Source organism: Falsiroseomonas sp. (genome assembly GCF_051859025.1).
Taxonomy (GTDB): Bacteria; Pseudomonadota; Alphaproteobacteria; order Acetobacterales; family Acetobacteraceae; genus Falsiroseomonas.
Window position 1 is genome coordinate 70576 of record NZ_JBHYGL010000040.1, and the last position, 110287, is coordinate 180862.

A 110287-nucleotide genomic window follows, 5' to 3' on the forward strand; every position below is an offset into this window, starting at 1 on the left:
TGATGTCTGTCGGCTTCATGGGGCTCACCGCTCCACCAGCGCGATGCGCGCGTTGCGCCGCAAGGCGCACGGGGAAAAGCACAACGCGCGGCAGCCCTTGATGTCTGTCGGCTTCATGGGGCTCACCGCTCCACCAGCGCGATGCGCGCGTTGTACCAGTTCATGAACAGGCTGATCGACAGGCTGATGGTCAGGTACACCAGCATGATGATGGCGATGCCCTCGATCGCCTGGCCAGTCTGGTTCAGCGTCGTGTTCGCGATGCTGACGATGTCCTGGTAGCCGATGGCCACGGCGAGCGAGCTGTTCTTCGTCAGGTTCAGGTATTGCGACGTCATCGGCGGCACGATCACGCGCAGCGCCTGGGGCAGCACGATCCGCTTCAGGATCTCGCCGCGCCGCATGCCGAGCGCCTCCGCCGCTTCCCACTGCCCCTGGTTCACCGCCTGGATGCCGGCGCGGACGATTTCCGCGATGAAGCCGGCGGTGTAGGTCACAAGGCCGAGCAGGAGGGCGAAGTATTCCGGGCTGATGGAGATGCCGCCGCGGAAGTTGAAGCCGCGCAGCGCGGGGATGTCCGGCGTGAAGGGCGCGCCATGCGCCGCCCAGACCACCAGCGGCAGCCCGACCATCAGCGCCAGGCCCGCCGGCCAGATCTTGCGCGGCTGGCCATCCGCATACTGCTTCGCCCGCATGGCGCGCGCATAGGCCCAGGTGCCGACGGCGCCCACGACCATGGCCAGCAGCGCCCAGTTATGCGCGGGCAGCCATTCGATCCAGGGCAGCTTCATGCCGCGGTTGGACAGGAAGACGCCATCCACCGGGTTCAGCGCCTGGCGCGGCCCGGGAAGGCCCTGGAGGATGGTGTACCAGAACAGCAGCTGCAGCAGCAGCGGCAGGTCGCGGATGACCTCAATGTAGAAGCTGGCCAGCTTGGAGACGAGCCAGTTCTTCGACAGCTTGGCGATGCCGATCAGCGTGCCGAGGATGGTGGCGAGGATCACGCCCACCACCGCGACCTTCAGCGTGTTCAGCACGCCGACGGTCAGGGCGCGCAGGTAGCTGTTGGTCGGGTCGTAGTCGATCAGCGATTCGCCGATCGGCAGCCCCGCCTCCCGGCTCAGGAAGCCGAAGCCGGTCGCGATCCGCCGCACCTCCAGGTTGTGCACGGTGTTGGACCAGAGCCACCAGACGATGGCGCCGACGATGCCGACGACGATGACCTGCCAGACGATGGCGCGCAGCCGTTCATCCGACCAGGACAGGCGGATCGGGCGGCGCGGCGGACCGGCGGAGGCCAGGCGCGGATCGGCGGTGGATGAGGACATGAGGCTTCCCTGGTGAAGTGGCCCGGCGGGGTTGGCCCCGCTTCAGGCAGTCAGGCACGGCGTGAAGAAATTCCGAGGGTTCCGGCGGCGGGAAGCCCGCGGGCCGGCACCCTGAAAGTGGGGGGCCGCATCGGTGGCGGGCACCGCCGGGGGCCGGGCAGACAGTTGGGGCGCCGGCATGGTGCCGGCGCCCCCCTGTCACCTCACCGGAACGGCGGCGAGTACTGCAGCCCGCCCGTCGTCCACAGCGCGTTCGGGCCACGCTGCAGGCCGATCGGCACCAGGTTGCGTTCGAACACCTCGCCGTAATTGCCGACCGTGCGGATCACGTTGACCAGCCAGGCATTGTCCACCGTCAGCATCCGGCCGAGGTCGCCCGTGCGGCCCAGCATGCGCTGGACTTCCGGCCGCTGGTCGGACGCGGCGGCCTGCACCACGTTGGCGGCCGTGATGCCCATTTCCTCGGCACCGATCAGGCCGTAATGGATCCAGCGCAGCAGGTCGGCGAAGCGCTGGTCGCCATGGCGGACCAGCGGGCCGAGCGGCTCCTTGCTGATCACGTCGGGCAGGATCACGTGTTCCTGCGGCCGCGCCTGGGCGGAACGGGTGGAGGCAAGGCCGGACACGTCCGTCGTGTAGGCGTCGCAGCGGCCGGAGACATAGGCCTGCACCACGTCGTTCAGCTGTTCGATCACCACCGGGGTGAACTGGATGCGGTTGGCGCGCGCCCAATCCGTCAGGTTCTGTTCGGTGGTCGTGCCGGGCTGAACGCAGATGGTGGCGCCGTTCAGGTCGCGCGCCGTCCGCACGCCGGCGGAGGCCTTCACCATGAAGCCCTGGCCGTCATAGAAATTGATGCCGGTGAAATCGAAGCCCAGCGAGGTGTCGCGCGACAGCGTCCAGGTCGTGTTGCGGGACAGCATGTCCACTTCGCCGGATTGCAGCGCCGTGAAGCGGTTCTGCGCCGTGGTCGGCACGTAGCGGACCCGGTTCGCGTCGTTCCACAGCGCGACGGCGACGGCGCGGCAGTAATCCACGTCGAAGCCGCGCCACACGCCCTGGCTGTCCGGCTGCGCGAAGCCGGCCAGGCCGGTGTTCACGCCGCAGATCAGGCTGCCGCGGGCGCGGATCGCGTCCAGCGTCGTCGCGGCCGCGCTGCCCGCCGGCGCCTGCTGGGCTGCCAGCGGTGCCGCCAGGGATGCCGCCAGGGCCACGCCACCCAGGGCGCGCGTCACAGAAAGGCGAAGCGCCTTCATACCGTCATCTCCCTCATGCCCCGCCCCTTCAGGCCCGGGCTGTTTCAACCGCAGTGGTGCCGCCACGCCGCGCGCCGAACCCCGGGCACCGCCGGCCATCCCCGTTTCAGGGATGCTGCGCCAGCCGCCGCCCCGGATCAACGCGCATCTCGCGGCATGCCCCCCGGCCCACGCCCCTACGCAGGACGCAAGCCCCTGTCAAACGCCGCGTTCAAACGCCGCGTCCGCCTCCCTTGGCGCCCCCCCTTGGCGCCCCGCGGGCGGGATGCGACAGGTCCCTGCCCCCCAGCCCACCCGGCAGAAGGTTGTCCTCCATGCGCATCGTCACCGCGGAACAGCTTCGCGCCGCCCTGCCCTGGGCCGCGCTGGAACAGGCGCTGGAGGCGATGTTCCGCCAGGGCTGCGCCGCGCCGCTGCGCCACCGCCACCCCCTGCCCCAGCCGGGTGACGAAGCGGAGGGCATGCTCCTCCTCATGCCCGCCTGGACGGGCCCGGCATCAGCCGGGGGCTTCACGGGCGTCAAGATCGTCCACGTCCTGCCCGCCAATGGCGCGCGCGGCCTGCCCGCCGTCCAGGCCGTCTACCTGTTGTCGGACGGTGCCACCGGCGTGCCGCTGGCGATGCTGGATGGGGGGGAGCTGACGGACCGCCGCACCGCCGCCGCCAGCACCCTGGCCGGCCGCTACCTGGCGCGGCCCGACAGCCGCCGCCTCCTCGTGATGGGCGCCGGCCGCGTCGCCACCACCCTGGCGGAGGCCTGGTGCGGCCGCTTCCCGATCGAGGATGTGGCGATCTGGGCCCGCAAGCCCGACCAGGCCGAGGCCCTGGCCCGCCGCCTGGCCGCCCACGGCCTGCCCGCCCGCGTGGCGTCCAGCCCCGATCCCGGCGGCTTCGACATCGTCTCCTGCGCCACCCTCTCCGACGCGCCACTGGTGCGCGGCGCCGAAATCTCCCCCGGTACGCATGTGGATCTGGTCGGCGCCTTCCGCCCGACGATGCGGGAGAGCGACGGCGCCCTGCTGGCCCGCGCCACTGTGGTCGCGGATACGCGCGCCGGCGTGCTGGCGGAGGCCGGTGACGTCGTGCAGGCCATCGCGGAGGGCGCGATCACGGAAGCCGCCGTGGTCGCGGACCTCGAAGCCCTGACCCGCGGCGCCCATCCCGGCCGCACCCGCCCCGATGAAGTCACCCTGTTCAAATCCGTCGGCTGGGCCGGGGAGGATCTGGCCGCCGCCATCCTGGCCTACCAGGCCGGCTGACTCAGATCCGCGCCTTCTCCGCCTGGTATTTGCGAAAGAGCTGCTCGGGCAGCAGCAGCTCCTCCTCCAGCCGTTCCAGCGTCTCGTAGTCCATCAGCGTCTTGATGTCGTCGATGGAGAACAGCAGGTCCGGCCGGTCCACGACTTCCCCCGTCTCCAGCGTGTGGCGCAGCAGCGCCAGCGCGTTCTCCATCGCCTTCAGCGCGGCGGCCGGCAGCATCCGCGGCACACTGACGCGCTTCACGCCCAGTTCCTTCAGACGCTTCACCGGGATCAGCGGCGTGGTCGGGCGGCTGCGGATGCCGAAGCCGATATTGATGCTGATGGGAATGTCCACCGCATCGACCAGGCGCTTGATGTCATCCTCTCCCCTGACGGTGTCGGGGAAGATCATGTCGGCGCCGGCGGCGGCGTAGATCCTCGCGCGCTCGATCGCGCCCTCGATCCCCTCCACCGCGATGCCGTCGGTGCGGGCGTTGATGATGAAGTCGCGGTCGCGCCGCCCCTTCACCGCGGCCTCGATCTTCTTCGCCATCTCCCGCGGGTGGATCAGTTCCTTCCCCTTCATGTGGCCGCAGCGCTTGGGGAATTCCTGGTCCTCGATGTTGATGCCGACGACACCAGCATCCTCGAACATCCGCACCACGCCGAAGACCGTGACCGCATTGCCGTATCCCGTATCGGCATCGGCCATCAGCGGGATGTCGACCGATGCCGCCATGGCGCGGCAGGCATCGACATTCTCGTGCAGCGACATCATCCCGGTGTCCTGCACGCCGAGCCTGGCATTCGCGATGCCCGCGCCACTTGTGCTGGCGGTGTGGAACCCCGCGCGCTGCGCCAGCCGCAGGCTGTAGCCGTCATAGACACCCGGGGAGACGACTACGTCCTCCCCCGCCAGCAACTGGCGCATGCGGGTCGTCTTCTTCATCGCGCGATGTCCTGATTGCCGGGCCCGCGGCAGCGTAGCATCCTGCGTCCGCGGCGAAAGTCCCGCGGAGGAAACGATGATGATGCGCAGGCGCAGTGCACTGATTCTGGCAATGATGGCTGCTGCCACGCGCAACGCCGTGGCGCAGCCGATCGACGGCACGGCCACGGTGGTCGTGCCCTATGCCCCGGGAGTGACGGACCAGGAGGTGCGCGCCCTGGCGCCGCTGCTGCGCGGCGCGCTCGGCCATGCCGTCGTGGTGGACAACCGCGCGGGTGCCGGCGGCGCCATCGGCGCGCGTGCCGTGGCGGCGGCCCGGCCCGATGGCCGCACGCTGCTCTATGCCGCCGGCGCCGTCGCCACCGTGCTTCCCCTGCTGCCCAACCCGAATTATGCGTTCGAGGATCTGGTGCCCCTCTGCCGCGTGACGGCGAACACCCATATCCTCGCCGCGCGCCCCGATGCGCCCTATGCCAGCTTCGCGCAGATGCTGGCCCATGCCCGCGCCAATCCGGAACGCGTGGTCTTCGCGAGTTCCGGCGCCGGCACCGCCGTGCATTTGGCGGGGGAGGCGATGGCCCGCACCGCCGGCGTGAAGCTGCTGCACGCGCCCTTCCAGGGCCTGGCACCGGCGATGACGGCGGTGCTCGGCGGCCACGCCGATTTCGTCATCGGCCTGCCCGTCGCCATCCTGCCCGCCGTCGCCGATGGCCGGCTGCGCGCGCTGGTGCAGTTCGGGGAGACACGCAATCCGCTGGCCGCCGATGTGCCGACGCTGCGCGAAAGCGGCGTCGACCTGGTGCAGAGCGTCGATATCGGCCTCTTCGCCCCGCGCGGCCTGCCGGATGCCGTCGCCGCGGCCTGGGTGGAGGCGGTGCGCGTGGCCATCGCCAGCCCCGAATTCCGCGAATTCGCCACGCGCGCCCGCGTCAACCCCGCCTTCCTGCCGCCGGACCTCTTCGCCGCCGCGCTGCGGCGCGACCGGGAGATCTATCGCGCGCTGATCCCAACGCTCAGCCTGAGCTGATCTGAGGCTTCGCCGCGGCCGCGATCTCCGACAGCGTCGCGCACCAGGGCTTCACGGCCAGCACCGCATCCAGCGCCTGTTCCAGGTGCCCGATGCGGTGGGGCTGGCCGACCAGCCAGGGATGCAGGCCGAGCAGCAGGCACCGCCCCGCGCCGCCCGCCGCATCCGCCGTCAACCGCGCCGCCGCCTCGCCGACCAGCGGCGGCCATTCCCAGCCCGGGATCAGCTTCGCCCACATCATCTGCGCATCATCCAGTTCCGCCATCACGGGGATGGAGACGATGCCGGGCGTGGTGTTCAGCAGATAGGGCTGTTCGTCATTCGGCCAATCCGCCAGCCATTCCAGCCCGGCTTCCGCCACCAGCCGAGGCGTGTGAGTCGATTCCGAAAAATCCTGCGCGATCCAGCCGCGCGGCCGCGTGCCGGTGCTGCGTTCCACGCTGGCGATGGCGGCAGCGATGGCCGCGCGTTCCTCCTCCTCGCTCATGTGGCTGGCATGCAGGCGCGTGGCGTGGCTGGGATGCGCCGCCACCTCATGCCCTGCCGCCACGATCGCCTCCACCACCGCGGGGTGGCGTTCCGCCGCCGCGCTGCCGAGTGCCACCGTCGCGCGCAGCCCGCGCGCCGCCAGCGCCTCCAGCACCCGCCAGATGCCGATGCGGTTGCCGTAGTCCCGGTAGGTGAAGCTGCGCCAATCCGGGGAAAGGTTGCCCCAGGGCCCCTGCGCCCCCGCGACGCGCTTCGTCCCCGGCGTGTTCAGCAACTCCCAATGCTCGAGGTAGAGCACCGGCGCGAAGGCAAGCCCTGCATCGCCCGGCCAGCGCAGCGCGCCCCGTCCCGGCAGTGGCGCGTAGGGATAGAGGTCGTGGTCCATCCCCGGCTGGCGCAAACCGGCCATGTCAGCGACCCTCCAGCGCGGCCATGACGCGCGGATGGTGCTGGGCCAGGTACCAATCCGCGATCTCCGCGCCGGTGGCCTGCCACACGCCCTCATGCCCCATGATCCAGGCCAGCGTTTCCTCCAGGTGCCGCGCGCGATGCGGCTGGCCCATGTTGTAGGGATGCACCGCCAGGCACATCACGCGGCCCTGCGTCTCCCCATCGGCGTAGAGCCGCGTGAAGGCGTCGCGCACCATGCGGCAGTAATCCGGTGCCTCCCACCCCGCGCGGTTCGTCACGGCGTCGTTGAGGTCGACGGTGTAGGGCAGGGAGATCATGGTCTGTCCACCACGGGTGCGGATCGGCCAGGGCTGTTCGTCATGCACCACGTCGCAGAAGTAGCGGAACCCCGCTTCCGCCACGAGGTCCGGCGTGTTCAGCGTGTGCGACAGCGCCGGGCTCAGCCACCCCGCCATGCTGCCGCCGCCGGTGACGCGCGCATAGCTCTCGACGCAATCGCGGATATAGGCGCGCTCCTCCTCCTCCGGCACGTCCCACAAATAGCGCGTGTTGTAGATGCCGTGGCACATCACGTCCCAGCCGCGGTCGAGGCATCCCTTCATCACCTCCGGATAATGCTCGAAGGCCGCGACGCCGAGGCTGACGGTGCAGCGGATGCGCAGCCGGTCCATCATGTCCGCCAGTCGCCAGAAGCCCACGCGATTGCCGTAGTCCCGCGTGCCATAGCCCTGGATGTCGGGATGCGGCGTGCGCGGCCAGGGATCGCGCCGCGCGCCAACCGGCGGCAGGAATTCGTAGTGCTCCACATTCGGCACGACCCAGAGCGCGACGCGCTTGCCATCCGGCCATTGCAGCCGCGGCCGCATCGGCAGCGGCAAATTGGGGAAGCGGTCCTCGGGATTCATGCGCGGTCTCTTGGGGGCATGTCGGGAATCATGCGCCGCGTCGCGAGGGCGGGCAACGCACCTTGTCCAATACTGCGATACGCGCCTAGCCTCCGCGCATGACGAACACGCCGCGCCCACCGCTCGATCTCGACACCTACTTCCCCGAGGTCGCGCAGATCAGCGACGCATCGCTGGCGGAGAAGGTGCGCGCGGTGTGGCGCGACCTCTGGGCGCAATCCTCCTTTGACGATCTGGCATCGGTGCCGACATCAGGCGAGATCGCCTATCCCAACGTGCCCCATACCCGCAGCGTCACCGCCCTCGCCCTCGCCATCGCCGATGTGTTGCAGCGCTTCCACGGCACGCAGATCGACCGGGACGTGCTGATCGCCGCCTGCCTGCTGCAGGATGCGTCGAAGCTGGTGGAATACCAGCCGAAGCCCGGCGGCGGGGTGGAGAAGACACCGCTCGGCCGCGCCATGCCCCATGCGTTCGAGGCAGCGCGCCTGGCCGCCCAGCACGGCGTGCCGCTGCCCGTGCTGCACATCATCGCCACCCACAGCCCATCGGCGGCGAAGCTGCCGGAGACGCTGGAAGGCCGCATCGTCTACCTGGCGGATGAGATCGACGTCACCGCCATCCATGGCGACCAGTTCGTCAAGGAACAGATCATCCGCCGCCGCTGAAACCCGGAGAGAGAACCGCATGAAGATCACCCGCCGCGCGGCAATCGCCGCGGCCCTCGCCACACCAGGATTGGCAATGGCGCAAGGCGCCTATCCCAACCGCACCATCCGCCTCGTCGTGCCCTTCCCGCCGGGCGGCTCCACCGATGTCGTCGGGCGCCTCGCGGCGGAACGGCTGCAATCCGTGCTGGGCCAGTCCGTGGTGGTGGAGAACCGCGGCGGCGCCTCCGGCGGCGTCGGCTCCCAGGCCGTGGCGCGGATGGCGGCGGATGGCTATTCCCTCGTCGTCTCCGGCGTCGGATCGCACGGCATCGTCCCCGCCGTCGTCGCCAACCCCGGCTACGACGCACTGCGCGACTTCACCCATGTCGGCATGCTCGGCCTGTTCCATTCCGTGCTGGTCGTGCATCCCAGCTTCACGGCGCGCGACCTGGCAGGCTTCATCGCGGAAGCGAAGCGCCGCCCCGGCCAGGTGAACTACGCCACCTCCGGCAATGGGTCGTCGAACCACCTGATGGGCGAACTCATCAAGCTGGAAGCGGGTGTCGATATCGTCCACGTCCCCTATCGCGGCGCCGGGCCCGCGCTGCAGGCGGTACTGGCGAACGAAGTGCCGGCCATGTGCGACAGCCTGCCCAGCGCCGCACCCCATATCCGCGCCGGCACGCTGCGCGCGCTGGCCATCTCCGCCCGCACGCGCCTGCCGACCATGCCGGACATCCCCACCTTCGTGGAATCCGGCCTGCCGCGCGTGATCGTGGAGAACTGGTTCGGCATCGCCGGGCCCACGGGCATGCCGGCGGAAGCGACGGCACGGCTCAGCCGGGCGATGGCCGATGCGCTGTCTCAGCCGGAACTCGTCGCGCGATTCCGGGAGATCGGGTTCGAGCCGCAGATCATGGACCCGGCGGCGACAACCCGCTTCGTCGAGGAGAATATCGCCTTCTGGGCGGATGCCGTGAAGCGCGCGGGGGTCACCAACCTGTAGCTGGGGAAGGCGCTGCCTTCCCCAGACCCCTACCGCCAGGGCCGAACCGGCCCTGGACCGTCTTCAGCCGCGCGTGACCGCGTCGCGGCGGGCCACCATGCGATAGACGACCAGCACGATGATGGCGCCTACGACGGCGCCGATCAGGCCCGCGCCTTCGCCCGCACGATACCAGCCGATCGCCTGGCCGAGCCAGGTCGCCACCAGCGCACCAACGATGCCCAGCAGGATCGTCACGATAATGCCGCCGGGATCACGCCCCGGCATGACGAACTTGGCGATCGCACCCGCGATCAAGCCGATGATGATGGTCCAGATGAAACCCATGGCGGCGCTCCTGCCTCTGCCGCGACGTAAATCGCGGCAGGGGCCCGGGTTCCCGCCCTGTCGCGCTGTTCAGCGCCGCAAGGCGGGCGCCCGCGGATGGCGCGGCTGGGCATAGAGCGTCGCCTCCTCCGTCCCCTCCGGCCAGCCACCCGCGGGCAGGCCGACATTCCGGACGCTCGGGTGCAGCGCGACGAATTCCTCATCAATGTCGATGCCAAGCCCCGGCGCCTCCGGGATCATCAGATGCCCGTCGCGCAGTTCCGGCGTGGCCGTCACGCAGCGCGCGCGGCCTTCCCAATCCGGGTCCATCTTCTCCAGGATCAGCGCATTGGGGATCGAGGCCAGCACATGCAGCGCCGCATATTCCGCAACGGGGCCGAGCGAGCCCGCATGCGGCGCCACGGTGGCGAAGCGGCTCTCCGCATGCACCGCGATCTTGCGCAGCCCCGTGATGCCGCCGCAGCGCCCGGCATCCGGCTGCACGACATCCACCAGACCCTCATGCAGCAGCGTCGCGATGCCCTGAAAGCCGCCATGCCGCTCGCCGGACGCCAGCGGCACATCGGTGGAGCGGCGCAGCCGCCGGTAGCCCTCCATATCCTCCGGCGCCAGCGGTTCCTCGACGAACAGCGGCGAGAGCGGCGCCAGCGCGTGGCAGATGCCGATGGCGTCCGGCGCCGTCAGCCAGGGCGGGCCATGCGCGTCGATCATGATGTCGATGTCGTCGCCCACGGCCGCGCGGATCGCGGTCGCCTTCTCCACCGGATTCTTCACACCCCCGGTCTTCAGCGCGCGAAATCCCTTGGCGACGGCGGCGCGCGCCTGGTCCGGCGTGCTGGCATGGGCATAGGCGCGGATACGGTCCCGCAGCCTTCCGCCCAGCAGCTGCCAGACCGGCACGCCCAGCGCCTTCCCCTTGATGTCCCACAGCGCCATGTCGATGGCGCCGATCGCGCCCTGCCCGACCACGCCCGACATCCCATGCCCCATCATCGCGACCTGCATGCGCTGGGTCATGAGCTCGATGGCAAAGGCATCCTGCCCGATGACAACGGAGGAAAGGTCCCGCACCGCGGCCTCCACCACCCGCGGCCAGCCGCTGCCCTCCCCGATGCCGGTGATGCCGTCCTCCGTCTCCACCTTCACGAACAGCCAGTTGCGCGTGCCCGTGGTGATGGAATTCCGCACATCCGCCGCCCAGCCGGAGACGCCGAGCGGCCCCGCCTGCATCAGGAAGGTGCGGATGCCCGTGATGCGCGGACCCTTGATGGCGACACTCATTGCACCGTGATCCCCGCTTCTCGGATGAGGGTGGTCCAGCGCGTCAGTTCCTCCCGGTACAGCGCCTCGAAGACGGTGGGGGAGGGGCTTTCAACCGGCTCGATCGCGAGCGCCTTCAGCCTGGCCTGGAACTCCGGCAACCGGACGGCGGCGAGGGTCGCGGCATGGAGCGCGGCGAGGATGGCGGGCGGCGTGCCGGCCTTCACGCAGATGCCCTGCCAGGACCGCATCATCGCCGCCGGCGGCAGACCGGCCTCCCCGAAGGATCGCACCTCCGGCAGGCCCTGCGTGCGGTCCTGCTGCATCACGCCCAGCATGCGGACGCGGCCCTCCGCCACCGCCGGCGCCTGGTAGCTCGCGACCAGGTCGAACATCATCTCCGTATCGCCCGCCATCAGCGCCTGGAAGGCCGGCGCGCCGCCGCGATACTGCACGGCCTCGAACTTCCCGCCGATGGCGCGGAACAGAAGCTCCGCGCCGAGGTGGGAGGATGTGCCGACCCCCGCCGTGCCGATGGTCACGCCCGGGCCGCGCGCGCGGGCGACCGCTTCCTCGATGTTGGTGATGCCGGACCGGGCGCTGGCCATGACGACGACGGGCAGCGCCGTCAGCTGCCCGACCATCACCAGATCCCGCGCGGGATCGTAGCCGAGCTGCGGGATCAGCCCCGGATTGGTGACGAGTTGCAGCCCCGCGAAGCCGATCGTCAGCCCATCCGCCGGCGCCTGCACCAGGGCCTGCGTCGCGATGTTGCCGGAGGCGCCGGGCCGGTTCTCCACCACCACATTCTGCCGCAGCGCGCGCCCCATCTCCGCCGCGGCCAGGCGCGCGACGAGGTCCGCCGTGCCGCCGGGCGCGAAGCCCACCACCAGGCGCAGCGGCCGGTCCGGCCAGGCTTGCGCGCGGGCGATGCCCGGCATGGCCAGCGCCGCGGCCAGCGCAGTGCGGCGGGTGATCGTCGTCATCATTCTCGTCCTTCCTCCAGCCGCGCAATCAGGTCGCGCTTGGCCGCCATGGCATGGGCGAAGGCCGCGGCGGCGGCGGCCTCCGGTTCGCGGGCCGCGATGGCGGCCAGGATGGCGCGGTGCTGCGCGGCGGCTTCCGCCATCCGCGCCTGCCCGAAGCCCAGCCGCAGCCGCACCGTGTTCACGAAGGCACTCCGCGCCTTGTAGAGCGCGGTGGCCTGCGGATTGTCCGCCGCATCCTCCAGCGCATCGTGGAAGGCCTCATTCGCCGCCAGCGCCGCGGCGGCGTCGCCCTTCGCGGCCGCGTCGGCATAGGCGGCTTCATGCACCGCCATGGCGGCGATCTGGGCCGGGCTCGCCCGTTCCGCCGCGCGGCGGGCCAGCAGGGACTGAAGGGCGCCGCGAAGGTCGTAGAGGTCCGCGAACAGCTTCGCGTCCAGCACCGGCACCACGGCGCCGCGATGCTGGCGGATCTCGACCAGCCCCTCACCCTCCAGCGCCAGCAGCGCCTCCCGCACCGGGGACATGGAGACGCCGTGTTCCGCCGCCAACGCGCCCAGCGTCCGGTGCGTGCCGGGCTGCCAGGCGCCGCCCAGGATGTCGGCGCGGAGGCGGTCCCGCAGGCGGGCATAGGCAGGGGTGGAGAGGGCTTCGGCCATGGGTCTATTCTGTATAATCGATTTTCGAAAACAACAAGCAGCAAACATCATCCCGGCGCCATTGACCCCGCCCGGGGCGATGCTTCACTGGCATCATCATGGAAACGAGCCCCGATCCCGCCCTCTCCGGTAAGGCCCGCAAGGCGGGCGTGCTGGGCTGGCCCGTCGCGCATTCCCGGTCGCCCCGCCTGCATGGCTGGTGGCTGGCCAGGCACGGCATCGATGGCGCCTACCTGCCCCTGCCCGTGCGGCCGGAGCGGTTCGCCACGGCGGTGCGCGCCCTGGCCGATCTCGGCTTCGCCGGCGCCAACGTCACCATCCCCCACAAGGAAGCGGCCTATGCGCTGTGTGACGTGGTGGACCAGGTGGCGAAGCGGGCGGGGTCGGTGAACACGCTGGTCTTCGATGCCGATGGCCGCATCCATGGCACCAGCACCGATGGCTTCGGTTTTCTGGAGTCCATCCGCGAACAGGCGCCGGGTTGGGTGGCCAGCGATGGCCCGGCCGTGATCCTGGGTGCCGGCGGCGCGGTGCGGGCCGTCGCGGCCGCGCTGCTCGATGCCGGCTGCCCCCGCCTGATCCTCGTCAACCGCACGCCCGCGCGGGCGGAGGCGCTGGCCCGCGATCTCGGCGGGCCGGTCGAGGTCGCGGCCACGGCGCCGTTGGAGGAAGCGAGCCTCCTGGTGAACGGCACGTCGCTCGGCATGGCCGGCGAGCCGCCGCTGGAGATCGACCTCGCGCCGCTCCCCGCCACCGCTGTCGTGGCCGACATGGTCTATGTGCCGCTGGAGACCCGCTTGCTGGCCGCCGCCCGCGCGCGGGGCCTGCGTGGCGTGGATGGCCTGGGCATGCTGCTGCACCAGGCGCGGCCCGGATTCCGGGAATGGTTCGGCGTGGAGCCGCAGGTGGACCAGGCCTTGCGGGACTACGTGGCGCACGACATCCCGCGCCGATGAAGGTCCCCTGTCCATGAAGGTTCTGGGCCTCACGGGCAGCATCGGCATGGGCAAGTCCACCGCCGCCCGCACCTTCCGCCAGCTGCGCGTGCCCGTCTTCGATGCCGATGCCACCGTCCATCGCCTGCAAGGCCGGGGCGGCGCCGCCGTGCGCCCGATCGAGGCCGCCTTCCCCGGCACGGCGAAGGACGGAAGCGTGGACCGGGAGGCGTTGCGAAACCGCGTCCTCGGCGATCTCGCGGCGCTCAAGGTGCTGGAACGCATCGTCCACCCCCTGGTCCGCCAGGCGGAGCGTGCCTTCCTGGCCGCCTGCCGTCGCCGCGGCGAAGCCCTCGCCGTGCTCGACGTACCGCTGCTGTTCGAGACGAAGGGGGAGGGGCGGGTGGATCTGGTGCTGGTCGTCTCCGCCCCCGCTGCCGTGCAGCGCGCCCGCGTGCTGGCCCGCGGCGGCATGACGGAGGATCGGCTGCGCGCCATCCTCGCCCGCCAGATGCCCGATGCCGAGAAGCGCCGTCGCGCCGATCATGTGGTAAGGACGGGTCTGTCCCGTCACGCCGCCCAGCGCCAGATCAGGGCGATCGTCCGCCGTCTGCGCTGACCCGATTCGAAAAGCCGTCTCCCCCCCCTCGGGGGGGAGAGGGTTGGGAGAGGGGAGGGGCGCTTTTCTGGAGAGTTGAATGCGCCAGATCGTCCTCGACACCGAGACCACCGGCCTCGACCCCGCCACCGGCGACCGGGTGATCGAGGTTGCGGCCATCGAGATCTACAATTTCATGCCGACCGGCCAGGCCTTCCATGTCCTGGTCGATCCCGAGCGCGACATCCCCGAGGAAGCCACGAAGGTCCACGGCTTCACGGCGGAGATGCTGCGCGGCAAGCCTCTGTTCCGCGACATCGCCCAGCCCATGCTGGACTTCATCGGCGACAGCGAGGTGATCGCCCACAACGCCCGCTTCGACTACGGCTTCCTGGATGCCGAACTGGTCCGTGCCGGCCACAAGAAGCTGGACCGCACGCGGATGGTGGACAGCCTGGAGATCGCCAAGCGCCGCTATCCCGGCCTGCCGAACAGCCTGGATGCGCTGTGCCGGCGGCTTGGCGTCGATAATTCCATGCGCACCAGCCACAACGCGCTGTTGGACGTGAAGCTGCTGGCGGAAGTCTATCTGGAGTTGATGGGCGGCAAGCAGCCGGGGTTCGAGCTGGCGGCCGCCACCAGCAAGCCCGCCCTGCCGGGCGTGGTGATCGCCGCCCCCGTCGCCCGCAGCCCCGTCCTGGTCCAGGCGAATGAGGCCGAAGTCGCCGCCCATACGGAGTTCGTCACGAAGCGCCTGGGCAAGGGCGATCCCCTCTGGCTCAAGCCGCCCTTCGCCGAAGCACCGGCCACGGAAGCCCAGGCCAAAAGCTGACCCTCCCGCATCCCGGGGGGTTGTCCTACATTGGGGGCATGAACCCGCCCCGCCCCCGCGTCGCGCTCTTCGTCACCTGCCTGGTGGACCTGTACCGGCCTTCCGTCGGCTTCGCCGCGCTGAAGCTGCTGGAGGAAGCGGGCTGCGAGGTGGTGGTGCCGGACACCCAAACCTGCTGCGGCCAGCCCGCCTACAACAGCGGGGACCGCGCCACCGCCACCGACCTGGCCCGCGCCGTGGTCGATGCCTTTTTCCCCTATGACTACACGGTGGTGCCCTCCGGCTCCTGCGCCGGGCAGATCGCGCACCACTACCCCGCGCTTTTCGCCGATGACCCGTTCTACCGGGGGAAGGCGGAGGCGCTGGGCGCCAAGACGCATGAGCTGACATCGTTCCTGTTCGATGTGCTCGGCCTGAAATCCGTCACGGCCCGCTATGACGGCATCGCCACCTACCACGACAGCTGCTCGGGCCTCCGCGAACTCGGCGTGAAGGCCCAGCCCCGCGCGCTGCTGAATAGCGTCGAAGGCCTGGCACTGAAGGAAATGGCGGAACCCGAGATCTGCTGCGGCTTCGGCGGCACCTTCTGCGTGAAGTATCCCGACATCTCCAACCGCATGGTCGGCGACAAGACCAAGGATGTGGCGGCGACGGGCGCGGACACGCTGCTGGCCGGCGACCTCGGCTGCCTGCTGAACATGGCGGGCAAGCTGAAGCGCGAAGGCTCCAGCGTTAAAGTCCGGCATGTGGCGGAGGTGCTCGCCGGCGTCACCGGCGATGTCGCGCCGATCGGGGAGGCTCACTGATGGTCCAGGTCACCTCCCCCGCCTTCAAGCGCAACGCCGCCGCGGCGCTCGAAGATGCGGGCCTCCAGAAGGCCCTCGGCAAGGCCAAGGGCGCCTTCCTCCAGCGCCGCGCCGCCGCCGTCGCCGCCCTGCCGGAGTTCGAGACGCTGCGCGACACCGGCCGCGACATCAAGAACCACACCCTCGCCAACCTCGATTTCTACCTCGAGACCTATGCCTCGAACGTCGAGAAGGCCGGCGGCCAGGTCCATTGGTGCTCCACCGCGGCCGATGCCCGCGCCGCCGTGCTCGACATCTGCCGCAAGGCCGGCGCGAAGACCGTCACCAAGGGCAAGTCGATGATCTCCGAGGAGATCGGCGTGAACGACCACCTGGAAGCCCATGGCATCCAGCCGGTCGAGACCGACCTCGGCGAGTACATCATCCAGCTTCGCCACGAACACCCCAGCCACATCATCGCCCCGGCCTTCCACCTGAACCGGGAGGATTGGGAAGCGCAGTTCCGCCTGTCCCACACCGATCTTCCCAAGGACCGCGTCTTCAACGAACGCCGCGACATCCTGGCCGAGGCCCGTACGCGCCTCCGCCAGAAATTCCTCGCGGCGGATGTCGGCATCACCGGCGCCAATTTCCTGATCGCGGAGACCGGCAGCAGCGTCATCGTCACCAATGAAGGCAATGGCGACCTGACGCAGACGCTGCCGCGCGTGCACATCGTCCTCGCCAGCATCGAGAAGGTCGTACCGACGCTGGAGGACTGCACCTCCCTCCTCCGCCTGCTGGCGCGCTCCGCCACCGGCCAGGATTTCTCCGTCTACACCACCTTCTCCACCGGCATCCGGCGCGAAGGCGACCTGGATGGGCCGGAGGAATACCACGTGGTGCTCATCGACAATGGCCGGTCCAACATGATGGGGACCGACTTCCAGGAGATGCTGCGCTGCATCCGCTGCGCCGCCTGCATGAATCACTGCCCGGTCTATGGCGCGGTCGGCGGGCATGCCTATGGCTGGGTCTATCCGGGCCCCATGGGCAGCGTGCTGACGCCCACACTGGTCGGCGTGGACAAGGCCGGGCATCTGCCCAACGCCAGCACCTTCTGCGGGAAGTGCGAAAGCGTCTGCCCCGTGAAGATTCCCCTGCCCAAGCTGATGCGCCATTGGCGGGAGCGGGAATTCGAACGCCACCTCTCGCCCCAGGGCATCCGCAGCAACATCGCCCTCTGGGCCTGGTTCGCGCGGCGCCCCTCCGCCTATCGCCTGGCAACCCGCCTCGGCATCGGTGCGCTGTCCCTGCTGAGCCGCGGCAAGGGGGCCTTCCGCTGGCTGCCCTTCGCCGGCGGATGGACCGAGGGGCGTGACCTGCCCGCACCCGAACCGGGAGGCACCTTCATGGCCCGCTATAAGGCGCAACAAGGAGCCCGCCGATGAGCGACCACGAGGCCGAGCGCGTGCATGGCCACCGCTTCCCCCAGAACCAGCCCGCCCGCGTTCCCCAGCGCCCGACCGGCACGCTGGCGGAAATCTACGCCGGCATCGATGCCGATACCCCCGCCGCCCGCCTGAACCAGGATCTGGACCGGATCGAACGGTCGCTCGCGAAGCTGGAACAAGCGGTGCAGGAGGCGTTCGAGGCCGAGCAGGCCATCGCGCAGCAGGGCGCCGACCAGGACCGGGGCGAATGAGCAAGGACGCCATCCTCGGCGCCATCCGCCGCGGCCTGAAGCGCGGCCCCCTGCCGGCCGACCAGCGCGCCATGCTGGAAGGCCGCCTGGCGACCCATCCGCGCCATCTGATCCCGGCGCGGTCCCGCCTGCCGCGGCCGGAGCAGATCGCGCTCTTCATCCGCAACGTGGAGAAGGAATTCGGCACGGTCGAACGGGTGCCGGATGTCTCCGCCATCCCCGGCGCCGTGGCGGATTTCCTCGCCGCCCAGAACCTGCCCGCCCGCCTGGTCGTGGCCCCCCACCCCGAACTCGCTTCCCTCGACTGGTCCGCCCGCCCGATGATCGAGCGTGAGGCCCGCGCCGCGCGGGATGGCGACGTCGTCTCCCTCCAGCATGGCTGGGCGGGTGTGGCGGAGACGGGAACCATCCTCTTCCCCTCCGACCCCGTCCGCCCCGCCACGCTGAACCTGCTGCCGGAGACGGAGATCGTCGTGCTGCGCGCCTCCGCCGTGGTCGGCGCCTATGAGGAAGCCTGGGACCGGCTGCGCGCCGAACGGCAGGATGCGATGACCGGCGGCTTCATGCCGCGCAACCTGATGTTCGTGACAGGCCCGTCGCGCAGCGCGGATATCGAGCAGACGCTGGAACTCGGCGCCCACGGTCCCCGCCGCCTGCATGTGCTTCTGGTGGAGGACGAACCCGCCCCCCGCATGGCCAGCCCCGCCGAGGCGCGGGCCGAGGCCCCCGTCCAGCCCGGCCAGCCCGCCGCCCCCGGCGACTGACCACCGGCCGTGATCCGACGCGCGCGACCCAAGGGGCTGAGCGGCACCGACCTCGCGCTGTGGCACGCCTACACCGCGGAGATCACGCCGCTCTTCGGCCGCGTGCGCCCCACTGCGCCGGAACCGCCGCCCCCGCCCCCCGTGCCGCCGGCGGAGCCGATCCTGGTGAAACCCGCCCCCGCGAAGCCCGCCGGCCGGCCCGCCATCCCGGAAATCCGCGTGGGCGAGGCGCCGGGCGGCCTCGACCGCAAGCGCTGGACGGCGCTGCGGCGCGGCGACATGCGCGCCGAACGAACGCTCGATCTGCATGGGCGGCGCGTGCAGGAAGCCCATGCGGCACTCCGCGCCTTCATCCATGACGCGGCGGCGGACGGCATCCGCACCGTCACGGTCGTGACGGGGAAGGGGCCGCAGCCCGAGGGCGGGATCCTGAAGCGCGAATTGCCGCACTGGCTGAATGCGCCGGACCTCCGGCCGCTGGTGCTGGGGGCGGCGCATCCGCATCCCACCAATGCCGGGGCGGTGAACCTGCTGCTGCGGCGGGTGCATCGGGCGAAGGGGTGGTAACGGTGCTTTCCAGGCCAGGTGGGGGGAACGCCGTTCCCCCCACACCCCCCATGCCAAGGGCCAGCGGGCCCTTGGAACCCAGGCCATTGATGACGGTCCAGGGGCGGTTCGCCCCTGGCCGGGGGTGCAGGGGGGCGGTGCCCCCCTGCTACTCATGACCCCCTTCGGCGCCCGCCTCCGCGCGCTCCGCCGCGCCCGCCGCGTCACCCTCAAGGACATGGCCGCAGCCCTCCAGGTCTCCTCCGCCTATCTCTCCGCGCTGGAGCACGGCCATCGCGGCCGCCCCTCCGCCGGCCTGGTCCACCAGGTGAACGAGTTCTTCGGCCTGATCTGGGACGAGGCCGAGGAGCTGTCGGAACTGGCAAAGCTCTCCCACCCCAAGGTCACGCTGGAGACCGGCGGCCTGACGCCGGAGGCGACGGCACTCGCCAACCGCCTCGCCGACACCATCCACCGCCTCACCCCGCAGACGGTGGCCGCCATGCACGCTTTGCTGGACCGGGAAGCACCGTCCGAGAAACCCCGCCTCCGCCGCGCCGCAGGCCGGTAGACGCAGGCCAGCCCGCGGGCTTTCATGACAGTCCCGTGACACCGCGAAGGCGCGTTCTTGTCCACCTCGGTCATGCTGCTGGTCCTGCTCGGCGCCGCCCTGCATGCCGGATGGAACGCGCTGGTGAAGTCGGGCGGCGACAAGCTGCTGGACACCGCGCTGGTGGTGCTGGGCTCCGCCACCCTGGCCGCCATCGCCATCCCCTTCCTGCCGCTGCCGGACCCCGCTTCCTGGCCCTTCCTGATCGCCTCCGGCGTCATCCACCTGCTGTATTTCTGGCTGGTCGCCGCCGCCTATGGCAGCGGGGAGATGAGCCTGGCCTACCCGCTGATGCGCGGCACCGCGCCGCTGCTGGTGGCGCTTCTCAGCGGTTCCGTGCTGGGGGAGGCACTCGGCCTGGCAGGCTGGGCGGGCGTAGTGCTGATCTGCGGCGGCGTGCTGGCCATGGCGTGGAAGCGCGGCGCGAAGCCGGACCTCCCAACCATCGGCTTCGCGCTCGCCAATGCGCTGGTCATCGCGACCTACACGCTGGTGGATGGCACCGGCGCGCGGGCGTCGGGCCATGCAGTTTCATACACCTTCTGGGTCTTCCTGCTGACGGCGCTGCTGTTTGTGGGCCTGGTCGCCTGGCAGCGCCCGGCGGCGCTGGCGGGCCATGTCCGCCGGCGCTGGCGCATCGGGCTGGGGGCGGGGATGGCGACGCTCGGCTCCTACGCCCTGGCGCTCTGGGCGATGACGCAGGCGCCCATCGCGGCGGTGGCGGCGCTGCGGGAATCCTCCATCCTGTTCGGCGTCGCGCTGGCGGCGCTGCTATTGGGGGAACGCCCGGGCCCGACGCGCATTGCCGGCGCGCTGGCCATCACCCTCGGCGCCGCCTGCCTCCGCCTCGTCTGAAGGATGTTTTCGAGTGCACCTCGCTGTCCTGGGGGCCGGGGCCATCGGCCCGGCCTCCGCCATCCTCGCCATCTCCCGCGGCCACAGCGCCATCCTCTGGTCGCCGTCCGGCGGCGGGATCGCGGGGATCGACGGCACGCTGCACGCGGAGGGCCTGATCACCGGCGCCTTCCCGGTCCCCACCACCACGAGCCTCGACGAAGCCTTCGCCGGCGCCGATGCCGCCTTCCTCGCCGTCCCCGCCTATGCCTTCGCTGATGTCCTGCCCCGCATCGCGGCGAGCCTGCCCGCGAACCTCCCCCTGCTGATCGCCCCCGCCGCCAGCCTGGCGCCGCTCGCGCTCGACGCGATGCTCGCCGCCCGCGGCGCGGACCCTGGGCGCGCCCCCATCGGCGCCATGGCCACCACCCCCGGCGGCGCCCGCCGCCTGGGGCCGGACCGGGTGAAGGTTGCGATGCTGCGCAGCGCGGTGGAGGTCGCCGCCATCCCCGCCGCCGCCGGCCCCGCCATGGCGGCCCTGGCCCAGGACCTGTTCGGCCATGAATGCCCGCCCTCGCCCGATGCGCTGCATGCGAGCCTGCTGAACCTGAACCCCATCGCCCATGCCGTGATGGCGCTGACCAACGTCACGCGCATGGAGCGCGGGGAGGCCTGGTCCCAATACGCCATGATGACCCCTGCGGCCTGCCGCATCATGGAAGCGATGGGCGCGGAGCGCGATGCGCTTGCCGCCCGCTTCGGCCATCGCCTGGACAGCCTCGCGAGCTTCCTGCAGCGCGCCAACGGCGTCCCCCCCGCGCCGCTCGCGGAAACCGCCGCCGCCATCGCCGCGAAACGCCCGGACGTCCTCGGCCCGAAGACCCTGGAAACCCGCTACGTGACAGAAGACGTGCCCTTCGGCCTGTCCTTCTACCTGGCCCTGGCCGGCACCACGCCGATGCCCGTCACATCGGCCGTGGTCACGGCGCTGGAGGCGCTGTGGGGCCGCGACCTTCGCGCCAACCCGGTCCTGGACGCGATCGACCTGGCCAGCCTGCCGCGCGGCCTGTGGGAAGGCATCGGCCGCGCCTGAACAAACCCGCCGCCCGGGGCGGCGGTGGGGGTCATGATCTTGCGCGGAACCCGCGCGCGGCTATGGTCCCGGCCATTCGTCCCAGGCCGCCAGGCCCCAATCGCAAGGATCGTCCATGGCCGACTACGTCGTTCCCCAGCCCGCCCAGGCGGCGCTGCCCGTCAAGGGCGGCGGCCTGTTCCCGGTGCGCCGCATCTTCTGCGTCGGCCGCAACTACGCCGAGCACGCGATCGAGATGGGTTCCGACCCGACGCGGGAGCCGCCCTTCTACTTCACCAAGCCCTCCGACGCCGTCGTCATCAACGACGCCGACATGCCCTACCCCTCCGTCACCAAGTCCCTGCACCATGAGATGGAGCTGGTCGTCGCCATCGGCACCGGCGGCGTGGACATCAAGATCGAGGACGCGCTGAAGCATGTCTGGGGCTACTGCTCCGGCCTCGACATGACGCGCCGCGACATCCAGAACGAGGCGAAGAAGACCGGCCGCCCCTGGGACATGGGCAAGGGCTTCGACCAGTCCGCCCCGATGGGCATGCTCGTCCCGGCGGCCGGCATCGATCCCTCCAAGGGCAAGATCGAGCTGCGCGTGAACGGCAAGGTCACGCAGACCTCAGACCTCTCCAAGCTCATCTGGTCCGTGCCGGAAGTGATCGCGAACCTCTCCGGCCTGGTGCGGCTGGAACCGGGCGACCTGATCATGACGGGCACGCCGGAAGGTGTCGCGGCCGTGGTCCGCGGCGATGTCCTCGAAGGCTTCGTCGAGGGTGTCGGCACGGTCAAGACCAAGATCGTTTGAGGTCGCATGGCGGTTCGGAAGAAGGGGGCGGAAGCCCCCGCGGTGATCCAGGCGGCCAGGCCGCTGCGCATCGTCACCTGGAACATCAATTCCGTCCGCCTCCGCCTGCCCCTGCTGGCGGATCTCGTCGCGGCGCTGAGCCCCGACGTGATCTGCCTGCAGGAGACGAAGTGCCCCGACGAACATTTCCCGCATGAGGGCGTCGAGGCCCTCGGCTTCGCCCATCGCGCCATCCGCGGGATGAAGGGCTACAACGGCGTCGCCATCCTCTCGAAGCTGCCCTTCGCGACGCGCGACGGCGCCGATCCCGATTGGTGCGGCAAGGGCGATTGCCGGCACCTGGCCGTGGAGATCGACGCCCCCGGCGGCGCGGTGGAGCTGCACGATTTCTATATCCCGGCCGGCGGCGACATCCCCGACCGCGAGAAGAACATCAAGTTCGCGCACAAGCTGGATTTCGTGGCGGAGGCCACCGCCTGGTCCGCGCAACGCAAGGCGGCTGGCGGCTTCAGGCGCGCGGTGCTGGTTGGCGACCTCAACATCGCGCCGCTGGAACATGATGTCTGGTCGCACAAGCAGTTGCTCGACGTCGTCAGCCATACGCCGATCGAGACCGCGGCCCTGACCGCGATGATGGCGGCCGGCGAGTGGCATGACGCGCTCCGCCACTTCGTCCCCGCCGATCAGAAGCTCTACACGTGGTGGTCCTACCGCGCCGCCGATTGGCGCGCCTCCGACCGCGGAAGGCGGCTGGACCACATGTGGGTCTCCCCCGACCTCGCCGGCGGCCTTCGCAGCCACACCGTGCTGAAGGACGCCCGCGGCTGGGAGAAGGCGTCAGACCACGTCCCCGTGCTGATCGAGGTCGCGACCTGATCCGCCGCTTTCTCCGTCGCTTCGGGCCGCTGCTCGGAGCCGTCCTGCTGCTGCAGACGGTGCTGGCGCCCTCGCTTTGCCTGGCGCGTGGCGCCGGGCATGCGGCGCTGGTGATGGAGATCTGCGGGCCGGACGGCCTGAAGCGCGTCGCCATCGGCGCCGATGGCCAGGTCCTGCCCCTGCCGGCGCATGACCCGGCGGAACACGGCCCCGGCTTCTGCCCCGCCTGCCACGCCGTGCCCGCGGTCGCGGCGCTCGACCCGCCGCTGCTGCCCACGCCCCATTGGGTGCGCGTGGCGCAGGCGGACGCCCTCCCCCAATCCACCGCGCCGCGCCCGCCCATCCGCGGGCCGCCGCTCGGCGCCCAGGCTCCCCCCCTCTCCTGACGGTCCGCGCGGCACCGCGCCGCGCCTTCGCGCACCTATCAGGACAGGAACGGAACCATCATGCGTCTCATCACGCGTTGCCGGCTGCTGGCCGGCACGGCGCTGCTCGCGCCCACCCTCGCTTTCGCCCAGGAAGCCACCCCGGGCATCTCCATCACCGTCACCGCGCCGCCCATCCCGGCCGCCGCAGCGACACCTTCCAACGAACAGGCGACCGAGGAAGCCCGCCGCATCCCCGGCAACGTCTCCATCGTGCCGGCGGAGCGTTTCCTCGACCGCCCCGGCTCGACCACGCTGCGGGAGATGCTGGACCTCACCCCCGGTGTCTTCGCCCAGCCGAAATGGGGCGAGGATTCGCGCCTTTCGATCCGCGGCTCCGGCCTGGCCCGGAACTTCCACCTGCGCGGCGTGCGCCTGACGCTGGATGGCATGCCGCTCAACCAGGCCGATGGCAGCGGTGATTTCCAGGAACTGGATGCGCAGCTTCTGCAGCGGCTGGAGGTGTTCCGCGGCGGCAACGCCTTCGCCCTCGGCGCCAACACGCTGGGCGGCGCGCTCAACGGCGTGTCCCAGACCGCGCAGAGCAACCCCGGCGGCACGGTCCGCCTGGAAGCCGGCAGCCATGGCTTTGCCCGCGGCTTGCTGAGCTATGGCGCCACGGCCGGTCAGGCCGATGCCTTCATCGCCTATTCCACCCTCAGCCAGGAAGGGTTCCGCGACCACAGCGCCGGCCGCAGCCAGCGCGTCAACGGCAATGTCGGCTATCGCTGGTCGGACAATGCGGAGACACGCTTCTACGTCACCTACAACAACATCTGGCAGCAGATCCCCGGCGCCGTGACGCGCGCCCAGGCGCTGCGGTCGCCCCGCACCGCCGCTAGCGCCAACCTGACGGGCGACTACCAGCGCAACATCGAAAGCCTCCGCCTCGGCAGCCGCACCGCGGTCCGGCCGATGGAAGGTGTGCTGCTGGAAGCCGGCATCAGCATGGTGCGGCGTGAACTGGACCACCCGATCTTCCAGTACATCGACCAGCGCAACGACGATGTCGGCGCCTATGCCCGCGCCACGCTGGATGGCGTGGTGGGCGGCATGGACCACCGCCTGGTGGTCGGCGCCAATGCCGCGATCGGCGTCACCGACAGCAACCGGTACCTGAACATCGGCGGCCGCGCCGGCACGCGCACCGCCTCCTCCCTCGACCGCGCGCGCACCAACGACCTCTACGCCGAAAGCACGCTGCGGGTGCGCCCCGATGTCGCGATCATCACCGGCCTCCAGGCCGGGGAGGCCTATCGTGCCTCCCGCGACCGCTTCCTGACGGAAGCCGTCACATCCGCCGATCCCTTCCGCGACGACAGCGGCAGCGGCCACTGGCAGTGGCTGAACCCGCGCTTCGGTGCGCTGTGGGACGTGACGGACCAGGCGCAGCTCTTTGCCAACCTCACCTGGAGCACGGAGCCGCCGACGCTGTCGGATCTCACGCCGCTCGTGGCCGTGGGCGGCTTCTCCCGCCTCGACGCGCAGCGCGCCGTGACGGCGGAGGTGGGCACGCGCGGCCGGCAGGGCGACCTCAGCTACGAGGTCACGCTCTACCGATCCTGGATCAAGGATGAGATCCAGCTCCTCGCGGGCCCCACGGCGGGCACGTCGCTGGCGCAGAATGTCGACCGCACCATCCACCAGGGGATCGAGGCCGGGGCGGATTGGCTGGCGGCGCGGGATTCCATCGTGGTCGGCGACACGCTGCGGCTGCGCGGCGCCTACACCTTCAGCGATTTCCGCTTCGACGGGGACCGCAGCTTCGGCGACAACGAGTTGCCCGGCGCGCCCCGGCACCTGCTGCGCGCCGAACTCCGCTACGCCCATCCCGCCGGCTTCTGGGTGGCGCCGAACCTGGATTGGGTGCCGCAATCCTTCTACGCGGACAACGCCAACACGCTGAAGACCAGCAGCTACGCCCTGTTCGGGCTGCGCGGGGGCTGGGATGTCGGCCATGGCGTGACCGTCTTCGCGGAGGCGCGGAACCTCGGCGACACGCGCTACATTTCCAGCACCAGCGTGGCGACGGTGGCGAATGCGAACAGCGCGCTGTTCGAACCGGGCTTCGGCCGCAGCGCCTATGCGGGGGTGCAGTTCCGCTTCTGAAACCCGCCCGCCCCCTGGGCATGAAAAACGGCCGCCGGCTTCCACCGGCGGCCCCGCTCATTCAGCTACGGTTGCCGCCGCCGCTGCTCTGTCCGCCCTTGCGGCCGGCCTCGGACGCCTTCTCCCGGTCCTGCGCGAAATTGCCGGGGTTGTTCTGCGCGCCGCCGCCGCCCTGGCTCTGCTGGCCGCCGCTGCGGCCGGCCTCGGACGCCTTTTCCCGGTCATTGGCGAAGTTGCCGGGGTTGTTTTCCTTGCCCTGGCTCTGCCCGCCGACGCGGCCGGCCTCGGCTGCCTTCTCCCGGTCATTCGCGAAGTTACCGGGGTTGTTGTCCTTACCCAGGTGCGTGCCGCCGACATGGCCGGCGCGCGCGGCCTTCTCCGGGTCATTCGCGAAGTTGCCGGGGTTGTTCTCCCGCCCCTGGTGCTGGCCGCCGGTGCGGCCGGCCTCGGACGCCTTCTCGCGGTCATTCGCGAAATTGCCGGGATTCGAATTGCCCTGGTTGTTGCTGGCCATGATGTCGTTCTCCCATCTCTCACTCGGTTGGGGCCGCCGGTTTTCCCCCGCTGGCCCATCCTCCGCCGGCCTTGCGGGCCTGCTTCGGGGACGGGCGGAAGAACGCGACCGGCGCCGTCGCGGATGCGCGTGTTGAGGGGATTTCACGCGATGCGTTCGCGCAGCGGTGCCGAACCGTGCCGGTCGTGCGGCGCGCGCGTTCCCGCTGCCGCTGCTCACGAGTTAGGAATCCTGGCCGGAACCGCAGCGCAGCATGGCGCGTTCTGAGGGGCATCCAGGACGTCCGGATGGTCCGGGGCAGCGGCGGTCACGCCGCGCGGCACGATGCCGTTCGCCCGTCCATCCGCCCCCTGACCAAAGGAGATCAGGATGAACGAGGCCCCGCCTTGTGCCGCCCAGCCTTGCGCCACCGCGCCTCGTGACGCGGATGCACGCCCCGTGCTGCTCTGCCTCTCGCACCTCCGCTGGGATTTCGTCTTCCAGCGGCCGCAGCACCTGATGACGCGCGCGGCGGCGGACCATGAGGTGATCTTCCTGGAGGAACCGCTCCACCAGGATGTCGCCGCCCCGCACCTCGATTGCTCGCCCCGTCCCGGCGGCGTCACCGTCGCGCAGCCGATCCTGCCGCATGGCACCACGCCCGATGCCGCCGTCGCCGCGCAGCGCGCGCTGCTGGACGATTGGCTGGCGCAGCGCGCCGGCCGCAAGCTGGTCGCCTGGTTCTACACGCCGATGGCGCTCGCCTTCGCCGGGCATTTGCATCCCGACGTCACCGTCTATGACTGCATGGATGAACTCTCCGCCTTCCGCGGCGCGCCGCCGGCGATGCTGGAGATGGAGCGCCGCCTGATCGCCCGCGCCGACCTCGTCTTCACCGGCGGCCGCAGCCTGTACGAGGCGAAGCGCAACCGGCACGCCCGCGTCCATTGCTTCCCCTCCTCGATCGATACCGCGCATTTCGGCCAGGCGCGCCTCGGTCCGGCGGAGCCGGAGGCGATGCGCGGCCTGAAGCATCCGCGCCTCGGCTTCTTCGGCGTCATCGACGAACGCATGGACCTCGACCTCGTGGCCAAGCTCGCCGCGCTGCGGCCCAACTGGTCCTTCATCATGGTCGGCCCGGTCGTGAAGATCGAGGAAGCCGCCCTGCCGCGCGCCGCCAACATCCATTGGCTCGGCGGTCGCGGCTATGCGGACCTGCCCGCGCATCTCGCGCATTGGGACATCGGCTTCATGCCCTTCGCGCTGAACGACAGCACGCGCTTCATCAGCCCCACCAAGACGCCCGAATTCCTCGCCGCCGGCCTGCCTGTCGTCTCCACCCCCGTCCTGGACGTGGTGCGGGACTACGCCGATGCGGGGCTGGTGGAGATCGCGGAGGATGCGGCCGCCATGGCCGCGAAGGCGGAAATGATGCTGGCGCGGGATCGCGGGCCCTGGCTCGCCCGCGTCGATGCGCAGCTCGCCCGCAATTCCTGGGACATCACCTGGGCGCGCATGGCCGGGCTGATCGGCGATGTCACAGTGCCGCAGGTATCGGCGGCGCGCGCGGGTGCCGGCCGTGCCTTCCACACCATTCGCGCAGCGGGGGCGGCCCATGTTTGATTGGCTCATCGTGGGGGCCGGCTTCGCCGGTTCCGTCCTGGCCGAGCGCCTGGCGACGCAGCGCGGCGACAAGGTGCTGGTCATCGACAAGCGCGACCACATCGCGGGCAATGCCTATGACCATCTCGACGAAGCCGGCCTGCTGATCCACCGCTACGGCCCGCACATCTTCCACACGAACAGCGAAGCGGTGTTCGGCCACCTCTCGAAGTTCACAACGTGGCGCGACTATGAGCACCGCGTGCTGGCGGAGGTGGTAAGCCCCACCACCGGGCAGAAGGTGCAGGTGCCGATGCCCATCAACCTCGACACCATCAACACCCTCTATGGCCTGTCGCTGACGGAGGAGGAGGTCGAGGGCTGGATGGCGGCACGGGCGGAAAAGCCCGGGCAGATCCGCACGAGCGAGGATGTGGTCGTCTCCAAGGTCGGGCGGGAGCTCTACGAACTCTTCTTCCGCGGCTATACGCGCAAGCAATGGGCACTCGACCCCAGCGAGCTCGACAAGTCGGTCACCGCCCGCGTGCCCACGCGCACCAACACCGATGACCGCTACTTCACCGACCGCTTCCAGGCGATGCCGCAGGATGGCTACACCGCGATGTTCGCCCGCATGCTGGACCAGCCCGGCATTACGGTCCGCACCGGCCTCGACTTCGCGGAAGCCCGCAAGCGCTTCAGCTTCCGCCGCGTCATCTGGACGGGGCCGGTCGATGAGTATTTCGGCTTCCGCTACGGCAAGCTGCCCTATCGCAGCCTGAAGTTCCGGCATGAGACGCTGGACCGCGAATGGGCGCTGCCGACCGGCACGGTGAACCACCCGGCGGAGGAGACGCCCTTCACCCGCGTCTCCGAATACAAGTGGATCACGGGCCAGCAGCACCCCAGGACCAGCGTGACCTATGAATTCCCGTCGGCGGAGGGCGACCCCTACTACCCCATCCCGCGCCCGGAGAACGCCGCGCTCTACAAGCGGTACGAGGCGCTGGCCGATGCGGAGCAGGACACCTGGTTCGTCGGGCGGCTCGCCACCTACCGCTACTACAACATGGACCAGGTGGTGGGTCAGGCGCTGGCGACCTTCGAGCGCATCCAGAAGGTGGTGCCGCCGGCCGCCGCGAATGACGAGACCGCCGCCCGCGTCGCCGCTGGCGACTGACAGGCCGGCCCGCATACCGCGCGAAGACGGCGCGCGGGATCCGGTAACCGGCCGCCTGCTGGCGGCGCCGGAGGGGCGGAGGCGAGGCTGCTGCGCGGGTGAGCCCGGGGGGAACGCTGTTCCCCCCGTACCCCCCATGCCAAGGGGCAGCGGCCCCTTGGAACCCATGAGATACAACGACGAAGGGGGGAGGGGGCTTCGGCCCCCTCCCCCCTTCGTCGTTATGCCCCCGGTCCAGGGTCCGGTTGGACCCTGGCGAGGGGGTGCAGGGGGAGCAGCGCTCACCCTGCGGCAACCCGCGCTACTCCGCCGCCTGCTTCGCCGGCTCCGTCCCCGGCATCCGCACCCGCAGCCTGCGTATCCGCCTTGGATCCGCGTCCAGCACCCGGAATTCCAGGCCGGAAGGGTGGGAGATCAGTTCCCCCCGCGCCGGCACGCGCCCCGCCAGGGTGAAGACCAGCCCGCCGACGGTATCGATGTCGGAGTTGCGCTCCTCCTCCGTCAGCACGCTGCCGAACTTGGCCTCGAAGGCTTCGACGGTGGTGCGGGCGTCGAGTTCCACCGTCCCGTCGGGCCGGTCCTGCATGGTCACGGGCGTGACCTCGTCGTGCTCGTCGGCGATGTCGCCGACGATGGTCTCGACCAGATCCTCGATCGTCACCAGCCCGTCGATGCCGCCATATTCGTCCACCACCAGCGCCATGTGGATCCGCGCCGCGCGCATCTGCAGCAGCAGGTCCAGCACCGGCATGGTTGGCACCACGAACAACGGCCGCCGCATGATCGCCTTCAGGGAGAAGGTCGCGGGGTCCCGCCCCACGGCGGCGAAGACGTCCTTGATGTGCACCATCCCCGCGATGTCATCGAGGTTCTGGCGATAAACCGGGAAGCGGCTGTGGCCTTCGCGCTGGATCAGCCGGATCGCCTGGTCGAGCGTCAAATCCTCCGGCATCGCCAGGATGTCGGCGCGCGGCACCATGACGTCATAGGCCGTCTTGTCCCGCAGCAGCAGCACGTTGGACAGCAGCAGCCTTTCGTTCAGGTCGAGCCCGCTGCCGTCATGCTCCGCCGCGCGGTTGGCGCGCTCCTCCTCCCGGCTTTCCAGCAATTCCTCGACCCGGTCGCGGACGCTTTCATTCTCACGCCGCCCGAGCAGGGTCTGCAGGCGCCCGAAGAAGCTGTTGCGGCGGTCATGGGCGGATTGGCCGTTGCCCCCGCTCATGGCACCAGCCGCGCGCGCGTCGCGGCGGCACCCTCTTTCCAAGGGTTGGGCCGGCCGAGGCGCCGCATCACGCGCGCTTCCGCCTGTTCCATCCGCCTGGCCTCGCCGGCCTCCAGATGGTCATGCCCCGCCAGATGCAGCGCGCCATGCGCCACAAGATGCGCCAAATGGTCCGCGGGCCGGCGGCCATTCTGCCGCGCCTCCCGCCGCACCACGCCGAGTGCCAGGGCGATGTCACCGAGGTGCCCCGGCATGCCGCCGGGGAAGGACAGCACATTGGTGGGCTTGGCTTTCGCGCGGTGATCGCTGTTGAGGCGCCGCACCGTGGCGTCATCCGCCAGCAGCACCGTGACGGCGCCTTCGACCCCGGCTTCGCGCAGCGCAGCCTCGGCGGCCTGCCTGGCGAGTGCCTCAGGCCGCTTCACGGCGGCGCGCCATCCGGGCGCCGCGAGGACGACGGTGATCTCCGCCGCCCCATTCCCGATCCCAGCGCCACCAGGGAGATTCCCTGCCGCGCCGGGCGGTCTACTTAACGGTTCCATCCTTCTCCTTCTGCCCCCGGCCCCGCTGGGCGGCCTCATCCAGGCGCCCATAGGCCGCGACGATGCGTGCCACGAGGGGATGCCTTACCACATCCCGTTCCGCAAATCGCGCCACCGCGATGCCATCCACCCCGTCGAGAATCGCCAGCGCCTCGTTCAACCCGGATTTCTGCCCGGGCGGCAGGTCGATCTGGGTCGGGTCGCCGGTGACGACCATGCGGCTGCCATGCCCCATGCGGGTCAGGAACATCTTCATCTGGGCCGGCGTGGTGTTCTGCGCCTCGTCCAGGATGGCGTAGCAATGGGCGAGCGTCCGGCCGCGCATGAAGGCCAGCGGCGCGACCTCGATCTCCCCGGCCTCGATCCGCCGCTTCACCTGTTCGGCCGGCATCATGTCATACAGCGCGTCGTAAAGCGGGCGAAGGTAGGGATCGACCTTCTCCTTCATGTCCCCGGGCAGGAAGCCCAGGCGCTCCCCCGCCTCCACCGCCGGCCGGGACAGCACGATGCGATCGACCCGCCCGGCCTGCAGCAGGGCGACCCCCTGCGCGACGGCCAGGTAGGTCTTGCCCGTGCCCGCCGGGCCGATGCCGAAGACCATGTCGTTGCGGGCCAGCATGTCCATATAGGCGGCCTGGGCGGGGGTGCGCGGCGCGATCGCGCCCTTCCGCGTCCGGATCGCGGGGATGTCCTGCAGCGGCAGGCGTGGGTCGGCTTCCTGCACGCCCTCAGCCATCCGCATCGCTGCCTCCACCTCCGCCGATCCCACCGCCTCACCCTTCTGCAACTGCCGCCACAGCGCACCAAGCGCCGCTTCCGCCACTTCCGTCCGTTCGGGCGTGCCCGTCACGGTCAGCCGGTTGCCCCGGCTGTTGAGCCTTATCCCCAGCCGGACCTCGATCCGCGCCAGGTTGCGGTCATGCTCCCCGTACAGCAGCGGGACCAGCGCATTGTCATCGAACTGCATCGTGACCACGCGCTGGGCGGGCTGGTCGGCCGAGGCGAGGCGCTGTCGCGCGACGGGTTCGGCGACCCGACCAGCAGGAAGGCCGAAGGGGGGGGTCGAAAGCGCGGCGGGCGGGGTGTTCAAGCGGCGGCCTTCTCCTGACAGGGGGGTGGGGGGGTAGTCCCGGGCGGCCCGTTCCCCGCGGGCCGTTCCGGGGCAGACACGGCAAGGGGATGCACGGCAAGAGAGTTGGGGAGGGACGCCGTGACTTCCACCGCGATCACCTCACCGGGGTGCTGGCCCGCGCCCACGAAATGCACGGGCTGGAGCCAGGGCGACCGTCCCGCGAGCTGGCCGGGGTGGCGACCCTGCCCCGTGACCAGCACATCACAGCGCCGTCCCACGCAGGAACGATTGAACCCGTCCTGCTGTTCCCGCAGCAGCGCCTGGATTTCCTGCAGCCGGCGATCCTTTTCCGCCTCCGGCACCTGCATCGTGGCGCCGGCGGCCGGCGTGCCGGGGCGGGAGGAATACTTGAAGGAATAGGCCAGCGCGAAGCCGACATCGCGGATCAGCGCCATCGTCGCCTGGTGGTCCGCCTCGTTCTCCCCGGGATGGCCCGCGATGAAGTCGGAGGACAGCGCGATGTCGGGGCGTGCCGCGCGCAGCTTCTCCGCGATCCGCCGGTAATCATCCGCCTTGTGGCCGCGGTTCATGGCCTGGAGGATGCGGTCCGACCCCGACTGCACGGGCAGGTGCAGGAAGGGCATCAGCGCCGGGATCTCCCCGTGTGCCGCGATCAGCTCGTCATCCATGTCGCGGGGGTGGCTGGTGGTGTAGCGGAGCCGGGCCACGCCCTCGATATCCGCCAGTTCCCGCAGCAGCCGCGCCAGGTTCCAGGTCTTCCCGTCCAGGCCTTCCCCGTGCCAGGCATTCACGTTCTGGCCGAGCAGCGCGATCTCACGGCTGCCCTGCGCCGCCAGGCGCTTCGCCTCGGCCAGCACGGTCGCGGCGCTACGGGAGTATTCGGACCCCCGCGTGTAGGGGACGACACAGAAGGAACAGAATTTGTCGCAGCCCTCCTGGATGGTCAGGAAGGCGGTGACGCCCTGCGGCGTCGTGCTGTCCGGCAGGAAGTCGAACTTTTCCTCGGCGGGGAAATCGGTCTCGATCACCGCGCCGGCCGCCCGGGTCGCGCGGGCCACCATCTCCGGCAGGCGATGATAGGTCTGCGGGCCCAGCACCAAATCCACATAGGGCGCCCGCGCGGTGATCTCCGCGCCTTCCGCCTGTGCCACGCAGCCGGCGACGGCGAGGATCATGCGATCCCCCCCCTGTTCCTTCGCCTGCTTCAGGACGCGCAGCCGGCCGAGTTCGGAGAACAGCTTCTCCGACGCCTTCTCCCGGATATGGCAGGTGTTGAGCACGACCATGTCCGCGCCCTCCGGCGCCTCCGCCGGCGCATAGCCGAGGGGGGCCAGCACATCCGCCATGCGGGCGCTGTCATAGACATTCATCTGGCAACCCCAGGTGCGGATGAACAACCGCTTGAGGGGCCGCGCGGGCGTGTCACTGCTGGGCGTATGACCGGTGGGCGTGTCACCGGCGGGGGCCGGGACGGAATCGGTGGGGTTCACTGGTGAAAACACTCCGCCGCCCCGCCGATGCCGCGGCGGGGGGAAGCGGGGGATGTGCGCAGGCGCCGCGCCCGGGTCAAGCGACCCCGGGTGACGGCCGCACGGCCGAAGGGTTCATCGCCATGGCGGAAGGCTGCGGGAGGGGGCCGCGCCGGGTCAAGCGGGAATGCGGGCCTTCAGCGGCGCCACCGGCCGGTTCTGCCGCATGGTGGCGCAGGCGCGGGAGATCACCTCGGAACAGGCCGCCGCCAGCGCCTTGCGGTCCGGGTAGTCCGCGGGGTCCACGGGGTCGTGCAGGACGATGGTCGCCCGCCCGCCGGGGTGCCGCGCCAGGCGCCAGAAATGGGTGAAGATGTCGGTATCCCCGTACCACGCGAATAGCGGCCGGTCCCGCCGGCAGGCCGGCAGGCCGCCCAGCCGGTCGAACACCACCGACACCGGCTGCACCTGCCGCGCATGGTCGGCGACGGACAGGAAGGCGCTGCGGAAGGGCAGCACCCGGCCGCCATCGCTGGTCGTGCCCTCGGGGAACAGGATCACGCTGTCCCCCTGGCCCATGCGTTCGCGGATCACCCCGGCCTCCCCCTTCGTGGCGGTGCGGGTGCGGCTGACGAACAGCGTGCGGCCCAGCCGCGCCACGGTGCGGATCAGCGGCCATTGCCCCACTTCCGACTTGGCCACGAAGGCCGCATCCAGCGTGGTGCCCAGCGCCAGCACGTCGAGCCAGGAGGAATGGTTGGACACGAACAGCACCGGCGCCTGGCGGGTTGCCTCCCCCACCACCCGCACCTTCATGCCGATCAGCCAGCACAGCACGCGGAAATAGACCTGCCCGAAGCCCACATTCGCCCGCCCCGGCAGCGCCAGCAGCAGCGCCTGGATGGGGATGGCGATCAGCGTCCAGGCCAGGATCGACACCAGGCGGCGGGATGCGCGGAACCGCCCCCCCAGCCGGCGGAACCCCAGCGCATCCCCCCACAATCCTTCCGGATCGGCGGAGGAGAACTGGATCGGGGACTTCCGGAGCAGGCTGCGCGGGCGCAGCGCGTCGGAAGCGGTCAGGCGGGCGGTGGCTTCCATGGCCCGCATTAACGCGGCGATCCGCGACATGGCAATGAAAGCCGCGCGACCATCGCGTGACGATCGGCAACACACCTGGCGCCCGGAAGCGGCGCCGCATGAAGACCAGCCCGCGACCCCTTGGCCCGAAACGGATCATCCCGCGCGGGAGTGCGTTGTGCGATGCGCCCCGGCACGGCAGGGTGGGGCATGACCCGAACCCGCGAGGAGGCTCCCTCCATGCCGCATCGCCTGCACCGCCGAACCCTGCTGGGCGCCGCCCTGGCCACCCCGTTCCTCGGCACCCCGTTCCTGGCGACCGCCGCCCGCGCCCAGGGCGCCTGGTCGCCGGACCGGCCCGTGCGCCTGATCGTCCCCTTCGCCCCCGGCGGCAGCCAGGACGTGCTCGGCCGCCTCTTCGCCCAGGCGGTCTCGCAGAGCGTCGGCCAGAATGTGGTGATCGAGAACCGCGCCGGCGCCGGCGGCATCATCGGCGCGCAGGAAACCGCCCGCGCGGCGCCGGATGGGCTGACGCTGCTGCTGGCCACCGCCGGGCAGCTCACCATCGCCAAGGCCGTCGGCCGCCGCCTGGCCTATGACCCGGTGGCCGACTTCGCCCCCATCATCCACCTCTCCGACAGCCCGGTCGCGCTGGCCGCCGCGCCCAGCCTGCCCGTCGCCAATACCCGCGAGCTGATCGCCTACTGCAAGGCCGCCCGCACCCCGGTGCCCTACGGCTCCACCGGCATCGGCACCAACACCCACCTCATCATGGAAGACCTCAAGGCGCGGGAGGGGCTGAATGTCGAGCACATCCCCTATCGCGGCGCCGCCGCCGCCTTCAACGACCTGGCCGCGGGGCGGATCTCGCTGATGTTCATCTCGGTCGCCTCCGTCCTCGCCGTCTCGGGCGCGCAGATGAAGGTGCTCGGCGTCTCCTCCCGCGAACGCTTCCCCGCGACGCCCGATGTGCCGACGCTGATCGAGGGCGGGCTGGCGGGGTTCGAGGCCTCCATCTGGACCGGCATCGCCGCCCCCGCCGCCACCCCCGCCCCCATCGTGGAACGCTGGCGCGCCGAATTCGCCAAGGCGCTGGACACCGACCTGGTGAAATCCCGCCTGCCGGCCCTGGGCTCCGTCGCCAATGGCGGCGGCCCCGCCGAATTCGGCAGGCTGCTGCGGGAGGATCTGGAACGCTGGACCCGCGTCGCGGCGCCGCTCTCGATCTCCCTGGAATAGCGCGCCCGATGCGTCTTGCCGTGCTGGGGGCGGGGGCCGTGGGGCCGGCGGCGGCGGCCATCGCCGTCAGCCGCGGGCATTCCGTCGCCCTGTGGTCGCCCCGCGGCGGCGGCACCCATGGCATCGGTGCGACGCTCCGGGTGGAAGGCATCATCGCCGGCACCGCCCGCGTCGATGTCGCGGTCGATGTCTCCCGCGCGCTGTGGCAGGCGGAAGCGGTGCTGGTCTCCGTGCCGCCGCACGCGCTCGGCCCCGTGCTGCGGCGCGTGGCGCCCATGCTGCATGACGGCGTGCCGGTGCTGCTGGCGCCGAGCCATTCCCTCGCCCCCCTGCTGCTGGACCGGCTCCTGGCCAGCCTCGGCCGGCAGGCGCCGATCGGCGCCATGGCGACGCCGCCCCTGCTGGCGGTGCGCGAAGCCCCCGACGCCGTCCGCATCGTCGCGCTGCGGGAAGGGGTGGAGATCGCCGCCGTCCCCGCCGCCGCCGCGCCCGGCCTGGCGCGGCTGGCCGCCGACCTCTTCGGCCTGTCCTTCCGCCCGCTGCCCGACGCCATCGGCGCGGCGCTGGCCAATCATGAGGCCGTTCTGCAGGCCGCGCTCGCCATCGGCAACGCCACGCGGATCGAGGGCGCGGAGCCCTGGGACATGCATGCCCGCCTGACGCCCGCCATCTGCCGCCTCGCGGAGCGTCTGGACGCGGAGCGCCTGCACCTCGCCCACAGCCTGGGCCACGCCATCACGCCCCTGCCCACCGCCCTGTCCCGCGCCCATGGGCTGGAGGAAGCGCCGCTTTCCCGCCTGGCCGCGGCACTCGCCGCCCAGGGCCCGGCGCCCGGCCCGCTGGGGCTGGACGCCACCCACCTCGCGGAGAGCGTGACCTATGGGCTGGCGTTGTGGCTGCGCCTGGCGGAGGCACGCGGCCTGGCGATGCCGCTGACCGCCGCCGCCGTGGCGGTGCTGGAGGCGCTGTGGGGCAGCGCCCTGGTGGGCGACGACCTGCTGGAGGGCCTGGACATGGCGCAGCTGCCGGCGCTGATGCGGGACGGGCATCCCCGGTAGGGAAGCCCGCCCCCGGCCGGAACCGGAGCGTGTTGCTTACGAATCCACCGTGATGTTCGCGCGGCGGATCACGGCGCCCCAGCGCTCCAGCTCCTCCCGCTGGTAGCGCGCCAGCGCCTCCGGCCCGCCGCCGATCGCCTCCACCCCGTTGCGCTCCAGGGTCGTGCGCGTCTCGGCCTCCGTCAGGGAGGCGGCCAGGATGCCCGACAGGCGCTGCGTGACGGGGGCGGGCAGGTTGGCGGGGCCGAACATCGCCCACCAACCCTCCGCATCGATGCCCGCCAGCCCCTGCTCCGCGAAGGTCGGCACCGCCGGCAGCAGCGGGCTGCGCGCCGCGCCGGTGATGCCGAGGCCGATGAGCTGCCCGGCCCCGATCTGCCCGCGCACGAATTGCGTGTGGTAGAACATGGCATCCAGCGTGCCGCTCAGCGCATCCGTCATCGCCCGCGCGCCGTCGCTGTAGGGAACATGCGTGGTGGTGGTGCCAGTCGCCTCGCTCATCACCGCATGGTTCAGGTGCCCGGCCGTGCCGACGCCCGATGTGCCGACGGAAAGCGGCCGCGCCTTCGCCAGCGCCACGAATTCCGCCATCGTCCGCACGCCGAGCTGCGGGCGCACCACCAGCAGCAGCGCCGTCTTGGAATGCAGGAACAGCGGCGTGAAGTCCCGCACCGGGTTGTAGGCCAGGTTCCGCATCAGGTTCGGGTTCACCGCATGGGTGCCGATGGTGCCCAGCAGGATGGTGTGCCCATCCGCCGGCGCCTGCGCCACGGTGGCCGACCCGATGGTGCCGCCCGCACCGGCGCGGTTGTCCACCACCACCGCATGCCCGCCCAACCCGCGGGAGATCTGCCCCCCGATCATCCGCCCGATGATGTCGGTGCTGGTCCCGGCGGCGAAGGGCACGACCAGGCGGATCGGCCGGTCCGGCCAGGACTGGGCCTGGGACTGGGATTGGGCGCGAAGCGTGCCCGGCACGGCCAAGGCGAGGCCGGTGGCAAGCAGGGTGCGACGGTTCATGACGCGTGATCCTCCCGGAAGATGCCCGCGGGATCGCACGGCGATCCGCCCCCCGGCAAGCGGCGCCGGGGGGGCTTGGCCAGTTAGCGGGAAACCTTGCCCTCGATCGCGTCCCAGATCGCGCGTTCCAGATGCACGCCATCGAAGCGCGCCAGTTCCTGCAGGCCGGTGGGGGAGGTCACGTTGATCTCCGTCAGATAGTCGCCGATCACGTCGATGCCGACGAAGATCAGCCCGCGTTCCCGCAGCGCGGGGCCGATGGCGGCGCAGATCTCGCGCTCCCGCTCCGTCAGCGTCGTGGGTTCCGGGCGGCCGCCGACATGCATGTTGCTGCGCGCCTCGCCCGCCGCGGGGACGCGGTTGATGGCGCCCATGGGCACGCCATCCACCAGGATGATGCGCTTGTCGCCGAACCGTACGGCGGGGACGTAGCGCTGGATCATCAGCGGCTCCCGCGACCGTTCCGTGAACATCTCCACCAGCGCATTCATGTTGGGGTCGTCGGGGCGCAGGTGGAAGACGCCGGCGCCGCCATTGCCGAACAGCGGCTTGATGATGATGTCGCCGTGCTTCTCCCGGAATGCCCGGATCTGGCGGATATCCGCCGTCACCAGCGTCTCCGGCATCAGATGCGGGAAATGGGTGACGAAGAGCTTCTCCGGCGCGTTGCGCACGCTGGCCGGGTCATTCACCACCAATGTCCTGGGGTGGATGTGTTCCAGGATATGCGTGGCCGTGATGTAGGCCATGTCGAAGGGCGGGTCCTGGCGCATCAGCACCACATCCACCTGGCCGAGGTCCAACTCCTCCTCCGCCCCCAGGGTGAAATGGTCGCCCTTCACGCGCCGGACCGTCACGGGCTGCGCGCGGGCGACGACGCGCCCGGCATTCAGCGCGAGGTCCCGCACATGGTAGTGCCACATCACATGGCCGCGGGACTGGGCTTCCAGCATCAGGGCGAAGGTGCTGTCGCCATCGATGTTGATGGAGGAGATCGGGTCCATCTGGACCGCGACCTTGAGGCTGCGGGTCATGGCAGGGCGCTCCGCTTCGGGTTGCCGTTCCCGTCGCACGCCGCGCCGCCGGTTGGAAGGGGGGCGGGGCCTCCGCCCCCCCGGGTCGCTCAATCCCCCTTGGGCTCCGGATGCACCGCCCAGGGGCCGGTCGCGGCATCGCCCGGGACCGGGGCCTCGTCCTGCTTCGGCAGGGTGCTGTCGATGGTCAGGCCGCGCGCGTCCTTCTGCCCGCCCATGGACTGGCCCTTGCCGCCGCCCTGGCGCACGCCGCCGTCATCGGTCTGGTTGCGGGCGCCGCCGCGATAGCCCTCGCCGCCGGAGGCAGGCTCACCACCGGATCCGTCGGGCGTCTGCTTGCGTGTGGACACGCTCTCTCTCCCTCGCTGGAGGGACGAGAACGTGAGGCGGCGGCGCCCGTTCGTTGCCCCTCAGGGACAGGCGGCGGAACGGCCTTCCAGGAAATCGGACAGGCAGGCGCCGAAGATCGCGTCGAATTCGGGCTCTTGCACCCCGCCATGCCCGGTCGGCGCCGCCGGCCGGTCGACCAGCAGCGCATCCCAGCCGAGGCGCGCCACCGCCGCCCGGAACAGCGCCGCCCGCGCCGTCGGGTCCGGGTCCCAGCCATCATTGTCGAACAGCAGCAGCGCGATCCGCCGCACCGAATCCGGCGCGGCGCGGTCCAGCGCCGCCGCGAAATCCGCCAGCGCCCGGGACTGCCGATCGGCGCGCCGCCCATGCGCGGCCGGTGCCGCCAGCGCCACCGCATCCGCCAGCCCCGGCACCCGCAAGGCCGCCAGCGCCAGGAACGCCCCGCGGCTCTCCCCCACCAGCACCACCCGGGCGTATCCCTGCGCCCGCAGCGCCGCCGTGCCCTCCGCCAGCGGGTCCACCCAGGCGGTCAAGGGTGAGGCCGGCGGCACCGGCCCGCCCGGTGGCCGGTCATAGCGCCACAGATCCCAGCCCCGCGCCGCCAGTCGGGCCATGAAGGCGGGCGCCTCGGGCGGCGGGCCTTCGGTGTAATGGGGGTGCAGCCAAACCACCGCGCCCGCCGCCGCGCCATCTCGCGCCACCACCCCCGCTTCCGTCCGCAGCGCCCCCGCTTCCTCCGCGACCGCTGCCATCGGCAGCAGCAAGGCCAGCAGAAGGGCGGCGCGGCGGATCACGGTGGGGGCAGACAGGCCGCGGACAATTGACGAAAAGCGTCCGCCCGGTGGCTGATGGCGTGCTTGGCCTCCGCCGTCATCTCCCCGAAGGTCTCGGCACCCCCTGCCGGCACGAACATCGGGTCGTAGCCGAAGCCGTTCCCGCCGCGCGGCGGCCAGACCCAGTGGCCATGCGCCTCGCCGAGGAACCCCTCGGTATGCCCATCCGGCCAGGCGATCACGAGCGCGCAGGAGAACCAGGCCCCCCGATCCGCCGCGTGCCGCGCCAGCTTCTCCACCTTGCCCATCGCCATGGCGTAGTCGCGGCCCTGGGGCGTCTCCGCCCAATCCGCCGTCCGCACCCCCGGCGCGCCATCCAGCGCGGCCACGGAAAACCCGCTGTCATCCGCCAGCGCCGGCAGGCCGGAGGCGGTGGCCGCCGCCAGCGCCTTGATCCGCGCATTGCCGAGGAAATTTTCTTCAGTTTCCTCCGGCTCCGGCAGGCCCAACTCCCTCGCCGCCACGACCTCGAACCCCCAGGGGGCGAGCAGCGCCGCCACCTCCCGCACCTTGCCCTTGTTGTGCGTGGCCAGGACCAGCCTGGGCCCGGTGAGGAGGCGGTGACTCATCCCCGCACCGCCACCTTCTGCATCTCGAACAGCTTCGCCGTCCCCGCCCGCGCCAGGCCGAGCAGTTCCACCAATTCCTTCTCCGAGAACGGCGCACCCTCCGCCGTCGCCTGGACCTCCACGATCCCGCCGGAGCCCGTCATGATGAAATTGCCATCCGTCTCCGCCTTGCTGTCCTCGGCATAGTCGAGGTCCAGCACCGGCGTGCCGTTCCAGATGCCGCAGGAAATCGCGGCCACCTGGTCCTTCAGCGGGTTCACCTTCAGCACATTCATCTTCATGCAGTGCTGGAACGCCAGATGCAGCGCCACCCAGGCGCCGGTGATGCTGGCGCAACGCGTGCCGCCATCGGCGGTCAGCACGTCGCAGTCCACCGTGATCGACATCTCCCCCATCGCCTTGAGGTCCGTCACGGCGCGAAGGCTGCGCCCGATCAGCCGCTGGATCTCCTGCGTCCGCCCGGACTGCTTGCCCCGCGCGGCCTCACGGTCCCCGCGGGTATGGGTCGCGCGCGGCAGCATCCCATACTCCGCCGTGACCCAGCCCTGGCCCGTATTGCGGAGGAAAGGCGGCACCTTGCTCTCGACACTGGCGGTGCACAGCACCTCCGTCACCCCGAAGCGAATGAGGCAGGACCCCTCCGCATGCCGGGCCTGGCCCGGGGTGAGCGTGACCTCCCGCATGGCATCGGCCACACGGCCGGAGGGACGGACGAAGGGGGCTTTGAAGCCGGCAGGGAAATCGATCATGGCGCGGCGTAATCCCCCCCGCGCCCGGCGTCCAGCATCAACCGACCAGCGCGCCCACCACCAGCCCCGTCAGCAGGAACTCATCCCCCTCCGGCGGCCCCGCGATCAGCAGCAGCCCCACCCCCACCGCCAGCGCCGAGACCATCAGCAGCGCCGCCACCCGGAAGGCGCCCCGCACCGGCGACAGCATGAGCGACGTCATCATCCCCGCGCCGCCCGCCAGCATCAGCGACGCCGCCGCGAACACCGCCGTCATGGGCCGGAGGCCCGCCCCAGCCATTGGGTCAGCAGCGTCGGCCACAGCGTGGCCCCCTGTTTCGCCTGCATCGGGGTCTCCCCTTGTCCCTGTCCGGACCCCACATGACCCGATGCCGGTAACCCTGGCGTGGCGCCTCTGTGTCGAAACCTTGCCGCTCCGGGCGATTCCAGGGCGCCGTCACCCCGCGTTACAACGGCGCCGAATGTTCGCAACAGGTTGACCGGCCACGCCACCCGCCCCTAGCGTTCCTCTCAAGAAATCGGTCCGGGACACTGACCCATGGGTCCAATCACCAGGCCGCCGCGTCCGTCGGGGGCCCCCAACATGACGCCGACCATCCCCCTGCCGCCCAACCTGGACGATCGCAGCGCCGCGATCCTGCGCGAATTGGTGGAGATCTACGTCCAGACCGGGGAGCCTGTCGGCTCCCGCACCCTCTCCCGCCGCCTGCCCCATGCCCTGTCGCCCGCCACCATCCGCAACGTGATGGCGGATCTGGAAGACGCCGGCCTCCTGTTCGCCCCCCATACCTCCGCCGGCCGCCTGCCGACGGAGCGGGGCCTCCGCCTCTTCGTCGATGGCCTGCTGCAATTCGGCGCGCTGGCGGAGGAGGAGCGCGACGCCATCGCCGCCCGCTGCGCCTCCGGCGGCCGCAGCCTCCAGGAAACGCTCGGGGAGGCCGGGCAGATGCTCTCCGGCCTCGCCGGCGCCGCCGGCCTGGTCGTGGCGCCGAAGCGTGAAGCCCCGGTCCGCCACATCGAATTCGTGGCCCTCGGCGCCGGCCGCGCCCTCGTCGTGCTGGTCACCGCCGATGGCCAGGTGGAGAACCGCGTCATCGAGGTTCCTGCCGGCCTCCCCCCCTCCGCCCTGCAACAGGCCAGCAACTACCTCAACGCCCGCCTCTCCGGCCGCACGCTCGATGAGACGCGCGGCACGGTGGCGGAGGAGATCGCCGCCAACCAGACCGCCCTCGACGCCCTGACCCACCAGGTGATCGAGGCCGGGCTCGGCACCTGGTCCGGCGGCAGCGGGGGTTCGCTGATCCTCCGCGGCCAGGCCAAGCTGCTGCAGAACCTGGACCATGTGCAGCGCGTGACCGAAATCCAGGCGCTGTTCGAGCGGCTGGAAGCGCAGGAGACGATGCTCCGCCTGCTCGACCTCGCCCAGCGGGGCGAAGGCGTGCAGATCTTCATCGGCGCCGAGAGCGGCCTGTTCGACAGCGCCGGCCTCTCCATGGTCGTCGCGCCCTTCCGCAACGGCCAGGAGAAGATCGTGGGCGCCATCGGCGTCATCGGCCCCACGCGGATCAATTACGGCCGCATCATCCCGGTGGTGGACTACACCGCCCGGGTGATCGGCCGCCTGCTGGGATAGGTCCTACCCGCGCCGCACATTCCAGGGATAGGGCGAGGACCCCGGCAGGATGCCGGTGATGTCCCGCCGGAAGGCCGTGCGGATCACGAACTGGCCGAGCGGCACGAAGGCGGCCTCGTCCAGCGCATGGCGCCCGAGTTCGGAGGCCAGCGCCCGCTGCCGCCCCTCATCCGGCGCGTTCAGCCAGGCCTCGGCCAGCTCCTCCGCCCGGTCGGATTTCCACCAGCCGAACCACCCATTCGCGCCCTGCCCGCGCACGAGGAAGGACGTCGCCGGGTTCGCCCAGGCGGAAGCGCCCCCCGTGGTGTGCAGGATGGACCAGCCGCCGCGATCCGTGGGCTCCCGGTTCGCGCGCCGCTGCACCACCGTGCCCCAGTCGCTTTCCGACAGCTCCACATTCATCCCGGCGCGCTTCAGCCGATCCGCCGTCACCTGGCCGAGCGGCCCGATATCCGGGAAATCCGTCGGGTTGATCACCACGACCTTCTGCCCCGCATAGCCCGCTTCCCGCAGCGCCGCCCGCGCCCGGTCCAGGTCGCCCGGCATCACCTCCGCGCCCAGATCCTCGAAATAGGGGGTGTGGCGCGGCCAGAGGCTGCGGCCCACCGACCAGTCCCGCATGTCGTCGCCGCGCGACGCCCGCATGTATTCGTCCTGCGCGACGGAAAGCCGCACGGCTCGCCGCACCCGGACATCGTCGAAGGGCGGCTGGAGGTTGTTCATCCGCAGCACCGCCATGCGGCCCGTCGGGTCCGTCACCTCCCGCCGCACGTCGCGCGACCGGGCCAGAAGCTGCTGGAGGTCGGGGTGCGGGCGTTCCCACCAGTCGATCTCGCCCGCCTGCAAGGCCGCCGCCGCCGTCGCGGGGTCGGGCAGGATGTGCCACTCGATCCGCCGGAAATGCGCGACCTTGGCGCCGGAGGTCCAGGTCGGTGCCTCCTGCCGCGGGACATAGCCGTCGAACTTCTCATAGACCACGCGGCTGCCGGAATTGAATTCGTTGGCGATGAAGCGGTAGGGGCCGGACCCCACCATCTCCGTCACCGCGCGGGAGGGATCGGTCGCGGCCAGGCGGGCCGGCATGATGAAGGGGCTGGCGGCGTCGGGTTTCGCCAGCGCGTCCAGCAGCAGCGGGAAGGGGCGGCGCAGGCGGATGACCATGGTGCGGTCATCGGCGGCGATCCATTCCTCCGCGACGCGCGCCAGCAACTGCCCGAAGGGCTCCCGCGCGCACCAGCGGCGGATGGAGGCGATGCAGTCCACCGCGCGGACGGGTTCGCCATCATGGAAGCGCAACCCCTCCCGCAGCTTGATCCGCCAGGTCAGGCCATCGGCCGAAACCTCATGCCCCTCCGCCATCTGCGGCACCGCGCGAAGCTGCGCATCCACGCCATAGAGCGTGTCGAAGACGTAGAAGCCGTGGTTGCCGGTGACGGTGGCGGTGGTGAAGACCGGGTCCAGCACGCTGAGATTGGCCTGCGGCGCCATGCGCAGCGTGGTGGCGCGGCTGTTCTGCGCCACGGCGGGCGCTGAGACGGCCAGCGCCGCCCCCGCGGCGAAAAGATCACGACGACGCATGATGAAAGCTCCCCGACCCCGCGGCGCTGAGCGGCCGCTGCAAGCGAAGGCTACGGCCGGCTGTTCCATCCCGGCAAGCCACGCGGTTCCGCGCCGGCCCCGCCTGCTGTAGCATCCCCCCGGTGACGGACAGCATTCCCCCCGCCGAGGGCGCGACCCCCGCCCTTGCCCAATGGTTCGCCGCCAAGGCCCAGCACCCGGATGCGCTGGTGTTCTTCCGGATGGGCGATTTCTTCGAGCTTTTCTTCAATGATGCCGAACGCGCCGCCCCGGTGCTGGACATCGCGGTGGCCCATCGCGGGGAGCATCGCGGCCAGCCCGTACCCATGGCGGGCGTGCCCGTCCATGCCTGGGAAGCCTACCTCGCCCGGCTGATCCGCGCTGGCTTCCGCGTCGCCGTCTGCGACCAGATGGAGACGCCGGAACAGGCCAAGGCCCGCAAGGCCAGCACCCTCCGGCGGGAAGTGGTGCGCGTCGTCACCCCCTCCACCGTCACGGAAGACGGGCTGCTGGAAGCCACGCGCCCCGCCTGGCTGCTGGCCCTCGCCGAAGCCGGCGATGGCTTCGCCTGCGCCTGGCTCGATGTCTCGACCGGCGGGTTCGAGACGATGGCCCTGCCCAAGGCCGAACTCGGCGCCCTGCTCGCCAGGCTGGAACCGGTGGAGGCGGTGGCGGAGCGCGACCTGGCGGAACTGCCGGACCTGCTCCATCGCCTGCCCGGCCGCATCGCCCACCGCGTGAAGCCGCGCGACCCGGCCCGGCTGCTGCGGGAGGCCTTCGGCGTCGCGACACTGGAAGGCTTCGGCATCTTCACGGAAGCCGAGCTCGCCGCCGCCGCCCAGGCGCTGTCCTATGTGCGGGAAACCCAGGCCGGCGCCCTGCCGCGCCTCGACCCGCCGCGCCCCCAGGCGGGTGCGGCCGGCACGCTGGCGCTGGATGCCGCCACCCGCCGCAGCCTGGAAATCCTCCGCGACCAGCGCGGCGGCGACCAGGCGACGCTGTTCGGCGCGGTGAACGCGACGCTGACCGCCGCCGGCGCGCGCGAATTGGCGGGCCGGCTCTCCGCGCCGCTGGCGGAGGCGGCGGCGGTCTCCGCGCGCCATGATGCGGTGTCCTTCCTGCTGGGGGCGGAGGCCACGCGGAGCGCGCTGCGCAGCGCGCTGAAGGGCGCGCCCGACATGGCCCGCGCGCTGGCGCGGCTCGCCCTCGATCGCTTCGCCCCGCGGGACCTGGCCGCGCTGCTGGCCGGGTTGCGCGTGGCCGCCGCGGCGCGGGACGCCATCGCCGCCGCCGCGCTGCCCGCGCCCCCGCTCATGGCGCAGGCCGCCGAAACGCTGAACCTCGATCCCGCGCTGGAGGAAGAATTCGGCCGGGCGCTGAACCTGCAAAAACTGCCGGCGAGGCTGGAGGATGGCGGCGTCATCGCCCCCGGCTATGACGGCGAACTGGATGCGCTGCGGCGGCTGCGCGATGGCGGGCGCGATGCCATCGCGGCATTGCAGCAGGACCTCGCCCAGGCCTGGGGCATCGCCAGCGTCAAGATCCGCCACCACCAGCAATTCGGCTTCCTGGCCGAAGTGCCCGCGGCACCCGCCGAGAAGCTGCTCCGCGCCTCCCCCATCCCGCCCGGCCAGCCGCTATCCCCCATCCATCGCCAGACCATGGCCAATGCCGTGCGCTTCACCTGCGCCGCGCTGGCGGAGCTGGATCGCAAGGTGGCGGAAGCCGGGGACCGCGCGGCGGCGCGGGAACGCGCCTGCGTCGCGCACCTCAAGCGCCTGGCGCTGGCGCAGGGCAGCGCCATCGCGGACGCCGCGCGCGCGCTGGCGGAAATCGATGTCCATGCCGCCAGCGCGACGCTGGCCGCGGAAGGCGGCTGGTGCCGGCCGGCGCTGACGGAACGCGCGGAATTCTGCATCGTGGCCGGCCGCCACCCGGTGGTGGAGGTGATGCAGAAGCGCGCCCGCGGCGCGTCCTTCGTGCCGAATGACTGCGACCTGTCCCCCGGCCGGCGCCTGTGTCTGCTGACCGGCCCCAACATGGCCGGCAAATCCACCTGGCTGCGGCAGAACGCGCTGATGGTGGTCCTCGCCCAGGCCGGGATGTTCGTGCCCGCGCAATCCGCCCGGATCGGGCTGGTGGATCGCCTGTTCTCCCGCGTCGGTGGCGGGGACGACATCGCCGGCGGGCGATCGACCTTCATGGTGGAGATGGCGGAAACCGCGGCCATCCTGAACCAGGCAACAAGCCGTTCACTGGTTGTGTTGGATGAAGTGGGCCGCGGGACCGCGACCTGGGATGGGCTGGCCATCGCCTGGGCGGTGCTGGAGGCGCTGCATGACCGCATCCGCTGCCGGGCCATCTTCGCCACGCATTTCCACGAACTCACCGCGCTGGCGGGCCGGCTGCCCGACGTGGCGCTCGCTTCCATGAAGGTGCGGGAATGGCGGGGCGAGGTCGTGTTCCAGCACCTGGTCGGCCCCGGTGCCTCCGAACGCAGCTGGGGCGTGCATGTGGCGCGGCTGGCGGGCGTGCCGCGCCCCGTGCTGGCGCGCGCGAACCAGGTTCTGCAGGCGCTGGAAGCCCGCGCGCGCGGCGGCGGGCCCGATACGCTGGCAGAGGAACTTCCCCTTTTCGCGCAACGCGTGTCGGCACCCCCGCGGCCACTCTCCCCGATTGAAGCGGCACTCGCGGAGATGGACCTGGACGCGTTGTCGCCGCGCGAAGCGCAGGAGGCGCTCTATCGGTTGAAGGCGCTCTCTGCGGAAGTTGACGCAGCGCAGCAAGAGAACCCTGTTGCAGCGCCAGGTGACACGGTAGTGTGACAGAGATGACAGTCAGCCTCGGCCAACCGCCCTCATCGGCGGCCATTCCCGTGCTGCCCACCAGCGAGCCACCGGAGGTCCTGCCGGACCTGATCGCGGGGCTCGTCGAGGATGGCCGGCCCGTCGCCCGCGACATCGCGCTCGGCCTGCTGCGCCGCCAGCTCGGTCGCGTCCAGGGCCGCGTCCAGCGGGCCTTCGAAGCGCATGACCTTTCCGGCCTCGGCGCCGCGCGCTGGCTGGCGGCACTGACGGACGGCATCGTCGGCGCCATCCACACCTACACCCTCGCCCAGGTCCCGCCGCAGGCGGGGGGGGCTCAAGTCCCGCCGCAGGAAGCGGGGGCGCCAGCGGAAGAAACTTTCGCACTCATCGCGACCGGTGGCTATGGCCGCGGCGTGCTGGCGCCCTATTCCGACATCGACCTGCTCTTCCTGTCGGATGCGCCGCTCGGCCCGCAGGGGCGCCGCGCGGTGGAGTTTCTTCTTTATCTGCTCTGGGACCTCGGCCTGAAGGTCGGCCACGCCACGCGCACCATCGATGAATGCATCGAGGATTCGCGCGGCGACGTCACCATCCAGACCGCGCTGATCGATGCCCGCTTCCTCGCCGGCAATCGCGCGGTGCATGACCGCTTCCAGGAAACCTTCCTGGCGGCCCGCAAGGCGAGCGGCCTGGCCCCCTTCCTGGCGGCGAAGCGCGCAGAACGCACGACGCGCCACGCGCGCTACGGCGAAAGCCCCTTCCTGGTGGAACCCCACGTCAAGGAAGGCCGCGGCGGGCTGCGGGATTTGCAGACGCTCTACTGGCTCGCCCGCCATGCCTTCGGCGTGCAGCGCATGCCCGAACTAGTCGGCCCCGAAAGCCCCGGCGGCGGGCTGCTGACACCGCAGGAAGCGCGCAGCATCCGCCGCGCCTGGAACTTCCTCTGGACCGTCCGCTTCCACCTTCACTACGTGACCGGCCGCGCCGAGGAACGCCTGACCTTCGACCTGCAGCCCGTGGTCGGCGCCCGCATGGGCTACACCCGCCACGGCGTGCAGGACGGCGTCGAGCGTTTCATGAAGCACCTGTTCCTGACGGCAAGGGACGTGGTGCGCCTGACGCGCCTGCTGGAACCCGCGATCGAGCGTGCCGCGCTCGGCCCGCCCGCCGTGGTGCCGGCCGGCGATGCCGCGCTGTCCCATGCCGGCATGGCACTGGCCGATGGCAAGGTGCTCTTCGCCCCGGACCGCCAGGTGGCCGACGATCCCGCCATCATGCTGCGCCTGGTGCGGGCCGCGCGGGATCGCAACCTCGAAATCCATCCGCTCGCCCATCGCGCGCTGATCCGCAACGCGCGCTACGCCGTCGCGCTGCGCGACGACCCCGCCGCCAACACGCTCTTCCTCGACCTGCTGACGGGCAAGGATTCCGCGCGCCACATGCGCGTGCTGAACGAGGTCGGCTTCCTGTCCCGCTTCATGCCGGACTGGGCCCGCATCGTCGGCCTGATGCAGTTCGACACCTACCACGTCTTCACCGTGGAGGAGCATACGATCGAGGCGATCGGCGTCCTCTCCGCGCTGGAACGCAACGAACTGAACGAGATCGCGCCGGTGGCGTCCGAACTCATTGGCCAGATCCAGTCCCGCCGTGCGCTCTATGTCGCCGTCATGCTGCACGACATCGCCAAGGGAAGGGGCGGAGACCACAGCGAACTCGGCGCGCAGGTGGCGCTGGAACTCTGTCCCCGCCTTGGTTTGTCGCCGGAGGAGACGGAGACCGTCTCCTGGCTCGTGCTCAACCATCTGCTGATCAGCGCCACCGCCTTCAAGCGCGACATCGACGACCCCAAGACCATCCTCGACATCGCGGAAACGGTGCAATCGCCCGAACGCCTGCGCCTTCTGCTGGTGCTGACGGTGGCCGACATGCGCGCGGTGGGGCCCAAGGTCTGGAACGGCTGGAAGGCGACCCTGCTGCGCGAACTCTACTGGCGCGTCGCGGAAGTGCTGGCCGGCGGGCTTTCCGTGCCGGAACGCGACACCCGCGTGGCCCGCGCCCGCGCCGCGGCGGCATCGCTGCTGGAGACGATGGCGAAGGCGGACCTCGACCGGTTCCTCGGCCTCGGCTACCCCGGCTACTGGCTGTCCTTCGACCCCGATACCCATGCCCGCCATGCGGAGATGATCCGCGACGCGGAAGCGGACCAGGCGCCGCTGACCGTCCGCACCCGCGTCATTGAGGCGCGTTCCGTCACCGAGGTCACGGTCTACTGCTCCGACCACCCCGGCCTGTTCAGCCGCATCGCCGGCGCGCTGGCCGTGGCCGGCGCCAGCATCGTCGATGCCCGCATCCACACCATGACCAACGGCATGGCACTCGACACCTTCTGGGTGCAGGACGCGGCGGGCGGGGCGTTCGACGCGCCGCACCGCCTGGCGCGCCTCGCGGTGCTGATCGAGCAGTCGCTGTCCGGCCGCCTGCGGCTGGACCAGGAGATCGCGAAGCTCCGCCGCGAACCCGCGCGGCTCCGCGCCGTCACCATCCCGCCCCGCGTCGTGCTGGATAACCACGCCAGCAACACCCACACGGTGATCGAGGTGAATGGCCGCGACCGGCCGGGCCTGCTGCACGCGGTCACGGCCGCGATCAGCGGCCAGGGCCTGCAGATCGCCTCCGCCCACATCACCACCTACGGGGTTCGGGCCGTCGACGTTTTCTATGTGAAGGACGTCTTCGGCCTGAAGGTGGAGAACGAACGCAAACTCTCCACGCTGCGCGCCGCGCTGCTGGTCGCGCTCGGCGCGCCGGATGTCCCGGTGGATACGGGCGTCAGGGTGGTGTGAAGCGGGGGGCGGGGCTGTCGATCCGGGTTTCAGGGCCGCGTTGATCCTTCGCCCGGCCGCCGCGTTGTCCCCGTCATCAGCGGAGGACAACGCCATGGCCAGCGACGACAAGGACCGCACTTCCTTCACCGGGAAATACGACCTCGAGACCAAGACCGCCCGCCCCAAGAGCGTCGGCCCCCACCACGCGACACGGGACCAGGAAGACCCGGCCGATCCCGGCATCGATCCGGGAACGGGCTATGCGAACGAGATCGCGGAACTGAACGCCGCGCGCGATGCCGGCGGCAAGCCGGCCAAGGGCGGTCCCGTGCAGATCGGTGTGAAGGGGGCCGCGCCCGGCAAGCCCCAGGGTTCGGGCTGACCCCACCCCCCGCCGACCTCGCTTCGCGCTGCTAAGCCCCTCGCAATCGCGAAGCGACCGGCTTCCGCGCCGCCGCCTTCGGTCGCATAACGGAGGGCTGAAGGTCGGGGGAAATCAGACACCATGGACGACGCGCGCAAGAATTCCGTCGAGGCCGTCGCGGACACACGCACCGCTCGCGTGACCAGCGAGGAAGCGCTCGCCATGCATGCCGAGGGCCGGCCCGGCAAGCTGGAGATCCGCCTCACCAAGCCGCTGATCACCGCGCGCGACCTCTCGCTCGCCTACAGCCCCGGCGTGGCGGCGCCGTGCCTGGAAATCCACCGCGATCCCTCGCTGGCCTACGACTACACCTCCAAGGGCAATTTCGTCGCCGTCATCAGCAACGGCACCGCCGTGCTGGGCCTCGGCAACCTCGGCGCCCTGGCGTCGAAGCCCGTGATGGAAGGCAAGGCCGCGCTGTTCAAGCGCTTCGCCGATGTCGACAGCATGGATCTGTGCGTGAACACGGAGGATGTGGACGCCTTCGTCAACGCCGTCCGCTACCTCGGCCCCAGCTTCGGCGGCATCAACCTGGAAGACATCAAGGCCCCCGAATGCTTCGTCATCGAGCAGCGGCTGCGGGAATTGATGGACATCCCCGTCTTCCATGACGACCAGCACGGTACCGCCATCGTCGCCGCCGCGGGCCTCATCAATGCCTGCCATTTGACGGGGCGCGACCTGAAGACGGTCAAGCTCGTCATCAACGGGGCGGGCGCCGCCGCCGTGGCCTGCGCCGAGCTGGTCAAGGCCATGGGCATCCGCCCGCAGCACGTCATCCTGGCCGACACCAAGGGCGTGATCTATCGCGGCCGCACCGAAGGCATGAACCAGTGGAAATCGGCCCATGCGGTCGAAACCACCGCCCGCACGCTCGCCCAGGCGATGGAGGGTGCCGACTGCTTCATGGGCCTGTCCGTGAAGGGCGCCGTCACCCCCGCCATGGTCCGCAGCATGGCCCCCAACCCCGTCATCTTCGCCATGGCGAACCCGGATCCCGAGATCACGCCGGATGAAGCCCGCGCCGTGCGCCCGGACTGCATCGTGGCCACCGGCCGGTCCGACTACCCGAACCAGGTCAACAACGTCCTCGGCTTCCCCTTCATCTTCCGCGGCGCCCTCGATGTCCGCGCCTCCACCATCAATGACGCCATGAAGGTCGCGGCTGCCGAGGCCCTGGCCATGCTGGCGCGGGAGGATGTGCCGGAGGAAGTGGCGGGCGCCGGCGCGGGCAAGTCGCTCCGCTTCGGCCCCGAATACATCATCCCCAATGCCTTCGACCCGCGCCTGATCTCCCGCGTCTCCCCCGCCGTCGCCAAGGCGGCGATGGAAAGCGGCGTGGCGCGCAAGCCCATCGCGGATCTGGCGCGCTATGCCCGCGACCTGGCCGGGCGCCTCGATGCGACGGCGGGTGCGATGGAAGCCATCGCGGAAAGCGTCCGCGCCCATCCCCGCCGCGTGGTGTTTGCGGAGGGCGAGGAGGAGAAGGTCATCCGCGCCGCCATCGCCTTCCGCAATGCCGGCTACGGCACCCCCGTGCTGGTGGGGCGAGAGGACCGGGTGAACGCCACCGTCGCCGCCTTGGGCATCCCCCTCGGCGCCGGGATCGAGATCCAGAACGCCCGCGTGTCGGAAAAGAACGGCGCCTATGCCGATTGGCTCTACGCCAAGCGGCAGCGGGAGGGTTTCCTGCTGCGCGACTGCCAGCGCCTGGTGAATCTGGACCGCAACGTCTTCGCCGCCTGCATGGTCGCCAATGGCGATGCGGATGCGATGGTCACGGGCGTGACGCGCAGCTACGCCGCGGCGCTGGAAGGCGTGCGCATGGCGATCGACCCCGCGCCGGGCACGGTGCTGTTCGGCCTGACGCTGATGCTGGCGCGCCGGTCGGGCACGGTGCTGGTGGCGGATACCGCCATCCATGAACGCCCGGATGCCGCGACCTTGGCGGAGATCGCGATCCGCGCCGCCGCCGCCGCGCGCCGCATCGGCCAGGAACCGCGCGTGGCCTTCCTGTCCTTCTCCACCTTCGGTGACCCCAAGGGCAGCATCCCCGGCAATGTCCGCGATGCCGTGAAGCTGCTGGACCAGCGGGAGGTCGATTTCGAATATGACGGTGAGATGGCGGCCGATGTGGCGCTGGATGATGATCTGCGCGCCAAGCTCTATCCCTTCTGCCGCCTGACCGGCCCGGCCAATGTCCTGGTCATGCCCGGCCTCCATGCCGCGCATATCCTGACCAAGGCGGCGCCGCGGCTGACCTCGGCCCAGACCATCGGCCCGCTGCTGATGGGGCTGTCCGCGCCGGTGCAGATCGTCGGCATGGAAGCGGGGGTGAACCAGATCCTCGACATCGCCTGCCTGGCTGCTCACGCCGCGCTGCCGAAGTAGGGACGGGTGGCCTGAAGGGGGAGCGCTGCTCCCCCTTCACCCCCTCGCCAAGGACCAGCGGGCCCTTGGAACCCAGGCCATTGACGATGGTCCAGGGGGGTCTCCCCCCTGGCCGGGGGTGCAGGGGGGCAGCGCCCCCCTGCAGGCAACACTCGGTGCAGGGGGCAGCGCCCCCTGCGGGCAACACTCGGTGCAAGGGGGCAGCGCCCCCCTGCGGGCTACCCCATCCTTCGCGCCGCCATCTCCCCGATCATCACGCAGGTGAAGTGCAGGTTGGCCCGGCAATCCGCCGGCATGATCGACGCATCCGCCACCCGCAGCCCCGCCACCCCCCGCACCTTCAGATCGGGGTCCACCACGCCCCGCGGATCCTCATGCGCCGTCATCCGGCAGGTGCCGGCGGCGTGCTGGATATCCCCGGCCTCCGCCAGCATCAGCGCGTCCAGTTCCCCGTCCGGCAGCGCGGCAACGCTGCCCAACGCCAGCCCCGTCTCCCCGAAGGTGATCGCCTCCGCGATGTCGCGCACCGGCGCCATGGCACAGAGCCTGGCCAACCGCCGCACCCCGTCGCGCATCCGCGCGCGGTCCAGCGGATGGTCCAGCATGTTCTCCTCCACCACCGGCTGCGCTTCCGGATCGGCGGACGCCAGCCGGACGGAGCCGCGAGACAGCGCCTCATACAGCGCGACCCCGATGCCCCCATTCGGCGCCGGGCCGTCCTCCCACAGGCCGCGGTGGTTATGCGCCACCAGGATCATGTCCCGTTCCCCGCCCATCCCGCTGGAATAGGTGACGCAGCAATTGGTGTGGCGCGCATCCTGCCCCTGGGCGCGATGCGCGGGCTTCAGCGCCAGGCTGGCGCGCAGGATCGGGTGGTCCATGAAATGCGCGCCGACCGAGGGCTGGTCATGCAGCACCGCGATCCCCAGCGCCTTCAATTCGCTCGCCGGCCCGATGCCGCTGCGCATGAGGAGCCCCGGCGAATGGATGGCGCCGGCGCACAGCACCACCTCCCGCGCCGCCAACTCCTCCCACGGCCCATCCCCGAAGCGCAGGCGGACGCCGCGCGCGCGTCGGCCGTCGAAGACCACGCGGTCCACCAGCGCATCCCCGCGGATCGTCAGGTTCGGCCGCCCGCGGGCGGGTTCCAGGTATCCATCATTGGTGGTGATGCGCTGCCCGTCGCGCAAATTGATGGGGTTGCAGGAAATGCCCTCCCCCTCCGGTGCGTTCAGATCGGCCTTCCAGGGATGCCCGGCCGCCAGCGCCGCGTCGCGCAGCGCCCGGTCCACCGCGCCCCAGCGGTCCTCCGGCATCCGATACACCGGTAGCGGCCCGCCGAGCCTTTTGCCCGTTCCATCGGGACCCGGGACGCCGAAATCCGCGTCATCCTCGATCCGGTCGAAGATCGGCAGGACGCTGGCCGCCGACCATCCCTCGCACCCCGCTTCCGCCCAGGAATCGAAGGCGGCCGCCACGCCGCGGATGGCGATCTGGGCATTGACGGTGGAGGACCCGCCCATCGCCTTGCCTCGCCAGTAGAAGCGCGGCTGCTGGGCGGCGGTGCGGCGCGTCATCAGCCCCGGCCATTGCCAGGCGGCCTGGTGGTCGGGGTGGTGCATGAAGGGGATGATGTTGGGGCTGCGCAGCGCGGCGGGGGCCTCGGCGGTGCGCCAGTCCCGCCCCGCTTCCAGCAGCAGCACGCGGCGGGCGGGGTTTTCCGAAAGCCTGGCGGCCAGGGCGGCGCCGGCTGACCCGCCCCCCACCACGATCACGTCATGCAAGGCGCCTGGTCCCCGTCCCCATCACAGGGGGCAAGGATACCGGCGCCTCAGCGTCCCCGCATATAGGCGCGGTGGGGCTTGTAGGTCAGCCAGCGCTTCAGGTTGCGCAGGAAGTCGCGCACGGGGGTGCGGGCCCGGAAGGAGAGGGCGCGGAACGGCAGGCTGGAGGCGTTGGGCATGGCGGGGCTCCCCGCTGGAATCCGGGTGCGCCCTCCTGGCGGGGCGGCACCGGGGCCGCCTGGGGCGCATCATGGGCGCCCCGCGTGAATCATCCGTTAGCGGCGCGCCGCCTTTCCGCTGGAAAAACCGCGCCTGTTCGGTCTATGTTCCAGCCATCATGCGCCGACCCGCGCCCGCCATCGCCCCATGCGCGCAGGGCATGGCGCGCGCGGAAGCCCCGCCCATCTGGAAATGCCGGACGGCGAAGGCCCCGCGAAAACGGTGCTAAATGGGCTAAAAACACTAAAACCTTAGTATTCTTGAGGGCCCTACCGCGCCTTGCGGATGATCAGTCCGATCGAGGTCGCCACATGCTCCCCCATGGCAAGCCGCAGATGCGGCGTATCGGCCACGGGCAGCGCGCCGTCCTCCTCCGAGAAGGGCGGCAGGTCCACGAACTGGTCCAGCACCCCCCGGCCGGGGTGGAAATCCACCGGCAGCAGCTCATGCCCCGCCTCGGCCAGGCGCTCGCCCAGCGCCTCGATATGGCGGCGCTGGAACAGCACGGTGCTGCCGCCATCCAGCGTCGGGCCATCGGCCGCCATGTTGAACTCGGTGGTATGCACCGCGATGCCGCCGGGCCGCAGGCAATCCATCGCGCGCACCACGAAGTCCAGCCCCGCCTGGATGCTGCCCAGATGTTCGAGGGAACAGACGGACCAGACGAAATCCCGGCTGCCATCGGCCATCGCATCAGGAATGCGCCGCATGTCGGCGGGCTGGAAGGTCACGCGCTGGTCGAAGACCTCGCGCTCCACCAGCGTCGGCCAGAACAGATGGTCGATCTCGCTGGCATGCTGCCCCGTATCCTGCCAGCCGCGGGCCTTCTGGTCCTGCGCGCCGAGGTCGGTGGCCAGCACCTCCACCCCATGGGCGGCGAAGAAGGCGGGCAGCATCTCCCGCCCCACCGCGAAGCCCAGCGCGCGGCGGCGGTTGTTGAGCATCCCCGCCTCCCACAGCGCCTGGGCGACGAAGCAATCCTCCCAAACCTTGCGATGATAGATCGGCATCATGCCGAGGCGGGAGCACCAGTAGTGCAGCCAGGGCTGCTCGATATCCGCCTGGCGGCAGAGGCCGGAGGTCAGGCGCACCTGGACGGGGAATGATTGCGGCCTGACACCCGGCCCGGCGGCCCCGCTGGCATAAAGCTGTCGCGCGAAGGCGGAGCCCAGCACCTTGGTGTTCCACGCCGCGTGCCGCGCTTCCGCCGATGGCCGGGCGGCGCGGCTGGCGATCTCCGCCACGCCCTGCCGCCCGCGCGCGAACAGCGCCATCACCCGGCGGAGCGGCCCCGCCATGCCCTGCTTGTCCATGCCGCTTCCTCTGCCCCCGAATCCCGCCGGGGGCAACAAGCCGCCCGCCCTCAGCTATCCAGCCGGATGCCGAGGTCGCGGATCAGCGGCCGCCAGGTCGCGTTCTCCTGCGCCACGAAGGCGGCGAACTGCGCCGGCGTCCAGGGCTGGTACTCGATGCCGAGGTCGGCCAGCCGCCGCGCCAGGTCGGGCGACGTCATGGCCCGGATCATCTCCTCCGCCAGGCGGGCGACCACGGGGGCGGGGGTGCCGGCGGGCACGCTCATGCCCTGCCAGCCATAGGCCACGGCATCATGGCCGAGGTCGCGGAGCGTCGGCACATCCGGGAACAGCGCGCTCCGCGCCTCGCTCATCACGCACAGCGCGCGCACCCGGCCATCGCGGATGAAGGGCGTGCCGGTCGCGGTGTCGATCACCACCACGTCCACATTGCCCGCCAGCAGATCCTGCATGGCGGCGGGGCCGCCGCGATAGGGCACATGCTCCGCCGCCAGCCCGGTGCGCCGCTTCACGAGTTCCATCGCCAAATGGTGCGGCGATGCCACCGCCGGGGTGCCGTAGGTGGGCGCCCGTGTCCGCGATGCCGCGAGCAGGCCCGCGAAATCCCGCACCGGATCATTCGGCCGCACCACGATGAACAGCGGGAAGCGCCCGATGAAGCCCACGCCGGTGAAATCGCGGTCGGGGTCATAGGGCAGGCGGGCATAGAGGGCGGGGTTGTAGGTCAGGATGCCGTTGTCGACATGCATCCAGGTGTAGCCATCGGCCGGGGCGCGGGCGACGATCTCGCTCGCCAGCACCGCGCCGCCGCCGGGCCGGTTCTCCACCACGACATTCTGGCCGAGCCGCGGGCCCATCTGCGCCGCGATCAGCCGCGCGAAGGCGTCGGAGGCCCCGCCCGGCGGGTAGCCGACGATCCAGCGCATCGGCCGGTCCGGCCAGGCGGCCTGCGCGGCCGCGCCCTGCGCGAAGCCCGCCACACCCAGTCCCGCCATCCCACCCAGAAGGCCCCGACGTCCAACCATGCCCGATCTCCTCGAATGCGGATGCCATTCTGCGGCCCCTCGCGCCCGGCGCAACCGGAATGAGCGGGGATGAGGCCCCCGCGCACGCATTGCCTGCCCGGCAAAGCGGCAACACGCGCCAGCCATGCGCCGTCAACACGCGAATAGCCGAAAACCTGTCTTGATCCTGCCATGCCGAGGCAGGACAGTTGCCGCATGCGCGCGATGATTGGCATTTCCTGCTGCGTGAAGGCGTTCGGCATCTTCGCCACGCCGAACCATGCGGCGTCCGACAGCTACGTCCGGGTCACGCTCGGCCCGATCGGTGGCGTCCCCGTCCTGCTGCCCGCGGCGGGGGAGGCGCTGGTGCCGGACATCCTGCCCCGCCTCGATGGGCTGATGCTGACGGGAAGCCGGTCCAACGTGCACCCCGACCACTATCAGGGCCCCGCCCATGCCGAGGGCACGCCGGAGGATGTGGCGCGGGACAGCACCACGCTCCCCCTGATCCGCGCCGCCATCGCGGCCGGCCTGCCCGTGCTGGCGATCTGCCGCGGCTTCCAGGAACTGAACGTGGCGCTGGGCGGGTCGCTCGACCAGCGGATCCAGGACCTGCCAGGCCGCCTCGACCATTCGACGCCGTCGGACCAGAAGCTGCCCAAGGTCCGCACCGGCAAGGCCCATGCCGTGCGCCTGTCCGCCGACAGCCAACTCGGGAAAATCTGGGCCGCGGCGGGCCAGGGCTTCCGGCCGGAAGCGGTGCCCGTCAATTCGCTGCACAACCAGGGCATCTGCCGCCTCGCCCCCCGCCTGGTGGCCGAAGCCTGGGCGCCGGACGGAACGGTGGAGGCCGTGCGCGTCGCCGATGCCCCCGGCTTCGCCATGGGCGTGCAATGGCACCCGGAATATGACTGGGAGCATGACGCGCTGAGCCGCACGATCTTCGAGGTTTTCGGCGCCGCCTGCGCCGACTGGGCCGCGGGGCGCCGCCCGCAGGGCCAGGTCGCGCAGCGCGAAGCGGCCTGAAAGCGCAACACCTGCGAAATGGTCCGGTCACGACCGCGCGACCCGCCTTCGGCTTGCCCGATTTTTCCGGTCGGACATGCATTCGCCTTTTGCAAGGCGCTCGCCCCCCAGGCTAATCTTCCTTTGCCGGCCTCGACTTTGCCGGTGGACGAAGTCCGGTTCCCCTGCCGGCTCGCCCGACCATTCCGATCGGAACGTTAGCGTGGCGCCCGGTCACCCCCCTGACCGGGCGCTTTTCCGGGCGCATGATGGCCGCATCGCAAGGGGGCCCCCGACCATGGATCAGGACAGGCTGGCACGGCTGAAGGCACGCTTCGCCGAAGGCGCGTCAGGCGAGGGCGAGACGCAGGACCCCCTCTTCCGCCGCATCATCGACAGCCAGTTCCAGGGCGACCGCCGCGCCTGGCCCTTCGCCGGCATTGCCACTTTTTGCGGCGCGCGACTTGAGAGCGATCCCCTCGCCAACCCGCCGGAGATCGGGCTGCTCGGCGTGCCGATGGACCTCGGCGTCACCAACCGCGCGGGATCGCGCCTCGGCCCGCGCGCCATCCGGGGGGTGGAACGCATCGGGCCCTATGAGCCCGCCTTGCACATGGCGCCGATGACGGAGGCGCGCGTGGCCGATATCGGCGACGTGCCCATGGCCTCCCGCTTCTCGCTCGAAACCTGCCACGCCGACATCGAGGCGCATGTGGCCAGGCTCCACGCCGCCGGCATCCGCCTGGTCTCGGCCGGGGGCGACCATTCCATCAGCCTGCCCATCCTGAAGGCGCTGGGCCGCGACCGCCCTTTAGGCATGGTCCATATCGACGCCCATGCCGACACCGGCGGCGAGTATGAGGGCACCCGCTTCCACCATGGCGGCCCCTTCCGCCAGGCGGTGCTCGAAGGCGTGCTGGACCCCGACCGGACGATCCAGATCGGCATCCGCGGCGGCGCCGGCTACCTCTGGGAATTCTCCACCGCCAGCGGGATGACGCTGCTGCCGATGCATGAGGTCGCGGCGATGGGCATCCCCGCCGTCATCGCCCGCGCCCGGGCGGTGGCGCAGGGGCCCATCTACGTCTCCTTCGACATCGATGCGGTCGATCCCGGCTTCGCGCCGGGCACCGGCACGCCGGAAGTGGGCGGCCTGGCGCCCCTGCAGGTGCTGGAACTGCTGCGCGGCCTGGCCGGGCTGGATGTGGTGGGGGGCGATGTGGTGGAGGTCGCACCGCAATATGACGGATCGACCGCCACCGCCCAGATCGGGGCCCAGGTCATGTTTCAATTGATCTGCCTGCTGGCCCGGGCGCCCTCGTTTCGGGGGTAGGGGCGGAATCTCCGGAAAACCGCGCCTTCAACAAGCGATTCCGGCCTGTTATGTAGGGTCGTTGTCGGGGGCCATGGGGTCCGGGGGCATGTCGCGCCCCGGGGCCACTTCAGAAATTCGGGATATCGGGTGCCATGAAGTTCACGGTGGACAGGGCAGTGCTGCTCAAGGCGCTCGCGCATGTGCAGAGCGTGGTGGAGCGGCGCAATACCATCCCCATCCTGGCGAATGTCCTGCTGGAGGCCCGCGACGGCGGCCTGCGCCTGACCGCCACCGACATGGAGATCGCGGTGGTGGAGGAAGTGCCGGGCGTCACCGTCACCCGCACCGGCCGCACCACGGCCCCGGCCGCGACGCTGTTCGAACTCGTCCGCAAGCTGCCCGAGGCCGCGAAGATCGAACTCGACCACCCCGGCGGCGACAGCCAGCTGACGCTCCGCGCCGGCCGCTTCGACGCCAAGCTCGCCGTCCTGCCGGTGGAGGATTTTCCCTCCATGACCGAGGGCAAGCTGCCGCACCGCTTCGCGCTGCCGGCCGGCCAGCTGCGGGAGCTGATCGACCGCACCCGCTTCGCGATCAGCACCGAGGAAACGCGCTACTACCTCAACGGCATCTACATCCACGCCACCGAAGCGGGCGGCGCCAAGGTGCTGCGCGCCGTCGCGACCGATGGCCACCGCCTGGCCCGGGTGGAGGAGCCCCTGCCCGATGGCGCGTCCGAGATGCCGGGCGTCATCATCCCCCGCAAGACGGTCAACGAGCTTCGCAAGCTGGCCGAGGAAGTGACGGATGAGATCGCCGTCGCGCTGTCCGACACCAAGATCCGCTTCACCCTCGGCCCCGTGCAGCTGACCTCCAAGCTGATCGACGGCACCTTCCCGGAATACGAGCGCGTGATCCCGCGCGGCAACGACAAGATCCTGAAGGTCACGAAGAAGGCCTTCGCGGAGGCCGTGGGCCGCGTCGCCGGCATCAGCAGCGAGCGGTCGCGCCCGGTGAAGCTCTCCGTCGATCGCAACCACCTGCTGCTTTCCGCCGCCAGCGCCGAACTCGGCCAGGCGCAGGAGGAGCTGGATGGCGACGTCGTGAACTACGAGCACGCGCCCATCGAGATCGGCTTCCAGGCCCGCTACCTCAACGACATCACCGACCAGATCGCGGAGACGGTGGAGTTCCGCTTCTCCGACGGGTCCGCGCCGACGATCGTGACGGATAGCGCGAAGCCGGAAGCGCTGTATGTGCTGATGCCGATGCGGGTGTGAGCCCGCAGGGGGAGCGCTGCTCCCCCTGCACCCCCTCGCCAGGGTCGAAGGCGACCCTGGACCGCCGGATTTTTCAATTGATGACGGTCCAGGGCCGGTTCGGCCCTGGCGGTAGGGGTCTGGAGAAGGCAGCGCCTTCCCCAGCACTCACCAGTTCATCTCCCCCTTCGCCACCTTCGCCCCGATCTCCAACGCGATCTCCAGCCCCAGCCCCGGATAGCGCCGCTTCATCGCCGCGATCAGCGCCGCGCCATCTGCCGCCGCGGCGAACTCGGCCTCGAACACCTCCAGGTATTCCCGGGTGCTGCGCAGGGAAGACGCATCCGTCGCCGCCCCGGCCACCCCATGCCCCGCCACCACGATCCGCGGGTTGCGCGCCTCCATCGCCACCAGCGCCCACCACCAGGCGAGGCGCGAGGCCGGCGTCGCCGTATCGGCCGTCCAGGCATGCAGCCCCGCGAAGGCCAGCACGCCGCCGAACATCGCGCCGAGCGAGGGCGACCACAGGTAGCTGCGATCCGGCAGCGCCGGCTCCGGCGTCACCAGCTCCAGCACCTCATCCTCCAGCCGCAGCGTCGTGCCGGTCATCGCCTCCGGCACGAAGGGGCTGCGGGGCGCGTTGTCGCCCATCCGCGGCACCCAGGTCTCCAGCTTCTTCGCCATCGTCGCATTGATGTGGGCGACAGTGCTGGGCGTGGCCAGGAACCGCGCCTCCGGGAAGGCGGCGCGCACCACCTCGAGCGAGAAGTAGTAGTCGGGGTCGCCATGGCTGACGAAGACCGTCGTCAGGCGCTTGCCGGATGCGCGGATCGCCTCCACCGCCATGCGGCCTTCCGCCAGGGTGAACATGCCATCCACCAGCACCGCATCCCGCTGGCCGGTCAGCAGGACGGAGGTCTTGCCGAAGCTGGTCGGCGCGCCCTGCAGCACGCGCCAGGACAGGGGGGTGGCGGCCAGGGCAGGGGAGGCTCCAGGGGAGGCGGCGGCGGTGCCGGCGGCAACAGCGGTCATCAGGCTTCTCCGGGTCAGGGTCATGGTCGGTCTCCGTTTGGCGCCCGCATCGGGCTTGCCCGCACCATGACGCCCGCCCCGTTGTCCATCGAGACCGACGTTCTTGACACACTGTTCAGTCCAGATGGACAATCCCGCGATGCTGCCCTCCCTCGACCGCCTGGCCTTCTTCGCGGCGACGCTGGAAGCGGGGTCCTTCACCGCCGCGGCCGCGCGGCTCGGCGTCACCAAATCGCTCGTCTCCCAGCAGGTGGCGCGGCTGGAACAGGAACTCCGCACCACCCTCATCACCCGCACCTCCCGCCGCCTGTCGCCGACCGAGGCCGGCGCCGCGCTGCATGCCCGCTGCGCGCCCGCACTGGCCGAGGCCGCCGCCGCCCTGGCGGAGGTGGCGGAGGGCGCGGGCCCCGCCGCCACGCTGCGCATCGCGGCCCCGCTGGACTACGGCACGGCCGTCATCGCCCCCGCCGTCGCGCGCTTCATCGCGGCCCACCCGGCCTGCCCCGTCGAACTCCGCCTGGCCGATACGGTGCATGATTTGATGGCGGAGCGGCTGGATCTGGCGATCCGCACGGGCTGGCTGCGGGAGGAACCGGGCAGCTTTGCCACCAGGCGCCTCGGCAGTTTTCGCCAGCTGCTGGTCTGCGCCCCCGGGCCAGCGGCGCTGGACAGCCCGGCGGCCCTCGCCACGCGGCCCTGGATCGCCCATGCGCGGCTGAAGGAACCCTGCCGCTGGCGCTTCCGCCGGGACGGATCGGCGGAGACGGTGACCGTGGAGACAAGGGCGGTGGCGACGGTGGACACCACCCCGGCCGTACGCGCCCTGGCCCTGGCCGGCACGGGCTACGCCATCCTGCCGGACTACGCGGTGGCAGAGGATCTGGCCGCCGGCCGCCTGGTGGCGCCCCTGCCGGGCTGGCTGCTGCCGGAAGGCGGCGTCATCGCCCTGCTGCCGCCCGCCCGCTTCCGCCCCGCCCGCGTGCGCCTGTTTCTGGAGTTGCTGGCCAACGGCAACGCCTAGCTGGCGTCGTAATCGACCGTCACGGTGGCGCCGGTCGGGCGGGACTGGCAGGTCAGCACGAAGCCGGCCTCGATCTCCCAGGGCTGGAGCGAATAATTGGTCGCCATCGCGACCGCGCCTTCCGTCACCTTCGCCCGGCAGGTGCAGCACATGCCGCCGCGGCAGGACCAGGGCAGGTCCAGCCCCGCGCGCAGCCCGGCCTCCAGCACCGATTCGCCAGATGCCATCGGCACGTCGCGCGTCACGCCATCCACGGTGATGGTCGCGGTCGCCGCCGCCGGGGCTTCCGGCGGGGCTGCGGGCTTGGCGCGGGGCAGGGTGCCCGCGGCCGGCGTGAAGCGTTCCTCCTGGATGCGGGTGGGGTCCATCCCGAGCCCTTCCAGCGCCCGGCGCGCGCCCGCGGCCATGCCATCCGGCCCGCAGAGGAAGGCCGCGTCGATCGCACCGACCGGCACCAGCCCCGGTAGCAAGGCCGCGATCCGTGCGGCGTCGAGGCGCCCATGCAGCGCGCTGAGTTCATGCTTCTCCCGGCTCAGCACATGCACCACGGCCAGGCGGCTGAGATACCGATCCTTCAGGTGCTCCAGCGACTGACGAAACATGATCCCCGCCGCGTCGCGATTGCCATACAGCAGCACGAAGCGCGCCCGGGGCTCCCGCGCCAGCAGGCTGGATGCGATGGACAGGATCGGCGTGATCCCGCTGCCGCAGGCGATGCCGAGCACCGTCCGTGGGCGCGCGGCGGCGTCGGGCATCAGCCCGAAGCGCCCTTCCGGCGGCATGGCGTCCAGCACATCGCCCGCCCGCAGCTGGTCCACCACCCAGCCAGAGAAGGCGCCCCCCGGCACCCGCTTGATGCCGACGCGCAAGGTCCCGTCATCCAGGCCGGCGCAGATGGAATAGCTCCGCCGCTGTTCCACGCCGTCCACCACGCGCCTGAAGGTCAGGTACTGCCCCGGCGTGAAGCGGAAATCGGCATGGGGCGGCGGCTGCAGCGTGATGGCCACGGCATCGGATGTTTCACGTGCAACATCAACCACGCGCAGCGGATGGAAGCGGGTGGACACGGCGTTCATCGGCGCCTCGTTCATCATCACGGGGCTACAGGCATTTGAACTGGTCGAAGGGCTCGCGGCAGGCCGTGCAGCGCCACAGCGCCTTGCAGGCGGTGCTGCCGAATTCCGAGAGCTTTTCCGTGGCCAGGCTGCCGCAGCGCGGGCAGGGGGTGTCGTCATCGGCGCCGAACAGGGCGCGGCGCCCGGCGCGTGCGGCCGGCGGCGCGATGCCGTAGCCCCGCAGCGCATCGCGCCCGGCTTGCGTCATCCAATCCGTCGTCCAGGCGGGCGAGAGCACCAGCCGCACCCGCACATCGGAAAACCCGGCGGCGGCCAGCGCGGCCTCGACCTCGAAGGCGATCACATTCATCGCCGGGCAGCCCGAATAGGTCGGCGTGATGTCCACCTCCGTCACGCCGTCATCGCCCAGGCGCACATCCCGCAGCACGCCGAGATCGGCGATGGTCAGCACCGGAATCTCCGGATCCACCACCGCGCCCGCGATGGCCCTGGCGCGCGCCAGGTCGAGCGTGAGGACGCTCACCACACCGCCCCGGGGACGCTCACCAGACCGCCCCGGGATAGGCGCGCTGCAAATGCTGCATCACCGCCAGCATGTGGCTGAGATGCTCCGTATGCACGCCGCGGCGCCCGCCCTTCTGCATCCAGCCATCGCGCGGGCGTTCCAGCCCGGCCTCGGCGAAGACGCGCGCCACCGTCGCCTCGAAGGCCGGGCGCAGCGCCGCGGCATCGGGCAGCAGCGCTGCGACGGCCTCATGCTCCGCCGCGAAGAGTTCGCCGGTATAGGGCCAAAGCCTCGCAACCGCCGCCGCCACGCGCGCATGGCTCTCCTCCGTCCCGTCGCCGAGCCGGATCATCCATTCCGCGGCGTGGCGCAGATGGTAGGTGACTTCCTTCTCCGCCTTGGCCGCGATGGCGGCGATGCGCGCATCGGGGGATGCCATCGCCGCCTGCCACCAGGGCAGCATCGCGGCGCTGGACAGGAACAGGCGCGCGATCGTCTCCGCGAAATCGCCGCGCGGCAGTTCGAAGATCAGCGCGTTGCGGAATTGAGGCGCGTCCCGGCGATAGGCGAGGTCGTCCTCGCCGTGTCCCGTGCCCTCCACCTCCGCCGCATACTGGTAGAGCGACCGTGCCTGGCCGAGCAGATCCAGCGCGACATTCGCCAGCGCCAGGTCTTCCTCCAGCATCGGCGCATGGCCGCACCATTCGGACAGGCGATGCGCATGCACCAGCGCGTCATCGGCGCGGGCCAGCAGCGTATCCACCAGCGGCGAGGCCGCGACCGCGATGCTGGTCACGGCTTACATATGCCCGACATCGTCGGGCACCTCGTAGAAGGTGGGGTGGCGATAGATCTTGTCGGCGGTCGGCTCGAACAGGGAATCCCGGTCGCCCGGATCGCTCGCGGTGATGGCGGCGGATGGCACCACCCAGAGCGAAAGCCCCTCGCCGCGCCGCGTGTAGGTATCCCGCGCCGCCTGCAGCGCCATTTCCGCATCCGCCGCATGCACGCTGCCGGCGTGGCGGTGCGCCAGGCCGGCGCGGGCCCGGACGAAGACTTCCCAGATGGGCATGGGGGCTTCGGCCATGGCCCTCACTCCGCCGCCTGGGCCATCGCGGCGCGTCGCGCGCGGCGCTTTGCCGCATGGGCCAGCGCGGCTTCCCGCACCCAGGCGCCTTCCGCGTGGGCGCGGCGCCGCGCCTCGATCCGTTCGCGATTGCACGGCCCGTTCCCCGCCAGCACCTGCCGGAATTCCTCCCAGTCGATGGCGCCGTACTGCCAATGCCCGCTCGCCTCGTCGAAGCGCAGGTCGGGGTCAGGGAAGGTCAGCCCGAGGAAATGCCCCTGCGGCACCGTCGCATCGACGAATTGCTGGCGCAGCGCGTCATTCGTGAATCGCTTGATCTTCCAGCGCATGGACTGGTCGGTATGGGCGCTCTCCCCATCCGGCGGGCCGAACATCATCAAGGCGGGCCACCACCACCGGTCCAGCGCATCCTGCGCCATCGCCTTCTGTTCCGCCGTGCCGCGCGCCAGCGTCAGCATGATCTCGTAGCCCTGGCGCTGATGAAAACTCTCCTCCTTGCAGACGCGCACCATGGCGCGGGCATAGGGGCCGTAGCTCGTCCGGCAGAGCGGGATCTGGTTCATGATCGCCGCGCCATCCACCAGCCAGCCGATCGCGCCGATATCCGCCCAGCTCAGCGTCGGATAGTTGAAGATGGAGGAATACTTGGCCCTGCCGCTCAGCAGCTGATCGACCAACTGCTCGCGGCTCGTGCCCAGCGTCTCGGCGGCCGCATAGAGGTACAGCCCGTGCCCGCCCTCATCCTGCACCTTGGCCAGCAGCGCGGCCTTGCGGCGCAGCGACGGCGCGCGGGTGATCCAGTTGCCCTCCGGCAACATGCCGACGATCTCGCTATGCGCGTGCTGGCTGATCTGCCGCGTCAGGGTCCGGCGATAGGCCTCCGGCATCCAGTCATTCGGCTCGATCTTGTCCTCGGCCGCGACGCGCGCCTCGAAGCGCGCCAGGCGCTCCGGATCCTCCGCCGCGCCCGTCGCGGGCGGCACATCCTTCTGATTCAGGGCCTGGGTGTACACCGGCGCCTCCTCCGATTTTGGTGGAGGTTATGTCACACATACCCGCAAGTAAAGCGCAAACGCCGTAACACGTCAGAGGTCGAAGCGCCCCGCCAGCTCGGCCGGCGGCAGGGGGCCGGCCTCGGCCCTACCGGCCCCGTCCAGCCAGGCCTCCGCCGCCGGCACCAGCCCCGCATAGAGCCTGGCGGCCAGCGCCGCGGCATCCCGGCCCGGCCAGCCATCGGGCAGCAGGGCATCCGGCAGCGCGGGGTCCCGCAGCGCGATCCGCCGCCATTCATGCACCAGCAGCAGGCGCAGCGGCAGCGCCTCCTCCGCATCGGGCACCACGCCATCCAGCGGCGCGAAGGCGGCCAGGAAGCGTTCATGCGCGGCCGCGATCGCCGCCAGCGGCCAGGCCCGCGCCGCCAGGTCCCGCGCCTCCGCCAGGCTGCGCGGCGCCGCCATCAGCACGGTCGCCGCCGCCGGCAATTCCTCCGCCGCCCCCCGCAGGCCGATCCAGAGCCCCGTCGCCGCCTGGCCGAATTGCCGGCCGGCCAGCGCTTCCGCCACCGCGGGGTCGGTCGTCATCACCAGCCGGAACCGGCCGTCCCATTCCGGCGGCCGGGCGCGGTAGATACGGCGCGCCGCGGCGCCGAAGGCGGCCTCCCCCCGCGGGCCCAGGCGATGGAAGGAATTGCGGCCCACGCGGTTGCGCGCCAGCCACCCTTCCTCCGTCAGCCGCGACATCGCGGTGCGCACCTGGCCGGGATTGCAGCCGAAATGGTCCAGGATCGCCTGCAGCGACCCCAACCACAGCGACCCGCCCCGCGGCGCCACCGCATCCCCCCAGATCGTCACGATCAGGCTGGCGATGCGCGGCGGGCCGAGGCGCTTGGTCAGCGCCCCCAGGGCAGAGGGATCAGGCATGGCGCGCACACTGCCGCCGCCCCGCCCGGCCACGCAACCCGCCCTTGTCCCCATCCCGGTCGCGGCCCACATCCCCGGCGCAATGACCCATGACCGACGCCCCCCCGCCTATACGGCGCCGATCCTCTCCACCCTGCCGCCACTGCCGGAATGGCTGGTGGGGGAACTCCGCTCCGACCATGCGGGGGAAACCGGCGCCGTCATGATCTATCGCGGCATCCTGGCCGTCTGCCGCGACCCCGGCGTGGTGGATTTCGCCCGCCGCCACATGGCGACCGAACAGGGGCACCTCGACCTGCTGAACGTGCTGCTGCCCGCGCACCAGCACAGCCGCCTGCTGCCGATCTGGCGCGTGGCGGGCTGGATGACCGGCGCGCTGCCGTCGCTCTTCGGCCCCCGCGCCGTCTACGCCACGATCGACGCGGTGGAGACCTTCGTCGACCACCACTACCAGCAGCAGATCGACCGCCTGGACGCGGAGGACATCCACCCCGAGATCCGCGCCCTCCTCGCCCACTGCCAGGCTGAGGAAATCCACCACCGGGACGAGGCGCGCGACGCCGCCACGGCACCACCCGGGCCGCTGCTGCGCGCCTGGGCCTGGCTGGTGGGCAATGGCTCCGCCGCCGCGGTGCACGCAGCGCGACGGGTGTAACAAGGGCGAGGCTCTGCCCAAAACTTGAAAAGGGGGCGCTCCGCCGGGGGGCGTGGCGCCCCCCGGACCCCGCCGGCACTATGCGATTCTCCGAGGGGAATCGCCGCCATGCCGACCAGCAAAATGCCCGAAGCACGCGCCATGATCGTGGCGCCCCAGCCCGAAGCGGCGGAAGCCGGCGCCAGCATCCTCGCGGCCGGCGGCAACGCCATCGACGCACTGCTCGCCTGCGCGCTGACGCAAGGCGTGGTGGACCCCATGATGTCGGGCATCGGCGGCCTCGGAATCCTCCAGCTGCACGACCCCGCCACGGGCCGCACGACCGTGCTGGATGGCCTCTCCACCTGCCCCGCCGCCTGCACACCGGATATGTGGGAGAGCGCGTTCCAGCGCGAATGCGCCGATGGCTACGGCTTCATCCTGGCCGACCGTGCGAATGAGGTGGGCCACCGCGCCGTCACAACCCCCGGCATCCTCCGCCTCTTCGCCGAAGCCCATGCCCGCTTCGGGAAACTCGCCTGGAAGGACCTCTTCAGCCCGGCCATCGCCTTCGCCGAGGAAGGCTGGATCATCCGCCCCCATGTCCACGCGATGTTCACGGCCAACGAAGCCGCCTATGGCCGCCTCGACTATGTGAGAAAACTCGCCTTCACGCAGGAAGGCGCCGCCCTCTACTGCCGCCCCGACGGCACGCCGAAACGCCCAGGCGACCCCGTCCGCAACCCGGCTTTGGCCCGCACCCTGGCCGGCATCGCGGCCGATGGCGTCGAGAGCTTCTATACCGGCGCCCTCTCCCGCGTGATCCTCGATGACATGGCGGCGCATGGCGGCATCCTCTCCGCCGCCGACCTCGCCGGCTTCCGCGTCCAGGAAGTGGCGCCGCTGACCATCCGCTACCGCGGCTTCGACATCTCCCTCCCCCCGCCGCCAGCTGGCGGCATCGTGGTGGCGGAGATGCTGCGCATCCTGGAACGCTTCGACCTGGTCGCCATGGGCCACAACAGCGCGCCCTTCATCCGCACCCTCTCCGCCGCCATGCGCATCGCGCTCAAGGACCGGGAGGATCACATCGGCGACCCGGCCACACAGCCGCCGCCGCTGGATCGCCTGCTGTCCGACGCCTACGCCGATGAATGCGCTGCCCGCATCCGCGATGGCATGGTCGCGGCGCCAGCGCGCGTGACGGCCACGGCGAAGGACACCACCACCATCTCCTGCGTCGATGCCTCAGGCCTGGTGGCGTCGCTGACCCATACGCTCGGCGTACCATCCGGCGTCATCCCGCCCGGCACCGGCTTCATGCTGAACGGCGCGATGAACTGGTACGATCCGCGCCCCGGCCGCGCGGGGTCGATTGCGCCGGGCAAGAAGCGCTTCTCCTCCATGACGCCCACCATCGTCTTCCAGGATGGCAAGCCCGTGATGACGCTCGGCGCGCCCGGCGGCGCCTGGATCGGCATCGCCATCCTGCAGGTGCTGGTGAATGTCCTCGATTTCGGCATGGGGATGCAGGAAGCCGTGCAGGCCCCCCGCTTCGCCGCCACCGGCCCCGCCATCGATATCGGCAACCGCATCCCCCGCGCGGTGGAGCGTGACCTGGCGGCGGCGGGAGAGACCGTGCGCCGCAACTACCACTCCTACCCCTTCGCCGCCCCGCACGGCATCAGCCTCTGGGATGGCGTGCTGGCCGGCGGCGCGGACCCGCAGCGGGACGGCCTCGCCATCGGCGTTGCTTGAGAAGATTCAGCCTGGCGGAAGCAGTTTCGCGAGTTCCGCCTTCACCGTCTTGCCGCTGCTGTTGCGCGGCAGATCGGCGATGAGGTCGATCCGCTTCGGCACCTTGTAGGGCGCGAGCCTGGCGCGGCAGAGCGCCACCAGGCTTTCCGCATCCGGTGCCTCCCCCGGCCGAGGCACGACGAAGGCCGCGATCTCCTCCCCCATCGCCGCCGATGGCCATCCGACGACGGCGGCTTCCGCGATGCGCGGGTCGGACAGCAGCACGCTCTCGATCTCCGGCGGATAGATGTTCACGCCGCCGCGGATGATCATGTCCTTCTTCCGCCCCTTCAGCGTGACGTAGCCGGAGGCATCGACCGAGGCGAGGTCACCGGGCAGGAACCAGCCCTCATGAAACACCTCCGCATCCGCTTCCGGATCCTCGAAGAACCCGGTGGCGACGCCGGGCCCGCGATAGCCGATACGCCCCACTTCGCCCGCGCCCAGCCGCTGCATCGCATCGTCGAAGATCGCGATCTCCACGCCGAAGACGGCGCGGCCGACGCTTGCCTCATGCGTATCGATATCCTCCGGCCGCAGCAGCGATATCCCGCCGCCTTCCGTGCTGGCGTAGTACTCATGAAACCCCGCGCAGAGGCGGTCACGGATCGCCTTGCGTTCCCAGGGATGCAGCGGCGCGCCCGATGACAGCAGCAGCCGCATGTTCGTCAGTGGCGCAGCCGCCTCATCGGACAGATCGAGCAGCCGCCGCAGCAGGGTCGGCACCAGGAAGGCCGATGTGGCCTGGCGTTTCTCGATTTCCGCCGCCAGTTCCTGCGGCTTGTAGGGCGGCGGGAACAGCACCGCCGTGCCGCCGCTGAACATCAGCGACATCGGAAAGGTCCGCCCACCGCCAAAATACAGCGGCGTGGCGGAGACATAGACCTCCCGGCTGTTCAGGCCGAGGTCGATCCAATGCGTCCAGAAGCGCCGGATGAATTGCTCATGCGTCACCACCGGCCCCTTCGGCCGCCCCGTGGTACCGGATGAAAGGGACATCAGCAGCGGCATCCCGCCGCACTCCCGCCCGCTGGGGAAGGGAAGATCGGCGGGCGCTGCCTCCACCGCCCGGGCGAAATCCGCATCCACCGCGACGCAGCGCAAACCTTCCAGCGCCGCGGCATCCGGCTCCACCAGCACCAGCCCCGCCCGAAACCGCAGCGCCACCGCCTGCTGTTCGCCCGTGGTCCAGCGCCAATCCAGCGGCAGCGCCACCGCGCCCATCCGCGCGGCGCCCCACAGCGCCAGCATGTGTTCCATGCTGTCCCGCAGCGCGATCCCCACGACCTCGCCCTGCCGCAGCCCGAGTGCCGTCAGCCGCGCCGCCCAGCGCCGCACCAGCCCATCGAGGTCCCGGTACAGCACCACGCGATCGCCCGCGACCAGCGCGGCCTGGTCAGGGCGTGCCGTGACGTGATGCGCCAGCGCATCCGCGATGTTCATCATGGCGCCAGCCCATAGATCCGCAGCGCATTATCCCGCAGGAACTTCTTCAGCGGCCCAGGCCGAAGGTTCAGCGCTTCCACTTCCGTGCGCGTCCGTTCGAATTGCAGCACGGGAAAGTCGGTGCCGAACATCACCTTGTCCTGCCCGTAGCTGTCGATGTAGCGAACGAAGCTCTCGGGCCAGTATTTCGGGCTGTGCGCATCGGCGGCGATGAAGACGTTCCGGTGCTTCCACGCCATCGCGATCATCTCATCCGTCCAGGGGATGCCCACATGGATGCCGATGATCTTGAGTTCCGGGAAATCGCAGGCCACCGCATCCAGGCAGATCGGCCGCCCGACGGAGCGCCTGGGATAGCTGGAATCATACACAAGCGACTGCCCGACCTGCAGCTGCACCGGCACGCCGAGTTCCACGCATTTCGCATAGAACGGGTACCACTTGGCATGGTCCGGCGGCAGTTCGAACCAGTGGGGGTAGAAATGCGCGCCGATGAAGCCGTCCTCCTTCACGGCCTTCTCCAGCGCCCGCACGCCATCCATGCCCTCGGTCGGATCCAGCCCCGCCAGTGCCGAGAATCGATCGGGATATTGCCGCACCGCCGCCGCCACCAACTCGTAGGGCACGTGGTAGCAGGCGGGGTGCCACTTCACGCCAACCTTGGCGGCGACCAGGAAGGCGCGTTCGATCTTCGCGGCATCCATCCGCGCCAGCATCGCCTCCAGGCTGATGCCCTCGAAGGTTTCCTGGTCCACGCCGATCTTGCCGCGGAAGAAGGCGCTGCGATCCGGCCGCGCGGCCAGGGCCTCCTTGGTCCAGATGTTCACCACGGAATCGATGGCCCAGATCTCGTCAGTCATGCCGCACCACATCCCTGCAACGTCGCCACACTGTGTCGCGCCCAGCGCCGCAGCGCTATACATCCGCCATGCAAGTTGACACCGATGCGCTGATCCTCGGCTCCGGCGCTGCCGGCCTCACCGCCGCCCTGGCCGCCGCTGCCGCCGGGCTGCGCGTCACGGTGCTGGAAAAGACCGACCGCATCGGCGGCACCAGCGCCATGTCCGGCGCCGGCACCTGGATCCCCGCCAATCACCACGCCGCCGCCGCCGGCATCGCGGACAGCCCGGAAGAAGCGCTGGCCTATATCCGCGCCGCCGCCCCCGATGGCTGGGCGCAGACCGAGGACGCTCTCTGGCAGCGCCTGGTCGAGGCCTCGCCCCGGATGCTGCGCTTCCTTGAGGAAAATTCGCCGCTCCGCTTCGCGCTGACGCCAGAGCCCGATCCGCTGCGCGACCTCCCCGGCGCCAAGCCCCGCGGCCGCATGCTCTCGCCGCTGCCGCTGTCCCGCTGGAAGGCCGGGCGCTTCGCCTTCCGCATCCGGAAGTCCACGATCCCGGAGCTCTTCACCTATCACGAGGCCGTCGAGACCGATCTCTACCACCACCCCTTCCGCACGGCCTGGCAACTCTGGCCGCGCCTGCTCTGGCGCATCCTGACCAACACCCGCGGGAAGGGCACGGCGCTGGTCACGGGCCTGCTGCGCGGCTGCCTCGATGCCGGCGTGCAGGTCGAACTCGAAGCGCGCGCGGTGGAACTGACGCGTGACGAGACGGGTGCCATCACCGGCGCCATCGTCGAACAGCGCGGCACGCGCCACGCCATCACCGCCACGCGCGGCGTCGTCATCGCCACCGGCGGCTTCGAATGGGATTCAGCCCTGCTGGCACAGCACTTTCCGGGCCCGGTGGACTACCTCGGCAGCCCCGCCGGCAATACCGGCGACGGGCACCGCATGGCCGAAGCGGCCGGCGCGGCGCTGGCCCATATGGACCAGGCGACGCTCACACCCTGCGTGCCCACGACCTTGCACGGCCGCCTCATGGCCCGCCCCGTGCCCTTCCATACCGAACCCAACGCCATCATCGTCAACCGCCACGCCCGACGCTTCGCCAATGAACTGCGCTTCAACATCGGTGAATCGATGGATGAACGCGACGCGGACGGCAACCCCATCCACCTGCCCTGCTGGGTCATCAGCGACACGCGGCTTCTGGACCGCCTGCCCCCCGCCCGCTGGGGCGTCCGTGCCGATCCCACCTGGCTGAAGCGCGCCGACACCATCGAAGCCCTGGCGGCGCAGACGGGCCTGGACCCGACGGCACTCTCGGACACCATCGCCCGCTACAACAGCTTCTGCGCGGCGCAGAAGGATAGCGACTTCGCCCGCCCTTCCGCCGCCGATGCCGCAGCCTCCGGCGACAAGCGCCGCCGCGGCGGGCTGGAGGCGATCGAGCGCACGCCCTTCCTCGCCATGCCCTTCAACCGATCGATCCTCGGCACCAAGGGCGGGCCGCGTACCAACGAACACGCGGAAGTCCTGCGGGCGGATGGCAGCGTCATCGCGGGGTTGTTCGCCGCCGGGGCGTCATCGGCCAATCCGCTCGGAACGCGCGGCGTGGGGACGGGGACGACAATCGGGCCGTACATGACCTGGGGCTATGTCGCCGGCCAACGTCTGGCACAGAGAAACTAGCGAGGCTCCGCCCAGATCATGAAAAGCGGGGCGCTCCGCCGGGGGGCGTGGCGCCCCCCGGACCCCGCCTTCAGCCGAACGCCAAGCCGGGTAGGAACAGCGCGATGCCGGGAAACAGGCACAGCAGCAACACGCCCAGCAGCAGCGCGATCCAATAGGGCAGGGCAGCGACCGCGGCCTCACCCAGCTTCACCTCGCCCCCCGTGATGCCGACCAGCACGAACAGATTCATGCCCACGGGCGGCGTCAGCATCCCCACCTCGATCATGATGGTGACGACGACACCCAGCCACACCGGATCGAAGCCGACGCCGGTCAGCAGCGGAAACACCAGCGGCAGGGTCATGATCATCATCGACAAGCCGTCGAAGAAGCAGCCGAGGATGAGATAGACGACCACCACCACCACCAGCAGCAGCCACTTGGACAGGCCCCATTCCGACACCACCGCCAGCATCTGCTGCGGCAGGCCGAGCAGGCTGATCGCCTGCGCGAGCACCAGCGCGCCCACGAACACCATCGCGATCACCGCGAAGGTCCGCACCGTGCCGATCAAGGCCTGGCCCACGCCGCGCAGCGTGAGATCCCCGATGGTGAAGCCGAGGACCGCCGCCGCCGCGACACCCACGCCGGCCGCCTCCGTCGGCGTCGCCAGCCCCGCGAACAGGCTTCCCAGCACGGCGACGATCAGCACCAGCAGCGGCAGCACCCCCGTCAGGCCGCGCAGCGCCTCACTGATCGCGACGCGCTTCTCCTCCGGCGCGATGGCCGGATTGCGCAGCGCCGCGAAGACGATCCAGGCCATGAAGATCGCCGCCATCATCAGGCCCGGCAGCACCCCCGCCATGAACAGCCGCCCGATCGAGGTATCCGTCAGCGCCCCATAGATCAGCAGCGACAGCGACGGCGGGATCAGCAGGCCGAGCGTCCCCCCCGCGGCCAGCGTCCCCACGGTCTGCGCACGGTCGTAGCCGCGCGATTTCAATTCGGGATACGCCACGGACCCGACGGCCGCAGCGACGGACATCGAGGAGCCCGACACCGCCCCGAAGATGGTGCAGACCGCGATGTTGGTGTGCAGCAACCCGCCCGGCAGCCGCCCGAAGAAGGGCGCCATGGCGCGATAGACGCCGCGCGCCAGGCCCGACGCCACCAGCAATTCACCTAGCAGGATGAACAGCGGAATCGCCGTCAGCGTGAACTCGTTCAGCGTATTCCACACCGTCTGCACGCCGATGCGCGTGGAGCCACCCGCGAAGAAATGCAGGATGGCGAAGCCCGTGAGCCCGAGCGCCGAGCCCAGCACCGCGCCCGACAGCACGGTGGCCGTCAGCATCCCCAGAAGCGTGGTCCAGATCACAGATGCGCCGCCTTCTCATCCGGCGGCGGCCGCAGCGCGACCCAGGCCGCCACCAGCCCCGTGATACCCAGGCTCACCGGCATCAGCAGCACCCAGGGGCCGAGTGGCAGCCTGGCCTGCTCGCTCATCAGATTCAGCATCATGGTGAAGTCGGCGATCGCCCAACCCTCCCACGCGAAGACCGCGCAGAAGGCCACCATGATGCATTGCCCGAGGAACCAGGCGATGCGCCGGCCGAGTGGCGGCAGCTTGTCCGTCACCAGCGTCACCCGGATATTGGCATTCCCCGCCATCGCGAAGGGCAGGGCGAGGAACGCCATCGCCGACAACAACAGGCCGGACAATTCCTCGGTGAAGCGGAACGGCGCCGCGACGGCGTAGCGCATCACCACCGCCGCCACGACCAGCCCCAATATCGCTGCGCAGCACGCCGCGGACAGCGCGAGCAAGCCCCGCGTCGCCAGCAGCAGCCCGCGATCGATGGCGTGCATCAGTTCCCGGTCAAGGCGGATTGGATGCGTGCCCGCCAGGCCGGGCCCTGCCCGCCCGCTTCCTTCATCAGCGTGTCCCAGGTGTTCAGCGCCGCGGTGCGGATCGCCTGCTGCTCGGTCTCGGAGAACGTCGGGTGGAAGGTCACGCCCGCCTCCCGCAGCCGCACGCGGCTCGCCTCGTCATCCGCCGCATCCTGTTCGAACCGCGCGCTGCGCTGCTCCATCGCCGCCGTGGCCTGCTGCAAGGCGGTGCGGTTCTCCGCGCTCAGCGCCCGGAACCGCGCCTGGTGCGCCAGGATGATGTAGGGCGTGGGCGGGAAGGCGAAGCCGGTGCTGGTCGCGTGCTTCGCCACTTCCTGCAGGCTGATCGTGTGGACGATGCGCGGCGGATACAGCGCGCAATCCACAACGCCCGTCTGCATCGCGCTGTACAGCTCCTGCTGCGGCACGATCTGCGCGGCGACGCCCAGCGTGCGGAAGGTCTCCACCTGCTCCCGCGACCCCACGCGCAGCTTCACGCGGCGCAGCTCATCCAGGCTCCGCACCGGGCTGCGGCAGAAGATCGCGGCATCCAGCAGGCCGAGCTGCATGTAGCCGACGGGCTCGATGTTCCAGCGACGGATACCCTCGTTCAGGCTCTGCTGCATCGCCGGCATGATGCGGTTCAGCTCCGCCGCGTTGCGGATCAGCCCGAAGACCAGGATGGAGGACATCGCCGCATCGTCGCGCCCCAGGAAGGGCGGCCAGATGAAGCTGAGCTCCGGCGTGCCGCCCTGCATGGTCCGCAGCGCGTCCGCGTCCCGCAGGTTCATCGCATTGCCCTCGAACACATTGAGGACGAAGCGCCCATTGGTCCGCGCGCGCAGATCGGCCGCGAGTTCCCGCGCATGCTGGCTCTCGATCCGCGCGGGCGCGTAGCTGTTGTGGAAACGCCATTCGGTGGTCTGCGCCCCCGCCCCGGTTGCAAACAGCGCCGCGATGGCGCCCAGCACGAACCGCTTCATTCCACTCACTCCCATCCCATCGCCCTGACGATAGGGGCCACGCGGGATGATTGACAATCTGTCACGCCCACCCTGCGATGCGCGAATGCCAGGACATGTCGATCGCGCCCGCGCCGCGGGGATGATGCAGCAGGCCGGGATCGATGCCCTGCTCGTCGTCTCGCCGGAGGTCTTCCACTGGGCGACCGGCGCCCCCGCCGGCGTCGCCGCCGGATGGAGGCGCCTCGGCGCCGCCATGGCCGTCATCCCCGCCGATCCCGGCCAGCCCGTCGGCGCCGTCGCCAGCGACCTCTTTGCCCCTGGCGCCCAGGCCGCCGGCTGCTCGCCGCTCCGCACCCATCCCATCTGGCCGGAGGCCCTGTCGCTCCGCGCCGCGATGCGGGACGGCGCCAGCGCGGCCGAACTCGTGGCCGCCGCCACCGCGGACCGCCCCCCCGGCTTCTCCCGCCCCGCCACCTTCGACCGCGCCGCGGCGCTGGCGCAGCTTCGTGCCCTGCTGGCGGACCAGCGCCTAGCCACCGCCCGGATCGGCGTCGAATTGTCGTCAGTTCCCGCCGCGGACCTTCCGGCGCTGGAAGCCGCCATCGCGCCCGCACGCATCCTCGATGCCTCGGCGCTGATCGATCGCCTTCGCTCCTTCAAATCGCCGGGGGAGATCGCGCTGCTGCGCCAGGCCGGCGCGATCACGGAGGCGGCCCTCGCCGCCCTGATCCCCGCCATCCGGGAAGGCGCGACGCGCGCCGGGCTCGGCCGCCATTTCCTGGACCTGGTGCAGCAGCACGCCGCCGGCGCCACCGCGCCCCTCACGGCCTGGGAGTATGTGGGCTTCGGCACCTCCCCCTGGTCCAGCCCCGGCACCCTCGCCCGCGGGGATGTCGTGAAGGTCGATGTCGGCGCCGTCGTCGGCGGCTATTCCGCCGACCTCGCCCGCACCTTCACCCTCGGCCCCGCCCGCCGCCTGGCGAGGGAGGTCTTCGCGCCCCTGCTGGACGCCTTCGAAGCCGGCCGCGCCCTGTTCAGGCCCGGCACCGAACTGGCGAACATCCACGCCACCTGCCTGCGCACCGTCCAGGCCGCCGGCTTCCCCAGCTACGCCCGCGGCCATTTCGGCCATGGCCTCGGCGCCTCCCTCTGGGCGGAGGAATTTCCCTTCACCGCCGCCGACAGCGATGTGGTGCTGGAACCCGGCATGGTCATGGCCTTCGAGCTTCCCTGGTACCTCGACGGCATCGGCGGCTTCATCGTGGAGGACATGCTCCTCATCACCGAGACCGGTGCCGAGACCATGGCCGGCGCGACCCTGCCCCACGGCCTGGTCGAACTGTAGCGGCCGCAGGGGCGTTCAAGCCCCGCCACCAGCGGGGAAGTGCCTCATGTCCGTCCCGATGCAAGACCAGGCAGCCACGGGCCGCTTTGCCGTGGCGCGGATGCTGGCGCGCGGCTGGTGGCTGTTCCTGCTGCGCGGCGTGGCGGGCATCCTGTTCGGGCTGCTGGCGCTGTTCACGCCGGGGCTCGGCCTGGCCCTGCTGCTGGGCTTCCTCGCCGCTTTCCTGCTGGTGGAGGGTGTGGCGACGCTGGTGCAGGCCGCGCGCGGCGCGCCGGACCCGGCCGGCCACCGGTCCCGCACCTGGCTCTGGGTGGATGGCATCGCCTCGACGCTCGCGGGCCTCGGCGTGCTGGTCCTGCCGGGCGTCTCGGCGGTGGTGCTGGTGGTGATGGTCGGCGCCTGGGCCGCCATCGTCGGCGTCACGCGCCTCATCCTCGCCTTCCGGGCGGGTGACGTGCTGCTGGGCCTGCTCGGCGCGCTGGCCATCCTGGCCGGCGCCTGGATGATGGCGGCGCCCGGGCCCGGGCTGCTGGCGCTGGTCTGGGTGGTGGCGCTACAGGCGTTGGTGACGGGGGGCCTGTTCATCGCCATCGGCTGGCGGCTGCGCCGCATCGCGCGGGACCCGCATGGGCCCGGCGCCGCCGCCTGACGCCCCTCAGGCGAAGACGATATCCGCCGCCGACAGGCCAGCGACGCCGCGCAACAGGATCTCCCCGCTGCTGCCGTCGAAGCCCGTGAAGCTCACCATCACGCCGCCGCGCACGGCCTCCCACGTCACATGCTCGGCGCCGATGCCGTTGAAGCGCAGCAGGTCCTGGCCCGGGGTGAAGTCCGTCACCACATCCCGCGCCGCGCCGATGCCGGCATCCAGCCCGAAGGCGGCCGGCGCCGAGGTGAAGCCGAAGACGAAGGCATCCCGCCCCGCGCCGCCCGTCAGCCGGTCCGCGCCGAGCCCGCCCGCCAGCACATCATCCCCCGCCCCGCCGCGCAGGACGTCGTCGCCCCATTCGCCCTGCAGCAGGTCGCTCCCCGGCCCGCCCTGCAGCGTATCGTCGCCCCCCGCGCCGCGGATGATGTCATCCCCCGCCCCGCCGGACAGCCGGTCCGCCAGGTCGCCGCGCGCCAGGAAGGGGCCGCCCTGTCCCGGCGCATCGAAGACCCCGCCGCCGATGATCGTGTCATTCCCTGGCCCGCCCAGCGCCGTGTCGGCACCGTAGCCCGCGAAGATCAGGTCATTCCCCGCCAGGCCGCGGACGTCATTGCCACCGCCTGGCAGCGCCCCCGGCGGGTCGCCCCCAGGCGGGTCACCCTGGATGACATCGTCTTCCCGCGTGCCCGCCAGCCTGTCCGGCCCGCCACCGCCAATGATCCTGCCCATGATCCATCCCCGCGCAATGGATCGTATACTATCAACTTGCCTGTGCCCGCCTACCCGTGCTGCCCCGCACGACCGCGTGTGCCCTTCAGCGTGCCGGCGGCGCCAGCACCTTGGCCGTGTGGTTGCAATGCGCCAGCGCCGGGCAGCGCCAGCATTCAGGCATCCGCGCCTTGCAGATGTAGCGCCCATGCAGGATCAGCCAGTGATGCGCATCCCGCAGCATGTCCGGCGGGCAGCGCTTCACCAGCCCGTCCTCCACCTGCCGCGTGGTCTTGCCGGGCGCGATGCCGGTGCGGTTGCCGAGGCGGAAGATGTGCGTATCCACCGCCATCGTCTCCTGCCCGAAGGCCACGTTGAGCACGACATTTGCGGTCTTCCGCCCGACACCAGGCAGCGCCTCCAGCGCCTTGCGGTCCTCCGGCACCTCACCGCCATGCCGGTCCAGCAGCAGCTGGGACAGCGCGACGACGTTGCGCGCCTTGCCCTGCCACAGGCCGATCCGGCGGATGTGCCGCGCCACGCCCTCCATACCCAGCGCCACCATGGCGGCCGGCGTCGCGGCTTCCTCGAACAGCGTCGCCGTCGCCTTGTTCACCGCCACATCGGTGGTCTGGGCGGAGAGCGCCACGGCCACCAGCAGGGTGTAGGCATCGCGGAAATGCAGCTCCGTCTCCGGCGCCGGGTTGGCGGCGGCGAGTGCCCGCAGGAAGGCAGCGGCCTGGTCGGCCTTCATCACCTTGGCGCGACGGCTACGCGGTGCCGCCCTGGGCTTCGCGGGTCCTGCCGGCGCGGCGGCCGATTTTTTCGGGCGGGGAGGGGATGTCTGGGGCATGGCGTTCCGACAGGCCTACCCCATACTGGAAGGTAATGTCAGCCGCTTCCGACCCCATCCTGTTCGAAGCCGTCAGCACGCCGCCCCGCAGCCTGAGCGATCGCGGCATGCGCTGGCTCATCGTTCTGTCGTGCCTGGGCGCGGCCATCCCCGCCGTGCTCTTCACCGTGCTCGGCGCCTGGCCGGTCCTGCCCTTCCTGGGGGTGGAGGTCCTGCTGGTGCTGTTCCTGGTCACGCTGCATCGGCGCTGGACCAAGGCGGCGTGGGAAGTGGTGCGGCTGACGGAAGGCCGCCTGCATGTCGCCACCGCCGATGGCAGGGGCGGTCGCCGCGTGACGGAATTCGAGCCCTACTGGACCCGCGTGATGCTGGAGGAGGCGGTGGAGGGAGCGCCGCGGCTGATGCTGGTGCAGCGGGGCCGCCGCATCGAACTCGGCACCTTCCTGGCGCCGGAGGAGAAGCGGGACCTGGCCCGCGCCCTCTCGGCCGCGCTGTCGCGCTATCGCACCCCGGTCTTCGACAACCCGCAGCTTCGCTGAACACGCCCCGAGGGCGAGTGCTAGGGCGCGTGGGGGAAGGCGAGCAGGGCGGGCCCTACTCGCTGGGTGCGAGGCTCTTGATCAGGTCGAAGACGCGCTTGCGGACGGAAGGATCGGTGATCCGGTAATAGGCGCGGACCAGTTCCAGCGTCTCACGCCGGTGCAGCGTATCGTCCTCGAAGCCTTCCTGGACTTCCTGGAAGCCCCCGAACCGACGGTTGGACTGGCTGCCCCCCATCTCCGGCGGCATGTCGTCGAAGAAGAAGCCGATCGGCACATCCAGGACGCGGGAGAGGTCGAACAGGCGGCTCGCGCCGATCCGGTTCACGCCACGCTCATATTTCTGGACCTGCTGGAAGGTGAGGCCGAGGGCCTTCCCCAGCTTCTCCTGGCTCATGCCCAGCAACGTACGGCGCAAGCGGACCCGGCTGCCCACATGCACGTCGATCGGGCTCGGGCGGTGCTCACGCTCCACCCGCTCGACGACGTCTTCACTCGCCATGGCCAACACTCCGAACTCCGCGCCAGAAAGGTTACCAACCCTTGCTGGGGCCGTTCTGGCCCGGTTGGGACCCATCGTCGCGTGTATCACGCAGGTCCCTGGGCCGTCCCAAGGGGTATCGGCGTGGTAGGACTTTGTCAACTCTTTTGAGAAATCTCATTAAAGCGCACGCCCGATACGCGTATCACGGGGCCTCGCGCGCCCCTCAAGCGTTTCGGGTCTTCCTGTTGGAGAGAATACCCGACAGCAGGGCTACCAATGCGAGAAATGTGAAAGGTACCCACAATCCCAGGCTGGCAAAGGGGGTCGGGCTTCCCGCCCGCGGCAGCGGCGCCAATACAACCCCCGTCTCCGCCAGGCCCAGCCGCTCCACTTCCCGTCCGCGAGCGTCGAAGACGGCGGAAATCCCGGTCTGCGCCGCCCGCGCCAGGGGCAGGCCTTCCTCCACCGCGCGCAGCCGCGCGGCCGCCAAATGCTGGTAGGGCCCGGCGGAGACGCCGAACCAGGCGTCATTCGTCACATTCACCAGGAAGCCCGGGCGGTCCGCCGGCGTCACGGCGCCGGGGAAGATGACCTCGTAGCAGATCAGGCTGCCGAAGCTCGGCAGCCCCGGCAGGCTGATGCGCCGGAGGCCGGGCCCCGCGGAGAAATCCAGCGCCGACAGCACCAGGCGGATCGGCAGCAGTCCGCGCAGCGGCGTGTATTCGCCGAAGGGCACCAGATGCACCTTGTCATAGGCATCCAGCACGGCGCCCTGGGCGTCCAGCGCCACCAGGCTGTTCCAGACGCGGGTCGGCCGCCCGTCCGGGGCGAATTCCGCGCGGACGGACCCGGCCAGCAGCGTGGCGCCCGGGGGCAGGGGGGCCGTGGCCAGGCGGGCGGCGTTGGGATCGTTCGCCAGCAGGAAGGGGCTCGCCGTTTCCGGCCAGATCACCAGGATGCGGCTGTCCGGCGCATCCCGCTGCGCGGCGCGCACGCCGGCCGCCGTCAGGTCGATATAGCGCTGGAAGATCGGGATGCGGCTGTCTTCCCGCCACTTGGCCTCCTGCGCCACATTGCCTTGCACCAGCACCAGGGCGACGGGTTCGGGATCCGCCTCCTGCGGCACAAGGCGGGCCAGGCCGAAGGCGGCGAGGGCGGCCACCGCCGCCAGGCTGCCCGCCGCGCCGCGGCCCCCCATCATCGGCGCCAGCACCACCAGCATGGTCACCAGGCCCAGCCCATGCACGCCGATCCAGGCGGCGGACTGGATGGGCAGCGCGCCGAAGGCCCAGACCGAGCCGATCAGGTTCCAGGGAAAGCCCGTGAACAGGATGCCCCGCAGCATCTCCGCCGCCACCCAGGCGGAGGCGAAGGCCAGGATGCGCGGCCAGCCCGGCGCTGCCCACCGCGCCGCCAGTGCGGGGATCAGCGTGAAGCCGGCCAGCGGGATGGCGAGGCCCGGCACCGCGAGCGGCACCAGCCACCAGTAGCGCTCGACCTCCGTCAGGATCGCGTTGGTCAGCCAGTGCAGGCCGGCGACGTGGAAGCCCCAGCCCCAGGCAAAGGCGAGAAGCGCGGCGCGCCGGGCGGATGGCGCTTCCATCGTCATGATGAAGAGGCCCGGCAGGGCCACCAGCAGCACCGGCACCGCATGGACCGGTGGCAGGGCCAGCGCCGCGAAGGCGCCGAGCCCGAAGGCGGTGGCCAGGGCCCGCCAGAAGCCGGGCCCGTCCAGCCGCCTTGTCAGCGCGGCGCGGAAGCGTGCCGGTGCGAGGCCCAGGCGAGCCACGCGGCCCGGCGCCGCTTCACGCCCCGGCACCGGATCAGGCCGTGCCGACCTGCTGGGCGTTCGGGCCGCGGCGGCTCTGCCACAGCGCGACGAAGTCGATCGGCGCCAGCAGCACCGGCGGGAAGCCGCCGTCGCGCGTCACATCCGCCAGGATGTTGCGGGCGAAGGGGAAGAGCAGGCGCGGGCATTCCACCAGCAGCACGGGCTCCAGGTGTTCCTGTGGCACGTTGATGGTGAAGACGCCGCAATAGGCGAGTTCGGCGATGAAGCAGGGTGTCTCCCCAACCTTCGCGTCGGCGCGGATCTGCAGGGAGACCTCATAGACATTGCCGCCGGATTCGACCGGCCGGGCCTGGACGTCGAGCGCCAGGTCGACCCGCGGCTGTTCCTTGAGGGAGACGAAGATCTCCGGCGCGCCAGGTACCTCGAAGGAGAGGTCCTTGGTGTACTGGATGTTGAGCTGGATCGGCATGGTGCCGTTCGGGTTGGCGGTCTGGTCTGACATGGGCATTCCGTCTGGTGCGGTGGCCGCCCGGCTAGCACGGGCGAGGGGGCGCGGCCAGTCGGGGGCGCTGTCCCCCCGCACCTGTGGTTGCCCGCAGGGGGGCGCTGCCCCCCTGCACCCCCCGGCAGGGTCCAACCGGACCCTGCACCGGGAGGTTTTTGGTCTGATGATGGTCCAGGGGGGTCTCCCCCCTGGCAAGGGGGTCCGGGGGAACGGCGTTCCCCCGGAATCAAGGCCGCACCCTCCCCAAGACACTGGCTTTCCCGAGTCTATTCCCGTTATGTTCCTGAAGCCACCACCCCCACCGCGTCAGCACGCCGCGAAATGGGTGCTAAAGGTGCTAAAAGGGCTAAACGCCCTTTAGCGATCGCGCAGAAATCCTTCGCGATCAGTGGCTTGCGGAAATCGCCCAGGCCGGCCCTCAACTATTGAGGTGCTCAAGGCGCTAAAAGGGCCTTCAGTGGTGCTTCCAGCTGACCTCGGTCAGCGCGGGCTCGGTCGGATCGACGCGCCGCCAGGTGCCGTTGCCGACGCTCTGGCCCGTCATCGCCAGGATGAAGCCCCAATGGGCCACCACCACCGTGGTCCGCCAATCCGGCAGGGCCGACATCTCACCCCGGAACAGCGCGGCCCGCGCCAGCACCTGGTCCGCGGGTTCCTCCACCGCCGGCCACCACACTTCCTCGATATGGGCCAGGTCGAGGGTCGGCCATTCCGCCCGCAGCGCGGTGGCGGGGCTGCCGATGTCGCAGGTGAAGGCGTAGCGTTCGCGCACCAGCGAATTGACCAGCACCGAAAGGCCCAGCCGCTTCGCCAGCGGCGCCGCCGTCTGCAGCGCCCGCGTATAGGGGGAAGCAATGATCCGCGTGATACCTTCACCTGCCAGGGCCTCCGCCGCCTGCTCCGCCTGTTCATGGCCGAGGGGGGTCAGGCGGGGGTCCTGGATGCCGGGGTCGCGGCGGGTCGCGCTGAAATGCAGGTTGAATTCGCTCTGGCCGTGGCGGAGCAGGATCATGGGCGGCGGCTCCCGGTTGGCGGCTTGGGCGGTGGGGCGGCGATAGCGGGGGCCGATACGCGGCGCAATCGCGGCCAAACCGGCCATGGGGCGTTGCGGGTGGCCCTGGCCGGCCTTAAGTGAGTGAAGAATGAGGAGTTGGCAATGTCCGGCGGCTTTCCTGTCGATCTGATCCTGTTCGCCATGATCGCGGCCTTCCTGGTCCTGCGCCTGCGCAGCGTCCTGGGCCGCCGCACCGGCTTCGAACGGCCGCCGCGGGAAGACGGCAAGGGCTATGACCCGCGCGGCCCGCGCCCCGTGGACAATGACCAGCCGCAGCTGCCGCCCGCGACGGTTTCCACCGCGAGCCAGGCCCGCGTCTCCGTCCCCGATCCGCGCAGCCCCGTGGGCCAGGCGCTGATGCGCATCCGCGGCGTCGATCCGGGCTTCGAGCCGAATGCCTTCCTGGCGGGGGCGGAGGGTGCCTTCCGCATGATCGTGGACGCCTTCGCCCGCGGCGATCGCCAGACGCTGCGCGCCCTGCTCTCCGACGACACCTATGCGGGGTTCGAGGGTGAGATCACCCGCCGCGAGGGTGAGGGCGAGACCCAGCGCAGCGAGGTCCGCGCCATGCAGGACATGGCGATCGAGGCCGCCGATCTGCGCGGCACCGTCGCCGATGTCACCGTCCGCTTCGTCAGCGACCAGGTGAACCTGACCACCGCGCGGGATGGCAGCATCGCCGCCGGGGCGGAGGCGGTGACGGAGCTGACCGATGTCTGGACCTTCCAGCGCGACCTGAAGAACCCCGACCCCACCTGGCGCCTGGTTGCGACGCAAAGCGTCTAAGTTGACGACGGTCCAGGGGGGTCTCCCCCCTGGCGGTAGGGTTCCGGGGAAGGCAGCGCCTTCCCTGGTCGCCCTGTCCCTGGCGCTCGCCGCCTGCACCCAGCCCTTCCCGCATCCCGTCCCCTTCACGGACCTGCCCGGCTGGCAGTCCGACCGCGTGGCGCAGGCCATCCCCGCCTTCCGCGAAAGCTGCGCCGTCATCGCCCGCATGCCCGCGGATCGCGCCTTGGGTGGCGATGGCCCGCTGGCGCGCGATGCCAGGGATTTCGCCCCCGCCTGCGCCGCCGCCGCTTCCCTTCCGCCGGATGATGAACAGGCGGCCCGCGCCTTCCTGACGCGCCACTTCACCCCCTGGGCGGTGGGGGAGGGCACGCTGACCGGCTATTTCGAGCCCGAGCTCCGCGGCAGCCCGGTGCCAACGCCCACGTTGTCCACGCCGCTGCTGGCACGCCCGCCGGCGCTGGTGGAGGTCGATCTCGGCGCCTTCGCGCCCGACCTCCGCGGCCGCCGCACGGCCGGGCTTGTGAGGGAGGGCAGGCTGCATCCCTTCCCCGACCGGGCCGCCATCGCCGGCGGCGCCTTGGCCGGGCAGGGCCTGGAACTGGCCTGGGTGGACCCGGTGGATGCCTTCTTCCTGCACATCCAGGGCTCCGGCCGCGTCGCCTTGCCCGATGGCCGGGTGCTGCGCCTGGGCTATGCCGCCCAGAACGGCCACGCCTATGTCGCCATCGGCCGCTTCCTGATCGAGAGCGGCGCCGTGAGCCGGGAGGCCATGTCCATGCAGGCGATCCGGGACTGGCTGCGCGCCACCCCGCCCGGGGAGGCTGCTGCCCTGATGGCCCGCAACCCCAGCTACATCTTCTTCCGCGAACTGGCCGGCCTGGCGCCCGGGAAGGGCCCTCTCGGCGCCCTGGGCGCCCCCCTGACGCCCGGGCGGTCCATCGCCGTGGATCGCACCCAGACGCCGCTGGGGACGCCCGTCTGGGTCTCGGGACAGGGTGTGGAGCGGCTGGCGGTGGCGCAGGATACCGGCGGCGCCATCCGCGGCGCCGCGCGGGCCGATTTCTTCACGGGCTGGGGCGATGCGGCGGCCGAGGCTGCGGGGCCGATGCGCGACCCCGCCCGCCTGTTTGTCCTGCTGCCGCCCGCTTCACCCCCCTGAACGCACGATACGGACCAGCTGGGCGACGTTCTCCGGCGGCGTGATCTTCTCGATCCCGTGGCCCAGGTTGAACACGAAGGGCCGGCCGCGCATCGCCGCCATGATCTGCCTCGCCTCCGCCTCCAGCGCCGCGCCGCCGGCGATCAGCGCCAGCGGATCGAGGTTGCCCTGCAGCCCGACATTGGCCGGCACCGCGGTGGCCGCGAAGCGCGGGTCCATGGCGGTGTCCATCGCCACCGTGTTCACGCCCGTGCGCTGCGCGTATTCGCCGATCAGCGGCCCCGCCAGGCGCGGGAAGCCGATGATGGGGATGGAGGGATGCGCCTTCTTCAGCGCCCGCACGATGGTCGCGGTGGGTTCGATCACCCAGCGGCGGAACTGGCTGGGGGGCAGCATGCCGGCCCAGCTGTCGAACAGCATCAGCACCTCGGCCCCCGCCTCCGCCTGCGCCAGCAGGTAGTCGATGGTGGCATCGACCAGGGTGCGGATCAGCCGGCCGAACAGGGCCGGGTCGTTGAAGGCCATGCCGCGGGCGGTGTGGAAATCCTTCGACCCATGCCCCTCCACCATGTAGCAGGCCACCGTGAAGGGGCTGCCGGCGAAGCCGATGAGCGTGACCTTGTTTGCATGCTGGTCGAGCGCCGCGCGGGTCAGGCGCACCGTCTCGAAGATCGGCGCGGCGCGTTCGCGCACCTTGTCCAGTTCGAGGGCGGCGACACCGGCGCTGTCCCGGATCGGGTCCAGGACCGGCCCCTCCCCTTCCGCAAAGCGCAGCCCCTGGCCCATGGCCCAGGGCACCATCAGGATGTCGGAGAACAGGATGGCGCCGTCCATGCCGTAGCGGCGGATGGGCTGCAGCGTGACCTCCGCCGCCATCTCCGGCGTGGTGCAGAGGTTGATGAAGCCGCCGGCCTTGGCGCGCACCTCCCGGTATTCCGGCAGGTAGCGCCCAGCCTGGCGCATCAGCCACATCGGCGGCGGCCACACCGCTTCGCCGGACACTGCCCGCAGCAGGGGCTTGTTCTCGCCCGTCGCCGCTCCCGCCTCAACCGTCAACCCAGCCTCCCTCGATCCATGCCCGCATCCTGCCCGATGGCGCGGCTTACGGCGACCCATCAAGACAAGAAGAAAGAATCCTTAGATGTAGGGGTAGGTGTAGGGGGGTGTGGACGATGTGGATTACCGGTCCCGCCGCTTTCATCCACAGCGCTGTCCACGTGAGCTTCAATGGCCAAGTCCTTGTCGGAGTTCGGCAATCCGGACGATCCCCACCGGCATGAGGGACCCTCGGGGATTCCCCCCGTGTACCGCGGGATGCGCGGTTCTCCCCACTCGCCCCCGCTTCGGGCTTGACCGGCCGGGGTTTTCCCCGCCATCCCCGTTATCCCCGCTTTTCTCCTCAGGCCCCTTCACCGGGTCCAGGCACGGAACCGCATGCCGATCCGCTCGACGAACCTGCACCTGGTCTCGGACAGCACGGGGGAGACGCTGAACTCCATCGCCCGCGCCACGCTGTCCCGCTTCGACGACCCGCATGTGGTCCACCACCGCTGGTCCCTCATCCGCTCCCGCCTCCAGCTTGACCGCGTGCTGGATGGCATCGAATCCGAACCCGGCCCGGTGCTCTTTACCCTGGTGGATCGCAGCCTTCGCCTGGCGCTGGAGGAGCATTGCCGGCGCCTGCACCTGGAATGCCTCTCGCCGCTCGAGCCGGTGATGGAATTGCTGCAGAACGCGCTGGGGGAGCGTGCGCGGGAGAAGCGCGGCGCCCAGCATGTGATGGATGCCGACTATTTCCGCCGGATCGACGCCATGCACTACGTGCTGGCGCATGATGACGGCCAGGGCACGGCGGGCATCGCGGAGGCCGATGTCTGCATCGTCGGCGTATCCCGTTCCTCCAAGACGCCGACCTGCTTCTACCTGGCCAATCGCGGCATCAAGGCCGCCAATGTCCCCCTGGTGCCGGGCGCCCCCCTGCCGCCGGAGCTGGAGACCGCCCCCTGCCCCGTGGTCGGCCTGCACATCGAGACCAATGCGCTCATCGAAATCAGGCGCCACCGCCTGAAGCTGATCGGCGCCCATGGCGTGCACCACGACACCACGGATTACGTGGACCATGAGGCGGTGAAGGCCGAGATCCAGGCCGCACGGCGCCTCTGCACCACCCATGGCTGGCCGGTGATCGACGTGACCCGGCGCTCCATCGAGGAAACCGCCGCGACCGTCCTGCAGCTGATGGAAGCCTGGCACGCCCGCCGCGGCCGCGCCGCCGCGCCGCCCCAGCCGGAGGACCCGGCCGCCGGCATCCTGAAGGCCGGCGCGTGATCCAGTCCGAGACGCCCGCGCTGGTCCTGGCCAGTTCCTCCGCCAGCCGCCGCGCCATGCTGGAAGGGGCGGGCCTGCGGTTCGAGGCGATCGCCGCCGCGGTGGATGAAGGCGCCATCAAGGAATCCGCCCAGGCCGAGGGCATCCCCCCCGCCGAGGCCGCCCTCATGCTGGCCGATGCCAAGGCGATGCGCATCGCGGCGCGGCGGCCGGAGGCGCTTGTGATCGGCGGCGACCAGCTGCTGACCTGCATCATCGACGGCAAGGTCCACTGGTTCGACAAGCCCGTGGGGCTGGATGGCGCGCGCCAGCACCTCCGCACCCTCCGCGGCCTGCGGCATGAACTGGTGACGGCGACCGTCGCCTGGCGGGGCGGGGAGCGCATCTGGCAGGATGTCTCCACGCCGCGGCTGACCATGCGCGACGTCTCCGATCAGTTCATCGAGGATTACCTGGCGCTGGAGGGGGAGATCCTCTGTTCCAGCGTCGGCGCCTATCGGGTGGAGGGGCCGGGCATCCAGCTCTTCAACCGGATCGAGGGCGAGCACAGCGCCATCCTCGGCCTGCCTTTGCTGCCGCTGCTGCGCTTCCTGCGGCAGCACGCGGTGCTGGCGGCCTAATCGCCGACGGGCAGGAAGATGAAGACCACCGCCGCCACCAGGCAGAGCCCGGCGGCCACGAAATTCCAGCGGATGGCCTCGCCCAGGAAGGTCACGCTGAAGACGGCGAAGACGGCCAGGGTGATCACCTCCTGCATCACCTTCAGCTGCTGGCCGGTGAAGGTGCCATAGCCCCAGCGATTGGCCGGCACGGCCAGGCAATACTCGAAGAAGGCGATCCCCCAGCTCACCAGGATCGCGACCCATAGCGGCCATGACGGCGCCTTCAGGTGGCCGTACCAGGCGAAGATCATCACTACATTGGAGAAGACCAGCAGGATGGGCGTCAGCCAGAGGGCGCTCATGCGATGACCTCCTTCGGCCGGGCCGGCGGCGGCAACCGCCACAGGAGAAACAGCATCACCGCCATGGCGGGCAGGGCCGCGACCGTCGTCAGGATGAAGAACTGCGACCACCCCAATTGCTGCGCCAGAACGCCGGCGGAGGCGCCGATGCTGCGCAGCGGCACCGCCGCCAGCGACGACAGCAGCGCGTATTGCGTGGCGCTGAAGCTGCGGTTCACGAGGCCCGAGAGGTAGGTGAGGAAGGCCGCGTCGGCCAGGCCATCCGTGAAGTTCTCGATCCCCACCTGGGCGAAGAGCATCGGGATGTCCCGCCCGCCGCCGACCAGGGCCAGATACATCAGGTTGGACAGCATCTGCGTCACGCCGGTCAGGATCAGTGCCCGCCCGACACCGATGCGCCCGATCAGCCAGCTGCCGGCCAGGGCGCCGGCCAGCGTGGCGACCAGCCCGAACACGGTGCCGACGGTCGCCAGGTCCTCCCGCGTGAAACCCTCCGACCGGTAGAAGAACGTCAGGGGCAGGCTGGCCAGCGCCTCTCCCAGCTTGAACAGCGCGATGAAGGCCAGGATCGCCAGCCAGTAGCGGCGGCCCATGAAATCGACGAAGGGGTCGATGACGGTGGACCGGATCCGCTGCCCCCAGTCCATCGGCACAACCGGCGGCGCCACGCCTTCCCGCCCCGCCAGGGTGGCGGCGACGCCCACCAGCATCAGCGCCGCAGCGTACAGATAGGCGCCGGACCAGCCGATATGCGCCACCAGCAGCAGCGTGCCCGCGCCACTCGCCAGCAGGGCCAGGCGGTAGCCCCAGACATAGGCGGCCAGCCCATAGGCCTGGCGTTCGTCATCCTCGCCCAGCATCTCGATCCGCCAGGCATCGATGACGATGTCCTGGCTGGCGGAGAGGAAGGCGACCAGCACGGCCAGCGCCACCGTCAGCTCCGCCCCCCCGGCCGGGTTGGTCAGGCCGATGCCGGCGATCGCGGCCATCAGCGCGCCTTGCAGCAGGATCAGCCAGCCCCGCCGGCGGCCGAGCAGCGGCGGCCGCACCGCGTCGAAGAAGGGGGACCAGAGGAACTTGTTGGCATAGGCCAGGCCGATGAAGGCCGTCAGCCCGATGGCGGAAAGCGACATGCCGCTTTCCGTGAACCATTGCCGCAGCACCTGCCCCGCCGCGAGCGGCAGCGGCAGCCCGGCCGAGAAGCCGAGGGCGAGCATGAGGAGGAAGCGCCGGTCCCGGAACAAGGGGGCCCGGAACAAGGGGGCCCGGAACAAGGGGGCGCTGAGAAAGCGGGAACGGGGAAGGGTCATGGCCGCATCCTCGCCTCGCCCCGGCCCGCGCCGCCAGCCCCCGTGAAGCGGTTCAGCTGCCCTCGAGGTGCCTCGTCAGGGATTCCCGCGCCTCCCGCAACCGGCCGAGCAGCCGGGCGGGCGTGACCAGCCGCATCCCGGGCGGCATGGGCTGCATCAGCACCGTGCCGCCGGGCACCAGGCCGAGCGTGCCGCGCAGCGGCCCGGGCAGGGTCAGCCTTCCCTTCAGGTCCAGCGTCGGCAGGCGGATATTGCCCTCGGGCTTCTCCGCCCCGGCCAGGGAGACGTGCAACTCGTCATCCTGCAGCACCACGAGCAGGGGCTGGTTGGGCAGCAGCCCGGTGGCGGCGCGCAGCGGCGGCGGCAGCAGGACCCGGCCACGCGCATCGATGCGCAGCCGATGCGGCTTGTCGGCCACCAGGGTCTCCTTCTGGGACTCCTTCTGGGTCGCCTTCGGGGCCTCGTCCTGGCTGGGCCGGTCCGGTCCTGCCTGGTCCTGGTCTCGCGTGTGCATGCGGGTCCCGTATCATCGCCTGGGTTGATAGTGGCGCAGAAGCGGTCCGTTTCGCAAACGGCTGTGGATGAAACCCGGCTTGATGCCGCCGTGCGCCTGCGGCATGGGTGGAGCGTTTCCCCCGCGCAGCGCGCCGGTCGAATATCCTTGGGATGCACCCCCCGTCCGTGTAGCATTCCATCAGGTCCAGCGGGTGCCCCCCACCCTGCGGACTGGCCGCCCGCGGCGCGCTGCACCCCCCCAAACCGGACCTCCTCCGGCGGTGCGCCGCGGGCGCCCCCCCCCGCCCTACTCCGGTGTCGAGCCTGCAAGGTCTGTCGCGCCGAAGGCCGCGGGCAGCAACTGGCCGATGGTCGTGGCGCGGATCGCGCCGGCGGCATCGCGCGTCAGCACGCGCAGCGCCCCATCCGGGGCGAATTCGGACAGCACCTGGCGGCACATCCCGCAGGGGCCGAGCGCGATGCCCGCGGGGCCCGCGATGGCGATGGCCGTGAAGCGCCGGTGCCCCGCCGCGACCGCCGCCACCACTGCGGTGCGTTCCGCGCAGATCGTGGCGCCATAGCTGGCATTCTCCACATTGCAGCCCGTGATCACCGCGCCCCCATCGGCCAGCAGCGCGGCGCCGACGCGGAAGCGGGAATAGGGGGCATGCGCGAAGCCGCGCGCGGCCTCGGCCTTCGCCATCAGGGCGTCGTCATCGATCAGGTCCATTCGCGGGATGGGAGCGGAGGCGGGGCCCACCCGTCAACCGCAACCCGTCAACCACAACCGGGCCCCTGCCGCGTCGCACCCACCACGCGGCCTTCCCGCAATTCGAAGGTGCTGGTGCAGGTCCGCGGCGCGCTGCCGCCGCCGAAGCCCAGCCCGATCCCCGTCCCGAAGGCGGTGCCACCGCCCCAGCCGCCCCCGAAGCCCCCGACGCCGAAGCCGATGGAGGGGCTGACGGACGGCGCTGATGCACCCTGCTGGTCGAAGGTCAGGAAGCGCCTGCCCTCGGCCTCATGGCTGCCGACCGGCACGCCGAGGCGCTGGACCAGCTCGGCCTCCGTCAGCCCCGTGGCATCGAGCGGCGGCGCCGGCTGCGCGCAGGCGGCCAGGACCAGCAGGGTTGCGAGAAGCGGCAGATCGGGGCGCATCGCTCGGCTCCGGGGGACCGGGGCTGCAACGCAAGGCGGGCGCCGCGGATGCCTTGCCTCACGCCTCCGCCCGGAACTCGATGCGCCTGATGCCGAAGAAGCGCAGGCGCCGGCCTTCGACGTCGATGGTGCCGCTGACGGCTTCCTCCCGCCCGGCCTCGTCCGGGAAGATGATCGCGCCATCGGTACCAATCAGGATGGAAAGCCCCGGGCGCGGCTCCTCCCCCCGCCCGGCCAGGCGCAGCGCGCCGATCAGCCCGGCGGCGGTCAGGGAGGGAAGGTTGAGGACATCGATCCCGTGCCCGCCATGCACCACCTCATCCCCGTCATCGGGATAGCAGCGGTGGCTGGCATGGGGCGGCTCCACGGGTTCTGCGGGCGCGCGAAGGGCAGGGCGGGGGGTGCGGGCGCGGCGCGCTGTGGCAAGCCAGGTCATGATCGTCGCTCCTGCGGCGGGCCCGCGCATCGGGCCTCCTCGCCGTGGAACCTAATCCGCGGGGCGTCACGACGGCCAAGAGCCAGCTTCGATCACCGGCTTCGCCAGATCCTATGGCGCAGATCCTATGGCGGCATGAAAAAAGGCGAGGACCCCGGGGGGATCCTCGCCTTGTCTGGGCCTTGTCTGGCCTGGTGCGGGGCCGGCTTACGCCGCCTCGCTCTCCGCGCGGCGCGCGTGCTTCTTGCGCTCATGCGGGTCGAGGTAGCGCTTGCGCAGGCGGATGGCGGCGGGCGTCACCTCCACCAGCTCGTCATCCTCGATATAGGCGATGGCCTGCTCCAGGCTCATCCGCCGCGGCGGCGTCAGCAGCAGTGCCTCGTCCTTGCCGGCGGCGCGGATGTTGGTGAGCTTCTTTTCCTTGATCGGATTCACGTCGAGGTCGTTCTCGCGCGAATGCTCGCCGAGGATCATGCCCTCATAGACCTTCACGCCGGGGTCGACGAACAGCGTCCCGCGCTCCTGCAGGTAGAACAGCGCGTACTGGATGGCCTCGCCGGGCTCGGAGGAGATGAGCGAGCCGTTGCGCCGGCCGGGAATGACGCCGACCCAGGGGCGGTAGCCCAGGAAGATGCGGTTCATCAGCCCGGTGCCGCGCGTGTCCGTCATGAACTCGCCGTGGTAGCCGATCAGGCCGCGCGAGGGCATTTCGAAGGTGATGCGGGTCTTGCCGCCGCCGGAGGGCCGCATGTCCTGCATCACGCCCTTGCGGATGCTGATCTTCTCGACCACCACGCCCGAATAGCCCTCATCCACGTCGACGAGCACTTCCTCGAAGGGCTCCTCGCGCTCGCCGGTCTCCGGGTTGATCTGGGTCAGCACGCGGGGGCGGCCGATGGTCAGTTCGAAGCCCTCGCGGCGCATCTGCTCGATGAGAACGCCGAGCTGGAGTTCGCCGCGGCCGGCGACCTCGAAGGCATCGACTTCCTCGGACACCTTCACCTTGATGGCGACGTTGCCCTCGGTCTCCTTGAACAGGCGATCGCGGATCTGGCGGGAGGTGACCTTCTTGCCCTCGCGGCCACCGAGCGGGCCGTCATTGATGCGGAAGGTCATGGCCAGCGTCGGCGGGTCCACCGGGATGGCGGGCAGCGGTTCCGTCACCTCGGGGGAGCAGATGGTGTCGGGGATGGTGGCGTCGGACAGGCCGGCGATGGCGATGATGTCACCGGCATAGACCTCATCCACCGGCACGCGATCGAGGCCGGAGAAGGTCATCAGCTTGGTCAGGCGGCCGGTCTCGACCTGGCTGCCATCCTGGCGCAGCACCTTCACGGGCATGTTGAGGCGGGCGATGCCCTGCTCAACGCGGCCGGTCAGGATGCGGCCGAGGAAGTTGTCGGCCTCCAGGATCGCCGCGTTCATGGCGAAGGGCTTCTCCAAATCCACCTTGGGCGGCGGAACATGGGACAGGATCAGGTCGAACATCGGACCCAGATCCTTGCGCGGGCCGTCCATCGTCATGTCGGCCCAGCCCTGGCGGCCGGAGGCGAACATGGTGTGGAAGTCCAGCTGCTCATCCGTCGCGCCGAGCGCGGCGAAAAGGTCGAACACCTCGTTGTGGACCTCGTCCGCGCGGGCGTCCTGGCGGTCCACCTTGTTGATGACGACGATGGGCTTCAGGCCGCGGGCCAGCGCCTTGGTCAGCACGAACTTGGTCTGGGGCAGCGGGCCCTCGGCCGCGTCGCACAGCACGATCGCACCATCGACCATGGAGAGGATGCGCTCCACCTCGCCGCCGAAATCGGCGTGGCCGGGCGTGTCCACGATGTTGATCTTCACGCCCTTCCATTCCACGGCCGTGGACTTGGCCAGGATGGTGATGCCGCGTTCGCGTTCCAGGTCGTTCCGGTCCATGGCCCGTTCGGCCACCACCTGGTTCGCCCGAAACGCGCCAGCCTGCTTGAGGAGGTTGTCGACGAGCGTCGTCTTGCCGTGGTCGACGTGAGCGATGATCGCGACGTTGCGCAGTTCCATGGGTACAGTCCGACTTCCGGTTCGGGCCGAACCCAGGCGACCCGCGACGAACCACCGGACGGCGGTCATCACAGGCGCAAAGCGGGCCCTTTGGCTTGATGCGGCGCACACATAAGCGGCTGCGACAGAAAAAGCGAGCAAGAACCGCGCCCCGAGACCGGGCGGCAGCCCTGCGTTCTGGTCACGGCCGCGTTTTCAGCCCGGCGCCTTGGCGGAACTGGGCGGGATGTCGCCCGGACTGGCGGGCGCGCGGGGGTAGTCGGCATCCGGCCCGATCGGCACCGGCGGGCTGGCGGTGCCGCCGACCGGCATGTCCTGCGGCGCGATGCCAGGCAGTGGCATCGGGCGCTGGGCCAAGGGGGGTTCTGTCAGTGGCGTATAGGCGGTCGGCGCCTCCCGGACCGGCGCCGGAACGGGGTCGCCGTCCAGCCAGGCCAGGGCCTGGTCGATATGGGTTGTCGCCGCAGCGCGGTCCCGGGCCGCCAGCGCGGCACGCGCCGCGGCGATCTGCCCGACCGCGCCGCCCTGCCGGGGCTGGTCAGCCCGGCTGGCCAGTTCGGACCGCGTCAGCAGCCTGGCCTCGGCGCGCTCCAGCAGGTCCAGCGCCTCCCGGGCCCGGCCGGCGCCCAGCGTCTGGCCCGCCAGGCGCAGCAGGGTGGCGGGGTCGTCGATGCTCTCCGCCAGCGAGGGCGCGCGTGGCACGGCGCGCGGCGCGGGGCGGCCGGCGGAGATGGCGGCGCCGGTGCCGTCCTGCGCCGGGCTCTGCGTCGGCAGGACCAGCAGGAAAGCGAGCAGGATCGGCAGGCGGGCAGGCATGGCGGTTCTCCGGCGGGTTGTTCACCCGCCGCGGAGAACCCCCGCCCGCCCGGCCGGTTCCGTCAGCCCACCAGCGCCTTCAAATCAGCCTGCGGGCGGGCGCCGAAATGGCTGATGGCCTCCGCGGCCGCCACGCTGCCCCAGCGGCCGCATTCCGGCAGGGCCTTGCCATGCGCAAGCCCGGCCAGGAAGCCGGCGGCATAGGCATCGCCGGCGCCGGTGGTGTCCACCACCGTCGTCGGCACGGCGGCGACATCCCAGCGCTCCGCCCCCGCGATGACGACGCTGCCCTTCTCGCTGCGGGTCACGGCGGCCAGCGCCACCTCCTGCCGCAGCATCGCGATGGCGGCGTCGAAATCCTCGGTCTCGTATAGGGAGAGCAGCTCGGCCTCATTGGCGAAAAGGATGTCGGTCTCCGCCTTCACGAATTCGCGGAAGGCTGCCCGGTGGCGGCCGACGCAGAAGGCGTCCGACAGCGTCAGGGCGATCTTCCGGCCGGCGGCATGCGCCGCCCGGGCGGCCTTGCGAAACGCCTCCTGCGCGGCGGGCGGGTCGAACAGATAGCCCTCGAGGTAGGTGATGGCGGCGGAGGCGACCTCGGCCTCATCCACATCGTCCGGCCCGAAGGTGACGCAGGCGCCGAGGAAGGTGTTCATCGTCCGCTGCCCGTCGGGGGACACCAGGATGAGGCAGCGCGCGGTCGGTGCGCCGCCCGTCAGCGGCGCGGTCGGGAAGCGGACGCCGGCGGCGCGGATGTCATGGGCGAAGACCTTCCCCAACCCGTCATCGGCGACCTTGCCGAGGTAGCCGACCCGGGCGCCGAGCGCCGCGGCCACCGCGCAGGTATTGCCGGCGGAGCCGCCGGAGCTTTCGACGCCCGGGCCCATGGCAGCGTAGATCGCCTCCGCCGTCGCGGCGTCGATCAGCGCCATGCCGCCCTTCGGCATGCCATGGGCGGTGAGGAAGGCATCCTCCGCCCGGGCCTGGACATCGACGATGGCGTTGCCGATGCCGAGGAGGTCGAGCGTGGGCAGGGGGGCGTTGGGCATGGGGCGGGGGACCTCGCGCAGGCGTCAGGGGAGGAAAGGCGGCCGGAAGTTGCCGGAAGGGGCGCGGCGCCGCTAGTCCCGACGCATGGTCAATGCCCTGGTTCTGGCGTTTCGCCAGTTGTTCGACCCCGCCTTCCGCAAGCCGGTGCTGCTGGGGGCGGCGGGCGCGTTGGCGGGGCTGCTGGCCATCGGCGTGCTGGCCTCCTGGGCCCTGGGGGAAATCGCGGCGGGCACCGGCTGGTTCGCGGGCGTGGCCGCGGCGGCCGGGGGCGTGCTGGTGGTCTTCGCGGCCTGGTGGCTGTTCGTGCCCCTGCTTCTGGCGGTCTCCGGCCTGTTCCTGGATGGCGTGGCGGCGGCGGTGGAGCGGCGGCACTACCCTGGCCTGCCCGCCGCGACCGGCGGCGCCACCACCAGCCAGGCCTGGGCCGGCCTCGTGCTGGCGGCGAAGATGGCGGGCCTCACGCTGATCCTGCTGCCGCTATCCCTGCTGCTGCCGATGATCGGCACCCTCGGCCTTTGGCTCGTTGCCGCGATCGGGCTGGGGGAGGGGTTGTTCGAGGGCGTGGCGCTGCGCCGGATGGACCGCGCGGCGGCGGAGGCGCTGCGCCGCCGGCGCCGCGGCGCCATCTGGACGCTGGGCGGCGCGCTCGCGGCGATGGCGGCGGTGCCGCTGCTCAACCTGCTGGTGCCGGTACTCGGCACCGCGGCCATGACGCATCTCCTGCACCGGACCGATGCGGCCACGAAACCAGCGGATTCCCGGGGATGAGTCTGTGGACAAATGCGGGACAAGGGCTTGCCGCCGTTGTCTCCGCGCGTCCCCGCGTGTTAGCCGGATGCTGAGCATGGGCATGGCGGGGAAGCGCCCGGCGACCGGATCGGGGCAGCCTGATGCGGTGGGGACGCCGCCAATATTGAAGCCGGGACTTGAAGGGGGACGATCATGAATGTCTTTGGCCGCCGCCGCGACGAGAAGCCGGCCGCGGAACCATCCGACCCCCAGCCCGCCACCGTGCCGACCACCCGCGACCCCGATCTGGGCGCACCTCCGTTCCGACCCTCCAGGGATGCATCCTCCATGAGCCTCGCGCCGAAGCCCCCTTCCCCCACCCCGTCCATGCCCGGCGGCCCGACGCCCCCCGCCGGCACGGCGATCCCGCCGCGGCCGCCCCAGATGGGTGGGTCCATGGGCGGCGGGATGGGTGGTGGCATGCCGGGCGGCCAGCCCGGCGCGCCGACCATGCCGACGCCGCGCCCGGGCGGCCCCGATCGCCGCACGCTGGTCGTCGGCCGTGGCATCAGCCTGCAGGGCACGGTGGCGGATGCCGAGCGCCTGGTGGTCGAAGGTACGGTCGAGAGCCAGATGATCCAGGCGACCGAGCTGTCCATCAGCCAGACCGGCGTCTTCAAGGGTGAGGTCCAGGTCGAGGACGCCGAGATCGCCGGCACCTTCGACGGCACGCTGACCGCGCGCGGCCAGCTGGTCATCCGCGGCACCGGCCGCGTCATCGGCGTGGCGCGCTGCCGCCGCCTGATGGTCGAGGATGGCGGCCAGATCTCCGGCCGCATGGAAATGCTGGGCGACACCCAGGTTCCCCCCGGCCCGGCGCCCCGCGCCTACGCCGAGGGCTGAGGCCCTTGGCCCGGGGCGGCGGGTTCATCCCCCCGCCCCGGCTGATGCCCCCGGCTGATGCCTGGCATGATGCGACGCTTCCTTCCCCTTCTGCTGCTGCCGCTGGCGGCCTGCGTGGCGCAGGGCCCATCCGACACCGCGCAGGTGTTGCAGGAAGCGCTGGCCACCCACCAGGCCAGCCTGGCCGGCATCGCGCCGCGCCCGGCCGGCGCGGGCGGGGAAGGCACGGAACCCGCGACGGTGGCGCCCCCCGTCGCGCGGCCGGCACCGCCCGGCAGCGTGCCGACGCTGGCGGGCCAGCTGGTCGGCCAGGCGCCCGAGACCGTGACACAGTGGCTCGGTGAGCCCCGTCTGCGGCGCAGCGAGGGCAATGCCGAGATCTGGCATTACCAGGCGCCGCAATGCCACCTGGATGTGATCCTGTACCGGGAGGAAGGGCCGCGCCCCTCGCTGCGTGTCGCCCATGCCGCCGCCCGCGCGGTCGGCACCGCCCGGCGGGGCGAAGCCGCCTGCCTGCGCGACATCGCCCGCGGCGCCATGCTGCGCCCGAACGGGGCGCCGATGACCGAGGAAGCCCGGGCCGGCGCCTGAGCGCTCCGCGCCGGGTGGCCTGATCCCTACAGGTACTTGCCGCGCTCCATGATCTCCAGCGTGTAGTCCTTGTAGCTCATTCCCAACTCCTCGGCCCGCGCCAGGCGGCGCAGCGCGATCTCGGGCGGGGGTGTCTTCCAGGCCTTGCGGTGCGCGCGCTTCCACAGGAACAGCCGGCCGCCGCCGGGGTCCGGCTCCTCCTCCAGCGGCGGGCCGCCATTGTGGCCGATGCCGGGCGGCAGGGTCACGCGGCGAGGTCGCGGTAGAAGAACGTGCTGCCGCAGGGGCGGCCATCGGGGTGCAGGGCGTAGCGGGGGATGGTGCCGACCGCGACCCAGCCGAGGCGGCGATACAGGCGCTCCCCCTCTCCGCCCTCCGCCGTGTCCAGCACCAGCAGGCTGCGGCCGTTGTCCACGGCCAGCGCTTCCGCCGCCCGCATCAGGGCAGAGCCGATGCCGCGGCCGCGGGCGCTGCGGCGGACCAGCATCTTGGCGATCTCCGCGCGATGCGGCTGGTTCTCCGGCATGCCGAGCAGGAGTTGCACGGTGCCGAGGACCAGGCCCTCTTCCTCGGCCACGAACAGCGCCCGATCCCCGGCGGCGACGCCTTCCGCCACGCCACGCCAGAAGGCCAGCGCCCGGGTGGGGTCCAGCGGGTGCATGAAACTCACGGAAGCCCCGCCCGCCACGCAATCCACCAGAACCTCCGCCAGCGCGGGCGCCAGGGCGGCGGCTTCCGCGCCATCCAGGCGGCGCAGGCGAAGGGCGGGAGGGGCATCGCTGTTCATGGCTGGCTCCGCGAGACGGAAGAAACTATGATGGACGCATGTCCACCATGCAAGATGACTCTGCCGCACCGCAGCAACCGGAACCCGCTGCGGAGCAGCAACCGGATGAACCCGCCCGCCGCCTGGCGGAACGGCTGCGCATGGAAAGGGAGGCGCGGGGCTGGTCGATCGCGGAGCTGGCCGCCAGGTCCGGCGTCTCCCGCGCCATGATCAGCAAGGTGGAGCGTGCGGAGGCGAGCCCGACGGCGGCGCTGCTGGGGCGGCTGTCCGGCCCCTTCGGCCTGACGCTGTCGGCCCTGCTGGCGCGGGCGGAGGCAACGCCCGCCGGCGGCGTGGTGGCGCGGGCGGCGGACCAGGCCCGGTGGCGCGACCCCGGCACGGGCTATCTCCGCCGGCAGGTTTCGCCGCCGGGCGCGGAGCCGGAACTGGTGCGGGTGGAACTGCCGCCCGGCGCGCGGGTGCCCTACCCCGCCGAATCCTACACCCTGCTGCGCGGCCAATGCATCTGGCTGCTGGAGGGCACGCTGCTGTTCCATGAAGGGCGCGTGACGCACCGGCTGGAGCCAGGGGATTGCCTGGCGCTCGGCCCGCCGGCGGATTGCGCCTACGAAAACCCCTCCGCCACGCAGCCCTGCCTCTACGTCGTGGCGCTGGCGCGGCGCTGAGGCTTCGGGGAAACAGGGGCATGAATATACCTCTGACTCCATGACCCAGTGGATCGACGCCTTCCTGCCCGTCTTCGGGCTGCTGGGGCTGGGCGCCGTGCTGCGCCGCTACCTGCTGCCGAATGACGTGGTCTGGGCGGGGATGGAGCGGCTGATCTTCTGGGTGCTGCTGCCCTGCCTGGTGGCGACGGCGCTGTCGGGCGTCGATCTCGGCAACCTGCCGGTCGGCGGGATGGCGGTGGCGATCTGGGGGGCGCTGGGCTTCGGCACGGTGGCGGCGGTGGTGCTCTCCCGGTTGCTGGGGGAGGGCCATGCGGCCATGACCTCCGTCCTGCAGGGGGGAATCCGGTTCAACAACCTGATGGGCTTCGCCATCGCCGGCGCGGTCTGGGGCCAGCCGGGGCTCGCTTTGGCGGCCGTGACCACGGGGCTGATCGTGCCGGTGGTGCAGGCGATCTCCACCATCGCCTTCGCGCTGGGCGGGGATGCCCGCATCCGTCCCTGGCGGCTGCTGCGCCAGGTGATGGCCAACCCGCTGATCCTGGCGGTGCTGGCGGGCTTCGCGCTGTCCGCCGTCGGCGGGCTGCCGCCGGGGATCGGGCCGATGGTGCGCAACCTCGGCCAGGCGTCGGTGGCACTCGGGCTGCTCTGCGTCGGCGCGGCGCTGACGCCGCAGGGGCTCTCGGCCCGGCCGCTGACCCAGGCGGCGACGGCCTGCCTGAAGCTGGTGGTGATGCCTGGTGTCACCTGGATGCTCTGCGCCGCCATGGGCATCGGGGCCATGCCGACCATCATCGCGGTGCTGTTCATGGCCCTGCCCACGGCGGCGACCAGCTATGTGATGTCCCGCGCCATGGGCGGCGACGCGCCGCTGATGGCCGCGATCACCACCAGCGAACATGCGCTGTCGCTGCTGACGCTGCCGGTCTGGCTGTTCCTGCTGGGAAGGCTGCTGTAGCCGGCCGCCCCTTCGGGGAACTCCGTCCTTCGGGAAACTCCGTCCTTCGGGAAACTCCCTCCTTCGGGAAACTCCCTCCTTCGGGAAACTCCCTCCTTTGGGAAACTCTTCGTGCGCCGAGCGTATTGAGGGTCGCCAGCCTCCGCCTTTCGCCGCATGCCGGCGCCTCCGGGGCGGGCCCGGAAGGATCAGGCAGGACGCATGACTTCAGGCTGGACGACGTTACCGGCGATCCTGGTATGGGCAGTGTCGCTGCTGCTGGTGGGGCTGACCATTCTGCCGCTGTCGAAGCGGCCGTGGTGGTGGATCCGGCTGTGGGACTACCCCCGCCTGCAACTGGCCGCCGGGTTGATCGGCATGGCCGCCTTCCAGGCCGTGGTCCTGCCCTGGGGGGGCGCGGAGGGCGCGCTGCGCATCGTGACCCTCGCCTGCTTCACCTGGCAGGTCTTCCGCATCTGGCCCTACACCATCCTGCACCGGCAGCAGGTGCCGGGGGCGAAGCACGCCAACCCCTCGGAATCCCTCACGATCCTGGTCGCCAACGTCCTGCAGGACAACCGCCGCGCGCCCGACCTGCTGGCCCTGATCCGCCAGGTCGACCCCGACGTCATCCTGACGCTGGAGACCAATGCCTGGTGGGAGACGCAGCTGCGCCCGCTGCTGGAAACCCACCCCTTCGCCGTGCTGCACGCGCTGGAGAACACCTACGGCATCCACCTCTTCTCCCGCCTCCGGCTGCGGGATGCGGTGGTGAGGGAGAGAGTGACGAAGGACATTCCCTCCGTCTTCGCGCGTGTCCGGCTGCGGTCCGGCCGGCTGGTGGATCTGCATTGCCTGCACCCGGAGCCGCCGCAGATCGGCAACGACGTGGCGGAACGGGATGCGGAGCTGCTGCTGGTGGCGAGGGAGGTTGCCGCCAATCCCCGCCCGACCATCGTCTGCGGGGACCTGAACGACGTCGCCTGGTCCCACACCACGCGCCTGTTCCAGCGCCTGAGCGGGTTGCTGGACCCGCGGGTCGGAAGGGGCCTCTACCCCACCTTCCATGCGGAGCACTGGTTCGCCCGCTGGCCGCTGGACCATGTCTTCCATGACGCGCGCTTCCGCGTCGCGGGGCTGCGGGTGCTGCCCTATTACGGCTCCGACCACTTCGCCATCTGCATCACCCTCTGCCACGACCCCGCCGCGCTGGCGGAGGCCGAGATCCCCGAGGCCGATGAGGATGATGAGGCGGAAGCCGAGGCGAAGATCGCGGAGGGGCGGGAAGCGGCCGCGATGGGCACGCCCCCCATCCAGGATTAGCGCCAGGATTAGCGAGGGCGATTACCGCCGGGGCAGGAAGCCCACGATCTCCTCCGCCTTGGCGCAGATCGGCGATGCGATCGCCTCCGCCCGGTCCGCGCCCAGGCGAAGCTGGGCATCGAGCGCGCCGGGATCGTCCAGCAGCCGCGTCATCTCCGTGCTGATGGGCGTGAGGTGGGCGACCAGCGCCTCCACCAGCGTTTCCTTGAAGGCGCCGAATCCCTTGCCGCCATGCTCGCGCAGCACGTTCTCCGGCATGGTGCCGGTGATGGCGGCAAGGATGCCGACCAGGTTGCGGGCCTCCGGCCGCGCCTCCAGGCCGGAGACATGGTCCGGCAGCGGTTCCGGGTCCGTCTTGGCGCGGCGGATCTTCAGCGCGATCGTGTCGTGGTTGTCGGTCAGGTTGATGCGCGACTGGTCGGAGGGATCGGACTTCGACATCTTCTTCGTGCCGTCGCGCAGCGACATGACGCGGGCGGCGACGCCCTGGATCATCGGCTCGATGCGGGGGAAGAAATCCACGCCGTAGTCGTGGTTGAACTTTTCGGCGATGTCGTTGGCGAGTTCGAGGTGCTGGCGCTGGTCATCGCCCACCGGGACCAGGGTGGCGTGGTAGGTCAGGATGTCGGCCGCCATCAGGTTCGGATAGACATAGAGGCCCGTCCCCGCCGCTTCCCGGTCCTTGCCCGCCTTGTCCTTGAACTGCGTCATGCGGTTCAGCCAGCCCATCCGCGCCACGCAGTTGAAGATCCACGCCAGCCGCGTATGGGCATGGACATGGGACTGGATGAACAGCGTGCAGCGCTTGGGGTCCAGCCCGCAGGCGATCAGCGCCGCCGCCATTTCCCGCGTCTGCCGCGCCAGTTCCTTGGGGTCCTGCCACACGGTGATGGCGTGCAGGTCCACGACGCAGAAGATGCTCTCATGCGTATCCTGCATCGGCACCCAGTTGCGGATGGCGCCGAGGTAGTTGCCGAGGGTGGGGACGCCCGAGGGCTGGATGCCGGAGAAGACGCGGGTCATGGGCTGTATCGCTCGTGTGATGGGCGTGGTTGTGCCGGGCTGGGTCCCGGCGTCAAGCCGGGTAGGCGCGGTGGCCGAAGATGGCGGAGCCGATGCGGACATGGGTGGCGCCTTCCGCGATCGCCGCCTGGTAGTCCCCGGACATGCCCATCGACAGGGTCTTGAGGCCGTGCCGCGCCGCCATCTCCCGCAGTGCCGCGAAATGCGGGCGGGGGTCGCCTTCCACCGGCGGGATGCACATCAGCCCCTCCACCGGCAGGCCGTGCTCGTCGAGGCATGCGCGGATGAAGGCATCGGCCTCCGCGGTCGGGATTCCGGCCTTCTGGGGCTCGTCGCCGATATTGACCTGCACGAGCAGCCCCGGGCGGCGGCCTTCCTTCGCCATGGCCTCGGCCAGCGCGGTGGCGAGTTTCGGCCGGTCCAGGCTCTCGATCACATCGGCAATCCGGACCGCGTCCCGTGCCTTGTTGGTCTGCAGCGCGCCGATGATGTGGAGACGGAGTTGAGGGTGGTCGGCGCGAACAGAGGAAAACTTCTGCTGCGCCTCCTGCACCCGGTTCTCCCCGAACACGGTCTGCGCGGCCGCCAGCGCGGCCAGCACCGCCTCCTGCGGGTTGGTCTTGGAGACGGCGACGAGGGTGACGGAGGCCGGATCGCGGTTGGCGCGCAGGCAGGCTTCCGCGATGCTGTCGCGCACCCGTGCCAGGTTGGCGGCGATCGGGTTCTGGTCGGCCAAGGGGCCGGTGAGGGGGTCGTTCATGGCGCGGACGCTAGAGGTCTGGTCGCGGCGCCTCAAGCCGCCCATGGCGCGGGGCAGGCGCCTGCCGCGGATCTGGCTGCTGTCGGACCCCCTGCGGCTGCCGGACCCCCGGGCCGCGGCGGCGCGGCTGCCGCGCGGGCAGGGCGTGCTGGCGCGCGGCGCGAAGCGCGGCGTGCTGCGCGGCCTGGCGCGGCTGGCGCAAGCGCGGGGGCTGGTGCTGCTGGTGGGCGGCGATGGGCGCGCGGCGCTGCGGGCGCAAGCGGGGCTGCACCTGCCGGACCGGGCGCGGGCGCGGGGGCTGCTGCCCTTCCTGCTGGCGCGGCGCGCGGGCGCGCCCTGGGCGCTGCTGTCCCTGGCCGTGCATGGAAGGGCCGCGCTGGCGCGGGCGCGGCGGCTGCGGCCCGATCTCGGCTTCGTCTCCCCCGCCTTCCCGACCGAGAGCCATCCGGGCGCGCCGGCGCTGGGCCCGCTGCGCTGGGCCGGGCTGGCGGCGCTTCTGCCCGCGCCGGCGGTGGCACTGGGCGGCGTGGCGCCGGGCACGGCGGGGCGGTTGCCGGTGCGGGTGGCGGCGGGGCTGGCGGCCATTGGGGCGCTGCGCGGCTGATTGCTGCGTGGCGGCGGGCCCGGGCGGTGTCTCATGGCGTCGCTGGCCGCTCACGCGCCGCGAAATGTCGCGCAACATGCTGTGGCTCTGCCGCCACACTGTCTCACGGAAGTCGCGAGCTTGGTTGCTGGCCCGTTGCCGACCGGGATGGCGCCGGACCATAGTCGGCCCGGGCCTGACTGCCATCCGGGATTTTCTCCTGGTGGCGGCGTCCTGCCGAGGGGGGCAGGCGGGTCGTCGCATGCCGGGGGCCACCCGGTGCAGGAGGAGGTTTAATTATGCGCAAGATTCTGCTGGGCACCACCGCAGTGGTCGGCGCTGCGCTGCTGGGCAACGTTGCCCAGGCGCAGACGGCCCCGACGGTTCGCGTTGGCGGCTACTTCGAGTTCGCCGGCGGCTATGTGAACGACACCGCCGACCGCAATGCCGTGACCGTCGCCGCCGGCACCAACCCGGCCCGGACGGCCAGCCGCGACAAGATCGACTTCAAGACGGACGCCGAGATCGTCGTCATCGTCGCCGGCAAGGCCGCGAACGGCCTCAGCTACGGCGCGCAGGTCGAGCTGCAGATCGACAACTTCATCCCGCAGGCCGCGACGACTGCCGGCACGGGCGTGGACACGGACGAGGCCTGGGGCTTCATCTCCTCCCCGACCCTCGGCACCCTGCAGTTCGGCGACCAGGACAGCGCGGCCTCCCAGATGGCCGTCTCCCTGCCCGGCGCCGTCGCCCAGCTCGGCATGTCCGGCCAGTGGGACGAGTTCGTGGCCCTGGCCGCGGACGGCAACCGCTACCTCGTGAACGACATCAACGACGGCAGCGACGCGACCAAGATCATCTACATGTCGCCGCAGTTCTTCGGCTTCGACTTCGGCGTCAGCTTCGCGCCGAACGGCCGCGAGGGCGAGGAATACCGCACGGTCTCGTCCGGCCTGACGGCTGCAACGCAGACCCTGCAGCGCAACCCGAACGACAGCATCCGCAACGAGCTGTCGGGCGCCATCCGCTACCGCGGCAGCTTCGGCAACATCGGCGTGACGGCGGGCCTCGCCGCGCACCGCGCCGACGCGCAGGCGAACAACTCCGCCCTCCAGGACGTGACCGAATACCAGGCCGGCCTCAATGTGACCGGTTTCGGCCTGACGGTCGGTGGTATGTACCGCTGGGGCAAGTACGGCGGCACGACCCGCACGCCGCTGGCCGCTGGCCGTGACGGCTCCACCACCTGGGGCCTGGGCGCGACCTACGTGACCGGCGCGATCGCGGTCGGCGCGTTCTACGCCAAGGCCGAGCGTGACAACGGCGGCGCCAACGCCGACCGTACCCAGACCGTGTGGGGCCTCGGCACCTCCTACACCCTGGCGCCCGGCATGGACCTGTTCGCGAACTACTCCAACGTCGTGGACAAGAACATCGCCGGTGGCATCGCGGGCTCCAACGGCCCGGGCGGCGCGAACCGCAACATCGACGTGTTCGTCATCGGCACCCGCCTGACCTTCTGATCCCTCGTGGATCGGAAGGGCTGACGGCCCGGACAAAAGGGGCGGCGGGGAAACCCGCCGCCCTTCTTGTTTTACACAGTGTTTCACGCACGTGCCGTTTTCAGCCCGGCACCGGGAGGCCAGTTTTCCTCCGGCGACAAAGCGGCTAGGAAGCAGGCCGGGGCGCCGTGGCGCCCCCGATCGCTCGGGATGGGAATCATGCGGCGGCTCAGGAAAGTCTTGTCGATCGGCCTCGTCGCCAGCGTCCTCGCGGGGTGCTCCACCCTGTCCGAGAACATGCGCGTGCCCGGCCTCGACGAATACAATGACGACAGCAAGCGATCCCGCGTTCGCGGCCGGCTGACGGGTGAGGACGGCATCCTCATCTTCGGGAATGACCGCAACAGCGGCAGCCAGCGCGGCGGCGGGGCCGGCGAACAGAGCGGCATCGGCGTCAACGCCTATCTCTGGCGCGCCTCGCTGGACACGCTGTCCTTCATGCCCCTCGCCTCGGCTGACCCCTTCGGCGGCGTGCTGATCACCGATTGGTATTCGCCCCCCGGCACCACCGGCGAACGCTTCCGCGCCACGGCCTATATCCTCGGCCGGCAGCTGCGTTCCGACGGCGTGCGCATCGCGATCTTCCGCCAGGAACTGCGCGGCAATGCCTGGGTGGATGTGCCCGTCTCCGCCGGCACGGCGTCCGAGCTTGAGGACCAGGTGCTGAACCGGGCGCGCGAGTTGCGTTCCCAGGCGACCGCCGCCTCCCGCTGAACGGCCGGGGCCTGGGTGCCCTGGCCTTCCCTTCAGCTCTTCCCGGCCCCGCGCCCTTTCCAGCGGGGCGCGGGGGTTCTATGCCTGCGGCTCCCAGCAGACCGACGCAGCGCAACACGATGAACGACATCACCCCGCCACCCCCCGCGCGCCATGATTTCGCGGCCGCCGAGCCCCGCTGGCAGGCGGAATGGGATTCGCGCGGCGTCTTCGCCGTGCCCGACGTGCCGCCGGCGGATGCCCGCAAATACTACGTGCTGGAGATGTTCCCGTACCCATCGGGCAAGATCCATATGGGGCACGTCCGGAACTACACGCTGGGCGACGTGGTGGCGCGCTACAAGCGTGCCCGCGGGCATCTGGTGATGCACCCCATGGGGTGGGACGCCTTCGGCCTGCCGGCGGAGAATGCGGCGCGGGAGCGTGGCATCCATCCGGGCCAGTGGACCTACGCCAACATCGCCAACATGCGCGCCGAGCTGAAGCGCATGGGCCTGTCGCTGGACTGGTCCCGCGAATTCGCGACCTGCGACGTTGCCTATTACGGCCAGCAGCAGAAGCTGTTTCTCGACTTCTGGAAGGCCGGCCTGGTCGAGCGCAAGGAGAGCTGGGTCAATTGGGACCCGGTGGACAACACCGTCCTGGCCAATGAACAGGTGATCGATGGCCGCGGCTGGCGGTCCGGCGCGCTGGTGGAGAAGAAGAAGCTCAGCCAGTGGTTCCTGAGCATCACGAAATACGCGCCTGATCTGCTGGAGGCGCTGGGCGGCCTGGACCGCTGGCCCGAGCGCGTGAAGCTGATGCAGTCCAACTGGATCGGCCGCAGTGAAGGCGCGCGGGTGCGCTTCAAGCTCACGGCCCCTGTCGAGGGGACCGAGGAGGTCGAGGTCTTCACCACGCGCCCCGATACGCTGTTCGGCATGTCCTTCCTGGCCGTGGCCGCTGAACATCCGCTGGCGGCGGCTGCCGCGGCAGCCAACCCGGCCGCCGCCGAGTTCGTCGCGGAATGCCGGCGCATGGGCACCAGCGAAGCGGCGATCGAGCAGGCGGAAAAGCGCGGCTTCGACAGCGGCTTCCGCGTGAAGCACCCCTTCAACGGCCGCGAATACCCGGTCTGGATCGCGAATTTCGTGCTGATGGAATACGGCACCGGCGCCATCTTCGGCTGCCCGGCGCATGACCAGCGGGATCTGGATTTCGCGCGCAAATACGCGCTCTCCGTCACCCCCGTGGTACTCCCGGCCGGCGGCGATGCCGCCAGCTTCGCGGTCGGCGACGTCGCCTATACCGATGACGGCACCATCTACAATTCGGACTTCCTGGATGGGCTGGCGGTGCCGGCGGCCAAGCGGGCGGTGATCGAAAGGCTGGAACGCCTCGGCACTGGGAATGGCGTGGTGAACTGGCGGCTGCGGGATTGGGGCGTCTCCCGCCAGCGCTATTGGGGCTGCCCGATCCCGGTCATCCATTGCGACGATTGCGGCGCGCAGCCCGTGCCCAAGGACCAGCTGCCGGTCGTTCTGCCGGATGACGTCGATTTCTCGAAGCCCGGCAACCCGCTGGACCACCACCCGACCTGGAAGCACGTCAACTGCCCGTCCTGCGGCAAGGCGGCGCGCCGGGAGACCGACACCTGCGACACCTTCGTCGACAGCTCCTGGTACTTCGCGCGATTCTGCAGCCCGGGGGCGGAGCCGCCGGTGACGCGGGAAGCGGTCGATGCCTGGCTGCCGGTGGACCAGTATATCGGCGGCATCGAGCACGCGATCCTGCACCTGCTCTACAGCCGCTTCTTCACCCGCGCGATGCAGGCGACGGGGCATCTCGGCGTGGCGGAGCCCTTTGCCGGCCTCTTCACCCAGGGGATGGTGCAGCACGAGAGCTACAAGGGCGCCGATGGGCGCTGGCTGTACCCGGAGGAAGTGGAGTTCGGCACCGCCGCCGATGGCAGCCGCACCGCCACCGTGAAGGGCAGCAACGAGGCGGTGACCATCGGCCGCATCGAGGCGATGTCCAAATCCAAGCGCAACACCATCGACCCCGGCGCGATCATCGCGCGATACGGGGCCGATACGGCGCGCTGGTTCATCCTGGCGGACAACCCGCCGGAGCGGGACATGGAATGGACGGAATCCGGCGTGGCCGGCGCCTTCCGCTTCACCCAGCGCCTGTACCGCCTGGCGTCCAACGCCCTTCCGGCGCTGCCACCCGCCGGCACCTCGGCCGCTGAGGCCGCTGGCGCCGCCCGCAAGCTGCGCCAGTCCACGCATCGCACCATCGCCGCGGTGACGGAGGCGCTAGAAGGCTTCGCCTTCAACGTCGCCGTCGCCCGCATCCATGAATTCGCCAATGCGATCGGGGAGGCGGAAGCCAACGCCGCCGCGGAAGGCATGGGCGCCGCGCGGCGTGAGGCGCTGGAGATGCTGGCGCGCCTGTCCGCCCCCATGATGCCGCACCTGGCGGAGGAGCTGTTCAGCCTGCTCGCCCCGGGCAGCGAGAGCCTGGTGGCGCAGATGCCCTGGCCGGAAGCCGACCCCGCCTTGCTCAAGGCGGAGACGGTGACACTGGCGATTCAGGTGCTGGGCAAGCTGCGCGCGACGATTGAGGTCGCGGCGGGCGCCACCGAGGCCGAGATTTTCGCCCTGGCCGAGGAGGAGGAGAACGTGCAGCGTGCCTTCGCGGGCAAGCCGGTCAGGAAGCGCATCCATGTCCCCGGACGGGTCGTCAACTTCGTTGTCTGAGGGCGCCACCCTCCTCGCGCGGCGCGGCGTGCTGCTGGGCGCGGCGGGGCTGCTCGCGGGGTGCGGGTTCAGGCCGCTCTATGGCAGCAACGGCGCGGCGGCAGTCGCGGCG

General features: G+C 70.9%; 112 protein-coding genes (1 of these 112 cut by a window edge). 53 read left to right on the forward strand and 59 right to left on the reverse strand.

The features are described 5' to 3' along the window. Positions 1-122 precede the first annotated feature (122 nt). Both ACTIE5_RS27555 and ACTIE5_RS27560 read right to left on the reverse strand, forming a co-directional pair. The gene (locus ACTIE5_RS27555; protein WP_439552943.1) at positions 123-1328 is read right to left on the reverse strand and encodes an amino acid ABC transporter permease; all 1206 of its coding nucleotides are present in this window, start codon (positions 1326-1328) and stop codon (positions 123-125) included. Positions 1329-1531: 203 nt separating this feature from the next. Beyond that, positions 1532-2584, reverse strand: a complete 1053-nt coding sequence (locus tag ACTIE5_RS27560) for an amino acid ABC transporter substrate-binding protein (RefSeq protein WP_439552944.1) — start codon at positions 2582-2584, stop codon at positions 1532-1534. Positions 2585-2898: 314 nt separating this feature from the next. Between ACTIE5_RS27560 and ACTIE5_RS27565 the strand changes: the two genes are divergently transcribed. After that, positions 2899-3843 carry an ornithine cyclodeaminase family protein gene (locus ACTIE5_RS27565; protein WP_439552945.1) on the forward strand — a complete coding sequence of 315 codons (945 nt, stop codon included), beginning with the start codon at positions 2899-2901 and terminating at the stop codon, positions 3841-3843. A gap of 1 nt (position 3844) precedes the next feature. On the opposite strand, the gene ACTIE5_RS27570 is transcribed toward ACTIE5_RS27565, so the two are convergent. Further along, on the reverse strand, positions 3845-4774 hold the full coding sequence (locus tag ACTIE5_RS27570; protein WP_439552946.1) for an isocitrate lyase/PEP mutase family protein: 930 nt from the start codon (positions 4772-4774) through the stop codon (positions 3845-3847). A gap of 112 nt (positions 4775-4886) precedes the next feature. Here ACTIE5_RS27570 and ACTIE5_RS27575 point away from each other — a divergent pair, with 112 nt between their 5' ends. Then, the gene (locus ACTIE5_RS27575) at positions 4887-5801 is read left to right on the forward strand and encodes a tripartite tricarboxylate transporter substrate binding protein (protein ID WP_439552947.1); all 915 of its coding nucleotides are present in this window, start codon (positions 4887-4889) and stop codon (positions 5799-5801) included. Here the strand turns inward: ACTIE5_RS27575 and ACTIE5_RS27580 are convergent. Both ACTIE5_RS27580 and ACTIE5_RS27585 read right to left on the reverse strand, forming a co-directional pair. Continuing rightward, positions 5788-6699: a polysaccharide deacetylase family protein gene (locus ACTIE5_RS27580; RefSeq protein ID WP_439552948.1), complete on the reverse strand. Its 912-nt coding sequence runs from the start codon at positions 6697-6699 to the stop codon at positions 5788-5790. The genes ACTIE5_RS27575 and ACTIE5_RS27580 overlap by 14 nt on opposite strands. 1 nt (position 6700) lies before the next feature. After that, positions 6701-7606 carry a polysaccharide deacetylase family protein gene (locus ACTIE5_RS27585; RefSeq protein WP_439552949.1) on the reverse strand — a complete coding sequence of 302 codons (906 nt, stop codon included), beginning with the start codon at positions 7604-7606 and terminating at the stop codon, positions 6701-6703. 98 nt (positions 7607-7704) lie between these two features. Between ACTIE5_RS27585 and ACTIE5_RS27590 the strand changes: the two genes are divergently transcribed. Together ACTIE5_RS27590 and ACTIE5_RS27595 are read left to right on the forward strand one after the other, a co-directional pair. Then, the gene (locus ACTIE5_RS27590) at positions 7705-8274 is read left to right on the forward strand and encodes an HD domain-containing protein (RefSeq protein ID WP_439552950.1); all 570 of its coding nucleotides are present in this window, start codon (positions 7705-7707) and stop codon (positions 8272-8274) included. Positions 8275-8293: 19 nt separating this feature from the next. Further along, positions 8294-9262, forward strand: a complete 969-nt coding sequence (locus ACTIE5_RS27595) for a Bug family tripartite tricarboxylate transporter substrate binding protein (protein WP_439552951.1) — start codon at positions 8294-8296, stop codon at positions 9260-9262. A gap of 63 nt (positions 9263-9325) precedes the next feature. On the opposite strand, the gene ACTIE5_RS27600 is transcribed toward ACTIE5_RS27595, so the two are convergent. From ACTIE5_RS27600 to ACTIE5_RS27615, 4 genes are all read right to left on the reverse strand, one after another. Continuing rightward, on the reverse strand, positions 9326-9589 hold the full coding sequence (locus ACTIE5_RS27600) for a GlsB/YeaQ/YmgE family stress response membrane protein (RefSeq protein WP_439552952.1): 264 nt from the start codon (positions 9587-9589) through the stop codon (positions 9326-9328). A gap of 69 nt (positions 9590-9658) precedes the next feature. Continuing rightward, the gene (locus ACTIE5_RS27605; protein ID WP_439552953.1) at positions 9659-10870 is read right to left on the reverse strand and encodes a mandelate racemase/muconate lactonizing enzyme family protein; all 1212 of its coding nucleotides are present in this window, start codon (positions 10868-10870) and stop codon (positions 9659-9661) included. Continuing rightward, positions 10867-11838, reverse strand: coding sequence for a Bug family tripartite tricarboxylate transporter substrate binding protein (locus ACTIE5_RS27610; protein WP_439552954.1), 972 nt, complete (start codon positions 11836-11838; stop codon positions 10867-10869). The genes ACTIE5_RS27605 and ACTIE5_RS27610 overlap by 4 nt, the downstream gene beginning before the upstream one ends. Continuing rightward, positions 11835-12494 (reverse strand): GntR family transcriptional regulator, encoded by a 660-nt coding sequence (locus ACTIE5_RS27615; protein WP_439552955.1) that lies wholly within the window; start codon positions 12492-12494, stop codon positions 11835-11837. Before ACTIE5_RS27615 ends, ACTIE5_RS27610 begins: the two co-directional genes overlap by 4 nt. 98 nt (positions 12495-12592) lie before the next feature. Between ACTIE5_RS27615 and ACTIE5_RS27620 the strand changes: the two genes are divergently transcribed. The 15 genes from ACTIE5_RS27620 (at position 12593) to ACTIE5_RS27690 (ending at position 25405) form a co-directional block, all read left to right on the forward strand. Beyond that, the gene (locus tag ACTIE5_RS27620; protein WP_439552956.1) at positions 12593-13450 is read left to right on the forward strand and encodes a shikimate dehydrogenase; all 858 of its coding nucleotides are present in this window, start codon (positions 12593-12595) and stop codon (positions 13448-13450) included. A gap of 13 nt (positions 13451-13463) precedes the next feature. Beyond that, positions 13464-14048: a dephospho-CoA kinase gene (coaE, locus tag ACTIE5_RS27625; RefSeq protein WP_439552957.1), complete on the forward strand. Its 585-nt coding sequence runs from the start codon at positions 13464-13466 to the stop codon at positions 14046-14048. Positions 14049-14127: 79 nt separating this feature from the next. Beyond that, positions 14128-14859, forward strand: a complete 732-nt coding sequence (gene dnaQ / locus ACTIE5_RS27630) for a DNA polymerase III subunit epsilon (RefSeq protein WP_439552958.1) — start codon at positions 14128-14130, stop codon at positions 14857-14859. A gap of 38 nt (positions 14860-14897) precedes the next feature. Beyond that, positions 14898-15665 carry a (Fe-S)-binding protein gene (locus ACTIE5_RS27635; RefSeq protein ID WP_439552959.1) on the forward strand — a complete coding sequence of 256 codons (768 nt, stop codon included), beginning with the start codon at positions 14898-14900 and terminating at the stop codon, positions 15663-15665. Further along, positions 15665-17095, forward strand: a complete 1431-nt coding sequence (locus ACTIE5_RS27640; protein WP_439552960.1) for a LutB/LldF family L-lactate oxidation iron-sulfur protein — start codon at positions 15665-15667, stop codon at positions 17093-17095. Before ACTIE5_RS27635 ends, ACTIE5_RS27640 begins: the two co-directional genes overlap by 1 nt. Next, positions 17092-17349, forward strand: coding sequence for a hypothetical protein (locus ACTIE5_RS27645; RefSeq protein ID WP_439552961.1), 258 nt, complete (start codon positions 17092-17094; stop codon positions 17347-17349). Before ACTIE5_RS27640 ends, ACTIE5_RS27645 begins: the two co-directional genes overlap by 4 nt. Further along, positions 17346-18113 (forward strand): LutC/YkgG family protein, encoded by a 768-nt coding sequence (locus ACTIE5_RS27650; protein ID WP_439552962.1) that lies wholly within the window; start codon positions 17346-17348, stop codon positions 18111-18113. The genes ACTIE5_RS27645 and ACTIE5_RS27650 overlap by 4 nt, the downstream gene beginning before the upstream one ends. A 9-nt stretch (positions 18114-18122) precedes the next feature. Further along, positions 18123-18680: a Smr/MutS family protein gene (locus tag ACTIE5_RS27655; RefSeq protein WP_439552963.1), complete on the forward strand. Its 558-nt coding sequence runs from the start codon at positions 18123-18125 to the stop codon at positions 18678-18680. A gap of 154 nt (positions 18681-18834) precedes the next feature. Beyond that, on the forward strand, positions 18835-19230 hold the full coding sequence (locus ACTIE5_RS27660) for a helix-turn-helix domain-containing protein (RefSeq protein ID WP_439552964.1): 396 nt from the start codon (positions 18835-18837) through the stop codon (positions 19228-19230). A 57-nt stretch (positions 19231-19287) separates the two neighbouring features. Then, positions 19288-20124, forward strand: a complete 837-nt coding sequence (locus ACTIE5_RS27665; protein WP_439552965.1) for an EamA family transporter — start codon at positions 19288-19290, stop codon at positions 20122-20124. A 13-nt stretch (positions 20125-20137) separates the two neighbouring features. Further along, complete coding sequence (locus tag ACTIE5_RS27670; RefSeq protein ID WP_439552966.1) at positions 20138-21196, forward strand: NAD/NADP octopine/nopaline dehydrogenase family protein; 1059 nt, start codon at positions 20138-20140, stop codon at positions 21194-21196. Between the two features lie 115 nt (positions 21197-21311). Next, entirely contained in the window at positions 21312-21995 is a 684-nt protein-coding gene (locus tag ACTIE5_RS27675; protein ID WP_439552967.1) for a fumarylacetoacetate hydrolase family protein, read from the forward strand. Between the two features lie 6 nt (positions 21996-22001). After that, complete coding sequence (locus tag ACTIE5_RS27680) at positions 22002-22871, forward strand: exodeoxyribonuclease III (protein ID WP_439552968.1); 870 nt, start codon at positions 22002-22004, stop codon at positions 22869-22871. 59 nt (positions 22872-22930) lie between these two features. Then, positions 22931-23257, forward strand: a complete 327-nt coding sequence (locus ACTIE5_RS27685; protein WP_092959280.1) for a hypothetical protein — start codon at positions 22931-22933, stop codon at positions 23255-23257. Positions 23258-23317: 60 nt separating this feature from the next. Further along, positions 23318-25405, forward strand: coding sequence for a TonB-dependent receptor family protein (locus ACTIE5_RS27690; RefSeq protein ID WP_439552969.1), 2088 nt, complete (start codon positions 23318-23320; stop codon positions 25403-25405). Positions 25406-25466: 61 nt separating this feature from the next. Here ACTIE5_RS27690 and ACTIE5_RS27695 read toward each other — a convergent pair whose 3' ends face one another. After that, the gene (locus ACTIE5_RS27695) at positions 25467-25919 is read right to left on the reverse strand and encodes a general stress protein (RefSeq protein ID WP_439552970.1); all 453 of its coding nucleotides are present in this window, start codon (positions 25917-25919) and stop codon (positions 25467-25469) included. 369 nt (positions 25920-26288) lie between these two features. Between ACTIE5_RS27695 and ACTIE5_RS27700 the strand changes: the two genes are divergently transcribed. Both ACTIE5_RS27700 and glf read left to right on the forward strand, forming a co-directional pair. Next, on the forward strand, positions 26289-27521 hold the full coding sequence (locus ACTIE5_RS27700; protein WP_439552971.1) for a glycosyltransferase family 1 protein: 1233 nt from the start codon (positions 26289-26291) through the stop codon (positions 27519-27521). Then, positions 27514-28680, forward strand: coding sequence for a UDP-galactopyranose mutase (gene glf, locus ACTIE5_RS27705; RefSeq protein ID WP_439552972.1), 1167 nt, complete (start codon positions 27514-27516; stop codon positions 28678-28680). The genes ACTIE5_RS27700 and glf overlap by 8 nt, the downstream gene beginning before the upstream one ends. A gap of 301 nt (positions 28681-28981) precedes the next feature. Here glf and ACTIE5_RS27710 read toward each other — a convergent pair whose 3' ends face one another. The 5 genes from ACTIE5_RS27710 to ACTIE5_RS27730 all read right to left on the reverse strand — a co-directional run bounded on the left by ACTIE5_RS27710 (position 28982) and on the right by ACTIE5_RS27730 (position 34116). Then, positions 28982-29902 carry a hemolysin family protein gene (locus ACTIE5_RS27710; protein WP_439552973.1) on the reverse strand — a complete coding sequence of 307 codons (921 nt, stop codon included), beginning with the start codon at positions 29900-29902 and terminating at the stop codon, positions 28982-28984. Further along, positions 29899-30327, reverse strand: coding sequence for an rRNA maturation RNase YbeY (ybeY, locus tag ACTIE5_RS27715; RefSeq protein WP_439552974.1), 429 nt, complete (start codon positions 30325-30327; stop codon positions 29899-29901). The genes ACTIE5_RS27710 and ybeY overlap by 4 nt, the downstream gene beginning before the upstream one ends. 100 nt (positions 30328-30427) lie before the next feature. Beyond that, positions 30428-31411, reverse strand: a complete 984-nt coding sequence (locus tag ACTIE5_RS27720; RefSeq protein WP_439553083.1) for a PhoH family protein — start codon at positions 31409-31411, stop codon at positions 30428-30430. Between the two features lie 119 nt (positions 31412-31530). Next, positions 31531-33027, reverse strand: a complete 1497-nt coding sequence (gene miaB, locus ACTIE5_RS27725; RefSeq protein WP_439552975.1) for a tRNA (N6-isopentenyl adenosine(37)-C2)-methylthiotransferase MiaB — start codon at positions 33025-33027, stop codon at positions 31531-31533. A 156-nt stretch (positions 33028-33183) separates the two neighbouring features. Further along, entirely contained in the window at positions 33184-34116 is a 933-nt protein-coding gene (locus ACTIE5_RS27730) for a lysophospholipid acyltransferase family protein (RefSeq protein WP_439552976.1), read from the reverse strand. A gap of 180 nt (positions 34117-34296) precedes the next feature. On the opposite strand from ACTIE5_RS27730, the gene ACTIE5_RS27735 reads away from it, so the two are divergent. Both ACTIE5_RS27735 and ACTIE5_RS27740 read left to right on the forward strand, forming a co-directional pair. After that, positions 34297-35325, forward strand: coding sequence for a Bug family tripartite tricarboxylate transporter substrate binding protein (locus tag ACTIE5_RS27735; RefSeq protein ID WP_439552977.1), 1029 nt, complete (start codon positions 34297-34299; stop codon positions 35323-35325). Between the two features lie 8 nt (positions 35326-35333). Beyond that, complete coding sequence (locus ACTIE5_RS27740) at positions 35334-36383, forward strand: NAD/NADP octopine/nopaline dehydrogenase family protein (RefSeq protein ID WP_439552978.1); 1050 nt, start codon at positions 35334-35336, stop codon at positions 36381-36383. A 36-nt stretch (positions 36384-36419) separates the two neighbouring features. On the opposite strand, the gene ACTIE5_RS27745 is transcribed toward ACTIE5_RS27740, so the two are convergent. From ACTIE5_RS27745 to ACTIE5_RS27775, 7 genes are all read right to left on the reverse strand, one after another. Continuing rightward, complete coding sequence (locus ACTIE5_RS27745) at positions 36420-37403, reverse strand: Bug family tripartite tricarboxylate transporter substrate binding protein (protein ID WP_439552979.1); 984 nt, start codon at positions 37401-37403, stop codon at positions 36420-36422. Positions 37404-37486: 83 nt separating this feature from the next. Next, on the reverse strand, positions 37487-38437 hold the full coding sequence (gshB, locus tag ACTIE5_RS27750) for a glutathione synthase (protein ID WP_439552980.1): 951 nt from the start codon (positions 38435-38437) through the stop codon (positions 37487-37489). Between the two features lie 89 nt (positions 38438-38526). Then, positions 38527-38787 (reverse strand): hypothetical protein, encoded by a 261-nt coding sequence (locus ACTIE5_RS27755; RefSeq protein WP_439552981.1) that lies wholly within the window; start codon positions 38785-38787, stop codon positions 38527-38529. 60 nt (positions 38788-38847) lie between these two features. After that, positions 38848-39582 (reverse strand): hypothetical protein, encoded by a 735-nt coding sequence (locus ACTIE5_RS27760; protein WP_439552982.1) that lies wholly within the window; start codon positions 39580-39582, stop codon positions 38848-38850. Continuing rightward, the gene (gene rdgB / locus ACTIE5_RS27765) at positions 39579-40190 is read right to left on the reverse strand and encodes an RdgB/HAM1 family non-canonical purine NTP pyrophosphatase (RefSeq protein ID WP_439552983.1); all 612 of its coding nucleotides are present in this window, start codon (positions 40188-40190) and stop codon (positions 39579-39581) included. The genes ACTIE5_RS27760 and rdgB overlap by 4 nt, the downstream gene beginning before the upstream one ends. After that, complete coding sequence (gene rph, locus ACTIE5_RS27770) at positions 40187-40939, reverse strand: ribonuclease PH (protein WP_439552984.1); 753 nt, start codon at positions 40937-40939, stop codon at positions 40187-40189. The genes rdgB and rph overlap by 4 nt, the downstream gene beginning before the upstream one ends. Before the next feature lie 37 nt (positions 40940-40976). Beyond that, a complete protein-coding gene (locus ACTIE5_RS27775; RefSeq protein ID WP_439552985.1) occupies positions 40977-41195 on the reverse strand; it encodes a hypothetical protein in 219 nt (72 codons plus the stop codon). Between the two features lie 327 nt (positions 41196-41522). Between ACTIE5_RS27775 and hrcA the strand changes: the two genes are divergently transcribed. Beyond that, positions 41523-42572: a heat-inducible transcriptional repressor HrcA gene (gene hrcA / locus ACTIE5_RS27780; protein WP_439552986.1), complete on the forward strand. Its 1050-nt coding sequence runs from the start codon at positions 41523-41525 to the stop codon at positions 42570-42572. A 3-nt stretch (positions 42573-42575) separates the two neighbouring features. On the opposite strand, the gene ACTIE5_RS27785 is transcribed toward hrcA, so the two are convergent. Next, positions 42576-44150, reverse strand: coding sequence for an ABC transporter substrate-binding protein (locus ACTIE5_RS27785; RefSeq protein WP_439552987.1), 1575 nt, complete (start codon positions 44148-44150; stop codon positions 42576-42578). Positions 44151-44272: 122 nt separating this feature from the next. Here ACTIE5_RS27785 and mutS point away from each other — a divergent pair, with 122 nt between their 5' ends. From mutS to ACTIE5_RS27805, 4 genes are all read left to right on the forward strand, one after another. After that, entirely contained in the window at positions 44273-46975 is a 2703-nt protein-coding gene (mutS, locus tag ACTIE5_RS27790; RefSeq protein ID WP_439552988.1) for a DNA mismatch repair protein MutS, read from the forward strand. Between the two features lie 5 nt (positions 46976-46980). Then, a complete protein-coding gene (locus ACTIE5_RS27795) occupies positions 46981-49803 on the forward strand; it encodes a [protein-PII] uridylyltransferase (protein ID WP_439553084.1) in 2823 nt (940 codons plus the stop codon). A 94-nt stretch (positions 49804-49897) separates the two neighbouring features. Next, complete coding sequence (locus ACTIE5_RS27800) at positions 49898-50167, forward strand: hypothetical protein (protein WP_439552989.1); 270 nt, start codon at positions 49898-49900, stop codon at positions 50165-50167. 123 nt (positions 50168-50290) lie between these two features. Next, positions 50291-52600, forward strand: a complete 2310-nt coding sequence (locus ACTIE5_RS27805; protein WP_439552990.1) for an NADP-dependent malic enzyme — start codon at positions 50291-50293, stop codon at positions 52598-52600. Between the two features lie 218 nt (positions 52601-52818). On the opposite strand, the gene ACTIE5_RS27810 is transcribed toward ACTIE5_RS27805, so the two are convergent. The 4 genes from ACTIE5_RS27810 to ACTIE5_RS27825 form a co-directional block, all read right to left on the reverse strand. Further along, positions 52819-54375 carry a GMC family oxidoreductase gene (locus tag ACTIE5_RS27810; protein WP_439553085.1) on the reverse strand — a complete coding sequence of 519 codons (1557 nt, stop codon included), beginning with the start codon at positions 54373-54375 and terminating at the stop codon, positions 52819-52821. Between the two features lie 56 nt (positions 54376-54431). Then, complete coding sequence (locus tag ACTIE5_RS27815; RefSeq protein WP_439552991.1) at positions 54432-54563, reverse strand: hypothetical protein; 132 nt, start codon at positions 54561-54563, stop codon at positions 54432-54434. 309 nt (positions 54564-54872) lie between these two features. Further along, positions 54873-55916 (reverse strand): SAM-dependent methyltransferase, encoded by a 1044-nt coding sequence (locus ACTIE5_RS27820; protein ID WP_439552992.1) that lies wholly within the window; start codon positions 55914-55916, stop codon positions 54873-54875. Between the two features lie 50 nt (positions 55917-55966). Continuing rightward, complete coding sequence (locus ACTIE5_RS27825; protein ID WP_439552993.1) at positions 55967-56941, reverse strand: Bug family tripartite tricarboxylate transporter substrate binding protein; 975 nt, start codon at positions 56939-56941, stop codon at positions 55967-55969. A gap of 195 nt (positions 56942-57136) precedes the next feature. Between ACTIE5_RS27825 and ACTIE5_RS27830 the strand changes: the two genes are divergently transcribed. From ACTIE5_RS27830 to dnaN, 3 genes are all read left to right on the forward strand, one after another. Continuing rightward, a complete protein-coding gene (locus ACTIE5_RS27830) occupies positions 57137-57946 on the forward strand; it encodes a gamma-glutamyl-gamma-aminobutyrate hydrolase family protein (protein WP_439552994.1) in 810 nt (269 codons plus the stop codon). Between the two features lie 277 nt (positions 57947-58223). Further along, a complete protein-coding gene (gene speB, locus ACTIE5_RS27835) occupies positions 58224-59258 on the forward strand; it encodes an agmatinase (RefSeq protein WP_439552995.1) in 1035 nt (344 codons plus the stop codon). Between the two features lie 134 nt (positions 59259-59392). Then, positions 59393-60520 carry a DNA polymerase III subunit beta gene (gene dnaN / locus ACTIE5_RS27840; protein WP_439552996.1) on the forward strand — a complete coding sequence of 376 codons (1128 nt, stop codon included), beginning with the start codon at positions 59393-59395 and terminating at the stop codon, positions 60518-60520. Between the two features lie 147 nt (positions 60521-60667). On the opposite strand, the gene ACTIE5_RS27845 is transcribed toward dnaN, so the two are convergent. Beyond that, a complete protein-coding gene (locus ACTIE5_RS27845) occupies positions 60668-61531 on the reverse strand; it encodes an MBL fold metallo-hydrolase (protein ID WP_439552997.1) in 864 nt (287 codons plus the stop codon). A 139-nt stretch (positions 61532-61670) separates the two neighbouring features. Between ACTIE5_RS27845 and ACTIE5_RS27850 the strand changes: the two genes are divergently transcribed. Beyond that, positions 61671-62552 carry a LysR family transcriptional regulator gene (locus ACTIE5_RS27850; protein WP_439552998.1) on the forward strand — a complete coding sequence of 294 codons (882 nt, stop codon included), beginning with the start codon at positions 61671-61673 and terminating at the stop codon, positions 62550-62552. On the opposite strand, the gene ACTIE5_RS27855 is transcribed toward ACTIE5_RS27850, so the two are convergent. From ACTIE5_RS27855 to ACTIE5_RS27880, 6 genes are all read right to left on the reverse strand, one after another. Next, on the reverse strand, positions 62549-63628 hold the full coding sequence (locus ACTIE5_RS27855; protein ID WP_439552999.1) for a 2Fe-2S iron-sulfur cluster-binding protein: 1080 nt from the start codon (positions 63626-63628) through the stop codon (positions 62549-62551). The two genes, ACTIE5_RS27850 and ACTIE5_RS27855, sit on opposite strands and share 4 nt — an antisense overlap. A gap of 25 nt (positions 63629-63653) precedes the next feature. After that, the gene (gene paaD / locus ACTIE5_RS27860; RefSeq protein ID WP_439553000.1) at positions 63654-64151 is read right to left on the reverse strand and encodes a 1,2-phenylacetyl-CoA epoxidase subunit PaaD; all 498 of its coding nucleotides are present in this window, start codon (positions 64149-64151) and stop codon (positions 63654-63656) included. A 19-nt stretch (positions 64152-64170) separates the two neighbouring features. Then, positions 64171-64929, reverse strand: coding sequence for a 1,2-phenylacetyl-CoA epoxidase subunit PaaC (gene paaC, locus ACTIE5_RS27865; RefSeq protein WP_439553001.1), 759 nt, complete (start codon positions 64927-64929; stop codon positions 64171-64173). Positions 64930-64932: 3 nt separating this feature from the next. Next, complete coding sequence (gene paaB, locus ACTIE5_RS27870; RefSeq protein WP_439553002.1) at positions 64933-65220, reverse strand: 1,2-phenylacetyl-CoA epoxidase subunit PaaB; 288 nt, start codon at positions 65218-65220, stop codon at positions 64933-64935. Positions 65221-65225: 5 nt separating this feature from the next. Next, on the reverse strand, positions 65226-66233 hold the full coding sequence (paaA, locus tag ACTIE5_RS27875; RefSeq protein ID WP_439553003.1) for a 1,2-phenylacetyl-CoA epoxidase subunit PaaA: 1008 nt from the start codon (positions 66231-66233) through the stop codon (positions 65226-65228). Between the two features lie 72 nt (positions 66234-66305). Next, the gene (locus tag ACTIE5_RS27880; protein ID WP_439553004.1) at positions 66306-67139 is read right to left on the reverse strand and encodes a PaaX family transcriptional regulator; all 834 of its coding nucleotides are present in this window, start codon (positions 67137-67139) and stop codon (positions 66306-66308) included. Here ACTIE5_RS27880 and ACTIE5_RS27885 point away from each other — a divergent pair. Both ACTIE5_RS27885 and ACTIE5_RS27890 read left to right on the forward strand, forming a co-directional pair. Beyond that, on the forward strand, positions 67138-67794 hold the full coding sequence (locus ACTIE5_RS27885) for a demethoxyubiquinone hydroxylase family protein (protein WP_439553005.1): 657 nt from the start codon (positions 67138-67140) through the stop codon (positions 67792-67794). The genes ACTIE5_RS27880 and ACTIE5_RS27885 overlap by 2 nt on opposite strands. A gap of 108 nt (positions 67795-67902) precedes the next feature. Further along, on the forward strand, positions 67903-69531 hold the full coding sequence (locus ACTIE5_RS27890; protein WP_439553006.1) for a gamma-glutamyltransferase family protein: 1629 nt from the start codon (positions 67903-67905) through the stop codon (positions 69529-69531). 6 nt (positions 69532-69537) lie between these two features. On the opposite strand, the gene ACTIE5_RS27895 is transcribed toward ACTIE5_RS27890, so the two are convergent. Further along, a complete protein-coding gene (locus ACTIE5_RS27895; RefSeq protein WP_439553007.1) occupies positions 69538-71016 on the reverse strand; it encodes a class I adenylate-forming enzyme family protein in 1479 nt (492 codons plus the stop codon). Next, on the reverse strand, positions 71013-71876 hold the full coding sequence (locus tag ACTIE5_RS27900; protein ID WP_439553008.1) for an amidohydrolase family protein: 864 nt from the start codon (positions 71874-71876) through the stop codon (positions 71013-71015). Before ACTIE5_RS27900 ends, ACTIE5_RS27895 begins: the two co-directional genes overlap by 4 nt. 68 nt (positions 71877-71944) lie before the next feature. Here ACTIE5_RS27900 and ACTIE5_RS27905 point away from each other — a divergent pair, with 68 nt between their 5' ends. Beyond that, positions 71945-73552, forward strand: a complete 1608-nt coding sequence (locus ACTIE5_RS27905) for an FAD-dependent oxidoreductase (protein ID WP_439553009.1) — start codon at positions 71945-71947, stop codon at positions 73550-73552. A gap of 70 nt (positions 73553-73622) precedes the next feature. Here the strand turns inward: ACTIE5_RS27905 and ACTIE5_RS27910 are convergent, their stop codons facing one another. The 3 genes from ACTIE5_RS27910 to ACTIE5_RS27920 are packed head-to-tail and all read right to left on the reverse strand — an operon-like array spanning position 73623 to position 76407. Continuing rightward, positions 73623-74912, reverse strand: coding sequence for a TRAP transporter large permease (locus ACTIE5_RS27910; protein WP_439553010.1), 1290 nt, complete (start codon positions 74910-74912; stop codon positions 73623-73625). Next, the gene (locus ACTIE5_RS27915) at positions 74909-75403 is read right to left on the reverse strand and encodes a TRAP transporter small permease (protein ID WP_439553011.1); all 495 of its coding nucleotides are present in this window, start codon (positions 75401-75403) and stop codon (positions 74909-74911) included. Before ACTIE5_RS27915 ends, ACTIE5_RS27910 begins: the two co-directional genes overlap by 4 nt. Then, positions 75403-76407: a TRAP transporter substrate-binding protein gene (locus tag ACTIE5_RS27920; protein WP_439553012.1), complete on the reverse strand. Its 1005-nt coding sequence runs from the start codon at positions 76405-76407 to the stop codon at positions 75403-75405. Before ACTIE5_RS27920 ends, ACTIE5_RS27915 begins: the two co-directional genes overlap by 1 nt. A gap of 85 nt (positions 76408-76492) precedes the next feature. Between ACTIE5_RS27920 and ACTIE5_RS27925 the strand changes: the two genes are divergently transcribed. Both ACTIE5_RS27925 and ACTIE5_RS27930 read left to right on the forward strand, forming a co-directional pair. Beyond that, the gene (locus tag ACTIE5_RS27925) at positions 76493-77734 is read left to right on the forward strand and encodes a M24 family metallopeptidase (protein ID WP_439553013.1); all 1242 of its coding nucleotides are present in this window, start codon (positions 76493-76495) and stop codon (positions 77732-77734) included. A 46-nt stretch (positions 77735-77780) separates the two neighbouring features. Continuing rightward, positions 77781-78383 (forward strand): HdeD family acid-resistance protein, encoded by a 603-nt coding sequence (locus tag ACTIE5_RS27930; protein WP_439553014.1) that lies wholly within the window; start codon positions 77781-77783, stop codon positions 78381-78383. Between the two features lie 6 nt (positions 78384-78389). On the opposite strand, the gene ACTIE5_RS27935 is transcribed toward ACTIE5_RS27930, so the two are convergent. Together ACTIE5_RS27935 and nth are read right to left on the reverse strand one after the other, a co-directional pair. Next, positions 78390-79112, reverse strand: a complete 723-nt coding sequence (locus ACTIE5_RS27935; protein WP_439553015.1) for a calcium-binding protein — start codon at positions 79110-79112, stop codon at positions 78390-78392. Between the two features lie 85 nt (positions 79113-79197). After that, entirely contained in the window at positions 79198-79845 is a 648-nt protein-coding gene (gene nth / locus ACTIE5_RS27940; protein ID WP_439553016.1) for an endonuclease III, read from the reverse strand. A gap of 134 nt (positions 79846-79979) precedes the next feature. Here nth and ACTIE5_RS27945 point away from each other — a divergent pair, with 134 nt between their 5' ends. Beyond that, on the forward strand, positions 79980-80483 hold the full coding sequence (locus ACTIE5_RS27945) for a DUF2244 domain-containing protein (RefSeq protein ID WP_439553017.1): 504 nt from the start codon (positions 79980-79982) through the stop codon (positions 80481-80483). A gap of 55 nt (positions 80484-80538) precedes the next feature. Here ACTIE5_RS27945 and ACTIE5_RS27950 read toward each other — a convergent pair whose 3' ends face one another. The 4 genes from ACTIE5_RS27950 to ACTIE5_RS27965 all read right to left on the reverse strand — a co-directional run bounded on the left by ACTIE5_RS27950 (position 80539) and on the right by ACTIE5_RS27965 (position 84276). After that, positions 80539-80985: a helix-turn-helix domain-containing protein gene (locus ACTIE5_RS27950; protein ID WP_439553018.1), complete on the reverse strand. Its 447-nt coding sequence runs from the start codon at positions 80983-80985 to the stop codon at positions 80539-80541. A gap of 205 nt (positions 80986-81190) precedes the next feature. Further along, positions 81191-82756, reverse strand: coding sequence for an apolipoprotein N-acyltransferase (gene lnt, locus ACTIE5_RS27955; protein WP_439553019.1), 1566 nt, complete (start codon positions 82754-82756; stop codon positions 81191-81193). Positions 82757-82790: 34 nt separating this feature from the next. Then, complete coding sequence (gene secB, locus ACTIE5_RS27960) at positions 82791-83261, reverse strand: protein-export chaperone SecB (protein WP_439553020.1); 471 nt, start codon at positions 83259-83261, stop codon at positions 82791-82793. A gap of 457 nt (positions 83262-83718) precedes the next feature. Beyond that, the gene (locus tag ACTIE5_RS27965; protein ID WP_439553021.1) at positions 83719-84276 is read right to left on the reverse strand and encodes a histidine phosphatase family protein; all 558 of its coding nucleotides are present in this window, start codon (positions 84274-84276) and stop codon (positions 83719-83721) included. A gap of 144 nt (positions 84277-84420) precedes the next feature. Here ACTIE5_RS27965 and ACTIE5_RS27970 point away from each other — a divergent pair, with 144 nt between their 5' ends. Both ACTIE5_RS27970 and mltA read left to right on the forward strand, forming a co-directional pair. Next, positions 84421-85104 (forward strand): Tim44/TimA family putative adaptor protein, encoded by a 684-nt coding sequence (locus ACTIE5_RS27970; protein WP_439553022.1) that lies wholly within the window; start codon positions 84421-84423, stop codon positions 85102-85104. 1 nt (position 85105) lies between these two features. Beyond that, positions 85106-86266, forward strand: a complete 1161-nt coding sequence (mltA, locus tag ACTIE5_RS27975) for a murein transglycosylase A (protein ID WP_439553023.1) — start codon at positions 85106-85108, stop codon at positions 86264-86266. On the opposite strand, the gene hemE is transcribed toward mltA, so the two are convergent. Then, positions 86255-87322, reverse strand: a complete 1068-nt coding sequence (gene hemE, locus ACTIE5_RS27980) for a uroporphyrinogen decarboxylase (RefSeq protein ID WP_439553024.1) — start codon at positions 87320-87322, stop codon at positions 86255-86257. The genes mltA and hemE overlap by 12 nt on opposite strands. A gap of 378 nt (positions 87323-87700) precedes the next feature. Here hemE and ACTIE5_RS27985 point away from each other — a divergent pair, with 378 nt between their 5' ends. Both ACTIE5_RS27985 and ACTIE5_RS27990 read left to right on the forward strand, forming a co-directional pair. Further along, entirely contained in the window at positions 87701-88594 is an 894-nt protein-coding gene (locus ACTIE5_RS27985) for a pyruvate, water dikinase regulatory protein (protein ID WP_439553025.1), read from the forward strand. Continuing rightward, positions 88591-89214, forward strand: a complete 624-nt coding sequence (locus ACTIE5_RS27990; RefSeq protein WP_439553026.1) for a Maf family protein — start codon at positions 88591-88593, stop codon at positions 89212-89214. Before ACTIE5_RS27985 ends, ACTIE5_RS27990 begins: the two co-directional genes overlap by 4 nt. Here ACTIE5_RS27990 and ACTIE5_RS27995 read toward each other — a convergent pair. The 9 genes from ACTIE5_RS27995 to ACTIE5_RS28035 form a co-directional block, all read right to left on the reverse strand. Continuing rightward, positions 89211-89558, reverse strand: coding sequence for a DMT family protein (locus ACTIE5_RS27995; RefSeq protein ID WP_439553027.1), 348 nt, complete (start codon positions 89556-89558; stop codon positions 89211-89213). The two genes, ACTIE5_RS27990 and ACTIE5_RS27995, sit on opposite strands and share 4 nt — an antisense overlap. Beyond that, the gene (locus ACTIE5_RS28000) at positions 89555-90868 is read right to left on the reverse strand and encodes an AmpG family muropeptide MFS transporter (RefSeq protein WP_439553028.1); all 1314 of its coding nucleotides are present in this window, start codon (positions 90866-90868) and stop codon (positions 89555-89557) included. The genes ACTIE5_RS27995 and ACTIE5_RS28000 overlap by 4 nt, the downstream gene beginning before the upstream one ends. Positions 90869-90920: 52 nt before the next feature. After that, a complete protein-coding gene (locus ACTIE5_RS28005) occupies positions 90921-91382 on the reverse strand; it encodes a hypothetical protein (RefSeq protein WP_439553029.1) in 462 nt (153 codons plus the stop codon). A gap of 288 nt (positions 91383-91670) precedes the next feature. Continuing rightward, positions 91671-92093, reverse strand: a complete 423-nt coding sequence (locus tag ACTIE5_RS28010; protein WP_439553030.1) for a cytidine deaminase — start codon at positions 92091-92093, stop codon at positions 91671-91673. 47 nt (positions 92094-92140) lie between these two features. Beyond that, positions 92141-92518, reverse strand: coding sequence for a hypothetical protein (locus tag ACTIE5_RS28015; RefSeq protein WP_439553031.1), 378 nt, complete (start codon positions 92516-92518; stop codon positions 92141-92143). Between the two features lie 58 nt (positions 92519-92576). After that, complete coding sequence (locus tag ACTIE5_RS28020; protein ID WP_439553032.1) at positions 92577-92954, reverse strand: hypothetical protein; 378 nt, start codon at positions 92952-92954, stop codon at positions 92577-92579. Between the two features lie 207 nt (positions 92955-93161). Next, the gene (gene typA, locus ACTIE5_RS28025; protein ID WP_439553033.1) at positions 93162-94991 is read right to left on the reverse strand and encodes a translational GTPase TypA; all 1830 of its coding nucleotides are present in this window, start codon (positions 94989-94991) and stop codon (positions 93162-93164) included. Positions 94992-95186: 195 nt separating this feature from the next. Then, positions 95187-95807, reverse strand: a complete 621-nt coding sequence (locus ACTIE5_RS28030; RefSeq protein WP_439553034.1) for a hypothetical protein — start codon at positions 95805-95807, stop codon at positions 95187-95189. Positions 95808-95869: 62 nt separating this feature from the next. Continuing rightward, complete coding sequence (locus tag ACTIE5_RS28035; RefSeq protein ID WP_439553035.1) at positions 95870-96856, reverse strand: adenosine kinase; 987 nt, start codon at positions 96854-96856, stop codon at positions 95870-95872. A gap of 85 nt (positions 96857-96941) precedes the next feature. Here ACTIE5_RS28035 and ACTIE5_RS28040 point away from each other — a divergent pair, with 85 nt between their 5' ends. The 3 genes from ACTIE5_RS28040 to ACTIE5_RS28050 all read left to right on the forward strand — a co-directional run bounded on the left by ACTIE5_RS28040 (position 96942) and on the right by ACTIE5_RS28050 (position 99080). Continuing rightward, complete coding sequence (locus ACTIE5_RS28040) at positions 96942-97625, forward strand: EI24 domain-containing protein (RefSeq protein ID WP_439553036.1); 684 nt, start codon at positions 96942-96944, stop codon at positions 97623-97625. A gap of 309 nt (positions 97626-97934) precedes the next feature. Beyond that, on the forward strand, positions 97935-98489 hold the full coding sequence (locus tag ACTIE5_RS28045; RefSeq protein ID WP_439553037.1) for a bactofilin family protein: 555 nt from the start codon (positions 97935-97937) through the stop codon (positions 98487-98489). 66 nt (positions 98490-98555) lie between these two features. Continuing rightward, positions 98556-99080, forward strand: coding sequence for a hypothetical protein (locus ACTIE5_RS28050; RefSeq protein ID WP_439553038.1), 525 nt, complete (start codon positions 98556-98558; stop codon positions 99078-99080). Between the two features lie 26 nt (positions 99081-99106). Here ACTIE5_RS28050 and ACTIE5_RS28055 read toward each other — a convergent pair whose 3' ends face one another. Continuing rightward, positions 99107-99328 (reverse strand): hypothetical protein, encoded by a 222-nt coding sequence (locus ACTIE5_RS28055; RefSeq protein ID WP_439553039.1) that lies wholly within the window; start codon positions 99326-99328, stop codon positions 99107-99109. Continuing rightward, positions 99325-99867 carry a GNAT family N-acetyltransferase gene (locus ACTIE5_RS28060; protein WP_439553040.1) on the reverse strand — a complete coding sequence of 181 codons (543 nt, stop codon included), beginning with the start codon at positions 99865-99867 and terminating at the stop codon, positions 99325-99327. The genes ACTIE5_RS28055 and ACTIE5_RS28060 overlap by 4 nt, the downstream gene beginning before the upstream one ends. 38 nt (positions 99868-99905) lie before the next feature. Between ACTIE5_RS28060 and ACTIE5_RS28065 the strand changes: the two genes are divergently transcribed. From ACTIE5_RS28065 to ACTIE5_RS28075, 3 genes are all read left to right on the forward strand, one after another. Next, positions 99906-100532: a helix-turn-helix domain-containing protein gene (locus ACTIE5_RS28065; RefSeq protein ID WP_439553041.1), complete on the forward strand. Its 627-nt coding sequence runs from the start codon at positions 99906-99908 to the stop codon at positions 100530-100532. Between the two features lie 40 nt (positions 100533-100572). Then, entirely contained in the window at positions 100573-101490 is a 918-nt protein-coding gene (locus ACTIE5_RS28070; protein ID WP_439553042.1) for an AEC family transporter, read from the forward strand. A 201-nt stretch (positions 101491-101691) separates the two neighbouring features. After that, the gene (locus ACTIE5_RS28075) at positions 101692-102792 is read left to right on the forward strand and encodes an endonuclease/exonuclease/phosphatase family protein (RefSeq protein ID WP_439553043.1); all 1101 of its coding nucleotides are present in this window, start codon (positions 101692-101694) and stop codon (positions 102790-102792) included. Positions 102793-102813: 21 nt separating this feature from the next. On the opposite strand, the gene trpS is transcribed toward ACTIE5_RS28075, so the two are convergent. Both trpS and ACTIE5_RS28085 read right to left on the reverse strand, forming a co-directional pair. Continuing rightward, a complete protein-coding gene (trpS, locus tag ACTIE5_RS28080) occupies positions 102814-103815 on the reverse strand; it encodes a tryptophan--tRNA ligase (protein ID WP_439553044.1) in 1002 nt (333 codons plus the stop codon). 52 nt (positions 103816-103867) lie between these two features. After that, positions 103868-104575, reverse strand: coding sequence for a YggS family pyridoxal phosphate-dependent enzyme (locus tag ACTIE5_RS28085; RefSeq protein WP_439553045.1), 708 nt, complete (start codon positions 104573-104575; stop codon positions 103868-103870). On the opposite strand from ACTIE5_RS28085, the gene ACTIE5_RS28090 reads away from it, so the two are divergent. The 5 genes from ACTIE5_RS28090 to lptE form a co-directional block, all read left to right on the forward strand. Continuing rightward, positions 104574-105179 (forward strand): thiamine phosphate synthase, encoded by a 606-nt coding sequence (locus ACTIE5_RS28090; protein WP_439553046.1) that lies wholly within the window; start codon positions 104574-104576, stop codon positions 105177-105179. The genes ACTIE5_RS28085 and ACTIE5_RS28090 overlap by 2 nt on opposite strands. A gap of 278 nt (positions 105180-105457) precedes the next feature. Further along, positions 105458-106681, forward strand: a complete 1224-nt coding sequence (locus tag ACTIE5_RS28095; protein WP_439553047.1) for a porin — start codon at positions 105458-105460, stop codon at positions 106679-106681. A gap of 219 nt (positions 106682-106900) precedes the next feature. Then, positions 106901-107434 carry a DUF3576 domain-containing protein gene (locus ACTIE5_RS28100; RefSeq protein WP_439553048.1) on the forward strand — a complete coding sequence of 178 codons (534 nt, stop codon included), beginning with the start codon at positions 106901-106903 and terminating at the stop codon, positions 107432-107434. A gap of 119 nt (positions 107435-107553) precedes the next feature. Further along, on the forward strand, positions 107554-110175 hold the full coding sequence (gene leuS, locus ACTIE5_RS28105) for a leucine--tRNA ligase (protein ID WP_439553049.1): 2622 nt from the start codon (positions 107554-107556) through the stop codon (positions 110173-110175). Next, positions 110168-110287, forward strand: the start of a protein-coding gene (gene lptE / locus ACTIE5_RS28110; protein WP_439553050.1) for an LPS assembly lipoprotein LptE. It continues 546 nt past the right edge of the window; only the first 120 of its 666 coding nucleotides appear in the window; its start codon is at positions 110168-110170; its stop codon lies off the right edge, out of view. The genes leuS and lptE overlap by 8 nt, the downstream gene beginning before the upstream one ends.

Excerpts from the sequence above, each read along its gene's own strand:
- ACTIE5_RS27635 (WP_439552959.1), top strand. The coding sequence starts at position 14,898 with ATGAACCCGCCCCGCCCCCGCGTCGCGCTCTTCGTCACCTGCCTGGTG.
- ACTIE5_RS27970 (WP_439553022.1), top strand. The coding sequence starts at position 84,421 with ATGTCCGGCGGCTTTCCTGTCGATCTGATCCTGTTCGCCATGATCGCG.
- ACTIE5_RS27720 (WP_439553083.1), bottom strand. The coding sequence starts at position 31,411 with ATGCAGTTCGATGACAATGCGCTGGTCCCGCTGCTGTACGGGGAGCAT.
- speB (WP_439552995.1), top strand. The coding sequence starts at position 58,224 with ATGGATCAGGACAGGCTGGCACGGCTGAAGGCACGCTTCGCCGAAGGC.
- ACTIE5_RS27915 (WP_439553011.1), bottom strand. The coding sequence starts at position 75,403 with ATGCACGCCATCGATCGCGGGCTGCTGCTGGCGACGCGGGGCTTGCTC.
- ACTIE5_RS27855 (WP_439552999.1), bottom strand. The coding sequence starts at position 63,628 with ATGAACGCCGTGTCCACCCGCTTCCATCCGCTGCGCGTGGTTGATGTT.
- ACTIE5_RS27680 (WP_439552968.1), top strand. The coding sequence starts at position 22,002 with ATGGCGGTTCGGAAGAAGGGGGCGGAAGCCCCCGCGGTGATCCAGGCG.
- secB (WP_439553020.1), bottom strand. The coding sequence starts at position 83,261 with ATGTCAGACCAGACCGCCAACCCGAACGGCACCATGCCGATCCAGCTC.
- ACTIE5_RS28035 (WP_439553035.1), bottom strand. The coding sequence starts at position 96,856 with ATGCCCAACGCCCCCCTGCCCACGCTCGACCTCCTCGGCATCGGCAAC.
- ACTIE5_RS28030 (WP_439553034.1), bottom strand. The coding sequence starts at position 95,807 with ATGCCTGCCCGCCTGCCGATCCTGCTCGCTTTCCTGCTGGTCCTGCCG.
- hrcA (WP_439552986.1), top strand. The coding sequence starts at position 41,523 with ATGACGCCGACCATCCCCCTGCCGCCCAACCTGGACGATCGCAGCGCC.
- rph (WP_439552984.1), bottom strand. The coding sequence starts at position 40,939 with ATGATCGATTTCCCTGCCGGCTTCAAAGCCCCCTTCGTCCGTCCCTCC.
- ACTIE5_RS27945 (WP_439553017.1), top strand. The coding sequence starts at position 79,980 with ATGTCAGCCGCTTCCGACCCCATCCTGTTCGAAGCCGTCAGCACGCCG.
- ACTIE5_RS27815 (WP_439552991.1), bottom strand. The coding sequence starts at position 54,563 with ATGCCCAACGCCTCCAGCCTGCCGTTCCGCGCCCTCTCCTTCCGGGCC.
- ACTIE5_RS27605 (WP_439552953.1), bottom strand. The coding sequence starts at position 10,870 with ATGAGTGTCGCCATCAAGGGTCCGCGCATCACGGGCATCCGCACCTTC.
- typA (WP_439553033.1), bottom strand. The coding sequence starts at position 94,991 with ATGGAACTGCGCAACGTCGCGATCATCGCTCACGTCGACCACGGCAAG.
- ACTIE5_RS27730 (WP_439552976.1), bottom strand. The coding sequence starts at position 34,116 with ATGCGGGCCATGGAAGCCACCGCCCGCCTGACCGCTTCCGACGCGCTG.
- ACTIE5_RS27805 (WP_439552990.1), top strand. The coding sequence starts at position 50,291 with ATGGACGACGCGCGCAAGAATTCCGTCGAGGCCGTCGCGGACACACGC.
- ACTIE5_RS27775 (WP_439552985.1), bottom strand. The coding sequence starts at position 41,195 with ATGACGGCGGTGTTCGCGGCGGCGTCGCTGATGCTGGCGGGCGGCGCG.
- ACTIE5_RS28050 (WP_439553038.1), top strand. The coding sequence starts at position 98,556 with ATGATGCGACGCTTCCTTCCCCTTCTGCTGCTGCCGCTGGCGGCCTGC.
- ACTIE5_RS27675 (WP_439552967.1), top strand. The coding sequence starts at position 21,312 with ATGGCCGACTACGTCGTTCCCCAGCCCGCCCAGGCGGCGCTGCCCGTC.
- ACTIE5_RS28005 (WP_439553029.1), bottom strand. The coding sequence starts at position 91,382 with ATGCACACGCGAGACCAGGACCAGGCAGGACCGGACCGGCCCAGCCAG.
- gshB (WP_439552980.1), bottom strand. The coding sequence starts at position 38,437 with ATGACCCGCAGCCTCAAGGTCGCGGTCCAGATGGACCCGATCTCCTCC.
- ACTIE5_RS27700 (WP_439552971.1), top strand. The coding sequence starts at position 26,289 with ATGAACGAGGCCCCGCCTTGTGCCGCCCAGCCTTGCGCCACCGCGCCT.
- leuS (WP_439553049.1), top strand. The coding sequence starts at position 107,554 with ATGAACGACATCACCCCGCCACCCCCCGCGCGCCATGATTTCGCGGCC.
- ACTIE5_RS27560 (WP_439552944.1), bottom strand. The coding sequence starts at position 2,584 with ATGAAGGCGCTTCGCCTTTCTGTGACGCGCGCCCTGGGTGGCGTGGCC.
- ACTIE5_RS28070 (WP_439553042.1), top strand. The coding sequence starts at position 100,573 with ATGACCCAGTGGATCGACGCCTTCCTGCCCGTCTTCGGGCTGCTGGGG.
- ACTIE5_RS27710 (WP_439552973.1), bottom strand. The coding sequence starts at position 29,902 with ATGAGCGGGGGCAACGGCCAATCCGCCCATGACCGCCGCAACAGCTTC.
- rdgB (WP_439552983.1), bottom strand. The coding sequence starts at position 40,190 with ATGAGTCACCGCCTCCTCACCGGGCCCAGGCTGGTCCTGGCCACGCAC.
- ACTIE5_RS27785 (WP_439552987.1), bottom strand. The coding sequence starts at position 44,150 with ATGCGTCGTCGTGATCTTTTCGCCGCGGGGGCGGCGCTGGCCGTCTCA.
- ACTIE5_RS27555 (WP_439552943.1), bottom strand. The coding sequence starts at position 1,328 with ATGTCCTCATCCACCGCCGATCCGCGCCTGGCCTCCGCCGGTCCGCCG.
- glf (WP_439552972.1), top strand. The coding sequence starts at position 27,514 with ATGTTTGATTGGCTCATCGTGGGGGCCGGCTTCGCCGGTTCCGTCCTG.
- ACTIE5_RS27820 (WP_439552992.1), bottom strand. The coding sequence starts at position 55,916 with ATGGACAAGCAGGGCATGGCGGGGCCGCTCCGCCGGGTGATGGCGCTG.
- ACTIE5_RS28090 (WP_439553046.1), top strand. The coding sequence starts at position 104,574 with ATGGCGCGGACGCTAGAGGTCTGGTCGCGGCGCCTCAAGCCGCCCATG.
- ACTIE5_RS27745 (WP_439552979.1), bottom strand. The coding sequence starts at position 37,403 with ATGAACCGTCGCACCCTGCTTGCCACCGGCCTCGCCTTGGCCGTGCCG.
- ACTIE5_RS27950 (WP_439553018.1), bottom strand. The coding sequence starts at position 80,985 with ATGGCGAGTGAAGACGTCGTCGAGCGGGTGGAGCGTGAGCACCGCCCG.
- ACTIE5_RS28045 (WP_439553037.1), top strand. The coding sequence starts at position 97,935 with ATGAGCCTCGCGCCGAAGCCCCCTTCCCCCACCCCGTCCATGCCCGGC.
- ACTIE5_RS27645 (WP_439552961.1), top strand. The coding sequence starts at position 17,092 with ATGAGCGACCACGAGGCCGAGCGCGTGCATGGCCACCGCTTCCCCCAG.
- coaE (WP_439552957.1), top strand. The coding sequence starts at position 13,464 with ATGAAGGTTCTGGGCCTCACGGGCAGCATCGGCATGGGCAAGTCCACC.
- ACTIE5_RS27985 (WP_439553025.1), top strand. The coding sequence starts at position 87,701 with ATGCCGATCCGCTCGACGAACCTGCACCTGGTCTCGGACAGCACGGGG.
- ACTIE5_RS28085 (WP_439553045.1), bottom strand. The coding sequence starts at position 104,575 with ATGAACGACCCCCTCACCGGCCCCTTGGCCGACCAGAACCCGATCGCC.
- ACTIE5_RS27595 (WP_439552951.1), top strand. The coding sequence starts at position 8,294 with ATGAAGATCACCCGCCGCGCGGCAATCGCCGCGGCCCTCGCCACACCA.
- ACTIE5_RS27935 (WP_439553015.1), bottom strand. The coding sequence starts at position 79,112 with ATGGGCAGGATCATTGGCGGTGGCGGGCCGGACAGGCTGGCGGGCACG.
- ACTIE5_RS27695 (WP_439552970.1), bottom strand. The coding sequence starts at position 25,919 with ATGGCCAGCAACAACCAGGGCAATTCGAATCCCGGCAATTTCGCGAAT.
- ACTIE5_RS27895 (WP_439553007.1), bottom strand. The coding sequence starts at position 71,016 with ATGATGAACATCGCGGATGCGCTGGCGCATCACGTCACGGCACGCCCT.
- ACTIE5_RS27825 (WP_439552993.1), bottom strand. The coding sequence starts at position 56,941 with ATGGTTGGACGTCGGGGCCTTCTGGGTGGGATGGCGGGACTGGGTGTG.
- ACTIE5_RS28010 (WP_439553030.1), bottom strand. The coding sequence starts at position 92,093 with ATGGACCTGATCGATGACGACGCCCTGATGGCGAAGGCCGAGGCCGCG.
- ACTIE5_RS28075 (WP_439553043.1), top strand. The coding sequence starts at position 101,692 with ATGACTTCAGGCTGGACGACGTTACCGGCGATCCTGGTATGGGCAGTG.
- ACTIE5_RS28060 (WP_439553040.1), bottom strand. The coding sequence starts at position 99,867 with ATGAACAGCGATGCCCCTCCCGCCCTTCGCCTGCGCCGCCTGGATGGC.
- ACTIE5_RS27600 (WP_439552952.1), bottom strand. The coding sequence starts at position 9,589 with ATGGGTTTCATCTGGACCATCATCATCGGCTTGATCGCGGGTGCGATC.
- ACTIE5_RS27885 (WP_439553005.1), top strand. The coding sequence starts at position 67,138 with ATGGCGCGCACACTGCCGCCGCCCCGCCCGGCCACGCAACCCGCCCTT.
- ACTIE5_RS28020 (WP_439553032.1), bottom strand. The coding sequence starts at position 92,954 with ATGACCTGGCTTGCCACAGCGCGCCGCGCCCGCACCCCCCGCCCTGCC.
- ACTIE5_RS28040 (WP_439553036.1), top strand. The coding sequence starts at position 96,942 with ATGGTCAATGCCCTGGTTCTGGCGTTTCGCCAGTTGTTCGACCCCGCC.
- ACTIE5_RS28015 (WP_439553031.1), bottom strand. The coding sequence starts at position 92,518 with ATGCGCCCCGATCTGCCGCTTCTCGCAACCCTGCTGGTCCTGGCCGCC.
- ACTIE5_RS27590 (WP_439552950.1), top strand. The coding sequence starts at position 7,705 with ATGACGAACACGCCGCGCCCACCGCTCGATCTCGACACCTACTTCCCC.
- ACTIE5_RS27830 (WP_439552994.1), top strand. The coding sequence starts at position 57,137 with ATGCGCGCGATGATTGGCATTTCCTGCTGCGTGAAGGCGTTCGGCATC.
- ACTIE5_RS27920 (WP_439553012.1), bottom strand. The coding sequence starts at position 76,407 with ATGAAGCGGTTCGTGCTGGGCGCCATCGCGGCGCTGTTTGCAACCGGG.
- ACTIE5_RS27660 (WP_439552964.1), top strand. The coding sequence starts at position 18,835 with ATGACCCCCTTCGGCGCCCGCCTCCGCGCGCTCCGCCGCGCCCGCCGC.
- ACTIE5_RS28095 (WP_439553047.1), top strand. The coding sequence starts at position 105,458 with ATGCGCAAGATTCTGCTGGGCACCACCGCAGTGGTCGGCGCTGCGCTG.
- ACTIE5_RS27845 (WP_439552997.1), bottom strand. The coding sequence starts at position 61,531 with ATGACCGCTGTTGCCGCCGGCACCGCCGCCGCCTCCCCTGGAGCCTCC.
- ACTIE5_RS27565 (WP_439552945.1), top strand. The coding sequence starts at position 2,899 with ATGCGCATCGTCACCGCGGAACAGCTTCGCGCCGCCCTGCCCTGGGCC.
- ACTIE5_RS27995 (WP_439553027.1), bottom strand. The coding sequence starts at position 89,558 with ATGAGCGCCCTCTGGCTGACGCCCATCCTGCTGGTCTTCTCCAATGTA.
- ACTIE5_RS27690 (WP_439552969.1), top strand. The coding sequence starts at position 23,318 with ATGCGTCTCATCACGCGTTGCCGGCTGCTGGCCGGCACGGCGCTGCTC.
- ACTIE5_RS27585 (WP_439552949.1), bottom strand. The coding sequence starts at position 7,606 with ATGAATCCCGAGGACCGCTTCCCCAATTTGCCGCTGCCGATGCGGCCG.
- ACTIE5_RS27580 (WP_439552948.1), bottom strand. The coding sequence starts at position 6,699 with ATGGCCGGTTTGCGCCAGCCGGGGATGGACCACGACCTCTATCCCTAC.
- dnaN (WP_439552996.1), top strand. The coding sequence starts at position 59,393 with ATGAAGTTCACGGTGGACAGGGCAGTGCTGCTCAAGGCGCTCGCGCAT.
- ACTIE5_RS27575 (WP_439552947.1), top strand. The coding sequence starts at position 4,887 with ATGATGGCTGCTGCCACGCGCAACGCCGTGGCGCAGCCGATCGACGGC.
- ACTIE5_RS27795 (WP_439553084.1), top strand. The coding sequence starts at position 46,981 with ATGACAGTCAGCCTCGGCCAACCGCCCTCATCGGCGGCCATTCCCGTG.
- ACTIE5_RS27615 (WP_439552955.1), bottom strand. The coding sequence starts at position 12,494 with ATGGCCGAAGCCCTCTCCACCCCTGCCTATGCCCGCCTGCGGGACCGC.
- ACTIE5_RS27570 (WP_439552946.1), bottom strand. The coding sequence starts at position 4,774 with ATGAAGAAGACGACCCGCATGCGCCAGTTGCTGGCGGGGGAGGACGTA.
- nth (WP_439553016.1), bottom strand. The coding sequence starts at position 79,845 with ATGAAGGCCGACCAGGCCGCTGCCTTCCTGCGGGCACTCGCCGCCGCC.
- ACTIE5_RS27900 (WP_439553008.1), bottom strand. The coding sequence starts at position 71,876 with ATGACTGACGAGATCTGGGCCATCGATTCCGTGGTGAACATCTGGACC.
- ACTIE5_RS27890 (WP_439553006.1), top strand. The coding sequence starts at position 67,903 with ATGCCGACCAGCAAAATGCCCGAAGCACGCGCCATGATCGTGGCGCCC.
- ACTIE5_RS27905 (WP_439553009.1), top strand. The coding sequence starts at position 71,945 with ATGCAAGTTGACACCGATGCGCTGATCCTCGGCTCCGGCGCTGCCGGC.
- ACTIE5_RS28000 (WP_439553028.1), bottom strand. The coding sequence starts at position 90,868 with ATGACCCTTCCCCGTTCCCGCTTTCTCAGCGCCCCCTTGTTCCGGGCC.
- ACTIE5_RS28065 (WP_439553041.1), top strand. The coding sequence starts at position 99,906 with ATGTCCACCATGCAAGATGACTCTGCCGCACCGCAGCAACCGGAACCC.
- dnaQ (WP_439552958.1), top strand. The coding sequence starts at position 14,128 with ATGCGCCAGATCGTCCTCGACACCGAGACCACCGGCCTCGACCCCGCC.
- ACTIE5_RS27610 (WP_439552954.1), bottom strand. The coding sequence starts at position 11,838 with ATGATGACGACGATCACCCGCCGCACTGCGCTGGCCGCGGCGCTGGCC.
- ACTIE5_RS27880 (WP_439553004.1), bottom strand. The coding sequence starts at position 67,139 with ATGCCTGATCCCTCTGCCCTGGGGGCGCTGACCAAGCGCCTCGGCCCG.
- ACTIE5_RS27800 (WP_439552989.1), top strand. The coding sequence starts at position 49,898 with ATGGCCAGCGACGACAAGGACCGCACTTCCTTCACCGGGAAATACGAC.
- ACTIE5_RS27735 (WP_439552977.1), top strand. The coding sequence starts at position 34,297 with ATGACCCGAACCCGCGAGGAGGCTCCCTCCATGCCGCATCGCCTGCAC.
- paaB (WP_439553002.1), bottom strand. The coding sequence starts at position 65,220 with ATGGCCGAAGCCCCCATGCCCATCTGGGAAGTCTTCGTCCGGGCCCGC.
- ACTIE5_RS27640 (WP_439552960.1), top strand. The coding sequence starts at position 15,665 with ATGGTCCAGGTCACCTCCCCCGCCTTCAAGCGCAACGCCGCCGCGGCG.
- ACTIE5_RS27740 (WP_439552978.1), top strand. The coding sequence starts at position 35,334 with ATGCGTCTTGCCGTGCTGGGGGCGGGGGCCGTGGGGCCGGCGGCGGCG.
- trpS (WP_439553044.1), bottom strand. The coding sequence starts at position 103,815 with ATGACCCGCGTCTTCTCCGGCATCCAGCCCTCGGGCGTCCCCACCCTC.
- ACTIE5_RS27650 (WP_439552962.1), top strand. The coding sequence starts at position 17,346 with ATGAGCAAGGACGCCATCCTCGGCGCCATCCGCCGCGGCCTGAAGCGC.
- ACTIE5_RS27850 (WP_439552998.1), top strand. The coding sequence starts at position 61,671 with ATGCTGCCCTCCCTCGACCGCCTGGCCTTCTTCGCGGCGACGCTGGAA.
- ACTIE5_RS27965 (WP_439553021.1), bottom strand. The coding sequence starts at position 84,276 with ATGATCCTGCTCCGCCACGGCCAGAGCGAATTCAACCTGCATTTCAGC.
- ACTIE5_RS27925 (WP_439553013.1), top strand. The coding sequence starts at position 76,493 with ATGCCAGGACATGTCGATCGCGCCCGCGCCGCGGGGATGATGCAGCAG.
- ACTIE5_RS27620 (WP_439552956.1), top strand. The coding sequence starts at position 12,593 with ATGGAAACGAGCCCCGATCCCGCCCTCTCCGGTAAGGCCCGCAAGGCG.
- ACTIE5_RS27930 (WP_439553014.1), top strand. The coding sequence starts at position 77,781 with ATGTCCGTCCCGATGCAAGACCAGGCAGCCACGGGCCGCTTTGCCGTG.